Source organism: Kitasatospora sp. NPDC001119 (assembly GCF_053598475.1).
In genome coordinates, this window is the sequence record NZ_JBSFKI010000040.1 from 1 (window position 1) to 92,063 (window position 92,063).

Below are 92,063 nucleotides of genomic sequence, written 5' to 3' on the forward strand. Positions count from 1 at the left end.
TCCGGATCCGTCACCGCCATCACCGTGTAGAACTCGGACACCCCCGCGTTGGTGATCCAGCGCTTCACACCGTTCAGCACCCAGAAGTCCCCGTCCCGCACCGCCCGGGTCTTCATCCCCGCCGCGTCCGAACCCGCCTCCGGCTCCGACAGGCAGTACGAGAACATCCCCTCGCCCCGCGCCAGCGCCCCCAGGTACCTCGCCTTCAACTCCTCCGAACCCGACAGCTGCACCGGCAGCGACCCCAGCTTGTTCACCGCCGGGATCAACGAGGACGACGCGCACACCCGCGCCACCTCCTCGATCACGATCACCGTCGCCAGCGCGTCCGCCCCCGCACCGCCGTACTCCTCCGGCACGTGCACCGCGTGCAGGTCGTTCCCCCGCAACGCGTCCAACGCCTCCTGCGGGAACCGCCCCTGCTCGTCCACCTCCGCCGCGAACGGAGCGATCTTCGCCTCGGCCAGCGAACGCACCGCCTCACGGAGCATCCCGTGCTCCTCGGAGATCCGGAAGAGATCGAAGTCAGCCGCCCCTGCGCTGCCCGCCATGATGCCTGCCTCGTCGTTCAGTGACCGATGCCCGGGCGAGGCCCGATCGAGGTCCGATCGACGCCCGGTGCGAGTCGAATCCGCGGTTAACTACCGTTCAGTAGAGATCCTAGGGCGCCGACCTGCGGCTGCCTAGCGTCCAGCGGCCGCCCGGTCGTTCATGTCCGCGCCCCGGGGGCGACCGGCGGGACGGCCCCTCCGGCGTGCAGGTGATCCCGGGGCGCCCCCGGCGGGCGGATAGCATCAGGGCATCCGTACTGGTCGCGTCCGCATCCAAGGAGAACCCGTGACCCTCCGCATCTCCGTGATCGGCACCGGCTACCTCGGCGCCACGCACGCCGCCGCGATGGCCGAGTTCGGCTTCGAGGTGCTGGGCCTGGACATCGACCCGGACAAGATCGCCATGCTGACCGCAGGGCGGGTCCCGATGTACGAGCCCGGGCTGTCCGAACTGCTGCTCAAGCACGTGGCAGGGCACGAGGGTTCGACCGGACGGCTGCGCTTCACCACCTCCGCCCGGGAGGCCGCCGAGTTCGGCGACGTGCACTTCATCTGCGTCAACACCCCGCAGCGCAAGGGCGAGTTCGCCGCCGACATGTCGTACGTCGACACCGCGCTGGACGAGCTCGCGCCGCACCTGACCCGCCCCGCCCTGGTGGTCGGCAAGTCGACCGTCCCGGTCGGCTCGGCGGCCCGGCTGGCCGAACGGCTGGCCGCGCTGGCGCCGGTCGGCGAGGGCGCCGAACTCGCCTGGAACCCGGAGTTCCTGCGCGAGGGCTTCGCCGTGCGGGACACCCTGCGGCCGGACCGGATCGTGGTCGGCGCCCACAGCGAGCGGGCCGAGCGGCTGCTGCGCGAGGTGTACGCGGAGCCGATCGCGGCCGGGGTGCCGTTCATGGTCACCGACTACGCGACCGCCGAACTGGTCAAGGCGGCCGCCAACTCCTTCCTGGCCACCAAGATCTCCTTCATCAACGCGATGGCCGAGGTCTGCGAGGCGGCCGGCGCGGACGTCACCCAGCTCAGCAAGGCGCTCGCCTACGACGAGCGGATCGGCGGCAAGTTCCTCAACTCCGGCCTCGGCTTCGGCGGCGGCTGCCTGCCCAAGGACATCCGCGCGTTCATGGCCCGGGCCGGCGAGCTCGGCGCCGACCAGGCGCTGACCTTCCTGCGCGAGGTCGACTCGATCAACATGCGGCGCCGCTCCCGGATGGTCGAGCTGGCCCGCGAGCAGTGCGGCGGCGGCTTCCTGGGCCGCCGGGTCGCCGTCCTCGGCGCCGCCTTCAAGCCCAACTCGGACGACATCCGGGACTCCCCCGCCCTCAACGTGGCCGCCCAGATCCAGCTCCAGGGCGCCCAGGTCACCGTCTACGACCCCAAGGCCGTGGACAACGCCCGCAAGATGTTCCCCTCCCTCGCCTACGCCCACTCCGCCCTGGAGGCAGCCGAGGGCGCCCACGTCGTCCTCCACCTCACCGAGTGGTCCGAGTTCCGCGAGCTGGACCCGGCCGTCCTCGGCGCCGTGGTCGCCGAGCGCCGCCTCCTCGACGGCCGCAACGTCCTGGACGCCGAGGCCTGGCGCGCCGCCGGCTGGACCTACCGCGCCCTGGGCCGCCCGAGCTGACCGGGCAGGAATCCCGCACCGCCGCCCGGCGTTCCCACCGGCATGACGAGCTACGGCGACGACGCGGCGGTCCGCGAGATCCTCACCCGCACCGGTGACACCTGGGCGGTGGTGGGCCTGTCCACCAACACCGCCCGGGCCGCGTACGGGGTGGCCCGGGTTCTCCAGGAGTACGGCAAGCGGATCGTGCCCGTGCACCCGAAGGCCGAGACGGTCCTCGGCGAGCGGGGCTACGCCTCGCTCGCCGAGATCCCGTTCCCAGTCGACGTGGTGGACGTGTTCGTGAACAGCGCGCTGGCCGGGGAGGTGGCCGACCAGGCGGTCGCCGCCGGGGCGAAGGCGGTCTGGTTCCAGCTGGGCGTGGTGGACGAGGCCGCCTACGGGCGGACCCGGGAGGCCGGGCTGGCCATGGTGATGGACAGGTGCCCGGCCATCGAGATCCCGCGCCTCGGTTAGGGCCTGTCCGTCTAGGCCGAGGGGCCGTCCAGCTGCGCGATGGTGGCGATGGACGGGCGGCGGCCCGCCCGCAGCCCGGCGGCCGCCGACTCGGCGTCGCGCAGGACGCGGACGGCGTTGTGCCAGGTGAGCTTGGCCAGGTCGGCCTCCGACCAGTGGCGGCCGAGGAGTTCGGCGACCAGGTTGGGGTAGCCGGCCACCGAGTCCAGGCCGTCCGGCAGGAAGGCGGTGCCGTCGAAGTCGCCGCCGATGCCGATGTGGTCGATGCCGGCCACCTCGCGCATGTGGTCGAGGTGGTCGGCGACGGTGGCCGGGGTGGCGATCGGGCGCGGGTTGGCGGCCTCGAAGGCGCGCTGGCGCTCCATGGCCGGCGGGGTGGTGTCCAGCGGGTGGAAGCCGTGGGCGCGCATGTTCCCGTCCGCGGCGACGGTCCACTCGATGGCGGCGGGCAGGATGAACTTCGGCACGAAGGTCGCCATCGCCACGCCGCCGTTGGCGGGCAGCTGTGCGAGCACGTCGTCCGGGATGTTGCGCGGGTGGTCGCAGACCGCGCGCGAGGAGGAGTGGGAGAACACCACCGGCGCCTCGCTCACCCGCAGGGCGTCGCGCATGGTGTCGGCGGAGACGTGCGAGAGGTCGACCAGCATGCCGAGCCGGTTCATCTCCCGGACGACCTCCTCGCCGAACCGGGTCAGCCCGCCGGCCGCCGGCTTGTCGGTCGCGGAGTCCGCCCACGGCACGTTGTCGTTGTGGGTGAGCGTCAGGTACCGGACGCCCAGCTCGTACAGGGCGCGCAGGGTGGCCAGCGAGCAGTCGATGGAGTGGCCGCCCTCGGCGCCCATCAGGGAGGCGATCCGGCCCTCGGCGCGGGCGGCCTCCATGTCGGCGGCGGTACGGGCCAGGCGCAGCCGGTCCGGGTAGCGCTCCACCAGGGCGTGGACGAAGTCGATCTGCTCCAGGGTGGCGCTCACGGCGTGGTCGCCGGCCAGCGAGGAGGGGACGTAGACGGACCAGAACTGGGCGCCGACGCCGCCCTCCGCGAGGCGGGCGAGGTCGGTGTGCAGCCGGTCGCTCTGGTCGGCGGCGAGGTCGAGCGCGCCGAGGTCGTACCCGGCCTGCTCGCGCATCGCCCAGGGGAGGTCGTTGTGGCCGTCCACCACGGGGGCGGTGCGCAGCAGGGCGCGGGCGCGGTCCAGCGGGGTGGGGGAGTCCAGGTCAGCGGTCATGCGTGCTGTTCTACCCCACGCCCGCGGGTGGCCGAACTACTTGCCGAAGCCGAAGGACGCGGAACCGGCCACCTTGGCGCGCAGCTTCCGGCCCTTCTCGGTGGCCTGGTTGTTCAGCTCGGCCTGGAAGTCGGTCATCTTCTCGGTGAGCTCGGGGTCGAAGGCGGCGAGCATCCGCACCGCGAGCAGGCCGGCGTTGCGCGCGCCGGCCACCGAGACGGTCGCCACCGGCACGCCGGCCGGCATCTGGACGATCGACAGCAGGCTGTCCATGCCGTCCAGGTACCGCAGCGGCACCGGCACGCCGATGACGGGCAGCGGGGTGACCGAGGCGAGCATGCCCGGCAGGTGGGCCGCGCCGCCGGCGCCCGCGATGATCGCCTTCAGGCCGCGCCCGTGGGCCTGCTCGCCGTACGCGACCATCTCGCGGGGCATCCGGTGGGCGGAGACGACGTCCACCTCGTACGGGACCTCGAACTCGTCCAGGGCCTGGGCGGCGGCCTCCATGACCGGCCAGTCGGAGTCCGAGCCCATCACGATGCCGATGAGGGGGTTGGTCATTCGGTGATCGTTCCTCGCAGGTAGGCGGCCGCGTGGCGGGCGCGCTCGCGGACGTCTTCGAGGTCGTCCCCGAAGACGTTGACGTGGCCGACCTTGCGGCCGGGCTTCACGTCCTTCCCGTACATGTGGATCCGCAGCCCGGGGTCGCGGGCCATGCAGTGCAGGAAGGGGTGGTACATGTCCGGGTAGTCGCCGCCGAGGACGTTGACCATGACGGTCCACCTGGCGCGCGGGCGGGGGTCGCCCAGCGGGAGGTCGAGGACGGCCCGCAGGTGGTTCTCGAACTGCGAGGTGACGGCGCCGTCCTGGGTCCAGTGCCCGGAGTTGTGCGGGCGCATGGCCAGCTCGTTGACGAGGATGCGGCCGTCGCGGGTCTGGAACAGCTCGACGGCGAGGTGGCCGACGATGCCGAGGTCCCCGGCGATCCGCAGGGCGAGCTGCTGGGCCTCGTCGGACAGGGCCGGGTCGAGGTCCGGCGCGGGGGCGGTGACCTCGGCGCAGACGCCGTTCTCCTGGACGCTCTCCACCACCGGGTAGGCGACGGCCTGGCCGCTGGGCGAGCGGACGACGTTGGCGGCCAGCTCGCGGACGAAGTCGACCTTCTCCTCGGCCAGCACCGCGACGCCGGCCAGGAACGGGGCGTGCGCCTGCTCCTCGTCGTCGACGACCCAGACGCCCTTGCCGTCGTAGCCGCCGCGGACGGTCTTCAGGACGACCGGGTAGCCGGTGCCCTCGTTCGCGAAGGCGGTCACGTCGGCCGGGTCGGCGACGAGCCGGTGCCGGGGGCAGGGCACGTCGATGGAGTCCAGCTTGGCCCGCATCACGCCCTTGTCCTGGGCGTTGACCAGCGCCTCCGGGCCGGGGCGGACGGCGATGCCGTCGGCCTCCAGGGCCCGCAGGTGCTCGGTGGGGACGTGTTCGTGGTCGAAGGTGATCACGTCGCAGCCGGCGGCGAAGGCGCGCAGGGTGTCGAGGTCGCGGTAGTCACCGAGGACGACGTCGGAGACCACCTGTGCGGCGGAGTCCTGGGGCGTGTCGGCGAGGAGTTTGAACCTGACCCCGAGCGGGATGCCCGCCTGGTGTGCCATGCGGGCCAGCTGCCCGCCACCGATCATGCCCACCACTGGAAAATTCACATTGCCCGGGGAAGTCACGCGGCCCAGGATATCCGGGCCGGTCGGGGGCGGTGGAGCCGCAGGTGGGGCCGCTGGAGCGGACGCGCGTAGATGTCAACCTGGCGCCCTGGGGGCTGAGCCGTTCGATGGAAGCGGGTAGCCTGGACGGCTAGGTCCTGGTCTGCGCGGTCCGATCATGTGCGTGCACGCAGGGCTCAAGGGGCGGCCGCGCGACCGCGACCGGCCCTTTCGACCAGCAGGCACATGGAGGCACTCCGGTATGGCGACGAACGCGGCTTCGGAACCCTCACTCGCGCAGAAGCTGCGTGGGCTCAAGGGCGAAGTGGTGAAGTTCGGCATCGTCGGCCTGAGCGGCGTGGTGGTCAACTTCGCCGTGTTCTGGGTCTGCCTCAACGGCATGGGCCTGGCCTCGGTGCGGTCGAACATCGTCGCGACGGTGATCGCGATCGCGACCAACTACCTGGGCTACCGCTACTGGCTCTACCGGGACCGCGACGCCGCCTCCCGCAAGCGGGAGATCACGCTCTTCCTGGTCTACAGCGGCATCGGCATGCTGATCGAGACCGGCGTCCTCGGCTTCTCGGTGTACGTGCTCGACCTGCGCTCGCACTACGAGCAGATCGGCGCCAAGGTGATCGGCCTCGCCGTGGCCACCGTGTTCCGCTTCGTCTCGTACCGCACCTGGGTGTTCAAGGCCGTGCCGGAGACCGTCGAGCTGCCCGCCCAGCAGTCGGTGGGCGCCGCCGCCGGCCAGGAGCTGGCCGCGCAGGCCGAGCTGATGCTGGCCACCGAGCGGATCCGGCTCGCCAAGGCCGAGTAGGCCCCGCGGTCCTCGCACCACCCTCGTACCCCGCGCAGCCCCGGCTCGCCGAACCCGGCCGCCGGGGCTCGCCGCATCCCCGGCCGTATACCCCTGCCGCATCCCCCGCCGGATCCTGCCGTGTCCCGGCCGGCCCCAGGCCCTCAGTCCTGGTGGCTGCGTCCGAGGAAGAGCGCGAACACCGCCGGCTTCAGCGAGAGCAGTTCGAGCCGCCCGCCGTCCGCCTCCGCGAGGTCGCGGGCGACGGCCAGCCCGATGCCGGTGGAGTTGCGCCCGCTGACCGCGCGCTCGAACACCCGGTTGCCGAGGTCCGGCGGCACGCCGGCGCCCTGGTCCTGGACCTCGACGACCACCGAGGTGCCGGAGGGCCGGATCCGCAGGGTGATCGTCCCGGCGCCGTGCATCAGCGAGTTCTCGATCAGGGTGGCCAGCACCTGGGCGACCGTCCCCGGGGTGCCGACCGCGGTGACCCCGTGCAGCCCCTCCAGGGAGAGCACCCGGCCCTGCTCCCGCAGCGTCGGGCCCCACTCCTCCACCTGCTGCTTGATCACCTCGTCCAGGTCGAAGGCGACGGCGGTGGGGCTGCGCGGGTCGCGCTGGGTGGTGAGCAGCCGCTGGACCACGTCGGTGAGCCGCTCGACCTGCTGGAGGGCGATGGTCGCCTCCTCCTTGACCGTCTCCGGCTCCTCGGCGAGGGCGGTGATCTCCTCCAGCCGCATGGAGAGCGCGGTGAGCGGGGTGCGCAGCTGGTGCGAGGCGTCGGCGGCGAGCCGGCGCTCGGCGGTGAGCATCCGGGCGATCCGCTCGGCGCTGGTGTCCAGCACCTCGGCGACCCGGTCGAGCTCGGGCACCCCGTAGCGGCGGTCGCGCGGGCGCGGGTCGCCGGAGCCGAGCCGCTCGGCGGTCTCGGCGAGGTCGGTGAGCGGCCGGGCGAGCCGCTTGGCCTGCCAGACGGCGAGCGCCACCGCGGCCTGGACGGCCAGCAGGGCGACCACGCCGAGCAGCAGCAGGTTGTTGGCGATCTCGTGGTCGACGTCCTCGCGGGACTGCTCGACGGTGACGGTCTCGCCGCTGTTGCCCCGCTCGACGGCCTTCAGCAGGTGGTTCCCGGCCGGGCGCTCGCCGGCGGAGACCACCGGCTGGCCGGGCACCTGCACCTCGACGTAGCTGCCCTCGGTGACCTGGCTCTCGAAGGCCCGCCCGGTGACCGGCTCGCCCGCGGCGAGCCGACTCTCGACCAGGGCGAGCACCCGGACGGCGGCGGCGTCCACCCGGTCCTGGGCCGAGTTGACGATGGTCCGCTTCTCGACCAGGGCGAGCGGCACGCAGAACACCACGACGACCACCAGGACGACGCCCAGCAGCGAGTTGATCATCCTGCGCTTCACGCTGCCGCTCCCCGGGGTGTTCCGCCGCCGCGGGCCGAGGGCCCGGTCTCCGTCAGGGTCAATTCTTCTCGAACCGGAACCCCACGCCGCGCACGGTGGCGATGTAGCGCGGGTTGGCCGCGTCGTCGCCGAGCTTCTTGCGGAGCCAGGAGATGTGCATGTCCAGGGTCTTGGTGGAGGTCCACCACGTGGTGTCCCAGACCTGCCGCATGATCTCCTCGCGGGTGACCACCCGGCCGGCGTCCCGGACCAGGACGCGCAGCAGCTCGAACTCCTTGGCGGAGAGGGTGAGCTCCTCGTCGCCGAGCCAGGCGCGGTGGGACTCGATGTCGATCTTCACCCCGTGCGCGCCGGTGGTGAGCTGGTCGACGTTGCCGCGCCGGAGCAGGGCCCGGACGCGGGCGAGCAGTTCGGCCAGGCGGAAGGGCTTGGTGACGTAGTCGTCGGCACCGGCGTCCAGGCCGACCACGGTGTCCACCTCGTCCGCGCGGGCGGTGAGCACCAGGACGGGGCAGCTCTTGCCGTCGGCACGCAGGCGGCGGCAGACCTCCAGGCCGTCCATCTCGGGCAGGCCGAGGTCCAGGACGACGAGGTCGACCTCCTCGGTGAGGCCGGCGGCGAGTGCGGTCGGACCGTCCTCGCGGACGAGCACCTCATAGCCCTCGCGTCGCAGGGCCCGGGCGAGCGGTTCGGAGATCGCCGGATCGTCCTCGGCGAGCAGCACACAGGTCATGTGGTGATGGTAGTCCGCCGGGGTATCCCCGTACGCCCTGTGAGGTAGTTCACAGAGCGTGATCGTTATACAAGGCCGCAATCGGGCTCAACAGGGCGCAACAGACCGGCCCTTCGGTGAAGAATCGCCTGTTGGATCTTGAAACCGAAGGGAGACACGCCCGTCTACCATCGATAGATCGGGCAGATTTGTCGCCAACTTTGCCATTCACATACCTGATTCAAGACTTTTGTCATCTGATAGAGCCAAATGTCGCCACGTAGAGTGGTTTGGTCCACGTCCGCCGCCCACCCCCCTACGCGGACGCTGTCAGGCAAGGAACCACTACTCATGGCGTCTAAGACCCTGGACACCGACGCGACGTCGGCATCTCCCAGCGGCAAGACCTTCCTCGGGCATCCCCGAGGTCTCGCCACGCTGTTCATGACCGAGATGTGGGAGCGCTTCTCCTACTACGGCATGCGCGCCCTGCTCATCTACTACCTGGTCTCCGGTGGCGCCGACGCCGCCGTCGGCAGCCAGGGCGGCGGCCTCGCCATGAAGGCGACGACGGCGACGGCGATCTACTCCGTCTACGTCTCGATGGTCTACCTCATGGCCTACCCGGGCGGCTGGTTCGGCGACCGGGTCTGGGGCGCCCGCAAGACCGTCGCCATCGCCGGGTTCGTGATCATGTCCGGCCACATCGCGCTGGCCGTCCCGGGCCAGGCGGCGTTCTTCCTCGGCCTGCTCCTGGTCGCGCTCGGTTCCGGGCTGCTGAAGGCCAACATCTCCACGATGGTCGGCCAGCTCTACAACGGCCCCGAGGACCCGCGCCGCGACGGTGGGTTCACCGTCTTCTACATGAGCATCAACCTCGGTGCCTTCGTCGCCCCGTTCGTCATCGGGACGATCGGCAAGGAGTACAACTGGCACCTGGGCTTCGGTCTGGCCGCGATCGGCATGGCCCTCGGCCTGACCCAGTTCCTGCTCGGCAGCCGCCACCTGAACCCGGTGAGCAGCGAGGTCCCCAACCCGCTGCTGCCCGAGGAGCGCAAGCGCCTGCTGAAGAAGGCCGGCCTGACGGTGCTCGGCGTCGCCGCCTTCTACGGCGTCGTGGCCGGCCTGGGCGTCTACACGCTGAACTGGGCCCTCGTCCCGCTGACCATCGCCGGTCTGCTGATCCCGATCACCGTGCTGACCCGGATCAAGCGCGACAAGGACCTGACCGCCGACGAACAGTCCAAGATGTCCGCGTACATCTGGTTCTTCGCCGCGGCCGCGATCTTCTGGATGATCTACGACCAGGGCGGGTCGACGCTCTCCCTGTTCGCGGACAAGAAGACCGCGGACTCCCTGTTCGGCCTCGGCTTCTCGGCCACCTGGTACCAGTCGCTGAACCCGCTGTTCGTGATGGCGTTCGCGCCGGTCTTCGCCTGGCTGTGGCTCTGGCTGTCCCGCCGGGACAAGGAGCCGAACACCATCGTGAAGTTCTCGATCGGCCTGCTCCTGGTCGGTGTCTCGTTCTTCGTCTTCATCATCCCGATGACCATGGCGGACAACGGCACCCTGGTCTCCCCGCTCTGGCTCGTCTCGATCTACCTGATCCAGACCATCGGTGAGCTCTGCCTCTCCCCGGTCGGCCTCTCGGTCACCACCAAGATGGCGCCGCGCAAGTACGCCTCCCAGATGATGGGCGTCTGGTTCCTCGCCGTCACCGCCGGTGACTGCACCACCAGCCTGCTCTCGCTGGCCGGCGTCAGCCTCAACGGCACCGGGATCATCGCGATGCAGGCGTCGCTCGCGGCCCTCGCCGGGTTCGCCATCTTCACCTACCGCAAGAAGGTCCAGGCCCTCATGGGCGACGTGCACTGACGCCCGTCCCCGCCCGCTCCGGGGCCGCCGTGGATTCCAGGATCCGCGGCGGCCCCGAGTGCTTTTCCCGCTCGACAGGAGCCCGTCGGCCGTGCCTATGGTGCCCGGCATGACGACCCCCTCCTTACCCCGCCAGCTGGCCCGCACCCGGCGCTTCACCCTGGGCGTCCCCACCCGGCCCGAGCCCTCGGCGGACGGCGCCACCGTGCTCTTCCTGCGCGGCCGCTCCGGCACCGACCCGCTCGCCTGCCTCTGGGCCCTGGACACCGCCACCGGCCAGGAACGGCTGCTCGCCGACCCGGCCGTGCTGGGCGCCGACGAGGGCATCGCCGCGTACAGCACCGACGCCGCCGGCACGCTCGCCGCCTTCGCCCTGGACGGCGCCCTGTGGCTGGCCGACACCGCCGCTGGCACCGTCCGCGCCGTCCCCGTCCCCGGCCCGCCGCAGGACCCCAGGCTCGACCCGACCGGGCGCCGGATCGCCTACGTCCGCGGCGGCGCCCTGCGGGTGGTCGGCGTCGACGGCACCGACGACCGCCCGCTCGCCGAACCCGAGGCCGAGGACGTCTCCTACGGGCTCGCCGAGTACGTCGCCGCCGAGGAGATGCACCGCGACCGCGGCCACTGGTGGTCCCCCGACGGCACCGCGCTGCTGGTCGCCCGGGTCGACGACCGCCCGCTCGCCCGGCTCTTCCCGGCCGACCCCGCCGACCCGCACCGCCCGCCGCGCGCCGTCCGCTACCCGCTCGCCGGCACCGCCAACGCCGAGGTCTCGCTGCGGCTGCTCGGCCTCGACGGCAGCGACACCGAGGTCCGCTGGGACCGCACCGCCTTCGAGTACCTGACCGCCGCCGGCTGGGACGGCCACGGCCCGTACGCCGCCGTGCAGAGCCGCGACCAGCGCACCGTCCTTGTGGTGGCCGTCGAGCCGGACGGCACCACCCGGCCGCTCGCCGAGCGCCGGGACGCCCACTGGGTCGAGCTGCTGCCCGGCCTGCCCGCCCGCACCGCGGGCGGCGCCCTGGTGGACACCGCCGACCTCGGCGACACCCGGCACCTGACCGTCGACGGCGAACCGGTCACCCCGCCCGGGCTCCAGCTGCGCGCGGTGCTCGGCACGGAGGGCGAGCAGGTGCTGTTCACCGCCTCCGAGGAGCCCACCGAGACCCACCTCTGGACGTACGGACCGGACGGCGGCATCCGTCGGCTGAGCGACGGCCCCGGGCTGCACACCGGCGTGCGGCGCGGCGGCACGCTGGTGCTCACCACCCGCACCCCCGGGCACCCCGGCGGCCGCTCCACCGTCCTGCGCGAGGGCCGCCCGGCGCTCCCGCTCACCTCGTACGCCGAGCCGCCCGTCGTCACTGCCGCGCCCGAGCTGCTCAGGCTCGGCCCACACGCCCTGCGCGCCACGCTCTTCCTCCCCGCCGGCCACCGCCCCGGGGACGGCCCGCTGCCCGTCCTGCTCGACCCGTACGCCGGGCCCGCGATGCAGAAGGCCACCACCGGCGGCTTCTGGTGGGACCAGGTCTCGCAGTGGTTCGCCGACCAGGGCTTCGCGGTGCTCGTGGTGGACGGCCGGGGCACCCCCGGCCGCGGGCCCCGGTGGGAGAAGGCCGTGTACGGCGACAAGGCGACGCTCCCGCTGGCGGACCAGGTCGAGGGCCTGCGGGCGGCCGCCCGGCTGCGGCCCGGGCTGCTCGACCTCGACCGGGTCGGCATCCGCGGCTGGTCCTACGGCGGCTACCTCGCCGCCCTCGCCGTATTGAGGCGCCCGGACGTCTTCCACGCCGCCTCCGCCGGGGCCGCCCCCACCGACTGGCGGTTCTACGACACCCACTGGCAGGAGCGCTTCCTCGGCCACCCCGACGAGCACCCCGAGCACTACGACAGCGGCTCGCTGATCGCCGAGGCGCCGAAGCTGAGCCGCCCGCTGCTGCTGATCCAGGGCCTCGCCGACGACAACGTCTACCCGGCCCACACCCTGCGGCTCTCCGCCGCCCTCCTCGCCGCCGGCCGCCCGCACGAGGTCCTCCCCCTACGCGCCACCGGCCACCGGCCCACCGACGAGGCGGTGGTGGAAAACCTGCTGCACCACGAACTGCACTTCCTGTGCCGCTCGTTGGGAATGAAGTGATCAGCACCGCGCCACCGAACGCCTGCCCAGCGAACGGGCCGGTGCCTATGATCAGGGAGGCATGTGATGCCGTCGAGCGTGCCCGGCTTCGCTGAGCTGCTTGAGCAGTGCCAGCGGTCCGCCGTCCATCTGGAGCTGCGGGACTCGTACGCCCCGACGGATCGGTTCGAGGCCTGGCAGCGCGGTGAGCGGATCAACTGGGAGGACCAGGCGTCCTGGTGGCATCCCTATGACCAGTTGATCACGGACGCCGTGGCGCGGGGCGTGGTCATTCGCCGAGCCCGGGTGGTCTCCGAGCCCGTGTCCGAGTACATCCGGTGGGAGCACTACGTCACCCACGCCAACGTCACGGCCGGCGAGCAGGTCCGCTGGCTGCCACGGCGGCAGGCCACGAGCATCCCCCTGCCCGGGAACGACTTCTGGCTGTTCGACGGTGCGCTGCTTCGAGTGCACCACTTCTCCGGGGACGGCGCCGTGGTCGAGGACGAGATCACGACAGAGCCGGACGCCGTGACGCTGTGCACCACCGCGTTCGAAGCAGTCTGGGAGCGAGCGCTCCCGCACCATCTGTACGAGATCTGACGAAGACCGGCTCCATGCCCGCGAGGCCCTCGCCCTGGGTGGGCGAGGGCCTTCGCGTGTTTCAGTACTGCTCGTCGCGCGCCTCGGGGCGGGGCATCCTGAGGGTCGCGAGGACGCCGAGGGCGAGGAGGCCTGCGCCGACGAAGAACCTCACGGCTGCCCTCCCTCGTCGTCATCGTCCAGTTCGCGGAGCAGGCGGAGGAGGTTGAGCAGAGTGCTCACCGGAGCGTTCCCGAAGTCGATCAGGATGCGCCCGTCGATGGTGGTCTCGCCCGGCGAGGCGGACCCCCAGAGGAGCCCGTGCGGCAGGCCGCGCCTGTGCAACTCGCCCAGAAGGGCCATGAGGTGGGGTTTGGTGTAGTCACGCATCCGGGGGTCCTCCGGCAGGACGGGGTAGCCGGTCACGCGCGGCAGTCCAGCTCGTACCAGATGGATTTGCCGCGCTTCTGCGGGTCGACGCCCCAGCGGTGGGTGAGGCCCTCCACGAGTTGGAGGCCCCGGCCGGACTCGGCGGAGTCGGCGGGGGTTCGCCGCCGGGGGAGGGCGTCGCTCTCGTCGGAGACGGTGACCCGGAGGGTGCGGCCGAGGACGGAGAACCAGACGACGGGCGCGGGGGTGTCGCCGTGCCGCCAGGCGTTGACGACGAGCTCCATCAGGGCGAGTTCGGCGTTGAAGATGCTGTCGGCGTCCCAGCCGCCGCTACGGGTCATCGCGTCCCGCAGGGCTTGGCGGGAGAGGGTGAGCGAGGGGGTGTTACGGGTGCACACGGGAACCTCCGTGAGGCTGTGGCGTGGGGAGGGGGATGACGGTCGTCACCGTGAGCCAGGCCGGGGCGGCGGTTGCTCTTCGGTGCGCAGGCAGCAGGCGCCTACTGCCCTGGATACAGCCATTGCTGACGATCCGTCGGATCGAGCTGGAACGACGGTAGCGCATTCGCTCTTTAATTAAAGCCAAACAGACGGAGGTTCCTCCGCACGAGGGAACGAGCCCGGATGGCTCCTCCGACGGCCGACGCGGCACACTGGCCTCTGCACCGGCAGAGAGGACGCCATGGCACTTCGGATCCCCACCCTTCGTCAGCGACGGCTCGGTGCCGAACTGCGGAGAATGAGAGAGCAGGCCGGCTTCGGCGGCAGCTACCTCGCCAGGCTTCTCGGGGTGACTCCCGCCCTGGTGAGTCAGATGGAGATCGGAAAGTCGGCCGTCAGCGTGGCTCGCCTGCACGAGATCGCGGAAGCCTGCATGTGCGCCAATGCCCCTCTGGTCGAAGCGCTCGCTGACATGGCCAGGGAACGAGACTCGGCCTGGTGGGATGAGTATCGAACGGTACTCGCAGCCGCCCCGATCGATGTCGCGGAGATCGAAGGGCGCGCGAAGAGACTCACGAGCTTCACCATCGGCATCATCCCGGGACTGCTACAGACGAACTCGTATGCGACTGCGGTGTTCGCGACAGGGTTCACCTCTCTCCCCGATCGAGAGGTTGATCGCAGAGTGAAGTTTCGGCTGCGGAGGCAGCAGATCATCCGGTCCGGCGAAACGCCGTACACGGCACTCGTTCACGAAGCAGCATTGCGCATCCAGTACGGCGGGCCGGCAGTACTCAAGGAACAGCTCAATTCCCTCGTCCGGAACGCCGAACTTCCGAACGTCTCACTGCGAGTCGTGCCCTTTGCGACAGCCAACTTCCCTGGCCCCAGCGAGAACCTGCTCTACGCGGAGGGGCCGGTGCCAGAGCTGGACACAGTACAGGCCGACTCGTCTCACGGCTCCCACATCTTCGACTCACCCGCCCAGCTGGCGGGCTACCGCGCCATCTTGGAGCGCATCAAGGCCGTCGCGCTCCCGGACAACGAGTCTCGGGATCACATTCGCTCGATCATGAAGGAAATGAACGACAGGCATGAATAGCACCGACTGGCAGAAGTCCAGCTTCAGCGAGGCCAACAACAACTGCGTTGAGGTGCGGGCTGCTGACGGGGTGGTCGAACTCCGTGAGTCCGACGAGGGCGATGTCATTGTCCGCACCACCCACCCCAAGTTCGCCAACTTCCTCCAGGGCGCCAAGGCCGGCGAGTTCGACCACCTCACCACCAACCCCTGAAGGGAACGCACATCGCCCCCGCCGAGCCGCTGCTCGACGGGGGCGACATGAACCCGGCGTACAGGCCGACTCTGACGATGCCCCGGGGTGGCGCTCTCAGGCCCCTTGAAGACGGCCACGGGCCGCTTCGATCTCGTTTCGGGCCGCAGTACCGAACACCGCTTGGTCCCGCAGAGCGGCGAACACGCGGACGAAGTACGAGATGTTCTCGGGCCTGGACGTCTGGAATGCCCCCGACCAGAACTCCTGCTTGAGCAAGCTCTCGTCGAACAGGTAGAAGCCCTCGCCAGGGTAGAGCGACCGTGGCCGACCTTGCGGGATGATCCCGATGGACACGTACGGGAGCCTGGACACTTCCAGGAGGTGGTCAAGTTGCCCGTTCATCACCTCAGCACCACCCGTATTGTTGGTTAGCGCTGAGGCTTCCAGGAGGAACGAGAACATCGGTGCCCCGGTGCCGAGGAACCGCTTCCGGACCATGCGGTTCTGTGCCGCTTCCTCCACGTCATCCAACGGCAGGCCGTGCAGCTTGGCATGGATGGTGAACTGCGCCTTGGCGTAATCGACCGTCTGTAGGAAACCGGGGACGAACAGCGACTCGTACACCCGGAGCAGCTTGGTCTTCGCGTACAAGTCCATGGCTTTGAACTGGAGACGCTTCATCCCCGGTCGGTGCCACCGCTTGTAGTCGGTCCACATCTGCTCGATCTCACGACTCATCGCGATGAGTTCGGGAGTCTGCCCCTCGACGGCACAGGCCGTTGCCCACCTTCGGATGTCTTCCTCGGCCGGGATCTGCGTCCCGTGCTCGATCTTCGACACCTTGGTCTTGTGCCAACCGCAGCGCTGCGCGAGTTCGACACCCGAAAGGTAGGCATCCTGACGGAGTTCCTTGAGCTGCGTCCCGAATGCGCGCCTTGCGGACTCGGATGGTTTCTGGCCGGACATGTCGCTACGGCTTGTACTCGCCATTGGGGACGCCGAGCGACCATGCCTGCTCGAACGCCTCGTTGCAGAACCGGACCACGTCCGGATCGGTTGAGAGCTGGATGTCGGCCTGTTGATTGTCTCCCCCGATGAGGTTGAAGACCACCAGGTCATCCCGGATCAGGCAGTCGTTCCCCGGCAAGGGCAGCGCCGACACGAGACGGCGGGTTAGCCACCGAAGACGCTCCGTGGGGTCGGCCGGCTCGACCGCCATCCGCTGGTAGCCCGAGAGGGGTTCGGAGACGACCCGCACACGCCGGTAAGGAAAGCCGGCGGCGGCCTTCCCGGTCAGGAACGCCCGATGTCCGCGCATCGTCTCCTCGGCCGTCCCGCGGTCGCCTGGGCGCCACGCCTCGGACAACGGGCGGTCCACCTCATAGGAGTCCCGCAGCTCAAACTTCCGCACCTCTTGGACGGGCTCGCCGAACAGCGGCTCAATTCGGCGTGCCGCCGAGATCAATTCCATAACGCTCCCTGACGTGCTTCCGCACGAACACATCCATGGTCCGCCCGGACATCTCCCCGAACGTCTCGTCGTCGGCAAGTGCGACGAGCTGATCCCGAACCTCCGGCCCGCACTCTTTGAGCTGCACGATCCATGGGTCACGGTCGGTCTCATAGAACGTCTCGCACTCGACGCCGCCCTGAGAGGTGGGGTCCGCGCAGAAGAACGTAGCGGTCAAGTCGTCGCCGTCGCTGCTGTGTTGCCGCATGTTGCTCCCCCATGATCCGGCCGCATGTCACCTCCGGCCTTCGCCCTACGGCCATCCCAGGGTCAAGCGTTCGACAGCACCGAAGCTCACTCAGGCGACTTCCAGCAACTATGAGCAACTTCGTTGAGTGCCGCTGGCCGAGGTTCGTACGGTCTACCTCACGCCCCCACGCATCAGTGAAGGCTGTGATCGCCGCTGTGGAGCAGCTCAGGGCCCAGCATGCCGAGCGCATGCGCCACCGACACCATCACTGAGCCGGCCGCAGCCGGTTCATGAGCAGAGCGGAGGCACCACACTTGAACACCATCGACCTTCTCAGGTCGCCGAACACCGTGCTGGCCAACGCCGTTGACGATGCCCTGGACATGCTCCGTCCCCGCCTCCTGGAGGCCGGGACGGAGCGGATCGAGTTCACCGTGGGGACGCAGCTCAACGGGCGTCCGCACATCGGCACGCACCTGGTGCAGAGCCTGTCGTTCCTGGTCGCCGAGCGGGCCCGCGATGAGTTCGGGGTCGATACGGCCGTGGACTTCGTGGCGCTGGACAACGCCCCGGCGGAGACGATCACCGACGGCGGCCGGATGTACCAGCTCACCTACCACCACCAGCTCGGTGATCACGGCATCCGCGCCCTGGTCGCCGAGTACTACGCCCCTCTTCTGGACGCGATGACCAGCCGCACGGGCGTGGAGTACCGGGTCAGCAGCTACACCGAGCAGCAGGCGAGCCCGGAGTTCCGGGCCGAGTTCCTGCGGACGCTGGAGTTCCTGGATCAGATCCGGTTCTGGCTGGCTCCGACCAGCGGTACGGCACACATCCGGCTGCCGTGTCCGGTGTGCGGGTGGGCCCAGAAGTACGCCGACCACACACGGCTGCTGGAGTTGGACGACTCGGGGGCACTGTTCGAAGCGATGTGCCACGAGCACGACCGCTACGAGGTGGACGTCACGCCGCTCGGCGGCGGGTACCTGGACCTCTCCACCCTGTACCGCAACGTGGTCAAGGAACGGTCCTACCGCCCCGGCGACGGCACGTTGCACGTGATGGTGAAGGGCGGCGACTGGGCGTTCGGCTGCCAACTGGTGGACGGCGCCCACGTCGCGATCGGGGCGCCGGCCGCTCCGGTGCCGCTACGTGTCTTCATCCCCCAGATCCTCGGCAGCGACGGCGGGAAGCTCTCCAAGAGCCTCCTTCGCGCGGCTGCCGAAGCCGGAGACGCGACGGGAGGCAGCACCGCGGAATGGCTGCTCGACCCGGGCGCCTGGCCCGGCACGCAAGCGGACTACGTCGAAGCGCTCACGGGTGCCGGTGAGCTGATGCTCAGCAGCCCGAGGCACTTCTTCCGGTCCTACACCACGACCGCATTGGAAGCCCTGATGACCACCCGCCAGCCTGCCAGGAACCAATCCCAGGCGCATGGCCGTCCCCGCAACATCCAGATCTACAAGCAGTACTTCGACCTGATCGCCGACGGCTCCAAGACCGTCGAAGTCCGGGTCGCCTACGCCTCGATGAAGCGAATCAGGGTCGGGGACCTGCTCAACTTCACCTGTCGCGGTGAGGAGTGCCTGACCAAGGTGAAGCGCATCGGCACGTACAGGACCTTCAAGGAGATGTTCGGCACCGAGGACGTGAAGGCGGTCAACCCGCACGCGACCGAGGCCGAGCAGTTGCGGGCGATCCACGCGATCTTCCCGCCGGAGAAGGAAGCCCTCGGCGTGATCACGTTCGAGATCGAGCGAGTGAACCCCGGTGAGTAGGCGAAGGCGGGTCCTGGTGGTCTGCAAGGGAAACCACTGCCGTTCCCCGATCGCCGCCCTGATCATCGCGGAGCGGTCCGGGGGCGCGCTGGACGTGCGCTCGGCGGGCACCCGCAACTGGCACGTGGCCAAGCCCGCGCACCCGCTGATGATCGAGGCCGCCGCCGCCTTCGGCTACGACCTCACCGGGCACCGGGGCGCCGTGCTGGACACGGAGCTACTTGACTGGGCTGACGCCCTGGTCGCGGTGGACGACGAAACCGCTCTCGCGGTCGAAGCGCTCGCCGGTCCGCACCGGCCCGTTCGCATCCTCGGCTCGGGCATCACCGACCCGTGGGGCGGCGGTCCCGAGGACTTCGCCGCTGCCGTCCTGGAGATCCAGGAAGCCACGGCCATGTTCTACGCGGCCTAACCGCCATCCCGAGCAGCCCGGGCTGCCCGTCGCTTCCCCCGTGGCGCTAACGGTCAGTTCGAGCAGATGAGAGAACCGCCCCGGCCGAGAAGGCCGGGGCGGTTTGCTTTGTTCGAGCGACGTGATGCGTGACGGCTGGCCGAGGTGCGGCGATCGCGTGGCGATCTGGCTCCGCCGAACGGCATCACCGCAGGTCATAGCCCCAGCTCTTCCGGGTCTATTGCCACCCGTACTCTTCCACATAGTCCATGAAGGGCACCGACGCGGCCACAGCGATCCGCCGCCATTCCCGGTACTTCTCGACGTCGTCCTCGACAAGCACGCGGTTGATCTGCGTTCCGTCGAGCTCGTAGTTCATCAGGACCACGGTCGAATCGTCGAATGCCCAGAAGTCCTGAGCCGGAAGGCCCGGGTTCGGCCTGTCGGTCAGGTCGAGAATGTAGATGTCCTCACCGGCCCTGGCATGCGGCGTGTAGTACATGAACTCGTACCGCAGGTAGTCGCTCAGCGGCCGGGTGACGATGTGTACGCGCTGAACCGTACGACCGGCCGCGGTATGGGCCCTGAGCTTGTCAGTCCAGCCGGACGTGTAGGTACCGGGGTCGATCCGGTACCCGTTCAGGAACTCCTCGATCTCTTCGGCCTCCCCCGCGACCTTGTAAGCGGGCAGAGTCTCAAGCCGGAACGCCGACCGCGAGAAACCATGCAGAAGCCTCTGCCAGTCCTCACCATCCAAGAACACGAATGGCCTCCTTCACGACATGCTCGGGCAGCTCCGCGTACTGGTTCCCCTGGAAGACGAGGGTGCCCCGGTCGGTGAGGTAGACGTTCGGGCAGTCTCCCTCCTTGCAGTCTCTGACGCCGACACCCGTGAGCCGCTGGTGAGCCATGCCAACCCCCTTCAGCTCGGCCCGGATTGGACCGCCTGGGCGAGACGCTATGGACTGGCCGCGTGTCCTGTCCACACGGTTCGGGCAGTATTCCCGTCCTGGACTAATGATCACGGCCTGCCCGGAAGCGCTGCCGTGTCCCGGCCGAGGAACCCGCGCACCCTGGCGACCGCAGACGGACAGCGCGTCGCCCCGTCGAGCAGCTGCTCGACGGGGCGACGCGAATCCACCGTTCAGACCTCGCGGACGCCCGCGCGCCAGACCGCCGCCGTCAGGGGGACACCCGGGCGGTAGGCCAGGTGGACGTGCGAGGGGGCGTCCAGCAGGAGCAGGTCCGCGCGGGCGCCGGGGGCGATCACCCCCACGTCGCTGCGCCGCAGGGCGCGGGCGCCGCCCGCGGTGGCCGCCCAGACCGCCTCGTCCGGGGTCATGCCCATCTCGCGCACCGCCACGGCAATACAGAACGCCATCGAACTGGTGAAGCTGGAGCCCGGGTTGCAGTCGGTGGACAGCGCCACCACCGCGCCCGCATCCAACAACCTGCGCCCGCTCGGGTACTCGGCCCGCGTCGAGAACTCCGCCCCCGGCAGCAGCGTCGCGACCGTCGCCGAGCCGGCCAGCGCCGCCACGTCCTCGTCCGTCAGGTGGGTGCAGTGGTCCGCCGAGGCGGCCCCCAGTTCCACCGCCAGCTGCACGCCCGGCCCGTACGTGAGCTGGTTGGCGTGCACCCGCGGCGTGAGGCCCTTCTCGATCCCCGCCGTCAGGACGGCCCGCGCCTGCTCCCCGTCGAAGGCGCCCTTCTCGCAGAACACGTCCACCCAACGGGCGTGCGGGGCACAGGCGTCCAGCATCTCGCCGGTCACCAGCTCCACGTACCCGGCCGGGTCCTCGGCGTACTCAGGCGCCACCACGTGCGCGCCCAGGTACGTCGTCTCCGGGGTGTACCCGGCGGCGATCCGCAGCGCCCGGGCCTCGTCCTCGACCGTCAGCCCGTAGCCGGACTTGCACTCGATGGTGGTGGTGCCCTGCCGCACCGCCTCCCGGACGAACCGGGCCAGGTTGGCCTCCAGTTCGGCATCCGAAGCGGCCCGCGTGGCCGCCACCGTGGTCCGGATGCCGCCCGCCGAGTACGCCTGCCCGGACATCCGGGCGTTGAACTCGGCCGTACGGTCCCCCGCGAACACCAGGTGGGCGTGCGAGTCGACGAAGCCGGGCAGCAGCGCCCGGCCCCCGGCGTCGAAGCGCTCGTCCGCCGCCGGGGCCTGCGCGGCCGGGCCGACCCAGGCGACGGTGCCGCCGTCGACCACCACGGCCGCGTCGGTGAGCAGGCCGAGCGGCCCGGCGCCCTGCCCGGGGTCGTTGGTGACCAGGCTGCCGATGCCCGTGATCAGGGTGGTCGTGGTGCTCAAGACAACGCCTTCCGAAGGGGGTTGAACGGGGGTCAGTAGTCCAGCGCGCCGATCGCGGAGCGCAGCGCACCCGGCACGTCGGCCACCAGCAGGTGCACGCCGTCCCGGACGACGTGCCGGCCGCCGACCACCAGGTGCCGCACGTCCGCCGCCGAGGCCGCGAAGACGGCGATCTCGGCGCCCAGCCGGGGCGGCGGGCCCGCCGTACGGACGGTGTCCAGCGCGATCACCGTGAAGTCGGCGAGCGCCCCGGCCTCGATCCGTCCGGCCTCCGGCCAGCCGAGCGAGGCGTGCCCGTCCTCGGTGCCGACCCGCAGCAGCGCGTTCGCCGTCCAGTGGCCGCGCGTCCGCGTCCGCAGCCGCTCGTCCAGCTCCAGCGCGCGAGCCTCCTCGAACGGGTCGATCACCGCGTGGCTGTCGCTGCCCAGGGTGATCGGGGAGCCCGCCGAGGCGAGCCGGCGGGCCGGGCCGATGCCGTCCGCGAGGTCCCGCTCGGTGGTGGGGCACATGCAGACCGTGGTGGAGGAGTCGGTGAGGAGCCTGACGTCCTCGTCGGTCAGGTGGGTGGCGTGCACGGCCGAGGTGCGCGGGCCGAGCACGCCGTGGTCGGCGAGCAGCCGGGTCGGGGTGACGCCGTGCGCGGCCAGGCAGGCGTCGTTCTCGGCGGTCTGCTCGGACAGGTGGACGTGCAGCGGCGCCCCGCGCAGCGCCGACCAGTGCGCGACGGTGTCCAGTTGCTCGGCCGGGACGGCCCGCACCGAGTGGACGGCGGCGCCGATCCGGGCGTGCTCGCGCGGCTTGAGCGCGTCCGCCCGGGCGGCCCAGGCCTCGGCGTCGCCGTCGCTGAACCGCAGCTGCGGGTGGGTCGGCTCGGCGCCGAAACCGGAGGACAGGTAGCAGGTGTCCAGCAGGGTGATCCGGATGCCGGCCCGGGCGGCGGCCTCGATCAGCGCCTCGCCCATCGCGTTCGGGTCGGTGTACCGGGCGCCGCCGGGCGCGTGGTGCAGGTAGTGGAACTCGCCAACCGCCGTGACACCGGCCAGCGCCATCTCGGCGTAGACGGCGGTGGCGAGCGCCAGGTAGCGGTCCGGGTCCAGCGCGCCGGCGAACCGGTACATGGTGTCGCGCCAGGTCCAGAAGGTGCCGGAGCCGACCTGGACGTGCCCGCGCAGCGCCCGGTGGAAGGCGTGCGAGTGGGCGTTCGCCTGGCCGGGCAGCAGCAGCCCGTCGAGCCGGACGGCGCCGGGCGGGCAGGGGCCGCTGTCCGGGACGACGGCGGCGATCGTCCCGCCGGGGCCGGTGGTGATCAGCACGTCCCGCTCGACCACCGGCCCGTTGTCGTGCGGCAGCCAGGCGTACTGGGCCCAGTACGCCACGGGGCTCGACGGGGTCACTGACACGCCAGGTCCTCCAGTACGTCGGCGAGGGCGGCGACCCCGGCCAGGCAGTCGGCCTGCTCGGCGTGCTCGGCCGGGGAGTGGGAGACGCCGGTGGGGTTGCGCACGAACAGCATGGCGGTCGGGATCGCCGAAGCCAGGATGCCGGCGTCGTGTCCCGCGCCGGTGGGCAGCACCGGGGCGTCCAGCAGCTTGGCCAGCCGGTCGCGCAGCGGCCCGTCGAAGTCCACCACCGGGGTGTAGGACTCGCGGGTCAGCTCGACCCGGACGCCGTCGCGCTCGCCGCGCTCGGCGGCGGCCCGCTCGATCGCCTCGACCAGCTCGGTGAGGGTGCGCTCGTCGGCCGCCCGGGAGTCCAGCCAGCCGCGCACCAGCGAGGCGATCGCGTTGGTGCCGTTGGGCTCGACCGCGACCTTGCCGAAGGTGGCCCGCGCGCCCGCCTGCTTCGCCTTCTTGCGGGCCGCCAGCACGGTGTTGGCGTAGGTCAGCATCGGGTCGCGGCGGTCCTCGATCCGGGTGGTGCCGGCGTGGTTGGCCTCGCCGTGGAAGTCGAACCGCCAGCGGCCGTGCGGCCAGATCGCCCCGGCCACACCGACCGGCTGCCCCTCGGCGAGGCAGCGGCCCTGCTCGACGTGCAGCTCGACGAAGGCGCCGATCCGGGCCAGCCGGTCCTCGTCCGCGCCGATCGCGGTGGGGTCGTAGCCGGCCTTCTCCATCGCGTCGGGCAGCCGGACGCCGTCGGCGTCGCGCAGCCCGTACGCCTGCTCCGGGGAGAGCACCCCGGCGGTCAGCCGGGAGCCGATGCAGGCCACGCCGAACCGGGCGCCCTCCTCGTCGCCGAAGTTGACGATCGCCAGGGGCCTGGTGAACTCCGCGCCGCGGGAGCGCAGTTCGTCCAGTGCGGCGAAGGAGGAGACCACGCCGAGCGGGCCGTCGAAGGCGCCGCCGTCCGGGACGGAGTCCAGGTGCGAGCCGGTGACGACCGCGCCGCCGGCGGTCGGATCGCCCAGCCAGGCCCACTGGTTGCCGTTGCGGTCCAGCTCGTACGCCAGGCCGCGGCTGCGGGCCTGCTGCTCGAACCAGGCGCGGCACTCGGCGTCGGCGGAGTTCCAGGCGAAGCGGCGGTAGCCGCCGGAGGCGGCGGAGCGGCCCACGGGGAGCAGCTCCGCCCACATCTCTTCGAACGACGGAACCGTCACAGCTCGCCCATCGGGACGCGGACACCGCGCTCGGCGGCGACCTCGGTGGCCCGGTCGTACCCGGCGTCCACGTGCCGGATGACGCCCATGCCCGGGTCGTTGGTGAGCACCCGGCGGATCTTCTCCCCGGCCAGCGCGGTGCCGTCGGCGACGGTGACCTGGCCGGCGTGGATCGAGCGGCCGATGCCGACGCCGCCGCCGTGGTGGATGGAGACCCAGGAGGCGCCCGAGGCGACGTTGACCATGGCGTTGAGCAGCGGCCAGTCGGCGATCGCGTCGGAGCCGTCCAGCATCGCCTCGGTCTCCCGGTACGGGGAGGCCACCGAGCCGCAGTCCAGGTGGTCGCGGCCGATCACGATCGGGGCGGACAGCTCACCGGAGGCGACCATGTCGTTGAAGCGCTCGCCGGCCTTGTCGCGCTCGCCGTAGCCGAGCCAGCAGATGCGCGCCGGCAGGCCCTGGAAGTGCACCTTCTCCTGGGCCAGCTTGATCCAGCGGGCCAGCGACTCGTTCTCCGGGAAGAGGTCGAGGACGGCCTTGTCGGTCTTGTGGATGTCCTGCGGGTCCCCGGACAGCGCCGCCCAGCGGAACGGGCCCTTGCCCTCGCAGAACAGCGGGCGGATGTACGCCGGGACGAAGCCGGGGAAGGCGAACGCGCGGTCGTACCCGGCCAGTTGGGCCTCGCCGCGGATCGAGTTGCCGTAGTCGAAGACCTCGGCGCCGCGGTCCAGGAAGCCGACCATCGCCTCGACGTGCGCGGCCATCGACTCGCGGGCGCGCTGGGTGAACTCGGCGGGCTTGGCGGCGGCGTAGTCCGCCATGTCCTCGAAGGCGACGCCGACCGGCAGGTAGGCCAGCGGGTCGTGGGCGCTGGTCTGGTCGGTGACGATGTCGATCGGCGCGTCCATCGCGAGTAGCTGCGGGACCAGCTCGGCGGCGTTGCCCAGCACGCCGATGGAGAGCGGCTGCTTCTTGTCGCGGGCGGCGGTGGCCAGCTCCAGCGCGTGGGAGAGGTCCTTGGCCTCGACGTCCAGGTAGCGGTGCTCGATCCGGCGGGCGATCCGGGACGGGTCGCAGTCGATACAGATCGCCACGCCGCCGTTCATGGTGACGGCCAGCGGCTGGGCGCCGCCCATCCCGCCTAGGCCGGCGGTGAGGGTGATGGTGCCCTCCAGCGAGCCGTTGTAGCGCTTGCCGGCGACGGCCGCGAAGGTCTCGTAGGTGCCCTGGAGGATGCCCTGGGTGCCGATGTAGATCCACGAGCCGGCGGTCATCTGCCCGTACATGGTGAGCCCGAGGCTCTCCAGCCGGCGGAACTCCTCCCAGTTGGCCCAGTCGCCGACCAGGTTGGAGTTGGCGATCAGCACCCGCGGCGCCCACTCGTGGGTCTGCATCACGCCGACCGGCCGCCCGGACTGGACCAGCATGGTCTCGTCCTGCTTCAGCCCCTCCAGCGTCCGCACCATGGCGTCGAAGGACCGCCAGTCCCGCGCCGCCTTGCCCGTCCCGCCGTACACCACCAGCTTCGACGGGTGCTCGGCCACCTCCGGGTCGAGGTTGTTCATCAGCATCCGCAGGGCGGCCTCCTGCTGCCACCCCTGCGCCGTCAGCCCCGTCCCCCGCGCCGCGCGCACCTCTCGCGGCCCGCTCGCCTGCTGCTGCACCATAGTCACGGCCTCCCTGCGGATGGATTCATTCAAGCTATGTTCGATTGAATATAACTAAACAGTCGGCTTTCGACCAGACCCCGAAGGCATCCGATCAGCCCCGGCACCGGCCCACTTGGCGCGCTAGCCTGAACCCGGCGGACACCAGCCACTCGGCCCAGCACCAGAGAGCGGAGGACACGATGACGGCCATCACCGTGCGGCCCGGCAGACTCCGGGATGCGGCGGAGGAGATCGAGGAGAGCACGGGACTTCGCGTCCAGATCATCGGAGGAACCCTGGTGATGTCCCCGACGCCTCGCGGCAAGCACGCGGGAACCGTGCAGGTTCTACGGGACCAGCTCATCCCCAAGCTGCCCAAGGACCTGCGCGTCTACGAGAACTCGTCGATCTGCATGCCGGACAACGAGGACGACTACGCCACTCCCGACCTGGTCGTTTTCCCGAAGGACTGGGGCGACGACGACGAATGGCTGGCGGACCCGGGTGACGTCGCCTTCGCCCTGGAGGTGATCTCCACCTCCGAGCGGATCAGCGGCATCGCCGCCAAGACCGAGTGGTACGCCATCGCGGGTGTGGCCGTCCTGGTCGCCGCCGACCCTCGCGACGGCACCTGGACGCTCTACACGCATCCACGCGACGGCGAGTACCAGGGCGTGCTTCACGGCAAGTACGGCGAGCCCATTCCACTCACCGACCCGTTGCCCGCAGAACTGCAGACCGACGAGCTTCCGATCTACACCCCTCGTCGCTGACCTCTTCAGGCCGCCGCGCCGCCGTCCCAGTCGATGCCGATCTCGGCGAGCCAGCGGCGGTCGTCGGCGTCGGGGGTGGGCGGGGAGGGCGGGCGGGGGATGTTCTGGACGGGGCCGAGGCCGTACTTCTCGGCGGCCGCGGCGGCGCGGGCGTCGGGTTCGATGACGCCGACGTGGACGGCGGACTCGTCGCCCGGGTCGAGGACGGTCAGTTCGGGTTCGGGCAGGCGCCGCAGGGTGACGCGGCGTCCGCAGGTGGGGCAGGACCATTCGTCGGCACCCGAGGAGAGGCGGGCGACGAACTTCATCTCGTGGATCACGCGCATGGGCGGCACCCCCTGCAGGGGGGATGCCCGGGTTCGTGGCGGCTACTCCCCCGCCGCCGCCGCGGGCCGCGGTTATTCCAGGAAGAGTCCGCGCGCCGCCGCCGACTGCTCGATCGCCTCCAACCGGGCCTCCGCGCCCGGGAGTTCGTCGCACATGGACTGCAGCAGCACCCGGCCGAGCATCATCGGCGCGCACGCGGTGTCGAAGACCAGCCCGGTGCCGACGGCGGCCGGCAGCATCAGGTCGGACAGCTTGGCGACCGGCGCGAAGGCGCTGTCGGCGACGGTCAGCACCGTCAGCCCGCACTCGCGGGCCACCGTCAGCGCGTCCATCAGCTCCCGCGGGTAGCGCGGCAGGGCGAAGCAGAGCAGCGCGCTGGCACCGGCCGCCCGGGCCTGCTCCAGCCGGTCGGCGAGCATGCTGCCGCCCTCGTCCAGCAGCCGGATGTCCGGGTGCACCTTGGACGCGAAGTAGGCGAAGCCGCGCGCCTGCGCCGAGGCGGCCCGCAGGCCGAGCACCGGCAGCGGGCGGGAGGCGGCGAGCAGCCGGGCGGCCCGGATGATCGGCTCCGGGTCGGCGAGGAGTTCGGCGAGGTGGCGCAGGTGGGCGATCTCGGCGAGGACGGCCTGCTGGTGCTCGTTGCGCACCGCGTCGTCCGGGGTCTCCGGCGCGGCCGGTTCGCCGCCGCCGAGTTCGCGCAGCTGTTTGCGCAGCGCCGGGTAGCCGTCGTAGCCGAGCGCGACCGCGAAGCGGGTGACGGACGGCTGGCTGACGCCCGCGAGTTCGGCGACCTCCACGCTGGACAGGAACGGCGCCTCGGTGGCGTGCCGCACCAGCGAGTGGGCGATCCGGCGCTGGGTCGGCGTCAGCCGGTGCCCCTCGAAGAGCTGGAGCAGCCGGGCGGAGGGGCCGACGCTGCCGGCCTCGTCGGTGGCGGTCATCAGCGGTACCTCCGGGTGCGTGCGGTTCGGACGACGACTGTGCAGGAGCGGGCGGCGCCTGGCAAAGACGTCTCGTACGGCGGGACGTCCGGTGGGACGCCCCGCGGGTCGGACGGCCCGGCGGTGGTCCGGGCCGGGTGGGCCGGGGTCGGACAGACCCGGGCCGGGGTCGGACAAACCCGGGCCGGGATCGGACAGACCCGGGCCGGGGCGGGGCAACCCTGATTTCTCCCTGAGCCCGCCCGGATTCCTCCCGCGAACGGATGGACCGGACGCCCCCGCGGCCCCACTCTGGTCCTATGGACACTCGTCAGGACGAACTGCGGCGCGACCTCGACGCCACCCTCCAGGCCCGCAAGGAGCTCGGCAAGGAGTACGAGGACGAACTCGTCGACTCCTTCATGAGGCGGCTCGACGCCCGTCTGGACGCCCGGGTCGAGCGCTCGGTGGCCAAGCGGCTGGACGACGAGCCGCGCTCCGAGCACCGGGGCCACCCCCGCCGTTCGGGCTTCGGCAAGCGCTCCAACACCGGGCTCGCGGTGACCTCGCTGGTCATCGGCGTCCCGCTGACGGCGATCGCGGGCAGTCCGGAGAGCGGCGGCTTCGCCGGCCTGGTGGTCTGCTGGGCGGGCATCGTCGGGGTCAACCTGGCCGCCGCCCTGGGCGAGCTGCGCAACCGCGGGGGCCGCGGGGAGCGCTCGCCGCGGAGCGACGACTGGGACTGAGTCCCCGTCACCCCGCGGCGGCGCCATCGGCCCGGTCGAGTGGGCGTCAGGCCAGCGGGCCGGTGACCCGCTCGACCGCGCGCACCAGCTCGCCGGAGGCGACCAGTTCGGCGGCGGCCTCCAGGTCCGGCGAGAGGAAGCGGTCGCGGCCGGCGCCGCCGACCCCCGCCTCGCGGGCGGCGGCCAGCGCGGCCGCGGTGGCCGGGGCGAGCCCGCCGGCCCCGTCGGCCTGCCGGCGGATCTCCAGCGCGCGGGCGGAGGCGGTCAGTTCGACGGCCAGGATGCGGCCGAGGTTGGCCACCGCCTGGCGCAGCTTGCGCGCGGCCGACCAGCCCATCGACACGTGGTCCTCCTGCATCGCGGAGGACGGGATCGAGTCGACCGAGGCCGGGACGGCGAGCCGCTTGTTCTCGCTGACCAGCGCCGCCTGGGTGTACTGGGCGATCATCAGGCCGGAGTCCACGCCCGGGTCGTCGGCCAGGAAGGCCGGCAGGCCGTGCGAGCGGGCCTTGTCGAGCAGCCGGTCGGTGCGGCGCTCGGAGATCGAGCCGAGGTCGGCGGCGGCGATGGCGAGGAAGTCCAGCACGTACGCGACCGGGGCGCCGTGGAAGTTGCCGTTGGACTCCACCCGGCCGTCCGGCAGCACCACCGGGTTGTCGACCGAGGCGGCCAGCTCGCGCGCGGCGACCAGCTGGGCGTGCGCCAGGGTGTCCCGGCCGGCGCCGGCCACCTGCGGGGCGCAGCGGATCGAGTAGGCGTCCTGGACCCGCGGGGCGTCGTCCTGGTGGTGGCCGGTGAGGCCGGAGTCCTTGAGGACGGCGAGCATGTTGGCGGCGCTCAGCGCCTGGCCCGGGTGCGGGCGGATCGGGGCGTGCAGCTCGGGGGCGAGCACCTTGTCGGTGCCGAGCAGCGCCTCCAGGCTCATCGCGGCGGTGATGTCGGCGGTGGTGAACAGCCGCTGGAGGTCGGCGATGGCCATCACCAGCATGCCGAGCATGCCGTCGGTGCCGTTGATGAGGGCGAGGCCCTCCTTCTCCAGCAGCTCGACGGGCTCGATGCCGGCGGCGGCGAGCAGCTCGGCGGCGGGCTTCTCCACGCCGTCCGGGCCGGTGGCGGTGCCCTCGCCCATCAGGACCAGCGCGCAGTGCGAGAGCGGCGCGAGGTCGCCGGAGCAGCCGAGCGAGCCGAACTCCCGCACCACCGGGGTGATGCCCGCGTTGAGCAGGGCGGCCATGGTCTGCGCGACCAGCGGCCGGACGCCGGTACGGCCGGAGGCCAGCGTCTTCATCCGCAGGAACACCAGCGCGCGGACCACCTCGCGCTCGACCGCCGGCCCCATGCCGGCGGCGTGCGAGCGCACCAGCGACCGCTGCAGCTGGGCGCGCAGCTCGGGGCTGATGTGGCGCACGGCGAGCGCGCCGAAGCCGGTCGACACGCCGTAGACGGGGCGCGGCTCGGCCGCGAGGGCGTCGATCCGCGCACGGGCGGCCGCCATCTCGGCCAGCGCGTCGGGACCGATCTCGACCCGGGCGTTCCCCCGGGCGACGGCCAGGACGTCCTCGGCACCGACGTCGGCCTTGCCGACCAGGACCAGCGGAGCGTCGGGGGCCACAGCACTGTGCATATCCATATACACCATCTCATCAGGTGAATGAAGATATGACAACAGGTGCTCGCCATCCGGATTCTCCGCCCTCCGGATCGGCGCCGCACACCGCGGCCCCCTATCGCCCCCCGCATCACGGCACGGGCGGCGTCACGACACGCGCAGCTCGGCCTCGATCAGGTCCGCGGCCCGGGTGGTGCCGCCCTCGGCCCGGCCGGCGGCGGACAGCTCGGCCAGCCGCTGGGCCACCGCCGGGTCGCCGGTCAGCTCCAGCAGGGCGGCGCGCAGCGCCTCCGCGGTGGCCTGCTCGGTGTCCAGCCGGCGGGCGACGCCGAGGCCGACCAGGGCGTCCGCGTTGGCGAACTGGTCGGCGGCCTGCGGCACCGCGATCATCGGCACGGCGTGGAACAGCCCCTCGCTGGAGCCGCCCATGCCCGCGTGGGTGACGAAGGCGTCCGCCTGGGAGAGCACCGACAGCTGGGGCACCCACCGGTGCACCCCGACGGTGTCCGGCACCTCGCCGAGCTCGGCCAGGTCGGTGTGCTTGCCGACCTGGAGCACGGTGTGCCAGCCCGGCAGGTCGCCGAAGGCCTCCACGCAGGCCCGGTAGAAGGCGGGCTGGTGGGTGAAGGCCGAGCCGAGCGAGACCAGCAGCACCTTCTCGGCGCCGGCCGGCCGCTGCCACTCGCCCTGGTGGGCGCGGTCACCGAAACAGGGCCCGACGAAGCTGATCCGCTGCTCGTCGACCCGGTCGACGTTGGGCTGGAGGGCGCGCGGGACGAGCGCGACGCACCGCTCGGGGCGGTTCTTGAAGCCCTCCACGTCGCGCTGCACCGCGCCCGCCTCGACCAGCCAGTCGGCGTACCGGCGGTAGTGCTCGGGGCCGCCCGGGCCGTTGCGCATCGGCTCGAACATCGCCGCGAGGTCCTCCTCGAAGCCCTCCCAGCCGACGAAGGCGGGCGACAGCTGCACCACCGGCACGCCCAGCCGCTCGCCGAGCGCCCGCCCGGCGAAGCCGCCGATGTCGTAGAGCACCACGTCGGGGCGGTCGTCCTCGAAGGCCTCCAGCAGGACGGGCCACATCGCCAGCGTGTCGTCCAGGAACACCTCCTGGATCGCCACCAGGTCCGACGGCCAGCCGGCCGGGTCGTCGGTGAGCGGCAGCTTGGTCGGGTACGGGACGAAGCTCGCGCCGGTGGACTCGACGACCTCCCGGAAGGAGGGGTCGTTGACGTAGCTGACCCGGTGGCCCCGGGAGACCAGCTCGGTGATCACCGCGAGACTGGGATTGACATGCCCATGAGCGGGAATGGAGACCATCAGGATGTGTGCAGGGGGGCGGTTCACGGGCACCTCCGGGGAACGGGGGATGAGACGAGACGATCCGTCTCGCGATGGCATGGGAAGACAATACGTCTCGTCTCGTTGTTTCGCATAGAATTTTTTCCATGGCCTCCAGAACAGCTCCCGACCCCGCCAGACGCAGCGAGCGCGCGCACGCCGCCGTCCTCGCCGCCACCACCGAACTCGTCGCCGAGATCGGCTACGGCAGGCTGACCATCGAGGCGATCGCCGCCCGGGCCGGCGTCGGCAAGCAGACCATCTACCGGTGGTGGCCCTCCAAGGGCGCCGTGGTCTTCGACGCCTTCCTCGCCGCCGGCGAGCACGAGGGCGGCATCGCGCTCCCCGACACCGGCGACCTCGCCGCCGACCTCCGCGCCGTCCTGCGCCCCACCAGCGACGAACTGGCCGACCCGGACACCGACCGCACCTACCGGGCGATCATGGCGGAGATCCTCAACGACCCGGCACTGCAGGCCGAGCACCGCACCCGCCTGCTGGACCCCCTGCTGGCCGTCACCCGCGACCGCCTCCGCAGCGCCCGCGAGGCCGGCCAGATCGCCCCCGACACCGACCTCGACCTGGCCGTCGAAATCGTCTACGGCCCGCTCTACTACCGCTGGCAGTACCGGCTCGGCCCGCTCACCCACGAGCACGCCGACCGCCTGGTCGACGCCGCCCTGCGGGCCCTCAACCCGCCGTCCGCCGGCGGCGGTTCCGGCGCCTGAACCAGCGGACGGCCACCACCGCGGCCGGTCCCTCAGACCACCGGCGGCGAGGCCGGCCCCGCCAGGGCGACCGAGACCAGGGCGCGCATGGCGGAGGCGGCCTGCCCCAGCGGCAGCGTCGCGTCGTCGGCGAAGAGCTCCACCAGCCAGCCGCCGGCCGGGTTCTGGCCGCCCGCGGCGACCATGCCCCGGTAGCCGGAGACGACGAGCATGGCCTCCTCCGCCGGGTCGTTGCCGGCCGCGCCCGCCCGCAGCGCGAAGGAGCCGCCGCGGACGGCGCGGCGGGTCATCGGGTAGTGCCGGAGGTCGAAGACCGCGTCGGGGGCCTCGATCTGGGCCCGCTGGGTCTCCGCGCGGACGCTGCTGGGGCCGCTGGTCATCCGGTAGACGGCGTGCTGGGCGGTGCGCATGAGGTGGGAGCCGGGCGGGACGTACGAGACCCACCAGCCGACGGCGTCCAGCAGCCGGGCGGAGGCCTCGGCGACGACGACCAGCTTGCCGAGGGTGTCCGCGGGGTGGACGGCCCGGGCCGTGGCGGCCTGGTCGAGGGAGGCGAGCACGGCGGTGAGCAGCTGCCCCGGGTCGGCGCTGTGGGCGGCGCCGCGGAACCGCCGCCGGTCGCCCGCCCCGGCCCGGCCGTTCGGCCCGCGCCGCCCGTCCGCCCGGTGGTGCGGGTCGGCGGCGTCGGCGAGCAGCACGGTGGGGTCGGGCGAGAAGCCGGGGCCGTGGCTGCGCCCGGCGACGACGGGGTGGGCGGCCCGGGCGGCCTTGGCCCGGTACTGGGCGGCGTCGGCGAGCCGGAACAGCCGGTCGGGGGTGGTGACGGGCCCGATCGAGTCCCCGGTGGAGGCGACCCCGCAGGCCACGCCCTCGCCCTCGGAGAGCGCGAGCGCCCGGGCGCACAGCTCCTCGGCGACGGAGACCACCTCGTCGGCCTTCTGCCCCTCCACGAGCAGGCAGAACTCGTCGCCGCCGAGCCGGGCGGCGAGGCTGCCGGGGAGCTTGGCGGCGGCCAGCGAGAGCTGGTGGGCGAACCGCTCCAGCAGCCGGTCGCCCATCTCGTGGCCGAGCTGGTCGTTGACCCGCTTCAGCCCGTTGACGTCGCAGACCACCAGGGAGACCACGGTGTTGTCCCGGTTGTGCGCCTCCAGCGCGCTCTCCAGCCGGGCGTCGACGGCGCGCCGGTTGGCCAGGCCCGTGAGCGGGTCGGAGAAGGCGAGCCTGCGCAGGTCGGCGAGGCGCTCGGTCTGCGCCAGCCCGGCGGAGACCTGGGCGGCGAGCAGGGTCGCGTAGTCGGCGTCGGCCTCGGTGAACTCGGGCATCCCGGCCGACCGGGCGAGGTACAGCTCGCCCCAGGCCTGGCCGTGCAGCACGACCGGCGCGACCACGCAGCAGGCCCGCCCGCGCCGGCGCAGCGCCGCGGCGCGCTCCTGGCAGTACGCGCCGGCCGTCGGGTGGGCGTGCCCGGCGTGCTGCACGCTGTTCTCGGCGCTCTGCAGCCAGGCGCGCGGCAGCCGCCCGGTGGTCCAGCGCTCCTCCAGGTACGTGACGATCTCGGGGAAGTCGGCGACCGGGTACGACTCGTCCTCGGGCAGCTCCTCCTCGCCCGGGGCGAGGTCGCCGTGGTTGACCAGCACCCGCAGCCGGCCGGACTCGCGGTCCCAGACCGAGACGGCGGCCATGGTGGCGCCGAGCGCCTCGGTGGCCCGGGCGGCGGCGGCCCGGACGGCCTCCAGCGGGGTGAGCGCGGCGGCCATGTCCTGGGCCAGCTCGACCACGGACTGCAGTCTCAGGTCGGGCAGCGGGTCGGAGTGCCGCGAGCCGCCGCAGTCGCAGTCGCGGTCCGTCATGATCGCCTCACTGCTCACCGGCTCGCCTCGCTCCCTGTGCTCGGTCCTGCCGGACCCCCGTCGGCCGGCCGCACCCGACCGGCCGCTTGCACCAAGACTAGGGCGGTTTCGTTCGCTTATGCCCCGTTTGCCCGGGCGGACCCGCGGCAGAACGTACGGGTTTCAACCGTTCAGCACCCGCAACCGCCCGTCCGCCGTGGGGAAGCGTGCCCACGAACGCCGTCACCGCATGCGTCTGCCCGCGGACGGCCGAAGCGCGCGTCCCCGTACGTCCACCGGATGCGTCTTCCCCGCGCGGGCCCGCCGTACGCGCGCCACCCGCGTACGGCCACCACCGCGTACGGCCGCCACCCGCGTACGGCCACCGCCGCGTACAGCCCTGCGCGCGGGCGCTACTCGGCCTTCAGCCGCCGGGTGAGCAGCCACGGCTCGACCAGGCCGAGCCCCCGCACCGGCCGCCGCCACATCGGCTGCAGGTGGAACCGCGCCCCGGCGTCCGGTCCCGGGATCGGCAGCCCGGAGGCGGGCATCCCGGCCGCGGCCGACAGCGCCTCGGCCAGGCCGGGCCCCTCCGCGTCGGCCGGGGCGACGCTGCCGTTCTGCTCCAGCGCGGCGGCGAACTCGCCGTCGATCAGCACCGCGTCCTTGGGCGCGATCGAGGTGAGCCGGCTCGCCAGGTTGACGGTGGTGCCGAAGACGTCGCCCATCCGCGAGGTGACCGTGCCGAAGGCCATGCCGACCCGCAGCGGCGGGATGGTGTCGTCCCCGGCCAGCGCCTCGATCAGGCTCAGCGCGATCTCGGCGGCGGTCGCCGGGTCCTCGGAGACGTAGAGGATCTCGTCGCCGAGCGTCTTGATCACCCGGCCGCCCTGGCCGGCGATCAGGTCCGAGCAGGTGTTCTCGAAGGTCTCGACCAGCTCGCCGAGCTCCTCCTCCTCCAGCCGCCGGGACAGCCGGGTGAAGCCGACCAGGTCGGCGAAGCCGACGGCGAGCCGCCCGCTGGTGATCTCGTGGTCCTCGGCGGCCTGCACCACCCGGCCGGTGACGGCCGCCAGCTGGCGCCGCCAGACGTACACCAGGAACTGCTCCAGCTCCGGCAGCAGCAGCTCGACCAGCGGGTACGCGACGTCGGCGCGGGTCAGCCCGGGCTCGACGGCCTGGGTGAGGTTCTCCAGGAAGGTGTCCATCTGCCAGCCGGCCAGCCGGGCCGTGGTCTGGCCGGTGGAGCGGGCCACCTGGATCGCCATCGACTCGCTGAGCAGCCCGGACTCGACCAGGCCGGCCAGCCGCCGCAGCGCGATCACGTCGCCGTCGGTGAGCGCCCGGGACTGCCCGATGTCCGGGAAGCCCATGGCGCGCCAGAAGCGGGTGGCCAGCTCCATCGGGACGTCGGCGGCGCGCGCGGCCTGGTACGGGGTGTAGCGGCGCGGCGCGTCCAGGATCAGGCGCTCCAGTTCGAGCGCGACCGTGGGGTCGTTGCTGCCCGCCGTCGCGCCGCTGCTGCCGTCCTCTGCCACCGGTCCGTCCCCGTGCGATCGCCGCACTCGCCTCGTGTCCTACCTGTCCGGGCGCGCACTCCGCCACCCGGGCGGGCAGTGGCGCGCCTCACACCGCTGCCAGGTGGAATGTTCGCACGGAATCGTCGGATCCGGGGCATCAGCCCGGGTCAAGGAGAGGTGAAGAGTGCCGTTCAGCGGGGCTCGGGGCGTACGTGGACGACGTCGCCCGCGCCGACCGCCCGGCGTACGCCGTCGGGTGTGCGGACCACCAGCCGCCCGTCGCCGTCCACCGCGACGGCCTCGCCGACCAGCTCGCGGTCGCCCGGCAGGTGCACCTTCACCTGGCGGCCGAGCGTGGTGCAGCGGTCCACGTAGGCGCGCAGCAGGTCGCTGGCGTGCGGGTCGCCCGCGGCGGCCGTCCACTCCCGGTACAGCTCGGCGAGTTCGCGCAGCAGGGCGCGCAGCAGGGTGCCCCGGTCGGTGGTCGTGGCGCCCGCCAGCGCGAGCGAGGCGGCGGTGGGGACGGGCAGCTCCTCCGCGCGCAGCGAGACGTTGAGGCCCATGCCGACCACCACCGCGCCGCCGGCCAGCTCGGTGAGGACGCCGCCGAGCTTGCGCTCCGCGCCGTCGATCTCCGTCTGGAGGTCGTTGGGCCACTTCAGCCCGACCTCGACCCCGGCGACCCGGCCCAGCGTGCTGGCCGCGGCCACCCCGACCAGGATCGGCAGCCAGCCGTACCGCTCGACCGGCACCTCCTCGGGGCGCAGCAGCAGGGACAGGAACAGCCCGGAGCGGGGCGGGGCGGTCCACCGCCGGTCCAGCCGGCCGCGGGCGGCGCTCTGCGCCTCGGCCACCAGCACCGCGCCCTGCCCGGCGCCCGCCGCGGCCCGGGCGGCGAGGTCGCTGTTGGTGGAGCCGGTCTCGGCGACGACGTCCAGGGAGGTCCACAGGCCGCCCGGGACGAGCAGGTCGCGGCGCAGCGCCTCCTCGTCCAGCGGCGGACGGTCCAGGTCGGTCCAGGGCGACGGTCCGGCGTGGCCGAAGCCGCGCAGTCCGCTGCGGCGGGGGGTCTCGGGTGCGGTCATGGGAAAACCCTAGAGCGGGTCCGGGACGTAGGCCGCCCCATCGTCCCGCAGAACACCCGTCAACAGAACTGTGTCGATGGTCATGACGCCGGGACGTGCCGGACAGCCCTCCGCGCTGGCTACGCTACCCAGCGGTAGTTCGTAGCGCCGCCCTGCCCTCATGCGCGGGCCCACCACCCGGCCCCGCGCGCACTCGAACAGGTCGCGGCCATGGATCAGGGAGAGCCACCGGATGACCGAGGCGCCGTACGACCCCCACACCACCGCCGGCAAGCTCGCCGACCTGCGGCGCAGGCTGGACGAGGCGGTGCACTCCGGCTCGTCCAAGGCCGTGGAGAAGCAGCACGCCAAGGGCAAGCTGACCGCCCGTGAACGGGTCGTGGAACTGCTGGACGAGGACTCCTTCGTGGAGTTCGACGAGTTCGCCCGGCACCGCTCGACCAACTTCGGCCAGGAGAGGAACCGGCCGTACGGCGACGGCGTGGTGACCGGCTACGGCACCGTGGACGGCCGCCAGGTCGCCGTGTTCGCCCAGGACTTCACCGTCTTCGGCGGCTCGCTCGGCGAGGTCTTCGGCGAGAAGATCGTCAAGGTGATGGACTTCGCGCTGAAGACCGGCTGCCCGGTCATCGGCATCAACGACTCCGGCGGCGCCCGGATCCAGGAGGGCGTGGTCTCGCTCGGCCTGTACGGCGAGATCTTCCGCCGCAACGTGCACGCCTCCGGCGTCATCCCGCAGATCTCGCTGATCATGGGCCCCTGCGCGGGCGGCGCGGTGTACTCCCCCGCGATCACCGACTTCGTGGTGATGGCCGACCGGACCTCGCACATGTTCATCACCGGCCCCGACGTGATCAAGACCGTCACCGGCGAGGACGTCGCGATGGAGGAGCTGGGCGGCGCGCGCACCCACAACACCAAGTCGGGCAACGCCCACTACCTGGCCGCGGACGAGAAGGAGGCGATCGAGTACGTCAAGAGCCTGCTCTCGTACCTGCCCTCCAACAACCTGAGCGACCCGCCGTCCTACCCCGAGCAGGCCGATCTCACCGTCACAGCGCAGGACCTCGAACTCGACACCATCGTGCCGGACTCGGCGAACCAGCCGTACGACATGCGCAAGGTGATCGAGCACATCGTCGACGACGGCGAGTTCCTGGAGACCCAGCCGCTGTTCGCGGGCAACATCATCACCGGCTTCGGCCGGGTCGAGGGCCAGTCCGTCGGCATCGTCGGCAGCCAGCCGATGGACCTGGCCGGCTGCCTGGACATCAACGCCAGCGAGAAGGCCGCCCGCTTCATCCGCACCTGCGACTCCTTCAACGTCCCGGTGCTGACCTTCGTGGACGTGCCCGGCTTCCTGCCCGGCACCGAGCAGGAGTGGGACGGCATCATCCGGCGCGGCGCCAAGCTGATCTACGCCTACGCCGAGGCCACCGTCCCGCTGATCACCGTGATCACCCGCAAGGCCTTCGGCGGCGCCTACGACGTCATGGGCTCCAAGCACCTGGGCGCCGACCTCAACCTGGCCTGGCCGACCGCGCAGATCGCCGTGATGGGCGCGCAGGGCGCGGTCAACATCCTGCACCGCCGGGAGATCGCCGAGGCCGAGGCGGCCGGCACCGCCGAGGAGAAGCGGGCCGAGCTGATCGCCTCGTACGAGGAAACCCTGCTGAACCCCTACCTGGCCGCCGAACGCGGCTACGTGGACGCGGTGATCGCGCCGAGCGAGACCCGCCGGCACATCGTCCGCGGCCTGCGGGCGCTGCGCGGCAAGCGCGAGGTGCTGCCGCCGAAGAAGCACGGCAACATCCCCCTGTAGGCCCCGTCCCTGTCGGGAGAGAACCAGCCATGTCGATCCACGTGCTGCACGGGCAGCCGACCCCCGAGGAGCTGGCCACCGTCCTGGCGGTGGTCCAGGCCCGGGCCGCCGCCGCACAGGCCGCCGCCGAGGCGGCCCGCAGGGCCGGCGCCGGCCCGGACTCCCCCTGGGGCGACCGCGCCCGCCGGCTCCGTCTCGCCGCCCGTCCGGGCCCGAACGCCTGGCGGACCTCGGGCTGGGCGCACTGAACTCCGCGGCGTGGAGGGGGAGGACGGCCCCGCCGCCCTCCCCCTCCGTGCCGTACCGGGCGCCCGGCGCCCGCTTTGCCCGAAACCTGAGTACGGATACTCAGGCGCCCGCACCCCCGCGCGGCGCACTCTGGACGGGTGCTCTGGTCAGACCCCCGTGACGAGCCCTCGCCCGAGGCCCGTCGGATGCAGGAGCGGATGCAGCGGGCCGGCAAGGTGCTCGCCGCCCTCGTGCTGGTCGGCGCCGTGCTGATCATGATCTCCCGCTCCTTCACCTGAGCCGTTCACCCGAACGGCGGACACCGGCACCCCCTACGCTGGTGGACATGACCGACCAGCGCCCCCTCGTCCTCGCCTCCGCCTCCCCCGCCCGCCTCGGGCTGCTGCGCCAGGCGGGCCTCGACCCGCGCGTGGTGGTCAGCGGCGTCGACGAGGACGCGATCACCGCCGCCACCCCCGCCGAGCTCGCCCTCGTCCTGGCCGAGGCCAAGGCGAAGGCCGTCGCCGCCGAACTCGCCGACGGCGAGCTGGTGATCGGCTGCGACTCCGTCCTGGAACTGGACGGCCGGGCCCTCGGCAAGCCCGCGGACGCCACCGAGGCGCTGGCCCGCTGGCAGTCGATGCGCGGGCGTTCCGGCGTGCTGCGCACCGGCCACTGCGTGATCGACACCGCGACCGGCCGGCAGTCCTCGGCCACCGCCTCCACCACCGTCCGCTTCGGCACCCCGGACGACGCCGAGATCGCCGCGTACGTGGCCTCCGGCGAACCGCTGTACGTGGCCGGGGCGTTCACCCTGGACGGCCGCTCCGCGCCCTTCATCGACGGCATCGACGGCGACCCGGGCAACGTCATCGGCCTCTCCCTGCCGCTGCTGCGCCGGCTGCTCGCCGACCTCGACGTGCGCATCACGGATCTGTGGGCGAACTGACCTGCCGGAGCCCGCGGTCGTGGCCCTAAGCTGACCGCGGTCTCGAACGGGGGGAGGGGACGCGGCAGATGACCGACAGCGTGCTCAACGTGGTGCTCGGCCTGGTGGCCAGCGCGATCAGCGCCGGCCTCGGCTGGCTCGCCCAGGCGCTGCGGCGGCGCCGCAGGGTCGAACGGGTGCGGGCGTTCTTCGGGCTGCCGGGCGGCAGCGAGTGCCTGATCGTGGTGCCGCGCAGCATCGGGACGGGCTCGCACGCCCACACCGTGACCCGGCGCGACGCGTACGCGCTGATGTGGCTGGCCGGGCTGGTCGAGGAGTGCGGGGCGCGGCCCGAGCTGGTGGCCCACGACGCCGCGCACCGCGGCCTGGGCGCCAAGACCGAGCTGTGCCTGGGCGGTCCGGTCAGCAACGAGCGGATGGCCGCCCACCTGGCCTGGGGCCTGCCGGGCGTGCTGATCACCTCGGGGCCGGGCCCGGGCAGCAACGTCCTCGTGGTGGGCGAGCGGGACTTCACCGCCGGCCCGGACGAGACGCACGTCCTGCTCGCCCGGATCGCCACCCCGGACGGCGGCCGCCCGGTGTTCCTGGTCTCCGGCCAGACCGGCACCGCCAACCAGGCCGGGGTGCGCTACCTGGTCGCCCACCACCGCGAACTCGCCCGGAGGCACGGGCAGGACGGCACCTTCGCGCTCGTCCTGCGGGTCGTCAACCCGGAGGCGTACGGGCCGGACATGGTCGAGGTGGCGGCCGATGTGACGGCCGAGGCGCTGCGGCGGCCCGCCGCCCGCTCCGGCGCCGCTTGAGCGGCCCGCGCGAGACTGTGGCCCATGCCACCCTCCCGCCGCGCCGCGGGCCGGTCACCCGCTGTGGCCCCCGCCGATCCGGGCGGACCGGCGCCGACCTGCGGCGTCGTCCACGGGGCCGCCCGCGGGCCCGGAAAACCCATCACCGAGCGTGTGGGATAGTTCACAACCCGGGGCTACTCGCCGGTACTGCCCAGGAATCCATAAACTCAACGAGGTTCAAGAAGGGAGCCACAGTGCGCAAGGTGCTCATCGCCAACCGCGGGGAAATCGCTGTCCGCGTCGCCCGTGCCTGCTCGGACGCCGGTATCGCCAGCGTCGCCGTCTACGCCGAGCCGGACCGGGATGCGCTGCACGTCCGCGCGGCCGACGAGGCTTACGCGCTGGGCGGTGACACCCCCGCTACCAGCTACCTGGACATCGCCAAGGTCCTCAAGGCGGCCGCCGACTCCGGTGCGGACGCCATCCACCCCGGCTACGGGTTCCTGTCGGAGAACGCCGACTTCGCCCAGGCCGTCCTCGACGCGGGTCTGATCTGGATCGGCCCGCCGCCGCAGGCCATCCGCGACCTCGGCGACAAGGTGACCGCCCGGCACGTCGCCCAGCGGGCCGGTGCCCCGCTGGTGGCCGGCACGCCGGACCCGGTCTCGGGCGCCGACGAGGTCGTCGTCTTCGCCCGGGAGCACGGCCTGCCGGTCGCCATCAAGGCGGCCTTCGGCGGCGGCGGACGCGGCCTCAAGGTCGCCCGCACGCTGGAGGAGATCCCCGAGCTGTACGAGTCCGCGGTGCGCGAGGCCGTCGCCGCCTTCGGCCGCGGCGAGTGCTTCGTCGAGCGCTACCTGGACAACCCGCGGCACGTGGAGACCCAGTGCCTGGCCGACAAGCACGGCAACGTGGTGGTCGTCTCCACCCGTGACTGCTCGCTCCAGCGCCGCCACCAGAAGCTGGTCGAGGAGGCGCCCGCGCCGTTCCTGACCGCCGAGCAGAACGCCGAGCTGTACCGGGCGTCCAAGGCCATCCTGAAGGAGGCCGGCTACGAGGGCGCCGGGACCTGCGAGTTCCTGGTCGCGCTGGACGGCACGATCTCCTTCCTGGAGGTCAACACCCGTCTCCAGGTGGAGCACCCGGTCACCGAGGAGGTCACCGGCCTCGACCTGGTCCGCGAGATGTTCCGGATCGCCGACGGCGAGGAGCTCGGCTACGGCGACCCCGAGGTCCGCGGCCACTCCTTCGAGTTCCGCATCAACGGCGAGGACCCGGGCCGGAACTTCCTGCCCGCGCCCGGCACCGTGACGCTGTTCGCCCCGCCGTCCGGCCCGGGCGTGCGCCTGGACTCGGGCGTGGAGACCGGCTCGGTCATCGGCCCGGCCTGGGACTCGCTGCTGGCCAAGCTGGTCGTCAGCGGCCGCGACCGCAAGCAGGCCCTGGAGCGGGCCCGCCGCGCGCTGGCCGAGTTCAAGGTGGAGGGCATGGCCACCGCCATCCCGTTCCACCGGGCGGTCGTCACCGACCCGGCGTTCGCGCCCGAGGTGCACGGCGGCGACGGGCCGTTCACGGTCTTCACCCGGTGGATCGAGACCGAGTTCGACAACACCATCCCGCCGTTCGCCGGCGCGGCCGGTGACGGCGAGGAGGCCGAGACCCGGGAGACCGTGGTGGTCGAGGTCGGCGGCAAGCGGATCGAGGTCTCGCTGCCGTCCTCGCTGGGCGTCACGGCGGCCCCGGCGGCCGGTGCGGCGGGCTCCGCCAAGGCCAAGCGCCGGGTGGGCGCCAAGAAGGCCGGCTCGGCCGTCAGCGGCGACACCCTGGCCTCGCCGATGCAGGGCACCATCGTCAAGGTCGCCGTGGAGGAGGGCCAGGTCGTCGCCGAGGGCGAGCTGATCGTGGTCCTGGAGGCGATGAAGATGGAGCAGCCGCTGAACGCCCACAAGGCGGGCACCGTCACCGGCCTCAAGGCCGAGGTCGGCGCGAGCGTCAGCAGCGGCGCCGCGCTCTGCGAGATCAAGGACTGACACCGTCCCTGACCCCGGACCGGTCCGTACGCCCCTCGGGGGTGTGCGGACCGGTCCCGTTTCCGCGGACCGTGCGGGCTCAGCGCCCGCGCGGCAGGCCCAGTTCGGCCAGCCTGGCCGGCATGCCGCCCGGGGCGACGGGCCCGCCGTGCGCCCCGGGGCGGCGCTGGCCGGGCAGCGGGGCGCCGCCGGGGGGCGGGCCGCCGCGGCGGGCCATCGGGCCGGGCTGGGGCTGGTGCATCGGGCCGCTGCCGGTGCCGTGCACCGGGGCGTCACCGCCCGGGCCGGCGCCCAGCGGGGCCAGGTCGACCTGCACCCCGCAGTCGGCGAGCGCGTCCAGCTCGCGGACGGTGCTGTCGTCCGCGGTGGCCTGCTCGTCGGTGACCAGGCGGGTGATGGTCTCGGTGGCGACGGTCTGGAACATGCCGGCCGCGCCGAGCTTGGTGTGGTCGGCGAGGACGATCACCTCGGCGGCCGCCAGCACCATGGCCCGGTCCACGCTCGCGGACAGCATGTTCGCCGTCGACAGCCCGCGCTCGGCCGTCAGACCGCTGCCGGAGATGAAGGCCTTGTTGACCCTCAACCCCTGCAGGGACTGCTCCGCGCCGCTGCCCACCAGCGCGTAGTTGGAGCCGCGCAGGGTGCCGCCGGTCATCACCACCTCGACCCGGTTGGCGTGCGCCAGGGCCTGGGCGACCAGCAGCGAGTTGGTGACCACCGTCAGCCCGGGCACCCGGGCCAGCCGGCGGGCCAGCTCCTGGGTGGTGGTGCCGGCGCCGACCACCACCGCGTCCCCCTCCTCCACCAGGCCGGCGGCGAAGTCCGCGATGGCGCTCTTCTCCGCCGCGGACAGGTGGGTCTTCTGCGGGTATCCGGGTTCGCGGCTGAAGCCGCCGGGGAGCACCGCGCCGCCGTGCCGGCGGTCGAGGAGCCCTTCTGCCTCCAGCGCCCGCACGTCACGGCGCACGGTCACTTCGGAGGTCTGGACGACGCGGGCCAACTCCCGGAGCGAGACGGCTCCGTTGGCGCGCACCATTTCGAGGATCAACTGGCGACGTTCTGCTGCAAACACAGAACCGACGGTAACCTGCGTGACCGTCTGCTTTCAGGCGTTTGCAGCTAGTAGCGGGAATTGCTCACGCACGAGCGGCGCGTGACCGTAGAATACGCGCCGTCAATGGCCCGGAACTGCGCCCGCCGTCCGGGTGACGGCCATGCCCGCGCGAAGGGCGGTCGCCGATCGGCAACCGCCCTCAACTGTGCGCCGGACGCTCAGGATTCGCCGTCGACCCGCTTGCGGATGTGCAGCTGCCGGGCGGCCTCGGCGGTCGAGCCGGAGACGGACGGGTAGACGGTGAAGGCGCTGGCCACCTGTTCGACCGTCAGATTGGCGTCCACCGCGAGCGAGATCGGGTGGATCAGCTCGCTGGCCCGCGGGGCGACGACCACGCCGCCGACCACGATGCCGGTGCCCGGGCGGCAGAACAGCTTCACGAAGCCGTCCCGGATGCCCTGCATCTTCGCCCGCGGGTTGCCGCGCAGCGGGAGCTTGACCACGACGGCGTCCATCTTGCCGCACTCCACGTCGGCCGCCGTGTAGCCGACGGTGGCGATCTCCGGGTCGGTGAAGACGTTGGAGGCCACGGTCTTGAGGTTCAGCGGCTGCACCGCGTCGCCGAGCGCGTGGTACATCGCGATCCGGCCCTGCATGGCCGCCACCGAGGCGAGCATGAAGACGCCGGTGCAGTCGCCCGCCGCGTACACGCCGGGGGCGGTGGTGCGGGAGACCCGGTCGACCTGGATCTGGCCCCAGTCGTTGAGCTTGACCCCGGCCTCCTCCAGGCCCATCTCGGAGGTGTTGGGGACGGAGCCGACCGCCATCAGGCAGTGGGTGCCCTCGATCACCTTGCCGTCGGCCAGCATGACCTCGACCCGGTCGCCGATCCGCTTGACGCTCTCGGCGCGCGAGCGGCCCATGACGTTCATGCCGCGGCGGCGGAAGACGTCCTCCAGCACCTCGGCGGCGTCCGGGTCCTCGCCCGGCAGCACCCGGTCGCGGCTGGACACCAGGGTCACCTTGGAGCCGAGCGCCTGGTACGCGCCGGCGAACTCGGCGCCGGTCACACCGGAGCCGACCACGATCAGCTCGCGGGGCAGCTCCTCCAGGTCGTACACCTGGGTCCAGGTGAGGATCCGCTCGCCGTCCGGCTGGGCGTCCGGCAGCTCGCGCGGGTGGGCGCCGGTGGCGATCAGCACCGCGTCGGCGTGCAGCGACTGCACGGTGCCGTCGGGCGCGTCCACCAGCACCTCGCGGGAGCCGTCCACGGCCTGCCCGCCGGTGCCGAGCCGGCCGCGGCCGCGCAGCACGGTGACGCCGGCCCGGGTGACGGACTGGGTGATGTCGTGGGACTGCGCGATCGCCAGGCGCTTCACACGGCGGTTGACCTTGCCCAGGTCCACGCCGATCACCCGGGCCGCCTGCTCGACGGGCGGGGTGTCGTCCGCGACCAGGATGCCCAGCTCCTCGTACGAGCTGTCGAAGGTGGTCATCACCTCCGCGGTCGCGATCAGGGTCTTCGACGGAACGCAGTCCGTGAGCACCGCCGATCCGCCCAGACCGTCGGTGTCGACGACGGTCACCTCCGCGCCGAGCTGTGCGGCGACCAGGGCCGCCTCGTAGCCGCCGGGTCCGCCACCGATGATCACGATCCGAGTCACGTTCCCCATTGTCCCGCACGCCCGCGGCGCCGCCACGCCGGGGTCGGGGCTCCCGTACGTTCGTCCAGTCGCCCCGGCCCGCCCGCCGCCCGGGCTACCCTGGCCCCCATGCCCCTTTACGCCGCGTATGCCACCAACCTCGATGCCCGGCAGATGACCCGCCGAGCCCCGCACTCCCCGCTGCGCGGCACGGGGTGGCTAGCCGGATGGCGGCTCACCTTCGGTGGCGAGCAGCTGGGTTGGGAGGGCTCGCTGGCCACCGTGGTCGAGGACGAGAAGGACCAGGTCTTCGTCTCGCTGTACGACGTCGCGCCGATGGACGAGGAGGGCCTGGACCGCTGGGAGGGCGTCCAGCTCGGCATCTACCGCAAGATCAAGCTGCGCGCGCAGACCCTGGACGGGGACATCCCGGTCTGGACGTACGTGCTCAACGACTACGAGGGCGGCCTGCCCGCGGCCCGCTACCTCGGCCTGGTCGCCGACGCCGCGGAGAGCGCCGGCGCACCGCACGACTACGTGATGGACCTGCGCCGCCGCCCCTGCTGATCCGCGTCCCAGCCGCGCACGGTCGCCGCGAGCACCCGCGCCACCGCCGCGCGCCGGGCCGGGTCGGCGCGCACCCCGTACGCCAGTTCGACGTGCAGCCACGGCACCCCGAGCCCGGCCGCGAACAGGCCGGCCACGTTGGTGGCGCCGGCCAGCCGCGCACCCGGCTCCCGCCAGGCCCGGCGGACCACGAGGCCGGCCCCGCCGAGCCCCGCGGCGGTCAGCTCGGCGGCCGGGCCCGGCCGCCCGGCGCCGCTGGAGACCACCGCGTCCCGCCCGGGCAGACTGGCCGCGCCGAAGCCGTGCAGCTGGATGCCGGGCAGGCCGCGCAGGGTGAGCGCCTCGACCACGGCGGCGAAGACGGTGTCGCTGCGGTGCGCGACGTCCGAGGAGCCGTCCGCCCCGGCCCGGCGGTGCGCCCCGGCGAGCACCAGCACGCCGCCCGGCACGGCCCGGAACAGCTCCACCCCGAGCGCCTCGGTGCGGACGTCCGAGGCCGGGTGGGGCACCTGTACGGACCAGGCGGGGCGGGCCGAGCGGTCCAGGTAGACCCGGCCCCAGCCGCGGCCGTCCCCGGCGGCGGTCTCGGCGATCTCGGTGACCGGGCGGCCGGTCATGGCCTCGGTGAACCCGGTGATCCGGTACCCGGCCCGGGCCAGCGCCCGTTCGGCGTCCCCGGTCCGGCCGTCCAGCGCGCCGAGCACGCCGTCGGCCACCGCCCGGCGCTGGGCCGCGCCCGGCACGGTGTACCGGCCGCTCGGGAAGAAGTCCGCGGTGAACGCGTCCACCCGGGCCGCCAGGTCCACCGGCGCGGGCCCGGGCGGCGCCGCGGGCGGCGGGTACCGACTGTCCGTGTTCCCCATGGCGGTCGACCCCGTCCTGGCGCCCCGCCGGAGCCGCGGACCGGACCGGCGACGAAGGATCGGCCCCCTCGGCCCCTCGGGCCCCGACCGTCACCGTAACGCCGCCGGCCCCGGACCGGCCCGCCGGGAAACGGGCCACGACGGCACGCGCACGAAGCGACCGCCCGGAGGGAAAGGCCCGGCGCGGCACCCGGGTTGTGTGCGATCCGACGGCCCGCTCACCCGAAAAGCGTCACCGAGCTGTGTTTTCGGGTCAACCGGGTAACGATCCGGCATGCCGCGGCTGAATTTCTACGCGCGTAGCCGAAACCCGTCTATCCTCTGACCCGTGAACGCTTCTCCTCAGTCGGTCGTCTCCGCCGACCCCTACGCCGCCGCCCAGGCCGCCGCCGAGCGCCTGCGCGAGCTGACCGGTGCCGAGCGGCACGACGTCGCCCTGGTGATGGGCTCCGGCTGGGTGCCGGCCGCCGACGCCCTGGGCGAGACCGTGGCCGAGTTCCCGGTCACCGAGCTCCCGGGCTTCCCCGCCCCCGCCGTCGCCGGCCACGCCGGCACGATCCGTTCGGTGAAGATCGGCGACAAGCGCGCCCTGATCTTCCTCGGCCGCAACCACTACTACGAGGGCCACGGCGTGGCCACCGTCGTCCACGGCGTGCGCACCGCCGCCGCGGCCGGCTGCGGCATCATCGTGCTGACCAACGGCTGTGGCGGCCTGCGCCAGGGCTGGACCCCGGGTCAGCCGGTCCTGATCAGCGACCACATCAACCTGACGGCGGACTCCCCGATCGTCGGCGCGAACTTCGTCGACCTCACCGACCTGTACTCCAAGCGCCTGCGCGAGCTCTGCCGCGAGATCGACCCGTCCCTGGACGAGGCCGTCTACGTCCAGTTCCGCGGCCCGCACTACGAGACCCCGGCCGAGGTCAACATGGCCCGGGTCATCGGCGGCGAGCTGGTCGGCATGTCCACCACCCTGGAGGCCATCGCCGCCCGCGAGGCCGGCAGCGAGGTGCTCGGCATCTCCCTGGTCACCAACCTGGCCGCCGGCATGACCGGCGAGCCGCTCAACCACGCCGAGGTGCTGGAGGCCGGCAAGGCCTCCGCCGAGCGCATGGGCGAGCTGCTGGCGAAGGTCCTTGAGCGGATCTGACGCCCGGCGGGCGCAGAATCATGACTGACGGGGCCCACGGGCGGCGTGATCCGCTGATCACGCCCTCCCGTGGGCCCCGTCCGCATGCGCGACCCCCTTCCTTGCGGAACCCTCCGGTCCCAGCGGAACCCTCCCGACCCACAGCGGAACCTCCGGCCGACACACCGACGCACGTCCCCATGGAGCTGGCATGACGCAGGCACCCACCACCGACCTCCTCGCCCGGGCCCGGACCTGGCTGGCCGAGGACCCCGACCCGCAGACCCGCGAGGAGCTCGCCGCCCTGCTGGCCCGGGCCGAGGCCCCGGAGGTCGAGACCGACGGCAAGCTCGCCTGGGCGGAGCTCGCCGAGCGCTTCTCCGACCGGCTCCAGTTCGGCACCGCCGGCCTGCGCGGCGAACTCGGTGCCGGTCCGATGCGGATGAACCGCGCCGTGGTGATCCGGGCCGCCGCCGGCCTGGTCGCGTACGTCAAGCAGCAGGGCCTGGGCGACCTGGTCGTCATCGGCTACGACGCCCGCCACAAGTCGTACGACTTCGCCCGCGACACCGCGGCCGTGGTGGTCGGCGCCGGCCTGCGCGCCGCGCTGCTGCCGCGCCCGCTGCCGACCCCGGTGCTCGCCTTCGCCGTCCGCCACCTGGGCGCGGCCGCCGGCGTCACCGTCACCGCCAGCCACAACCCGCCGCAGGACAACGGCTACAAGGTCTACCTGGGCGACGGCTCGCAGATCGTCCCGCCGGCCGACGCCGGGATCGCCGCCAGGATCGACGCGATCGGCTCGCTGGACGACGTCCCGCGCGCCGCGTCGGGCTGGGAGGTGCTCGGTGAGGAGGTCGTCGAGGCCTACCTGGACCGGGCCGTCTCCATCGTCGACGAGCACGGCCCGCGCGACCTGGAGGTGGTCTACACCCCGATGCACGGCGTCGGCCGCGACACCCTGGTCGCCGCGTTCCGCCGGGCCGGCTTCCCCGCGCCCACCGTGGTCGCCGAGCAGGCCGAGCCCGACCCGGACTTCCCGACCGTGGCCTTCCCCAACCCGGAGGAGCCGGGGGCGATGGACCTCGCCTTCCGCACCGCCGCCACCGTCGGCCCGGACATCGTGATCGCCAACGACCCGGACGCCGACCGCTGCGCGGTGGCCGTCCCCGTCAACGGCAACGCGGCCGGCGCCGGCAACGGCACCTCCGGCTGGCGGATGCTGCGCGGCGACGAGGTCGGCGCGCTGCTCGGCTCGGCCCTGGTCGCGAAGAAGGCCGAGGGCACCTTCGCCACCACCATCGTCTCCGCCACCCTGCTCGGCCGGATCGCCGAGGCCGCGGGCCTGGGCTACGCCGAGACGCTGACCGGCTTCAAGTGGATCTCCCGCGCCCAGGGCCTGCGCTACGGCTACGAGGAGGCGCTCGGCTACTGCGTCGACCCGCAGGGCGTCCGGGACAAGGACGGCATCACCGCCGCCCTGCTGGTCGCCGAGCTGGCCGCCACCCTCAAGAAGTCCGGCCGCACCCTGTCCGACCTGCTGGACGACCTGGCGCTGGAGCACGGCCTGCACGCCACCGACCAGCTCTCCGTCCGGGTCCAGGACCTCTCGCTGATCGCCGACGCCATGCGCCGCCTGCGCGAGCAGCCGCCGACCGTGCTGGCCGGCCTCCGGGTGACCCGCGCCGACGACCTGTCGGCCGGCTCCGCCGAGCTGCCGCCCACCGACGGCCTGCGCTACTACCTGGCCGGCGAGGGCGTCCGCTCCGCCCGCATCGTGGTCCGTCCCTCCGGCACCGAGCCCAAGCTCAAGTGCTACCTGGAGGTCGTCCTCCCGGTCGCCTCGGCCGCCGACCTGGCCCCGGTCCGCGAGCGCGCCGCCGCCCTGCTCGCCACCGTCAAGCGGGACCTCGCCGACGCGGCGGGCATCACCGCCTGATCCCCGCGCGCACGTGGAGGGGCCCGCCGGTCGTGACCGGCGGGCCCCTCCATCGCGTTTGCGCGGTGTCAGACCGCGATGACGGTGATCAGCGCGACCAGGCCGAGCAGGGTGGGGGCGATGACCCACCAGCACCAGCGGACCTCGACCGGGCCCGCGGCAGCGGGGCGGGCGGCGTTGCGCTCGGCCAGCTCCTGGAGGACGGCGGTGACCTGGTCGGACCAGGCGCGGGTGGGGTCGGGCGAGCCCTGGACGACCGGGTTGGTCCGCTTGGCCATCCCCAGCCCCAGGCCGGTCCGGGAGGCGTGCTCGGCGGCGCTGGGGTTCTGCGCCCGGGTGGCCCGCTTGCGCTGCCGCAGCGACACCGGCACCGCCCAGACCTGGAACTTCTTCCCGCCCGCGAGCAGCTCGACCGAGTACCCCGCGCGCAGCGCGTCCACCGAGGCCCACGGCGCGACGACGGTCCGCCACGGGTTGCGCACCACCAGCCGGTCGCGGCCGGCCGTCACGGCCGGGCGCAGCGTGTACGCGATCACCGGGAAGGCGAACACCGGCACCGCGGCGAGCGAGACGTACGGCGTCTTGCCCGTCCCGCTCACCACCGCGTCGCCGATCAGCCAGGCGGCGACCACCAGCAGCAGCACTCCGGAGATCACACCGGGGACAGAGCGGTACACGCGGTCCGCGTACTCGGGCTCCCCGTCGGGGGCGGCGGGGCCCTGGCCGGGCTTGCCGTCGGAATCGGTCATGTCGACGATTCTGCCCCATGCCCCTCACCCTGAGGTCTCGGTCCGGCCACGAATGGCAGGTGCCCTGGCGGCCCACTACGCGCGTAGATATGCTGCTCTGGTGACTATGTCCACTGTTGCAGCCAATGCCCTCGGCGTTGCGGGCAGCGGCCTTCAGGACGTTGCTGCGTCCGAGGCCTCGCTCCGCCGGTTCCTGCACGGCCTGCCCGGCGTCGACCAGGTCGGCCTGGAGGCGCGTGCCGCCGCTCTCGGTACCCGCTCGATCAAGACCACGGCGAAGGCGTACGCCATCGACCTGGCGATCTCGATGATCGACCTGACCACGCTGGAGGGCGCGGACACGGTCGGCAAGGTGCGCGCACTGTGCGCCAAGGGCAGGACCCCCGACCCGACCGACCCGACCACCCCCCGCGTCGCCGCCATCTGCGTCTACCCGGACATGGTCGCCACCGCGAAGGCCGCCCTGGAGGGCACCGACATCCAGGTCGCCTCCGTGGCCACCGCCTTCCCGGCCGGCCGCGCCGCCCTCCCGGTCAAGCTCGCCGACACCGCCGACGCGGTGGCCGCGGGTGCCGACGAGATCGACATGGTGATCGACCGCGGTGCCTTCCTCTCCGGCCGCTACCTCGACGTCTTCAACGAGATCGTGGCCGTCAAGGAGGCGTGCAAGCGCCCCGACGGCAGCTCCGCCCACCTCAAGGTGATCTTCGAGACCGGCGAGCTCCAGACCTACGACAACGTCCGCCGGGTCTCCTGGCTGGCGATGCTGGCCGGTGCCGACTTCATCAAGACCTCCACCGGGAAGGTCGCCGTCAACGCGACCCCGCCGGTCACCCTGCTGATGCTGGAGGCGGTCCGCGACTTCCGCGCGGCCACCGGCGTCCAGGTCGGCGTCAAGCCCGCCGGCGGCATCCGCACCACCAAGGACGCCATGAAGTACCTGGTGATGGTCAACGAGACCCTCGGCGACGACTGGCTGACCCAGCACTGGTTCCGCTTCGGCGCCTCCAGCCTGCTCAACGACCTGCTGATGCAGCGCCAGAAGCTGGCCACCGGCCGCTACTCCGGCCCCGACTACGTGACGGTGGACTGATCACCATGGCCAAGAAGAAGAACACCGAGGAGCCCGTGGCCAAGCCCGCCGGCGGCCTCTTCGCCTACGCCCCGGCCCCCGAGTCGCCGGCCGCCGCGGGCGACATCGCCACCTCCTACGGCCACTTCATCGGCGGCGAGTTCGTCGACTCCTCCGGCAACGAGGCCCTGAAGACGGTCAACCCGGCCACCGAGCAGGTGCTCGCCGAGTTCGCCCAGGGCACCGAGGAGGACGTGGACCGCGCGGTCGCCGCCGCCCGCAAGGCCTTCGCCGACTGGTCGGCGCTGCCCGGCAGCGAGCGCGCCAAGTACCTGTTCCGGATCGCCCGGATCATCCAGGAGCGCAGCCGCGAGCTGGCCGTGCTGGAGTCGATCGACAACGGCAAGCCGATCCGCGAGACCCGCGACGTCGACCTGCCGCTGGTCGCCGCCCACTTCTTCTACTACGCGGGCTGGGCCGACAAGCTGGACTACGCCGGCTTCGGTCCCAACCCGAAGCCGCTGGGCGTGGCCGGCCAGGTCATCCCGTGGAACTTCCCGCTGCTGATGCTGGCGTGGAAGATCGCGCCCGCGCTGGCGACCGGCAACACGGTCGTGCTGAAGCCGGCCGAGACCACCCCGCTGACCGCGCTGCGCTTCGCCGAGATCTGCCGCCAGGCCGGTCTGCCGAAGGGCGTCGTCAACATCGTCACCGGCGACGGCCGCACCGGCGCCGCGCTGACCTCCCACCCGGACGTCAACAAGGTCGCGTTCACCGGCTCCACCCCGGTCGGCCGCGCCATCGCCAAGCAGCTGGCCGGCACCCGCAAGAAGCTCTCGCTGGAGCTGGGCGGCAAGGCCGCGAACATCGTCTTCGACGACGCGCCGATCGACCAGGCCGTCGAGGGCATCGTCAACGGCATCTTCTTCAACCAGGGCCACGTCTGCTGCGCCGGTTCGCGCCTGCTGGTCCAGGAGTCCGTCCAGGACGAGCTGCTGGACGCCCTGAAGCGCCGGATGGGCACCCTGCGGGTCGGCGACCCGCTGGACAAGAACACCGACATCGGCGCCATCAACTCCGCCGCGCAGCTGGCCCGGATCACCGCGCTGACCGACGCCGGCGAGGCCGAGGGCGCCGAGCGCTGGTCGCCGGAGTGCGAACTCCCGGGCACCGGCTTCTGGTTCAAGCCGACCCTGTTCACCGGCGTCAGCCAGGCCCACCGGATCGCCCAGGAGGAGATCTTCGGCCCGGTCCTGTCGGTGCTGACCTTCCGCACCCCCGCCGAGGCGGTCGAGAAGGCCAACAACACCCCGTACGGCCTCTCCGCCGGCATCTGGACGGAGAAGGGCTCGCGCATCCTCTGGATGGCGGACCGCCTCAGGGCCGGCGTGGTCTGGGCCAACACCTTCAACAAGTTCGACCCGACCTCGCCGTTCGGCGGCTACAAGGAGTCGGGCTACGGCCGCGAGGGTGGCCGCCACGGTCTGGAGCCCTACCTGAATGTCGAGGCCCTCGATGTCTGATGTCGCAACGCGTCTTGACGTCTTCAAGACCTACAAGCTGTACGTCGGCGGGAAGTTCCCGCGCTCCGAGAGCGGGCGGGTGTACGAGGTGACCGACTCAAAGGGCGAGTGGCTCGCCAACGTCCCGCTGGGCACCCGCAAGGACACCCGTGACGCCGTCCTGGCCGCCCGCAAGGCGGTCAAGGGCTGGGCCGGCACCACCGCGTACAACCGCGGCCAGGTGCTGTACCGGGTGGCCGAGATGCTCCAGGGCCGGCGCGAGCAGTTCGCCGCCGAGGTGGCCGTCTCCGAGGGCATCGGCCCGAAGAAGGCCGCCGCGCTGGTGGACGCCGCGATCGACCGCTGGGTCTGGTACGCGGGCTGGACCGACAAGGTCGCCCAGATCGCGGGCGGCGCCAACCCGGTCGCCGGTCCGTACTTCAACCTCTCGTCCCCGGAGCCGACCGGTGTGGTCGGGGTCGTCGCCCCGCAGGCCGGGTACGGGCACTCGCTGCTCGGCCTGGTCTCGGTGATCGCCCCGGCGATCGCCACCGGGAACACGGTCGTGGTCGCGGCCGCCGCGGACGCCCCGCTGCCCGCGCTGTCGCTGGGCGAGGTGCTGGCCACCTCGGACGTCCCGGGCGGCGTGGTCAACATCGTCTCGGGCCGGACCGCGGACATCGCCCCCACCCTGGCCTCGCACCAGGACGTCAACGCGCTGGACCTCACCGGGGCCATCGCCGCCGACGGTCCCGGCGCGGCGTACGCGCTGGAGGCGGCCGCCGCGGATACCCTGAAGAGGGTGGTCCGTCCGGCGCTGGACCCGTTCGCCCAGGACTGGACCAATGCGCCGGGTACAAAGCGGCTACTCTCGTTCCTGGAGACGAAGACGGTCTGGCACCCGAAGGGGATCTGACCTCCGGCACTCCGGGTAACAACTCCACAGACTGGCCGTCCCCAGTGCCCTCACCCCCCAGGGCCCGGACGGTCACAGGACGGACCCGCGCCTCTCCCCCCCTGGCGCGGGTCCGTCGGCGTTCCCGGGGTGCTCCCGCCGTCGGCCCGTCGACTTTCGTCACCCGCGCCGCCGACTTTCGACGCTCCCGCCCGCCCCACCGGCCCGGCCAGAATCACCGGTGACGGAGACGGCCGGGGGAACGACCGGGGGGACGCATGGGCGAGTTCATCGGCGAGCTGACGGCACTGTTCGCGGACGGCTTCTACCGCACGTGGCACGTGGCCCGCACCAGGCGGCGGCTGGCCGCGGGCCGCCCGGTCAGGGTGCCCTGCTCGGCCCGGTCCGAGCGGCAGCCCGACTACGTCAACGGCAGCCTGCGCATCAGGCCGGGCGCCGACATCGTGGCCCTGGTCACCCGCGACACCGGCCGGCGGGAACTGCCCGCCGGCGGGACCTTCCACGAGCCCGAGCCCGACACCTGGCACAGCCCGGACTGGGCCGCCACCGCCTACCTGCCGCCCGGCGCCGACGAACCGGTCTACCTCCAGGTGGACAGCCGCTACCTGCCGATGGTCCACGTCGCCCTCGCCGACCCGGCGTCACAGTCGAAGCCAGGGGCGCGGTAGAAGGTCCGCCCCGGCCGGTTTCGGCAACCGGCCGGGATGCGTCAGACTGGTGTCCCGTGAGTGACTCCCCCATGAACCCCGCACCGACCGGGCATGCCCGGGTGATCCTGCTCTCCGGGCCCTCCGGGTCGGGGAAGTCCTCGCTCGCCGAGCGCAGCGGCCTGCCGGTGCTCCAGCTCGACGACTTCTACAAGGACGGGGACGACCCGACCCTGCCGCGGCTGCCGGACGGCGCCGTCGACTGGGACTCCCCGCTGGCCTGGCACCGCGACCAGGCCGTCGCCGCGATCCGCGCCCTGCACGAGCACGGCCGCACCGACGTCCCGGTGTACTCGATCCCGGACAACGGCCGGATCGGCACCCGCGGCCTGGAGCTGGACGGGGCGGACGCGTTCATCGCGGAGGGCATCTTCGCCGCCGAGATCACCGCCGAGTGCGCCGACCAGGGCCTGCTCGGCGACGCCCTGTGCCTGCGCAACGGCGCGCTCACCACGGCCTGGCGCCGGCTGCGCCGGGACGTCCGGGAGGGCCGCAAGTCGCTGCCGGTGCTGCTGCGCCGGGGCCTGCGGCTGATGCGGGCCGAGCGGTCCATCGTCGGACGGCAGGTCGCGCTCGGCTCGTACGCGTGCGCCGGGCCGGAGGCCGAGCGGCGGATCCGCGCCGCGACCCGGGCCGGCGAGCTCTCCGCCGCCTGAACCCCGTACGGCCGAGCCCGGTACGGCCGAACCCCCAGGGCATGACGAAGGGCCCGGTGCGTCTCCCCCGCACCGGGCCCTTCGCCTTCCCCGAACGGTCTTCGGCTCCCCCACGGGCGTGCTCCCCCGAGCCGCTGCCCCCGGACCGTGACCGTCCGCTTCCCGTCCCCCGACGGGAGTCCTCGTTACGCGACCAGCTCGCCGAACGCCCGGACGGTGTCGCCGGACTTGTTCAGGTGCTCGTCCTCGCGCAGCCGGCGCAAGGCGCGCCAGATGCTGCTCTTGACCGTGCCGACGCTGATCCCCAGCACGCCGGCGATCTCCGGGTCGGTCTTGCCCTCGTAGTACCGCAGCACCAGCATGGTGCGCTGGTTCTCCGGCAGCTTCGCCAGCGCCTGCCAGAGCACGGTGCGCAGCTCGGTGCCGCCCATCGCGTCGGTGTCGCCGGCCGTCTCCGGCAGCTCCTCGGTCGGGTACTCGTTGACCTTGCGGCGCCGCCAGGCGGAGATGTGCAGGTTGGTCATGGTGCGGCGGAGGTAGCCCCCGACCGCGGCCTTGTCGGTGATCCGGCCCCAGGCCCGGTAGGTGCTGAAGAGCGCGCTCTGCAGCAGGTCCTCGGCCTCGTAGCGGTCACCGGTCAGGTGGTAGGCCGTGGCGTACAGGGAGGCGCGGCGCTCGCGCACGTACGCGGTGAACTCCGTGATGTGGTCCTCCGCGACGGCCGGGTGCTCCCCCTGCGCGCCTCCCTGCCCGGCCTCGGTGGTGCGGGCCGCCGCGGGGTTCAGCCGCAGCAGCGTCGCACCGGCGGCCTCGCGACCGGTCGGCTCCCCCGAACCGACCGTCCGCAGACCGTTCCCCCCGGTCCCCCGGTTCCCCCCCGGGGCGTCCTTGCCCTCGACGCGGACGGGGAGGATCCCCCGCAGCGTGAGGGTGGTGGCGGAGTCGGCCGAACTCCCCAGACGGCCGATCCCGTACAGCTCCCCCGTCCTGCCGCCGCCGCTCACCCGACGGGCGACAGGGTTTCCACCGGTGCTGTGCGCGCACCCCCGCACGGTCACGGCACCGGAGTTCTCGTCGGTCCTGACCTCGTACCGGGTCCGGTGGGACGTGGCTGACGAACGCGCGGTGCGGACAGCCGGGTTGGTCCGGGTCTGAAGCGTGGCGTTCATCGTGCGCCCCCTGGGTCGGTACGAGCGGTTCCGGTAGCCGCCCTTCAGCCGGCCTTGCGGCCCGCTGTCCTGCGGCGACATGGAAAATCCTGCCCGCCGGTTGTGATGGCGCTGTCCGCCGACTGTCACAGGGGTGTCACAGGAGCCGTCCGAAAGTCCCGGACCGCCCCCCTGTGAACCTGACGCCGGTGGCACGCGTTCCGGTTCCAGAAGGGACGGTGGGTGGTCCGGGGGGTGATTCGGCGCTGCCGGTGGGCCAAAATGGGGCCGTGCCTTTCCTCCTTCTGATCGAGGACGACGACGCCATCCGGACCGGCCTCGAACTCGCCCTCACCCGCCAGGGCCACCGCGTGGCCACCGCTGCCTCCGGTGAGGACGGTCTGCGTCTCTTCAAGGAGCAGCGGCCCGACCTGATCGTGCTCGACGTGATGCTGCCCGGCATCGACGGCTTCGAGGTGTGCCGCCGGATCCGCCGCACCGACCAGCTGCCGATCATCCTGCTGACCGCCCGCTCGGACGACATCGACGTGGTGGTGGGCCTGGAGTCCGGCGCGGACGACTACGTCGTGAAACCGGTGCAGCCGCGGGTGCTGGACGCCCGGATCCGGGCGGTGCTGCGGCGCGGCGAGCGGGAGAGCTCGGACTCCTCGGCCTACGGCACCGTGGTGATCGACCGCGCGGCGATGACCGTCACCAAGGACGGACTCGACCTCCAGCTCACCCCGACCGAGCTGCGGCTGCTGCTGGAGCTCAGCCGCCGCCCCGGCCAGGCGCTCTCCCGCCAGCAGCTGCTGCGGCTGGTCTGGGAGCACGACTACCTCGGCGACTCCCGCCTGGTGGACGCGTGCGTGCAGCGGCTGCGGGCCAAGGTCGAGGACGTGCCGTCCGCGCCGACGCTGATCCGCACCGTCCGCGGGGTGGGCTACCGGCTGGACCCGCCGGCCTGACCCCGCGACCCGGCCGCCGGCCCCTCCCCCGACCTCTGAACTCCCGTACCACGACAGGCTCTTGTGACTGACCATCAGACGACTGCCCGGCGGTTCTCGACGGGCCGGTGGCGTCGGCTGCGCTCCCTGCGGGTGCGGCTGATCGCGGTGTTCGCGGCCGTCGCGCTGCTCGCCGCCGTCTCGGCCTCCGGCATCGCGTACTGGCTGAACCGCGACGCGGTGCTCAAGCGCGCCCAGAACACCGTGCTGAACGACTTCCGGGTCTCGCTCACCCGCAACGTCTCCGACCTGCCGCTGAACGCGACCTGCCAGGAGCTGGCCTCGCTGGCGTCCACCGTGGCCAGCTCCGGCCTGACGTACGACGTGGTGGTGGTCGACGCGGCGCACCCGGAGTGCCCGGCCTCCTCCGACCCCGCGCACTTCACGCTGGCCGACGTGCCGACCGCGCTGCAGTCCACCGTCGCCAAGCCGCGCGAGATCACCGAGAACAACCCGTACCCGTACCACCTGTACTGGCAGCGGCAGAACCTGGAGGGCCGGCCGTTCGTGATCGGCGGCACCAAGGTGGTGCCGAACGGCCCGACGGCGTACATGTTCAAGTCGCTGGAGAACGAGCGGGCCGACCTCAACACCCTGGGCTGGTCGCTGGCGATCGCCACGCTGTTCGCGCTGATCGGCTCGGCACTGCTCGCCCAGGCCGCCTCGGCCACCGTGCTGCGGCCGGTCAAGCGGCTCGGCGACGCCGCCCGGCGGCTCGGCGAGGGGCACCTGGACACCCGGCTGGAGGTCGACGGCTCGGACGAGCTCGCCGACCTGGCGAGGACCTTCAACCGGACGGCGGAGCAGCTGCACGAGCAGGTCGAGGAGCTGAGCGCGCGCGAGGCGCAGAGCCGGCGGTTCGTCGCCGACATGTCGCACGAGCTGCGCACCCCGCTGACCGCGATGACCGCCGTGACGGACATCCTGGAGGACGAGGCCGAGTCGCTGGACCCGATGATCGAGCCGGCCGTCCGGCTCGTGGTCAGCGAGACCCGGCGGCTGTCCGACCTGGTGGAGAACCTGATGGAGGTGACCCGCTTCGACGCCGGTACCGCCAGGCTGGTCGCCGACGAGGTGGACATCGCCGACCTGATCATGTCCTGCATCGACGGGCGGGCCTGGTACGACGCGGTCGAACTGGACGCCCCGCGCGGCATCCTGGCCGTGGTCGACCCGCGCCGGCTCGACGTGGTCTTCGCCAACCTGATCGGCAACGCGCTGAAGCACGGCGGCTCGCCGGTGCGGGTCAAGGTCCGGCAGGACGGGGAGTCGGTCGTGGTCGAGGTCTCCGACAGCGGCCCGGGCATCCCGGAGGACGTGCTGCCGCACGTCTTCGACCGCTTCTACAAGGCGGACCGGGGGCGGGCCCGCTCGGAGGGCAGCGGCCTCGGCCTGTCGATCGCGATGGCCAACGCGCAGATACACGGGGGAACGATCACGGCGGCGAACGGGGAGGTCGGCGCGGTGTTCACCCTGACGCTGCCGCTGGCCCCGCCGCCTCCGCCGTCCGCGGGCGAGGCCGAGGGCGGCCCCGCCGGCGACGCCGCCGAGGACAAGGACGCCACGTGACCAGCCCCACCGACACCGTTGTCCCCCGCACCGTCCTGCGCCGCGGCGCCGGCGTGCTGCTGCTGGTCGCGCTGGCCTCCGGCTGCGGCATCCGGCCGACCGCCGTGCCGGTCGACGCCGGCGCGCCCGCCAGCCGGACGGCCTGCCCGACCTCCCCGCACATACCGGCGGCCCTGGCCACCCCGCCGGGCCCGGCCCCGACCGTGTCCCCGACCCGCGGCACCAAGGCGGGCGTGAGCCCGAGCCCGTCGCCCACCCCGGTGGCGCCGGGCAGCCCGCCGCCGGACAACGTGTTCAGCGCGGTGCCGACGGCCTCGCCCTGCCGGTAGCCCGCCCTGGGGGTGGGCCGCCCTGCAAGTGGCCCGCCCGGCGAGCGGGCCGCCCTGCGGGCAGGCCGCCGGCAAGGGGCGGGAGGGGGGCGGGAAGGGGGTTCGGGGGCGCGTTTGGGAATGTTCACGCCGGGTGTGGAACCGACGTGACGTCGGCCCACGTCCTTCCCCCCGTGCAGCGAGATGGCACCAGGACACGCGACGAGCGTTCCGGCGCGGGGACCGAGAGCAACCCGGCGGCGGCCGTCCACCGTCCCCTCCGGTTGGCCGGACTGGCGGGCCTCACCGGCCACCTGGCACTGGTGCTCTGGCTGGTGCTGAGACCGCTGCCGGTGGCCTGGGTGTACGACGCCAACCTGACGCCGTTCGCCTCGCTCCGCTCCTCCAGCGGCTGGCAGGTGGTCGGCGAACTCCTGCTGCTGGCCCCGCTCGGGGTCCTGCTGCCGCTGGCCGGCGGCCGGCTCCGGGCCCCCTGGCTGCCGTCCTTCCTGCGCACCACCGGCGCCTCCGCGCTGCTGGCGACCGCGCTGGAGTTCCTCTCCTCCTGGGCACCCGGGCACGTCCTCAACGTGGACCACATCCTGCTCGCCGTGGTCGGCGTGGCCGTCGTCCACCTCGCGCTCGTCCCGGGCCTGCGGCACCTGCTGCGGGACCGGCGGCCGCGGGTGCCCCGGATGACGGTGCTCTCGGTGCCGCCGGCCGTCGCCTCGGTCGCCGCCGCCACCTCGGCCGCGGCCGCCACCTCGGTCGCCGCCGTCACGCCCGCCGCCCGGCGGCGCGCCTACGCGGAGCCGACGCCCCCGGCCGGCTGATCCGGCCGCGGGTCCCGGACCACCCGGCCGCCGACCTCGACCAGCCCACCCGGGCGCGGCCCGGCCAGCAGCCGCGAGCCCCGGCCCTGGGTGATGGTCAGCGCCCGGCCGAGGTGCGCGGCCAGCAGCAGGGCGGCCGCACCGGTCGCCTCGTCCTCGTCGATCCCGTCGCCCCGCCCGGGGAAGGCCCGGGCCCGGACGGTGCCGGCCGCCTCGTCCTGCCAGGCCCAGGCGTAGACCCACTCCCCCGGCGGCGGCACCTCCAGCGCCTCCACCTCGGCCGCCGAACCGTACGGCCGCAGCGTGCGCCCCGGGGCCCACTCGGGCCGGGCCTCGATCCGGATCAGCCCGCCCTCGCGCCGCACGGCCACCTCGCCGGCGGCCGTGACCAACCGGTCCACCCCGAGCAGCCAGGCGGCGCCCACGCACGGGTGGCCGGCGAACGGCAGGCGCACCGACGGGGTGTAGATGTCGATCTCCCCGCGCTCCGGGTCGTCGACGAACACCGTCTCGCTGAAGCCCAGTTCGCGCGCGACCCGCTGCCGGTCCGCGCGACCCGGCACGGCGGCGCCGTCGCGCACCACCCCGAGCGCGTTCCCGTGGCTCCCGTCGGGCCCGCAAAAGACCCGCAGCACCTCAAACCCCGTCATTTCCCCACCTCGTCTACTCCCGCTCCGGACCGGCGCAATGACACCGTGACACAAAGGCGGCGACGGATGTCGGCCGCCTCCAGTACTGTGCGCTGTCGTCCCCGAACGGTTCCCGCCGTTTTTCTCCTTCCCCTCCCAGGAAAGCCCCCGTGAACAATCTCGACTTCAGCGCCGAACCGCTCTTCTCCTGGTACGTCGTACTGCTGGCCCTCAGCGGCGCCATCATGGTGGCCCTCGGGGTCGCGGCCGGCGGACTGAAGGTCGGCCTGCGCATCCTCAACCTCGTCCTCGGCCTCGCGTTCCTGGGGTACGCCTACTACCTGGCGTTCGTCTTCGAGGGCGGCACGTACACCATCTTCTTCAAGGCGTTCATCCTGCCGGTCGGCATGATCGTCGCCTCGGTGAAGGCGCTGGTGGAGCGCAGCAACGCCAAGAAGCAGCCCGCGCAGGCGGCCGCCCCGTTCGACCCGAACGCGCCGTTCAACCCGAACGCCGCCCAGCAGGCGCCGTTCAACCCCAACGCGCCGTTCAACCCCAACGCCCCGCAGGCGCCGCAGCCGCCGTTCAACCCCAACGCCCCGCAGGCCCCGTACGCCGCGCAGCCGGGCGCGCCCGTCCCGCCGCCGGCCGGTGCCCCCGTGCCGCCCGCCCCGGCGCCGGGCGCCTCGCCGTACCAGCCGGGTGTCCCGCCGCAGCCGGTGGCGGACAACCCGTACGCGCAGCCGCAGCCGCCGCAGCACCCGGCCGGCTGATCGCGCCGAGCCGAGCCGTACCGCCGTACGAACGCCGGAAGGCCCGCCCGTCACCCGCTGCGAAGCGGCGACGGGCGGGCCTTCCGGCGTGTCCGGCTCAGTCCCCGGTGCCGCCCCGCACGCGGTTGCGGCGCCACGCCACCACCAGGGTGCCGAGGCCGAGGGCGATCGCGGTCGCCCCGGTGATCGCCATCGGCTCCGTGGCCCTGCCGCCGCCGGTGGAGGCCAGCCCGCCGTCCCCGGCCGGGGCGGCGGCGGTGACCACCGGCGAGCCGGCCCCCGCCGGGCTCGGCGACGTGCCGGTGGCCCGCACGACCGGGAGGACCGGGGCGGCGGCCCGCTCCGGCACGTCCGGGTCCGGGGCGGAGTCCACGAAGGTCGGAGCGGGTGCGGCGGTGGCGCCCGTCGCGGCCACGGTGATGAAGTCGGCCGCCGGACCGGCCGCCTCGGCCGCGCTCTCGCCCCGCTCCGGCAGGGTGCGCGACACGGCCGTCAGGGACTCGAACAGGATCGGCGCGTCCTTGGTGAAGGCCAGCCGGAGGTCGACGGTGCGGCTCTCGCCCTTCGCCAGCGTGATGACGTCGGCGTCCCCGTCCCCGGTCCGCAGCGCGAAGTCGAGCCGGTTCGGGTGCCCCGGGCCGCGGCCCGGGGTGGCGCCCCGCCACTGCCCGTCGGCGCCACGGAACTCCAACTCGACCGTATCCGAAGGAAGTTCGGCCGCCCCCTGGAACACGACCGCGGGCACGACCCGCAGCTCCCGGCCGCTCCGGTTGGTGAGGACCAGTGTGAACGGCCTCGCCTCGCCGCCCACCGTGAACACGACGGGCACGCCGTGGAGCCCGACCTCCGCGGTGGCCGCCGGGGCGGGCGGCGCCGTGGCCGGTGCGGTCGCCGGCGCGGTGGTCGGCGCCCCCGCCGGAACGATGACCAGCTCCGGGCGGCCGCTGCTCGCGTCGGTGGCGCGCTGCTCCGGCGGCAGGGCCGGGTCCGAGACCACGGAGTCGAAGCCCGGTGCCACCCGGCCGGCCGGGGCGTCGGCGGTGACGGTGAGCCGCAGCCGGTAGACGGCCTCGGCGCCGGCCGGCAGCGACAGCACGGCGGGCTGGTCGAGCGCCCAGACGGCGCCCGTGCCCGCGGGGTTCGCCCTGGCGTCCTGCCACCGGGTGCCGCCGGGCGCCCGGTACTCCAGCCGGAAGTGGCCCTGCCCCGCGCCGGCGCCGGCGTCCGCGACGACGAAGGCCGAGGACGGCACGTCCAGCCGGTGGTCGGCGGTGTTCCGGAGCGTCGCGGTGAACTCCACCGGCGCGCCCCCCGCCGTGACGGTGCCGGGAAGGCCGCCGAAGGCGATCGTGACCGGCGAGGGTCGGGTCCGGGCGCCCGGGGACAGCGCGACGGCCTCCGGCGCGGCGAAGACGGCCGCGACCCCGACGGCGGCCAGGCCGGAGGCCAGGGTGACGGCGGTGGTCGCGGTCAGGAATCTGCGCTGCCGAATGTGCAATCCAACCTCACGGGAGAATGCGGGAGAGAACCCATCAGGACGTGAAATCGCTTGCACGGGAGATCGTTTCGCAACAGTGTCGGGCTTTCGTCCGCCCCCCGGCCGACCGCGATCGGCAGCATCCTACCGAGCCCCGTCCGGCGGTCCGGACCGAGGACCGCGCCCGGTTCCCCGGGACCACCCCGAGGGAACCCCGACATCCGGCTACGACTCCCCGGTGACCCTTCGGGGCCGGGAATCACCTGCCGGGCTGAGGCCCGGGGGCCGACGGCGGCGGAGGATGGAACCAGCCCGCCGGACCTGCCGGACCGGGCCGCCACCACAGGGAGAGAATCATGAGTGCGCGCCTCGCCCGTCCTCGCCGCAACCGCGTCCTCGCCGGTGTCTGCGCCGGGATCGCCGAACGCTTCGGCCTGACCCCGTGGACCGTCCGCGTGATCTTCCTGCTCTCCTGCCTGCTGCCCGGCCCCCAGTTCCTGCTCTACCTGGCCCTCTGGGTGCTGCTCCCCCAGGAGCCGTAAGCCCGGCGGCCCGGGGACCCGCCCTCGACCAAGCGGCCCGGGGGCGACCGGGCCTCACCGCACGGCGACGGGCCGCCCGCCCCGGGGTCTCCGGGGTGGGCGGCCCGTCGCCGTGCCGTGGGCCGTGGCTCAGCCGGTCAGGCCGGGGATGGCCGGGAGGGTGCTGGTCAGCCCGCCGATCGGGGTCTTGTCCAGACCGGGGATGGTCGGGAGCGCGGCGCGCTGCTGGGCGGCGCGCTGCTCGGTGACGCCGGCCAGCGGGGTGTCCCCGGCGGGGACGGCCTTGCCGACGCTCGGGGCGAGGGTGCCCAGCGTCTCGGTCACCTTGCCGGCGGCGGGCAGCTTGGCGGCGGTGTCGGTGACCGCACCGGTCACCGCCGGGTTCGTCAACGCGCCGGTGGGCAGCCCGAGGCCGCCGGCCGCCTGGCCGTCGGCCGCGGAGGCGGCACCGGCGCCGACCGCCACGATGGCGATGCCGAGCGCCGCGGTACCGGCGGCCTTGAGAGCCTGCTTCATGGTTGGTCCCCTTTGGGTCCTCGTCGGTCGCCGACTTCGCGCACGGGACCGGCGGACGGGCGACCGCCGCCGCGACGTTTCGGCATGACTGGCACACCGTAGTGAGCAGGTCACGCGGGAGCCAAAGGGCGTTCACTCACCCGAGTGAGTAGTCGGATGAACACCAACCCCCTTGCAGGAGCCTGGAGTTCATCCGACCGGCGCGCGCCGGGGCGCCGCGCCCCGGAGGCTCAGTTGCCGCCGGTGCCCGCGCTGAACAGCCACTCCGCCTTCAGCTCGGCGTAGCCCGGCTTGATCACGTCGCTGATCATCGCCAGCCGCTCGTCGAAGGGCAGGAACGCGGACTTCATCGCGTTCACCGTGAACCACTCCAGGTCGCCCAGGGTGTAGCCGAAGGCGTCCACCACGTGGCCGAACTCCCGGCTCATGCTGGTGCCGCTCATCAGCCGGTTGTCGGTGTTCACGGTGACCCGGAACTTCAGCCGGCTGAGCAGCCCGATCGGGTGCTCGGCGTACGAGGCGGCGGCGCCGGTCTGGATGTTGGAGGTCGGGCACATCTCCAGCGGGATGCGCTTGTCGCGCACGTACGCGGCCAGCCGGCCGAGCTCGACCGTGCCGTCCTCGCCCACCGTGATGTCGTCGACGATCCGCACGCCGTGGCCGAGCCGGTCGGCGCCGCAGCACTGCAGGGCCTCCCAGATCGACGGCAGGCCGAAGGCCTCGCCCGCGTGGATGGTGAAGTGGTTGTTCTCGCCCTTGAGGTAGTCGAAGGCGGCCTGGTGGCGGGTGGGCGGGTAGCCGGCCTCGGCACCGGCGATGTCGAAGCCGACGACGCCCGAGTCCCGGTGGCGGTTGGCCAGTTCGGCGATCTCCTGCGAGCGGGCGGCGTGCCGCATCGCGGTGATCAGGGTGCCGACGCGGATCCGGTGGCCGGCCGCGCGGGCGTTGGCCTCGCCGAGGCGGAAGCCCTCCTGGACGGCCTCGACGACCTCGTCCAGGCTCAGTCCGGCCTCCAGGTGCTGCTCGGGGGCGTAGCGGACCTCGGCGTACACGACGCCGTCGGCGGCCAGGTCCTCGGCGCAGTCCGCGGCGACCTTGATCAGCGCCTCACGGGTCTGCATCACGGCGCAGGTGTGCGCGAAGGTCTCCAGGTAGCGGACCAGCGAGCCGGAGTCGGCGGCCTCGCGGAACCACTCGCCGAGCTCCTTGGGGTCGGTGGTGGGCAGGCCCTGGTAGCCGCAGGCGGCGGCCAGCTCGACCACGGTCTCCGGGCGCAGCCCGCCGTCCAGGTGGTCGTGCAGGAGGACCTTCGGCGCGCGGCGGATCTGGTCGGGAGTGGGGATGCGCGGGCCGGTGCCCGCGGTGGTGACGGGGATCTGCTGTTCCATTGCGGAAATATAGCCCCTACGCGCGTAGACCGACCACCGCGAACACCGCCGGATGGTCCAAACTCCACCCGGAATTCCACCGACCGGTCCATACGATCCACCAAAGCGTCAACCCGCCGCCGCGACGGGCCCGGTCGCGCCGCACGACGGCGTCGGTCGCGCCGCACGACGGCGTTCTCAGTCGTGCTGCAGCAGCCGCCCGCGCCGGGACAGCACGAAGTCCCGGAACGCCCGCGCCGGCGGGGCCAACGGCCGCCCCGCCGCCCAGGCCAACCCGATCGCCCGCCGGGTCCGCGGCGCCGTCACCTCCAGCTCCACCACCCCCGGCCGCGGCACCAGGGCCGGCGGCAGCAGCGCCACCCCCAGCCCGGCCGCCACCAGCCCGCGCAGCGTCTCCGCCTCCTCCCCCTCGAACGCCAGCCGGGGGACGAACCCGGCCTCCGCGCAGAAGCCGTCCGTGATCGCGCGCAGCCCGTACCCCTGCTCCAGCCCGACGAACGGCTCCTCGGCCACCTCCGCCAGCCGGATCCGCCGCCGCCCGGCCAGCCGGTGGTCCGCCGGGACGACCAGGTGCAGCCGCTGCTCGTCCAGCGGCCGGGCGGCGAACGCCGGGTCCTCCGGCAGCGGCGCGACCAGGCAGAGGTCCAACTCCCCGGCCCGCAGCCGCTCCAGCATCGCCGCGCCGTAGTCCTGCACCAGCTGGAACCGCACCCGCGGGTGCTCCGTGCGGAAGCCGCGCAGCAGCGCCGGCACCGCGTCCGGGCCCATCGTGTGCAGGAAGCCGAAGGCCACCAGGCCCACCGCCGGGTCCGCCTCCGCCCGGGCCGCCTCCGCACCCCGCTCCAGCTCGGCCAGCGCCCGCTCCACCGAGGCCAGCAGCAGCCGGCCCGCCCTGGTCAGCCGGACCGTACGGCCCTGGCGGGCCAGCAGGTCCACCCCCAGCTCCTCCTCCAGCCCGGCCACCGCGCGCGACAGCGTCGGCTGCGGCACCCCGAGCAGCGCGGCCGCCTGGGTCACGTGCTCCAGCCGGGCCACCGCCGCGAACCGGGCCAGCCGGGGCGCCAGCAGCACGGCCGGCTCCTCCGGCCCCAACTCGGCCACCCGGTACCGCTGTTCCCCGCCGTCCACCGATTCCGGACCGGACATCCCCGCACCACCTCGACTCATACGCCAGTGCATCGATCATCCACACTTCATGCATTGGACGCATCAACGCCGACAGGCCTACGGTCGACGACATGCAGCCCGCCGATACCGGGGCATCCGTGACCACCCCGGATGCCCCCGCCACCGCCACCCTCACCGCCGACGACCGCCACCGCCCCGGCCAGCGCGCCTTCCGCCGCGCCAACCTCGCCCTGTTCGCCGCCGGGGTCGCGACCTTCGTCCTGCTCTACTCCACCCAGGGCCTGCTGCCGATCCTCTCGGCCGACCTCGACCTCACCCCCGGCCAGGCCAGCTGGACGGCCTCCGCCGCCACCCTCGGCCTCGCCCTCGGGCTGCTCCCGGCCAGCGCGCTCTCCGACCGGTACGGCCGCACCGCGGTGATGACGGCCTCCACCCTCGCCGCCTCCGCGTTCGCCCTCGCCCTGCCCTTCGCGCCGGACCTCACCACCCTCGTCGTCCTGCGGGTCCTCCAGGGCGCCGTCCTCGCCGGGCTCCCCGCCACCGCCATGGCCTACCTCGCCGAGGAGGTCCACCCCAGCGCCCTGCCCTCCGCGATGGGCCTGTACGTGGCCGGCAACAGCATCGGCGGCATGGGCGGCCGACTGCTCTCCGGCTGGACCGCCGCCGGACTCGGCTGGCGCTGGGGCCTCGCCGCCTCCGCCGTCCTCGCCCTGCTCGCCACCCTCGCCTTCCGGCTGCTGATCCCCGCCGCCCGGCACTTCACCCCGGCCCCGGTGGACGCCCGCGCGCTCACCCGCACCGTCGGACGGCACCTGCGCAACCCGCTGCTGCTACGGCTGTACCTGCTCGGCATGCTGTTCATGGCGGTGTTCGGCGCGGTCTACAACACCGTCGGCTACCGGCTGATCGCCGCGCCCTTCCACCTGCCGGAGTCGATCGCCGCCTCGATCTTCGTGGTCTACCTGGTCGGCACCGGCACCTCCGCCGCGGCCGGCCGGCTCGCCGGCCGCCTCGGCCGGCGCGGCGCCCTCTACGTCTCCATCGGCGTGACCGCGGCCGGCCTGCTGCTCTCCCTCGCCGAATCCCTCACCTGCGCCCTGCTCGGCCTGGTCCTGATCACCGCCGGCTTCTTCGCCGGCCACGCCACCGCCTCCTCCTCCGTCGGCCGCACCGCCACCGAGGGCCGCGCCCAGGCCTCCGCCCTCTACCTGATCGCCTACTACCTCGGCAACAGCCTCGGCGGCACCCTCGGCGCCGACGCCTACCACGCCACCGGCTGGCCCGGCGCCGCCACCGTCGGCCTCACCGCCATGACCCTCGCCGCCGCCGTCACCCTCTACGCCACCCGCCAGGCCCACACCACCGCCCGGCGAACGGTCGCGGACGCTTGACGGCGGCCGCCGATACACTCCGGAATATGAGCATCGATCCTGCTGTGTACGCCCGGTTGCTCGAGATCGCGGATCAGCTGCCGAAGGTGCCGGGGATAGGGAAGATCGAGATCGCCGACGGCCAGATCGTCATGATGATGTCGCCCGTGAAGCGCCACGAGCTCGCCGTGCTGCGCCTCTCCCGGCAGCTCAACGCCCAGTTGCCGACGACCCACCCGGGTCACATCGCCTACCACGGCGCGGACCTCCAGGACGCGGGGCTCGGCCGACTGCGCAACCCGGACCTGATGGTGTTCCCCGAGGCGACCCTGGAGGGCGAGCAGCGGGCGGTCCTCCCGCACGAGGTTCTGCTCGTCGTGGAGATCGTCTCCAAGTCCAACCCGGAGAACGACTACCACGACAAGGTGCGCGACTACTCGGCCATGGGGATCCCGTTCTACCTGCTCGTCGATCCCCGCACGGGCACGGGCGTCGTGCACTCGGAACCCGGCTACGAGTCCCGGGAGAAGTTCGCCTTCGGCGACACGATCGCCGTCGGCCCCTGGACGCTCGACACCGGCAGTCTGCTCACGTACGCCTGACGCACAGGAGCCCGCACCCGGGTGGCGGGTGCGGGCTCCTCGTCACCCGGCTCGCAGACCTTCCGGGCCCACAGCGCCCGGGTGACCTCGGCAGTCCCCCGCATACGCCTCTTGAAGCGGTCGACTCCCGTGTGCGGCAGCGTAGAGCACGCTGCCGCACACGCGGTGGCCGTATGACTACGCGATGCGGTCGAGGACGATCGGGTTCGGGGTGAAGGCGGTGCCCGCCGGGGCGACCTCGATGCCGCCGGCCAGGGCCTCGACGGCGTAGTCGAAGCGCTCGGGGGTGTCGGTGTGCAGGGTCAGCAGGGGCTGGCCGGCCACCACGGTGTCGCCGGGCTTGGCGTGCATCTCGATGCCGGCGCCGGCCTGCACCGGGTCCTCCTTGCGGGCGCGGCCGGCGCCCAGGCGCCAGGCGCTGACGCCGATCGCGTAGGCGTCCAGCGTGGTGAGCACGCCGGAGGCGGGCGCCGGGATGACGTGCTGCTCGCGGGCGACCGGGAGCGGGGCGTCGACGTCGCCGCCCTGGGCGGCGATCATGCGGCGCCAGTGGTCCATCGCGGTGCCGTCGCGCAGCGCGTCCGCCGGGTCCTTGCCGTGGACGCCGGCCGCGGCGAGCATCTCGCGGGCGAGCGCGAGGGTGAGCTCGACGACGTCGGCCGGGCCGCCGCCCGCGAGCACCTCGACGGACTCGCGGACCTCCAGCGCGTTGCCCGCGGTGAGGCCGAGCGGGGTGGACATGTCGGTGAGCAGGGCGACGGTGTTGACCCCGGCGGTGGTGCCCAGGCCGACCATGGTGCGGGCGAGTTCGCGGGCGTCGTCCAGGTTCTTCATGAACGCCCCGGAGCCGACCTTGACATCCAGGACGAGCGCGCCGGTGCCCTCGGCGATCTTCTTCGACATGATCGAGGAGGCGATCAGCGGGATGGCCTCGACGGTGCCGGTGACGTCGCGCAGCGCGTACAGCTTCTTGTCGGCGGGCGCGAGGCCGTCGCCGGCCGCGCAGATCACCGCGCCGACGGAGCCCAGCACGTCCATCATCTCCTCGTTGGAGAGCAGGGCGCGCCAGCCGGGGATGGACTCCAGCTTGTCCAGGGTGCCGCCGGTGTGGCCGAGGCCGCGGCCGGAGAGCTGCGGGACGGCGGCGCCGCAGGCGGCGACCAGCGGGGCGAGCGGCAGGGTGATCTTGTCGCCGACGCCGCCGGTGGAGTGCTTGTCGCTGGTGGGCAGCGGCAGCGAGGAGAAGTCCATCCGGACGCCGGAGCGGATCATGGCGTCGGTCCAGCGGCTGATCTCGTGCGGCTTCATGCCGTTCAGCAGGATCGCCATCGCCAGTGCGGACATCTGCTCGTCGGCGACCTCGCCGCGGGTGTAGGCGTCGATGACCCAGTCGATCTGAGCGTCGCTCAGTTCTCCGCGATCGCGCTTGGTCCTGATGACGGAGATGGCGTCCATGCGTGCTCCAAGAGGGGTTTCAAAAGCGAAGAGTGTCGCGAGATGACCGGGTTCCGGCCCACTCGCGACACTCTACGCGCGTAACAGAAAGGGAGGCTAGAGCCGTTCCGGCCCGAACGCGTCGGGCAGGACCTCGCTCATCGGCTTGATGCCCGAGGCCAGTTCGATCAGCAGCCCCGGCCCGCCGTGCTCGTACAGCAGCTGGCGGCAGCGCCCGCACGGCATCAGCAGTTCGCCGGCGCCGTCCACGCAGGTGAAGGCGACCAGCCGGCCGCCGCCGGAGGAGTGCAGCGCGGACACCAGCCCGCACTCGGCGCACAGCCCCAGCCCGTACGAGGCGTTCTCGACGTTGCAGCCCGTGACCACCCGGCCGTCGTCCACCAGCGCGGCCGCGCCGACCGGGAACCTGCTGTACGGCGCGTACGCGCGGCCCATGGCCTCGCGCGCCGCCGAACGCAGCAGCTCCCAGTCGATAGCGGGCGGCGCCGCGGGCCCGTCGGCGGTCACTTGCCCTGGCCCTTGCGGTAGATCTGGCCGTCCGCCTTCGGCATCCGCAGCCGTTGCGCGGCCAGCGAGAGCACCACCAGGGTGATCAGGTACGGCGTGGCGACGATCAGCGGGCGCTGCACCTCGTCGGTGAACGAGTACCAGGCGATCAGGCCGGCCGCCACCACGAAGGAGGCCACCGTCGCGGTGTACTTGCGGCGGTACAGGTGCCAGAGCGCGAGCAGCACCATCGCGATGCCCACGATCAGGATCATCACGTGCACCGACTCCGGGTCGCGCAGCTGGAGGCTGTCGGTGAAGCCGAACAGGCCCGCGCCCATGGCGAGGCCGCCCGGCATCCAGTTGCCGAAGATCATCGCGGCGAGGCCGATGAAGCCGCGGCCGAGGGTCTGGCCGTCCTTGTAGAAGTGCGCCGCGACCAGCGAGAGGTACGCCCCGCCGAGGCCCGCGAAGGCACCGGAGGCGATGACCGCGAGGTACTTGTACTTGTAGACGTTGACGCCCAGCGACTCGGCGGCGGTCGGGTTCTCGCCGCAGGAGCGCAGCCGCAGGCCGAACACCGTGCGCCAGAGCGCGAAGTAGCTGACCACGATCAGCGCGCCGGCCACCAGCACGACCACCGAGATGTTGGTGACCAGGCCGCCGAGCACGCCCGCGACGTCCGAGACCAGGAACCAGTGGTGGTTCTCGATGCTCTTCAGCCCGGAGGACAGGCCCGGGACGGTGATGTACGGCAGCGGGTCCGCCGGCGGGGACTGGTTCTGGCCGGCACCGGCCGAGACGTAGTCCTTGTAGTAGATCCGGTTGACGTACGCGCAGATGCCGGGGATCAGCAGGTTGATGCCGACGCCGGAGACGATGTGGTCGACGCCGAAGGTGACGGTGACGACCGCGTGCAGCAGGCCGCCGAGCGCCCCGCCCAGCATGCCGGCCAGCAGGCCGACCCACGGGTTGACCAGGTAGCCCGCCCAGGCACCGCAGAAGGTGCCGGCGACCATCATGCCTTCGAGACCGATGTTGACCACGCCGGCCCGCTCGGACCAGAGACCGCCCAGACCGGCCATGCCGATCGGCACGGCCGCGCCGAGCGCGGCGGTGATCTGCCCGGAGGAGGTCAGCGAGTGGTTGCCGGTGGCCATGCCCACGGCGGAGAACAGCACCAGGGCGCCCGCGATCAGCAGCAGGACGACCGGCCAGGACAGCTTGCGCTTCTTCGCGGGTCCGCCCGACGGCTCTCCGAGCGGAAAAACGATCCGCTTCCAGTAATCGACCGTGAAGTTCTGGCTCATGCCGCAACCTCCTTGTTGCTGGTCGCGGCGGCCTGGGCGGCGAGCTGGGCGCCGACCTTCTGCTGCTGGCGCTTCAGGCCGTAGCGGCGCACCAGCTCGTACGCGACGACGACGCAGATGACGATGGTGCCCTTCATGACGTCGACGATCTCGAAGGGGAAGCCGCCCTGGAGCGGCAGCACCGAGCCGGTGACGTCCAGGAAGGCGAACAGCAGCGCCGCGAAGGCGATGCCGATCGGGCTGTTCCGGCCGAGCAGGGCGATCGAGATGCCCAGGAAGCCCAGGCCGGGCTGGAAGCTCTGGCCGAAGTAGTGCGAGTTCTGCAGGAGCTCCGGCAGGCCGATCAGACCGGCGATGGCGCCGGAGACGACCATCGAGATGACCACCATGCGCTTGACGTTCACGCCGGAGGCGGTCGCGGCGGACTCCGAGCGGCCGGTGGCGCGCAGGTCGAAGCCGAAGCGGGTGCGGGTCAGCACGAACTGGAAGACCACGCCGACCAGGGCGGCGACGAAGATGAAGCCCCAGAGCGTCCCGCCGGCCGTCTCCATCGCGAAGAAGTGGCTGGACTGCGAGATCGGCTCGGTCTGGATCGAGTTGGTGGTGCCGCTGGTCTTCGGCGCGAAGATGCCGGGGACGAGCAGCAGACCGATGATCGCGGTCGCGATCGAGTTCAGCATGATGGTCGAGATGACCTCGCTGACACCGCGGTAGACCTTCAGCAGACCGGCGACGCTCGCGTACAGGCCGCCGACCAGCATGGCGGTGACCAGCAGCAGCGGGATCTGGATGAAGGCCGGCAGGTCCACCTTGGCGCCGACGAAGGCCGCGAACAGCGCCGCGACCTTGTACTGGCCCTCGACGCCGATGTTGAACAGGTTCATCCGGAACCCGAACGCGGCGGCCGCGGCGGCCAGGTAGTAGGTGGTGGACCGGTTGAGGATGCCCACCTGGCCGTCCGACTTGCTGGCGTACGTGAGCATCACGTTCCAGGCGTCGAACGGGTTCTTGCCCGAGGTCGCCAGCAGGACGGAACAGATCGCCACGGAGAGCAGGACCGCGAGCACCGGCGCCGCCAGCGCGAGCACGATCCGCTCACCGCTGAACCGCTGGGCCAGGCCGGGCTTCGCGGCTGCGGGATTGGGACTGGTCATGGGTTACTCCCCCGCCTGCGGGTCGTCGGCGGTGTCGGTGGGCTGGTGCCCGGCCTCGGTGCCCTCGGCCGCGACGGCCTGCGCCTCGGCGACGGCCTCCGGCTCGGACTCCAGGTGGCCGCTGGCGGCACCGGTCATCGCGGTACCGAGGTCCTCGGCGGTGACGGTGGCCGGGTCGGCGTCGGCGACCAGGCGGCCGCGGTAGATGACCCGGATGGTGTCGGACAGGCCGATCAGCTCGTCCAGGTCCGCGGAGATCAGCAGGACGGCCAGGCCGGCCCGCTGGGCGACCCGGATGTGCTCCCAGATCTGCGCCTGCGCGCCGACGTCCACGCCACGGGTGGGGTGGGCGGCGATCAGGAGCTTGGGCTGGTGGCTCATCTCGCGGCCGATGATCAGCTTCTGCTGGTTGCCGCCGGAGAGCGAGGCCGCGGTGACCTCGATGCCGGGGGTGCGGACGTCGTACTCCTCGACGATCCGCCAGGTGTCCGTCCGGGCGGCGGCCGGGTCCAGCAGCAGGCCCTTGGAGTTGGGCGCCTCGGTGACGTGGCCGAGGATGCGGTTCTCCCAGAGCGGGGCCTCCAGCAGCAGGCCGTGCTTGTGGCGGTCCTCGGGGATGTAGCCGATGCCGGCCTCGCGGCGGGCCCGGGTCAGGGTGCCGGAGAGGTCCTTGCCGTCCAGGGTGACGGTGCCGGCGTTCAGCGTCAGCATGCCCATGACGGCCTCGACCAGCTCGGCCTGGCCGTTGCCCTCGACACCGGCGATGCCGAGGATCTCGCCCTTGCGGATGCGCAGCGAGATGTCGTCCAGGACGACGCGCTCGATGCCCTCGGCGTCGGTCTTGGCGATCCGCAGGCCCTCGACGTCGAGCATCACGGTGTCGGTGACGGTCGACTCGCGGCTCTCCGGGGAGGGCAGCTCGGCGCCGACCATCAGCTCGGCGAGCTGGCGGGCGGTGACGGCCTTCGGGTCGGCGTCGCCGACCGTGGTGCCGCGCCGGATGACGCTGATCGCGTCGGCCACCGCGAGCACCTCGTGCAGCTTGTGCGAGATGAAGATGACGGTGACGCCCTCGGACTTGAGGTCCCGCAGGTTGTCGAACAGCGCGTCGACCTCCTGCGGGACGAGCACGGCCGTGGGCTCGTCCAGGATCAGGATCTTGGCGCCGCGGTACAGCACCTTGAGGATCTCGACGCGCTGGCGGTCGGCGACGCCGAGGTCCTCGACCAGGGCGTCCGGGCGCACGCCCAGGCCGTACTGGTCGGAGATCTCCTTGATCTTCGCCTTCGCCTTGGCGCCGATGCCGTGGAGCTTCTCGCCGCCGAGGACGACGTTCTCCCACACCGTGAGGTTGTCGGCGAGCATGAAGTGCTGGTGCACCATGCCGATGCCGCGGGAGATGGCGTCGCCGGGGGTGTGGAACTCGCACAGCTCGCCGTTGATCGCGATGGTGCCCTCGTCCGGCTTCTGCATGCCGTAGAGGATCTTCATCAGCGTCGACTTGCCGGCGCCGTTCTCACCCATCAGGGCGTGCACGGTGCCGGTGCGGACGGTCAGGTTGATGTCGTGGTTGGCCACGACACCCGGGAAGCGCTTGGTGATGCCGCGCAGCTCGACGGCCGGTGTCGCCGTCCCCGCGCTGGGGGTGCCGTCCTCGCGCGGGGGGACGGGGTCGGATGCGGTGATGGCGATCTCCTGGTGGTCTGGAGGCGCGTCGTTGCGCTGGGAGGGCCAAGGGGGAACATGGGGAGACGGAACAGGGCCCGGGGGTACGCGTTGAGCGCACCCTGCCGGGCCCCTCCCGTGAACTGTGTCGTGTTGCGTCGCGCTGCCGGGCAGGCGGCAGGCGCTGCGGCGTCCGGGACGCCCGGGCCTTACTGGCCGGCCGGCGCGGTCGGGATCGTGGTGGCGCCGGACTTGATCGCGTCCTCGGCGGCCTTCAGCTTGTCCTGGATGTCGTCGATCTTGTTGCCGGTCTTGGCGAGCGAGACGCCGTCGGCCTTCAGGTCGAACAGCTTGATGCCGGTCGGGGTCTGACCCTGCTTGACCGACTGGACGTACGAGAACACCGCGGTGTCGACGTTCTTGACCATCGAGGTCAGGATGCTGTTCTTGTACTTCGCCAGGGCCGGCTGGCTGGCCTGGTCGGAGTCGACACCGATGGCCCAGGCGCCCTGCTTGTTGGCGACGGCCTCGATGGCGCCGTTGCCGGAGGAGCCGGCGGCGGTGTAGATGACGTCCGCGCCCTTGTCGAGCTGGCCCTGGGCGGACTCCTTGCCCTTGTCGGGCGAGGCGAAGCCGGTGAAGTCCGGCGGGGTGCTCAGGTAGGTGGTCTCGACCGTGATGTTCGGGTCGACGGACTTCACACCCGCCTTGTAACCGGCCTCGAACTTCTTGATCAGCTCGGACTGCACACCGCCGATGAAGCCGACGTGCTTGGCCTTCGACTTGTTCGCGGCGGCGACACCGGCCAGGTACGAACCCTCCTGCTCGGCGAAGAGCAGCGAGGTGACGTTGGCCGGCTGGTCCTTGTCGTTCGAGTCGATGATCGCGAACTTCACGTTCGGGTTGTCCTTGGCGACCTTGTTGACGGCCGGCTGGTAGACGAAGCCGACCGCGACGATCGTCTTGTAGCCCGCGTCGATCAGGTTCTTGAGACGGGTCTCCTTGTCGGCCTCGGCCTCGCCCTGCTTGGCCTCGGCCTCGGTCACGGAGACGCCCAGCTCGGACTTGGCCTTGTCGAGGCCACGGGCGGCGGAGTCGTTGAACGACTGGTCGCCGCGGCCGCCGATGTCGTAGGCCATGCCGACCTTGAGCGAACCGTCGCCCGAGCCGGCGGAGGAGGAGTTGTCGGTGCTCTTTGCGCCGCAAGCGGCGAGCGAGGCCATGCCCAGGGAACCCGAGAGCACAACCGCGGCGAGCTTCATTGAACGGCGCAAGGGGATATCTCCTTCTACACGCAACCGTTTGGCGTGGTCGGTCGCCACCGTAACGCGCGTAGAACACGGTTGTGTTACGGGGTGCCAGAGCGTTCGGGTTGTTATCAAACCGTGGTCTGATGTTCTTCCTGAGGCTCTATCCCATGCGCGGACGGTGATCCGAGGTCGGTGCGGCCCAGTTTACGGAACCGTTCCGGACCCCCCGGATCCGACCGTTCCGCTTCACCCGCGCCGCCCCCGGAGCCGTCACCCCGCTCCGCCGCGCCCGGCCCGCCGTCAGCTGCCGTCCGCCTCCAGGGCCAGCGCCGAGAACAGCTCCACCCCGATGCCGATCGCCCGCTCGTCCACGTCGAACCGGCCCTGGTGGAGGTCCCGGACGGTGGCGTCGCCGGGCGCCCGGACACCGAGCCGGGCCAGCGCGCCCGGGGCGTGCTCCAGGTACCAGGAGAAGTCCTCGCCGCCCAGGCTCTGCTCGGTTCCCTCGACCACCTGGGCCCCGTCCGCGCCGAAGCGGGCGTTCATCGCCTCGTCCAACCGCGCGACCGAGACCGCCTCGTTGACCACCGGCGGCACCCCGCGGTGGTAGTCCAGCGTCCACTTGGCCCGGTAGGTCTCGGACACCTTGGCGATCAGCTCGTGCAGCAGGTCCGGCGCCTCGCGCCAGCCGTCCAGCTCCAGGCAGCGGACGGTGCCCTCCAGTTCGGCGTGCTGCGGGATGACGTTGGGCGCGGAGCCGGAGGCGATCCGCCCCCAGACCAGGCTGACGCCCCAGCGCGGGTCCATCCGGCGGGCCAGCGCGCCCGGGAGGTCGGCGGCCATCCTGGCGACCGCGGTGACCAGATCGGTGGTCAGGTGCGGACGGGCGGTGTGCCCGCCGGGGCCGTCCAGGTGGAGCACCAGGCGGTCGCAGGCCGAGGTGATCGCCCCGACCCGCAGGGCGATCCGGCCGACCTCCACCTTGGGGTCGCAGTGCACCGCGAAGATCCGCCCGACGCCCGCCATCCCGCCGGCCTTGATCACGTCCAGCGCGCCGCCCGGCATGACCTCCTCGGCGGGCTGGAACACCAGCCGGACGGGCCGGCGCAGCTCGCCGGTGCGGACGGCCTCCGCCAGCACCAGGCCGGTGCCGAGCACCACCGAGGTGTGCACGTCGTGGCCGCAGGCGTGGGCCCGGCCGGGGACGGTGGAGCGGTACGGCACATCGGTCTTGGCGTCGTCGATCGGCAGCGCGTCGATGTCGGCGCGGAAGGCCAGGAACTCCGTCCCCGGCGTGGTGCCGGGCGGGACGATGTCGACGAGCATGCCGGTGCCGCCGGGCAGCACCCGGGGTTCGAGGCCGGCGGCCACCAGACGGTCGCGCAGCAGCCCGGTGGTTCGGAACTCCTGGCGGCCCAGCTCCGGGTGCCGGTGCAGATCACGACGGAAGGCGATCAGCTCGGGCTCCAGCGCCCGGACCCGGTCGCGCAGATCGGCGGCGGGGCGTACGGCGGCCAGAGTGGCGCCCGACTGAGCGGGCTCAGGACGGTTCATCTCGCCAATCGTAGGCCTGTTGGGGGGATTTGGCCCGACTTCCGGAAAACTAGTCCCCGGATGGGCGCATACCGGCCGGACACGTGGGTATGACATCTTGTTTCAGCCGCCTTCCCCGGGTTGCGTGCCCTGTGCAACGATCCCCCGGGCCGGCGGTCACGGCCGCCAACCCCCCTGACGGCACCGGCGGGTTGACGGCCGTTCAGCTGGTGGTCAGAAGCGCTCCACCGGGGCGTACGTCCCCCACACCCCGCGCAGCGCGTCGCACACCTCGCCGACGGTGGCCCGGGCGGCCAGCGCCTCCTTCATCGGGTACAGCACGTTCCCCGTCCCCTCGGCGGTGCGGCGCAGCCCGTCCAGCGCCCGGGTGACGGCGCCGGCCGAGCGCTCGGCCCGCAGCCGGGCCAGCCGCCGCGCCTGCCGCTCCTCGATCGCCGGGTCCACCCGCAGCGGCTGGTACGGCTCCTCCGTGTCCGACCGGAAGCGGTTGACCCCGACCACGGTCCGCTCCCCGGAGTCGGTCTCCTGCTGGAGCCGGTAGGCAGTGCGCTCGATCTCGCCCTTCTGGTAGCCGCGTTCGATCGCGGCCACCGCGCCGCCCTGCTCCTCGATCCGGTCCATCAGCGCCCGCGCGGCGGCCTCCACCCCGTCGGTGAGCGACTCGACGGCGTAGGAGCCGGCGAACGGGTCGACGGTGGCCGTCACGTCGGTCTCGTACGCGAGCACCTGCTGGGTGCGCAGGGCGAGCCGGGCGGCCTTCTCGGTGGGCAGCGCGATCGCCTCGTCGAAGCCGTTGGTGTGCAGCGACTGGGTGCCGCCGAGCACCGCGGCGAGCGCCTGGACGGTGACCCTGGCCAGGTTGACCTCGGGCTGCTGGGCGGTGAGCTGCACCCCCGCGGTCTGGGTGTGGAAGCGCAGCATCTGCGAGCGCGGGTCCCGGGCGCCGAATCCGTCCCGCATGATTCTGGCCCAAATCCTGCGTGCGGCGCGGAACTTGGCCACTTCCTCCAACAGGGTCGTGCGGGCCACGAAGAAGAACGAGAGCCGGGGGGCGAAGTCGTCCACGGCCATCCCGGCGGCGAGCGCGGTACGGACGTAGGCGATGCCGTTGGCCAGGGTGAAGGCGACCTCCTGCGCGGGATCGGCCCCGGCCTCGGCCATGTGGTAGCCGGAGATCGAGATGGTGTTCCAGCGCGGGACCTCGGCCCGGCAGTAGCGGAACACGTCGGCGGCCAGCCGCAGCGAGGGCTCCGGCGGGAAGATGTAGGTGCCGCGGGCGATGTACTCCTTCAGCACGTCGTTCTGGACCGTCCCGGTGAGCGCCGACGGCGCCACCCCCTGGGCCTCGCCGACCAGTTGGTAGAGGAGCAGGAGCAGCGCGGCGGGCGCGTTGACGGTCATCGAGGTGGACACCCCGCCGAGCGGGATGCCGTCGAACAGCACCGCCATGTCCTCGACGCTGTCCACGGCGACGCCCACCCGGCCGACCTCCCCGGCGGCGAGCGGCGCGTCCGAGTCGTAGCCCATCTGGGTGGGCAGGTCGAAGGCGACCGAGAGGCCGGTGCCGCCGCCCGCGATCAGCTGCCGGTAGCGGGCGTTGGACTCGGCGGCGGTGCCGAAGCCCGCGTACTGGCGCATCGTCCACGGGCGGCCGGTGTACATCGTCGGGTAGACGCCCCGGGTGTAGGGGTACTCCCCCGGCCGGCCCAGCCGGGCGGCGGCGTCCCAGCCGGCCGGCGACCCGGGGCCGTACACCGGCTCGATCTCGAAGCCGGACTCGGCGCGGCGCGGCTCGGCTGCCATGGGGGCCCTCCGGGGCTGGGGGAACGGGGTCCTCGCACTATCGGGCTCCCCGCCGTGTGGGAGGCGACCGGCCCGCCGGAGCGCCGGCGCGGTTGAGATGATCGGGTGAACGACCGACGAGCCCCAGGGAGTGGCAATGACCGAGCAGAAGGTGGCCGTGGTCACCGGTGCCAGCAGCGGAATCGGCGCGGCGACCGCCCGCCGGCTGGCCGCCGAGGGCTTCGACGTGGTGCTGACCGCCCGCCGCACCGAGCGCGTCGAGGCGCTGGCCAAGGAGATCGCCGACCGGGGCGGCTCCGCCCGGGCCGTCACCCTGGACGTCACCGACCGGGCCGCGGTGGACGCCTTCGCGGCCGCCGTCGGCCGGGTGGACGTCCTGGTGAACAACGCCGGCGGCGCGATCGGCGCCGAGACCGTCGAGCACGGCGACCCGGCCGACTGGCGGGCCATGTACGAGGTGAACGTGCTCGGCGTGCTGCAGGTGACCCAGGCCCTGCTGCCGGCCCTGCGGGCGACCGGCGACGGCACGGTCCTGGTGCTCTCCTCGACCGCCGCGCTGGCCGCGTACGAGGGCGGCGGCGGGTACGTCGCCGCCAAGCACGCCGCGCACACCATCGCCGCCACGCTACGGCTGGAGCTGTGCGGGGAGCCGATCCGGGTGATCGAGATCGCCCCCGGCATGGTGAAGTCCGAGGGCTTCGCGGTCACCCGCTTCCGCGGCGACGAGGAGAAGGCCGCCGCGGTGTACGCGGGCGTGGCCGAACCGCTCACCTCGGAGGACATCGCGGACACCGTGGCGTGGGCGGTCACCCGGCCCTCGCACGTGAACATCGACCTGCTGGTGGTCCGCCCGAGGGCGCAGGCCGCCAACCACAAGGTCCACCGCGACTGAGCCCGGGAACCGGCGGGGAGGGCGCTGACGTGCAGGTGTCAACGTCACAACTTGATAGCTCGTCCGGATGAATTCGGCGCGCGCCCTCCCCAACTGATGACCGCTCAACTACCTTTGAGGCGCTGAACGACCGGCGCTCGCGCGCCCCTCGGCAGCCCCCATCCCACCTGCGCACCACCCCGTTCCACCGGCACCTTCCCGCCCTCACGAGGAGGACCCGCTGGCCAGCGACATCCCGTCACAGCGGCTCGACGTCAGAACAGAGCCGACCCTCCTCGGGCTGCACCGCTTCAACGAAGCCGACGCCGGCGCCGCCGAGGAGGCCCTCCTGGCCTGCTGCGGCAGCCACCGCTGGGCCCTGCGCCTGACCGCGCACCGGCCCTACCCCGACATCGAGTCCCTGCTGGCCGCCGCCAGCGAGGCCTCCTACGACCTCCGACCGGCCGACCTCACCGAGGCCCTGGCGGACGAGAGCTGGATGCCGCAGCCGCTGCTCGGCATGCGGGCTCCCGGCAGCCAGGCCGCCCACACCGCGCTGCGGGCGGCGCACGCCGCGTACGAGGCCCGGTTCGGCCACGTCTTCGTGGTCTGCCTGGAAGGGGTCGCCCCGGAGGAGATGCTCGACACCGTGCTCTCCTCGATCCGCACCCGCCTCGCCAACGACCCGGACGAGGAGCGGCTGATCGCGTCCGACGAACTCCGCCGGATCGCCCTCACCCGACTGGAGCACCTGGTCGCCACCCACCCGGAGACCGCGGCGCGCTGAGCCCGCATCACGCCCCCTCTTCACCCTGCCGGGTGACAACGATCACGAAACCGCCCGGACGAGTGAACCGACCCCGCCACCGGATCCGACCGCCGCGCCCCGCGCCCACCGACGCGGGGCGCGAGCATGCCGTCACCCATCGTGATGACTCCGGGTTTGGTTCCCGCCCCACTAGGCCAGAAGTGCCTGATTGATCACACCTGGGGCCCCCGGAGGCGGTTCACGACAAGGCGTCGATAGGATGCTGGCGGCCGGTGGACCGTACCCGGCCGGGCTGACCGACACCGAAGCCGGCCGAGCCCCCAATCGCTTCCGGAGGGTTTTTCCGTGCCGGCTGGAACGCTGTACCGCGGCCGGGAAGGCATGTGGAGCTGGGTGGCTCATCGAGTCACCGGCGTCCTCATCTTCTTCTTCCTGTTCGCCCACGTCCTCGACACCGCCCTCGTGCGAGTGTCGCCGGAGTCCTACGACACCGTCATCCAGACGTACAAGACTCCGCTCGTGAACCTGATGGAGTACGGCCTGGTGGCCGCCATCCTGTTCCACGCCCTGAACGGCCTGCGCGTCGTCGCAGTGGACTTCTGGTCGAAGGGCCCGAAGTACCAGAAGCAGATGCTCTGGAGCGTCGTCGGCGTCTGGGTCGTCCTGATGGCCGGTTCCTTCTACGGGATCCTCCAGCACACGCTGATCTCCTGGTTCGGGAAGTGAGCCGAGACATGTCCACGGAATACTCCGACGCCATCGTCGTCCCCTCGAAGCAGGCGCACACCGGCAAGGGACTGGGCACCGGCAACCCGGCCGACGCGTTCGTCATCGAGCCTCCGCGCAAGCGGACCACGAAGACCCCGCGTCGCACCCGCACCAACTTCGAGATGCTGGCCTGGCTCTTCATGCGCCTGTCCGGTGTCGTTCTGGTCGTGCTGATCCTCGGCCACCTGCTGATCATGCTGGTGCTCGACGGCGGCGTCTCCAAGATCGGCTTCGCCTTCGTGGCCGGCCGCTGGGCCTCGCCGTTCTGGCAGGGCTGGGACCTCCTGATGCTCTGGCTCGCCATGCTGCACGGCGCCAACGGCATGCGTCAGGTCATCAACGACTATGCCGAGAAGGACTCGACCCGGCTCTGGCTCAAGGGGCTCATGGGTACCGCCACGGTCTTCACCGTGCTGCTCGGCACCCTGGTGATCTTCACCTTCGACCCCAACATCTGAGCCGCGAGCACCATCGACCATCGGCAGAGGCCAGAGGCGAGTTAACCCCCCATGCAGATTCACCAGTACGACACCGTCATCGTCGGCGCCGGCGGCGCCGGCATGCGCGCGGCCATCGAGTCGACGCAGCGCAGCCGCACCGCCGTCCTGACCAAGCTCTACCCGACCCGGTCCCACACCGGCGCGGCCCAGGGCGGCATGTGCGCCGCCCTGGCCAACGTCGAGGAGGACAACTGGGAGTGGCACACCTTCGACACGGTCAAGGGTGGTGACTACCTGGTCGACCAGGACGCCGCCGAGATCATGTGCAAGGAGGCCATCGACGCCGTCCTCGACCTGGAGAAGATGGGTCTTCCCTTCTCCCGCACCGAGCAGGGCCGGATCGACCAGCGCCGCTTCGGCGGCCACTCCCGCAACCACGGCGAGGCCCCGGTCCGCCGCTCGTGCTACGCGGCCGACCGCACCGGCCACATGATCCTCCAGACGCTGTTCCAGAACTGCGTCAAGCACGGCGTCGAGTTCTTCAACGAGTACTACGTCCTCGACCTGCTGATCAACGAGGGCAAGACGGCCGGCGTCGTCGCGTACGAGCTGGCCACCGGCGAGATCCACGTCTTCCAGGCCAAGTCGGTCGTGTTCGCCTCCGGCGGCACCGGCAAGTTCTTCAAGGTCTCCTCCAACGCCCACACCCTCACCGGTGACGGCCAGGCCCTGGTCTACCGCCGCGGCCTGCCGCTGGAGGACATGGAGTTCTTCCAGTTCCACCCGACGGGCATCTGGCGCATGGGCATCCTGCTCACCGAGGGCGCCCGCGGCGAGGGCGGCATCCTGCGCAACAAGGACGGCGAGCGCTTCATGGAGCGCTACGCCCCCGTCATGAAGGACCTCGCGTCCCGTGACGTCTGCTCCCGCGCGATCTACACCGAGATCCGCGAAGGCCGCGGCTGCGGTCCGGACGGCGACCACGTCTACCTGGACCTGACCCACCTGCCGCCGGAGCAGCTGGACGCCAAGCTGCCGGACATCACCGAGTTCGCGCGCACCTACCTCGGCATCGAGCCCTACACGGACCCGATCCCGATCCAGCCCACCGCGCACTACGCCATGGGCGGCATCCCGACCAACGTCGAGGGTGAGGTCCTGCGCAACAACACCGACATCGTCCCGGGCCTGTACGCGGCCGGCGAGGTCGCCTGCGTGTCCGTGCACGGCGCCAACCGCCTGGGCACCAACTCGCTGCTGGACATCAACGTGTTCGGCCGTCGCGCGGGCATCGCCGCCGCCGACTACGCCAACGCGAACGGCTTCGTCGAGCTGCCCGAGAACCCGGCCGAGAAGGTCCAGGCCCTGGTCGACGGCCTGCGCGAGGGCACCGGCACCGAGTCCGTGGGGCAGATCCGCAAGGAGCTGCAGGAGACCATGGACACCAACGCCATGGTGTACCGCACCGGCGCCACCCTGAAGCAGGCGGTCGAGGACATCGCCGCGCTGAAGGAGCGCTACAAGAACGTCTCCATCCAGGACAAGGGCTTCCGCTACAACACGGACCTCCTGGAGGCCGTCGAGCTGGGCAACCTGCTCGACCTGGCCGAGGTGCTGGCCGTCTCCGCGCTGGCCCGCGAGGAGTCCCGCGGCGGCCACTACCGCGAGGACTTCCCGACCCGTGACGACGTGAAGTTCATGCAGCACACCATGGCGTACCAGGAGGTCGCCGCCGACGGCAGCACCTCCATCCGCCTCGACTACAAGCCGGTAGTCACGACCCGCTACCAGCCGATGGAGCGTAAGTACTGATGAGCACTCCGACCGTGGAGAAGCACTCGGCCGCTCTGGACGCGGTCGAAGCCGGTGCCGTCCAGCCGATCACCGTCACCGTCCGGATCCGCCGGTTCAACCCGGAGGAGCACCCGGACCCGGTGTGGGTCGACTACCAGCTGACGATGGACCCGAAGGAGCGCATCCTCGACGCGCTCAACAAGATCAAGTGGGAGCAGGACGGCACCCTCACCTACCGCCGTTCCTGCGCCCACGGCATCTGCGGCTCCGACGCCATGCGGATCAACGGCCGCAACCGGCTGGCGTGCAAGACCCTGATCAAGGACGTCAACCCGGAGAAGCCGATCACGATCGAGGCCATCAAGGGCCTCACGGTCCTCAAGGACCTGGTCGTGGACATGGACCCGTTCTTCCAGGCGTACAAGGACGTCATGCCGTTCCTCATCACCAAGGGGAACGAGCCGACCCGCGAGCGCCTGCAGTCCGCCGAGGACCGCGAGCGCTTCGACGACACCACCAAGTGCATCCTGTGCGCCGCGTGCACGTCGTCCTGCCCGGTGTTCTGGAACGACGGCCAGTACTTCGGCCCGGCCGCCATCGTCAACGCGCACCGCTTCATCTTCGACTCGCGCGACGAGGGTGCCGAGCAGCGCCTGGAGATCCTCAACGACCGTGAGGGCGTGTGGCGCTGCCGCACCACCTTCAACTGCTCGGAGGCCTGCCCGCGCGGCATCGAGGTCACCAAGGCGATCCAGGAAGTGAAGCGGGCCCTGGTGACCCGCCGCTTCTGATCCCACCCGCCACACCGGAGGCCCCCGCCCGATCCTCGGATCGGGCGGGGGCCTTCGCGTTGCCGTCCTCCGGGTCAGTCGGTGACCGGGGTGCGGCGGGTGGCGCGCAGGCCGCGCAGGCCGATGGCGCCGACCGCGATGCCGAGGGCGAAGGAGGTGACGGCGAGGAGGAGGTGGACCCAGAAGAAGGCGGTGGGCTGGGAGTGGTCGCCGTTGGTGAAGGCCTGGCCGCCGGAGTCCTTCCAGAGGTTCTTCACGAAGGTCGTCCAGATGATGATCGACCAGACCCCGAAGGCGGTCAGGAACCAGGAGGTGCGACGGCTGAGCTTCATGGGGGTCCTCGGCTTGTGAAGGCGGTGTGCGTCCCCAGTATGCGCGGGCCGCCGATCGGCGTACGGCGGGCCCCTCCTGCGGAGGACGGGCTCCGGGGGGAGGGCAGCGGGAGCCCCGAGTGGGTACGGTCAGCTGGTGCCCACACCCCGACTCACGTTCGCGCGCCTGTGCGCCGCGGTCACCGCGGCCCTCCCGGTCCTGCTCGCCGCCCCGGCGGGCGCGACCCCGCAGCAGCCGCCCCCGTCGGCCGCGGTCGGCGGCGAGCGGCTCGGGCTCCCCGGGGTCCAGGTCGCCCCGATGGCGGGTGCCCCGCCGCTGCCCTCCGACCTCACCGGCCAGTCCTGGATAGTCTCCGACGCGGCGTCGGGCGACGTGCTGGCGGCCAGCAACCCGCACCTGCGGCTGCCCCCGGCGAGCACCCTGAAGATCCTCTTCGCGGACACCGTGCTGCCCAAGTTCGACCGCAACGCGGTGCACCGGGTGGCCGACGAGGAGATCCAGGGGATCGGCCCCGGCAGCAGCCTGGTCGGCATCAAGGAGAACCTGGACTACCGGGTCGAGGACCTGTGGCGCGGGGTGTTCCTGAGCTCCGGCAACGACGCGGTGCACGTCCTGTCGCACATGAACGGCGGCGTCCAGCAGACCGTCACCGAGATGCAGGCGCGCGCCGACGCGCTCCAGGCCCGGGACACCAGGGTGATCTCCCCGGACGGCTACGACATGGACGGCCAGGTCTCCTCGGCCTACGACCTGTCGCTGTTCGCCCGGGCCGGCCTGCGCAACGCGGACTTCCGGACGTACTGCGCCACCCGGGACGCGATGTTCCCGGGCGCCGTCGACCGGAACACCGGCCAGCGCGGCAGTTTCGGGATCGCCAACACCGACCGGCTGCTGGGCAAGTACCCCGGCCTGATCGGGGTGAAGAACGGCACCACCACCAACGCCGGCTCGACCTTCGTCGGCGCCGCCGAGCGCGACGGCCGCACCCTGCTGGTGACGGTGATGCACCCGGCCGGCTACCAGCGGGTGTACGACGAGACGGCCGCCCTGCTGGACTGGGGCTTCGCCGCGGCCGGCAAGGTCCAGCCGGTCGGCAGGCTGGTCGACGAGCTCCCGCCCGCCGGCGCCGAGCCGACCGGCCAGGCCGGCGGCGCCGAGGGCACGCCCGCACCGCCGCCGCACCCCGCGGCCACCACCGCCCCGACGGCGGCGATGGGCACGCGCGGCGGGCTCGGCCTCGGCGGCTGGTCGGCCGTGGTGCTGGCCGGGGCCGCGGCCGGGTACGGCTCGCTGGTGCTGCTGCGGCGCCGCTCCGCCGGCTGACCCGCCGACGGGTGGGAGGGCTCGGCCTCAGTCCCGGGGCCGGGCCCTCCCCCCGCCCTCGTCCTCGCCCTCCCCGTTCTCCTGCTCCTGCTCCTTCTTCCGCTGCTCGGCCCGGGCGGCCCGCTCCGCCGCGTCCGCCTCCGCCGCCGCCTCCGCCTCGTCGGCCGCCTCCAGCAGCGCCCGCCCGTGCGCCCTGGTCCGGTCCCGGGCGGCCACCGGGTCCGCCGTCGCCGTCCAGGCCACGCAGTACATCAGCAGCCGGGAGACGAAGTTGATCCACAGCAGCAGCGCCACCGGCGTGGCGAACGCCCCGTACAGGCTCCGTCCGGCGACCGAGCCCAGGTAGGAGGCGAGCAGCAGCTTCAGCAGCTCGAAGCCGACCGAGCCGATCAGCGCGGCCTGCACCAGGTCCCGCCGGCGCTGGTCGGTGATCCCGGGGAAGGGCGCCAGCAGGTAGGCGAAGAGCAGCATGTCGCACGCTATGGCGATCAGCACGCCGACCGCGGTCAGCAGGTACCCGCTGTTGAGGCCGATCGCGTCGGCGATCCGGCCGGCGAGCGTGGTGCCGGCGGCGGAGGTGGCCAGCGAGAACAGCGACACCAGGCCGAGGCCGGCCAGCACCGCCACGTCCCACCCCTTGCGCAGGACCGGGTTGCCCTCCTCCTGGGGCAGCTGCCACAGGTCGCGGATCGAGGTGCGCATGGTGTCCACCCAGCCGAGGCCGGAGACCAGCAGCAGCGCCCCGCCGACCAGCCCGACGGTGCCCGCGTTGGCCACCAGGGCGGGCAGGTTGAGCGCGTCCGAGAGCCCCGGCAGCTGGTCGGAGATGTGCTCCTGCAGCTCGTGGACCCGGCTGTCGCTCAGCGTCGCGGCGGCGACCGCCAGGCCCACCGTGAGCAGCGGGAAGAGCGCGAGGAAGCCGAAGAAGGTGACGGCGCCGGCCAGCCGGTTGCCCCGGGCGGCGGAGAAGTACTCGTACACCCGGTACGGGCGGCTGCGCAGCACCCGGGCCACGAGCGGGCCGACGACCGGCAGGCGGGTCAGGAAGTCCACCTACCGGTTATAGCCGGTCCGTCCCCCGAACGGGCGTCAGTTCGCGCTCAGCGCTTGACGAGTCGCCGGGCCTTGGCGAGGGCCCGGACGGCCTGGTAGGCGCCGTAGCGGCCGTGGCTGAGCAGCTCGGTGCGCACGCCGTCCACGCCGGCCGGCGGCCGGTAGCCGGCCGGGCGCAGCCGGGCGCAGTGCTCGGCGGCCCGGCGGAAGTACTCGCGGCGGTCGCCGGGCGGGACCCGGCCGGGCTTGGAGACCACGGTGTTGAGGTGGTGCAGCATCCGCCCGTAGACGACCGGGCGCCAGCGGTCCAGGTCGGGGCGGCCGTCGAGGAAGGCGAAGACCAGGTCGTACTGGGCGAACACGTCGAAGTGCTTGCGGCTGGCGGTGGCCAGGATGTTGCCGCCCTCCTGGCGCTGGCGGTAGTGCACGCCGACCTGGTCGAGCAGGGTGATCCGGGCGGCGGCGAGCAGCGCCGGGTACGTCCAGGGGGTGTCCTCGTAGTAGCCGGCCGGGAAGACCAGCCGCTGCTCGGTGACGAAGTCGCGGCGGTAGGCCTTGTTCCAGACGACCTGGAGCAGGTCGAGCAGGTCGGGGCGGGCGTCGAGGTCGAAGACGTCCGGGGAGGCGGCGCCGAAGACGTGCGCGGAGGCGGCCCGGGTGATCCGGCCGTCGGCGTAGGTGCGGGCGTAGTCGTAAACCAGGATGTCCGGGTCACCCGTGGCGGTGAGCCGCTCGTCGATGCTCTTCAGCAATCCGGGGGTCAGCGTGTCGTCGCTGTCGAGGAAGACCACGTAGTCCCCGGTGGCGACCTCCAGGCCGGCGTTGCGGGCCCGGCCGAGGCCGACGTTCTCCGGCAGGTGCAGCACCCGGACCCGGGCGTCGGCGGCGGCGGCCCCGTCCAGGATCGCGCCGCAGCCGTCCGGGGAGCGGTCGTCCACCGCGATCAGTTCGACGTCCGGGCCGTCCTGGCCGAGCACCGAATCGAGGCACTCGGCGAGGTAGTCCTGGACCTGGTACACGGGGACGATCACGCTGAAACGGGACACGGACCCAGCGTAGTGGTCCCCGGGTGGGCGAGGTCCCCGGAGGTAGGATCGGGGGCGCACGTACGCACCGATCCAAGTGCGGTCAGACCCCGTACGGGCTGCCACGCTCCTCCAGAGAAAGGCCTGCGTAGCCGATGGCTCCCCGCCTCTCCATCGTCGTCCCGATCTACAACGTCGAGCGCTACCTCGTCGAATGCCTCGACTCGATCGCCGCCCAGACCTTCACGGACTTCGAGTGCGTCATGGTCGACGACGGTTCGAAGGACGGCAGCGCGGCGCTCGCCGAGGCGTACGCGGCCCAGGACTCCCGGTTCCGGCTGGTCCGGCAGGTGAACAAGGGCCTCGGCGCGGCCCGCAACACCGGCATCCGGCACATCGACCCGGACTCCGAGTTCCTCTGCTTCGTGGACAGCGACGACTCGATGCCGCCGAGCGCGTACGAGCTGATGATCAACACGCTGGACGAGACCGGCTCGGACTTCTGCACCGGCAACGTGCTGCGCTTCCGCGCCGTGGGCTACTACCAGTCCGGCGGCCACCTGAAGCCGTTCAAGGAGACCAGGCTCAAGACCCACATCACCGAGATCCCGGCGCTGGTCACCGACCGCACCGCGTGGAACAAGGTGTACCGCCGCTCGTTCTTCGACGCGGCCGGCCTGCTCTACCCCGAGGGCATCCTCTACGAGGACGCGCCGGTCAGCGTGCCGCACCACTACCTGGCCAAGAGCGTGGACGTGCTCTCCGAGCCGATCTACCACTGGCGCGAGCGCGAGGTCGGCGAGATGTCGATCACGCAGATGCGCACCAACCCCAGGGGCCTGATCGACCGGGTCGCCTCGGTCGAGCTGGTCCGCGCCTGGCTGACGAAGCAGACCGAGCCGCGCTTCGCCGAGTACCTGCGCTCCTACGACGAGAACACCCTCGTCGAGGAGATCCCGATGTTCTTCTCGTCCCTCGTCGAAGGGGACAAGGAGTACCGGGACGCCTACCTCCAGCACGTCGGCCGGCTGCTCCGGTCGATCGGCGCCGAGCACGTCGCCCGGCTGCGCGCACCGCTGCGGCTGAAGTACCACCTGACCCTGTCCGGCCGGATGGACGAGCTGGTCGAGCAGATCACGTACGAGCGCGAGAGCGGCGGCGGTGTCCAGGCCCGCGGCCTGCTGCGCCCGTACGCCGACTACCCGTTCCTGCGCGGCGGGCGCAAGAGCGTGCCGGCCGGGGTGCTCAAGCTGGACAACTCGCTGGTGATCCGCAGCCGGCTGTACCGCAGCACCTGGGAGGACGGGAAGCTCCGGCTGACCGGGCACGCGTACCCGGAGCAGCTGGGCGCCGCCGGCAAGCACGACATGGTCCGCACCCTGGTGCTGCGCGAGGCCAAGGGCCGCCGGGTCATCGCGGTGCCGATGCGGACGACGTACAGCCCCGAGGCCACCGCGAGCTGCCACCACGACCTGTACAGCTGCGACTGGTCCGGCTTCACCGTGGCCATAGACCCGAAGAAGCTGAGGCACCGCGGCCAGTGGAAGGACGGCAACTGGCGCCTCCTGGTGGCCGGCGCGGGCAAGGGCGGGGTCTACAAGGGCCGGATCTCGGCCGGGTGGAGCGACAGCGCGCTGTACCTCCCGTCGCACTGGGTCGAGCCGGACGTGCGGATCGTGCCGTGGATCCGGGACAACTTCGTCTACCTCCGGGTGGAGACGGTCAAGGCCCGGGTGACCGGCCTGGCCGCCCACGGCGACCGGCTGGAGGTCTCGGGCGCGGCCCGCTCCGGCCCGAGCTTCGCCGGGGCGCGGCTGCGGCTCACCCACACCGAGTCGGACCGCCACCTGACCTTCCCGCTGGAGCTGGGCGCTCCGGTCGGCTCGCTCCAGCCGTTCACCGTGGCCTTCCCGGTCGCCGAGCTGACCGCCGTCCGCGAGGCCTGGGCCGAGCTGGACCCGGTGGCCGCCGAGCGCAGCCGCGACCACTGGGACGGCGCGCTGCTGCTGGCCGACGGCAGCACCGTCCAGCTGGCCTGGGACGACCGCAACGCGCCCGAGCGGCTGCACCTGGCGCTGAACCCGCAGGCCCCGGTCGCCGAGCGCCGGGCGCTCTACTCCAAGCCCTCCCCCCACGGGCACCTCCAGTTCACCGACCAGGTGCTCCAGCCGCTGGTGGACGAGGTGTCCTCGCGCGGCGCCGACGGCTTCCTGCTGAGCGGCTCGTTCCCGCTGCCCGGCGCGCACCGCTGGGAGCTGGTGGTCCGTCACGAGTGGCGCGAGGAGGAGCACGCCTACCCGGTGGAGATCTCCGACGGCCGCTTCCGCACCGCGCTGCCCGCCGTGCCGACGGCCTCCTTCGCCGGCCGGGTGCCGCTCTCCCGGGGCACCTGGAACGTCGTCTTCCGCCCGGTCGGCGTGCCGGTGCCCGAACTGCCGGACGCCGCCGCGCTGGTGACCCCGGACTGCTTCGACGTCCTGCCGGTCGAGGTGGAGTCCCGCGGCAAGCGGATAGTGCTGGAGCGCCGCGACCACGACGCCCTGTCGTTGGAGTCGCACTCGGTGCTGCTGCCCGAGGAGCGGGCCGGCTACCGGCAGCGCCAGCTGCAGAGCGTGGACTACCCGGCCGCCCGCCGGCTGCCGGTGCGCGACACGGTGCTGTACCACACGGGCAAGTACGGCACGTACTCCGGCTCGCCCCGGGCGGTGCACGAGGAGCTGGTCCGCCGCGGCCTGTCGCTGGAGCACCTGTGGGGCAACGACGACATGCAGGCCGAGCTGCCGCAGAGCGCGACCGCGCTCCGGTACCGCAGCCCGGAGTGGTACGAGGCGCTGGCCACCGCCAAGTACGTCGTGGCCAGCACCCACCTGCCCGACTTCTTCGTCCGCCGCCCCGACCAGGTGGTCGTCCAGACCTGGCACGGCACCCCGCTGAAGCAGATCGGCTTCGACTTCGAGAAGGTCTGGTTCACCGACTCCAAGTACCTCAAGAGCCTGGCCCGGGAAGTCCCGAACTGGAGCCTGCTGGTGGCCGGCAACCGCTGGTCGGCCCCGGTGCTGCGGCGCGCCTTCGACTTCAAGGGCGAGATCCTGGAGAGCGGTTCGCCCCGCAACGACCTGCTGTTCGCGACCGACCGGGAGAAGACCGCCGAGCAGGTCCGGGAGCGGCTCGGCCTGCCCGAGGGCAAGAAGGTCGTGCTGTACGCGCCGACCTGGCGCGAGGACCGGCGCCGGCCGCAGGGCGGCTACCAGATCGACCTGCGGATCGACCTGGCGGCGGCCAGGGCCGCGCTCGGCGACGACCAGGTGCTGCTGGTGCGCCGGCACCACCTGATGTGCGGCCAGATCCCGGGCGCCGGCAACGGCTACATCTGGGACGTCGGCACCTACCCCGACATGGCGGAGCTGCTGCTGATCGCCGACGTCCTGGTGACCGACTACTCGGCGAGCGCGTTCGACTTCGCGTCGACCGGCAAGCCGATCGTGTTCTTCACCCACGACCTGGAGCACTACCGGGACAACCTGCGCGGCTTCAGCCTGAACTTCGAGGCCGAGGCGCCCGGCCCGATGCCGGCCACCTCCGAGGAGCTCCTCTCGGTGCTCGGCCGGGTGGACGAGGTCGCAGCGAAGTACGCGGACCGGGCCGCCGCGTTCCGCGAGGCCTACTGCGACCTGGACGACGGCAAGGCCTCCGCCCGGGTGGTCGACGCGATGCTCCGCAAGGAGTAGCCACCGCGCACGATCCGGCGGGCGCCCGGCACCGATCCACCGCGACGTCAAGCCCGAGAACGTGCTGATCACCGAGGGCGGCCTGGTCAAGGTCGCCGACTTCGGCCTGGTCCGGGTGCTCGGCAGCGCC

Annotated in this window: 87 protein-coding genes and 2 pseudogenes; 44 read left to right on the plus strand and 45 right to left on the minus strand. The window is 72.5% G+C overall.

Annotation, left to right across the window (positions count from 1 at the left end; genetic code table 11):
* On the minus strand, positions 1–551 hold a 551-nt coding region (locus tag ACWDD9_RS35120; protein ID WP_449813887.1), incomplete at its 3' end, for an acyl-CoA dehydrogenase family protein.
* A 286-nt stretch (positions 552–837) separates the two neighbouring features.
* Between ACWDD9_RS35120 and ACWDD9_RS35125 the strand changes: the two genes are divergently transcribed.
* The gene (locus ACWDD9_RS35125; RefSeq protein ID WP_049650016.1) at positions 838–2,175 is read left to right on the plus strand and encodes a UDP-glucose dehydrogenase family protein; all 1,338 of its coding nucleotides are present in this window, start codon (positions 838–840) and stop codon (positions 2,173–2,175) included.
* Between the two features lie 42 nt (positions 2,176–2,217).
* Complete coding sequence (locus tag ACWDD9_RS35130; RefSeq protein ID WP_049650017.1) at positions 2,218–2,631, plus strand: CoA-binding protein; 414 nt, start codon at positions 2,218–2,220, stop codon at positions 2,629–2,631.
* Positions 2,632–2,642: 11 nt separating this feature from the next.
* On the opposite strand, the gene ACWDD9_RS35135 is transcribed toward ACWDD9_RS35130, so the two are convergent.
* The 3 genes from ACWDD9_RS35135 to ACWDD9_RS35145 are packed head-to-tail and all read right to left on the minus strand — an operon-like array spanning position 2,643 to position 5,554.
* The gene (locus tag ACWDD9_RS35135; protein ID WP_375876630.1) at positions 2,643–3,857 is read right to left on the minus strand and encodes a dipeptidase; all 1,215 of its coding nucleotides are present in this window, start codon (positions 3,855–3,857) and stop codon (positions 2,643–2,645) included.
* 36 nt (positions 3,858–3,893) lie between these two features.
* Complete coding sequence (gene purE, locus ACWDD9_RS35140; protein WP_049650019.1) at positions 3,894–4,418, minus strand: 5-(carboxyamino)imidazole ribonucleotide mutase; 525 nt, start codon at positions 4,416–4,418, stop codon at positions 3,894–3,896.
* Positions 4,415–5,554, minus strand: coding sequence for a 5-(carboxyamino)imidazole ribonucleotide synthase (locus tag ACWDD9_RS35145; protein ID WP_049650020.1), 1,140 nt, complete (start codon positions 5,552–5,554; stop codon positions 4,415–4,417). Before ACWDD9_RS35145 ends, purE begins: the two co-directional genes overlap by 4 nt.
* 259 nt (positions 5,555–5,813) lie before the next feature.
* Between ACWDD9_RS35145 and ACWDD9_RS35150 the strand changes: the two genes are divergently transcribed.
* Positions 5,814–6,374 carry a GtrA family protein gene (locus ACWDD9_RS35150; RefSeq protein WP_049650021.1) on the plus strand — a complete coding sequence of 187 codons (561 nt, stop codon included), beginning with the start codon at positions 5,814–5,816 and terminating at the stop codon, positions 6,372–6,374.
* Between the two features lie 143 nt (positions 6,375–6,517).
* On the opposite strand, the gene ACWDD9_RS35155 is transcribed toward ACWDD9_RS35150, so the two are convergent.
* On the minus strand, positions 6,518–7,762 hold the full coding sequence (locus ACWDD9_RS35155; RefSeq protein WP_049650022.1) for an ATP-binding protein: 1,245 nt from the start codon (positions 7,760–7,762) through the stop codon (positions 6,518–6,520).
* Between the two features lie 58 nt (positions 7,763–7,820).
* Positions 7,821–8,495 carry a response regulator transcription factor gene (locus tag ACWDD9_RS35160; protein WP_030058577.1) on the minus strand — a complete coding sequence of 225 codons (675 nt, stop codon included), beginning with the start codon at positions 8,493–8,495 and terminating at the stop codon, positions 7,821–7,823.
* A 330-nt stretch (positions 8,496–8,825) separates the two neighbouring features.
* Between ACWDD9_RS35160 and ACWDD9_RS35165 the strand changes: the two genes are divergently transcribed.
* From ACWDD9_RS35165 to ACWDD9_RS35175, 3 genes are all read left to right on the plus strand, one after another.
* Positions 8,826–10,349: a peptide MFS transporter gene (locus tag ACWDD9_RS35165; protein WP_117488113.1), complete on the plus strand. Its 1,524-nt coding sequence runs from the start codon at positions 8,826–8,828 to the stop codon at positions 10,347–10,349.
* 109 nt (positions 10,350–10,458) lie between these two features.
* Positions 10,459–12,486, plus strand: coding sequence for a prolyl oligopeptidase family serine peptidase (locus ACWDD9_RS35170; RefSeq protein WP_449813888.1), 2,028 nt, complete (start codon positions 10,459–10,461; stop codon positions 12,484–12,486).
* Positions 12,487–12,552: 66 nt separating this feature from the next.
* The gene (locus tag ACWDD9_RS35175) at positions 12,553–13,068 is read left to right on the plus strand and encodes a DUF6879 family protein (RefSeq protein ID WP_049650025.1); all 516 of its coding nucleotides are present in this window, start codon (positions 12,553–12,555) and stop codon (positions 13,066–13,068) included.
* Positions 13,069–13,218: 150 nt separating this feature from the next.
* Here ACWDD9_RS35175 and ACWDD9_RS35180 read toward each other — a convergent pair whose 3' ends face one another.
* On the minus strand, positions 13,219–13,473 hold the full coding sequence (locus ACWDD9_RS35180; protein WP_380777870.1) for a hypothetical protein: 255 nt from the start codon (positions 13,471–13,473) through the stop codon (positions 13,219–13,221).
* Positions 13,470–13,835: an ATP-binding protein gene (locus ACWDD9_RS35185; RefSeq protein ID WP_074003885.1), complete on the minus strand. Its 366-nt coding sequence runs from the start codon at positions 13,833–13,835 to the stop codon at positions 13,470–13,472. Before ACWDD9_RS35185 ends, ACWDD9_RS35180 begins: the two co-directional genes overlap by 4 nt.
* A 283-nt stretch (positions 13,836–14,118) precedes the next feature.
* Here ACWDD9_RS35185 and ACWDD9_RS35190 point away from each other — a divergent pair, with 283 nt between their 5' ends.
* Both ACWDD9_RS35190 and ACWDD9_RS35195 read left to right on the plus strand, forming a co-directional pair.
* Positions 14,119–14,979, plus strand: a complete 861-nt coding sequence (locus tag ACWDD9_RS35190) for a helix-turn-helix domain-containing protein (protein ID WP_449813889.1) — start codon at positions 14,119–14,121, stop codon at positions 14,977–14,979.
* Positions 14,972–15,172, plus strand: coding sequence for a DUF397 domain-containing protein (locus ACWDD9_RS35195; RefSeq protein WP_449813890.1), 201 nt, complete (start codon positions 14,972–14,974; stop codon positions 15,170–15,172). Before ACWDD9_RS35190 ends, ACWDD9_RS35195 begins: the two co-directional genes overlap by 8 nt.
* A gap of 96 nt (positions 15,173–15,268) precedes the next feature.
* Here ACWDD9_RS35195 and ACWDD9_RS35200 read toward each other — a convergent pair whose 3' ends face one another.
* The 3 genes from ACWDD9_RS35200 to ACWDD9_RS35210 are packed head-to-tail and all read right to left on the minus strand — an operon-like array spanning position 15,269 to position 16,872.
* Complete coding sequence (locus tag ACWDD9_RS35200) at positions 15,269–16,120, minus strand: helix-turn-helix domain-containing protein (protein ID WP_449813891.1); 852 nt, start codon at positions 16,118–16,120, stop codon at positions 15,269–15,271.
* 4 nt (positions 16,121–16,124) lie between these two features.
* Positions 16,125–16,625, minus strand: a complete 501-nt coding sequence (locus ACWDD9_RS35205) for a DUF6879 family protein (protein WP_449813892.1) — start codon at positions 16,623–16,625, stop codon at positions 16,125–16,127.
* Positions 16,594–16,872: a hypothetical protein gene (locus ACWDD9_RS35210; RefSeq protein WP_449813893.1), complete on the minus strand. Its 279-nt coding sequence runs from the start codon at positions 16,870–16,872 to the stop codon at positions 16,594–16,596. The genes ACWDD9_RS35205 and ACWDD9_RS35210 overlap by 32 nt, the downstream gene beginning before the upstream one ends.
* Positions 16,873–17,168: 296 nt before the next feature.
* On the opposite strand from ACWDD9_RS35210, the gene ACWDD9_RS35215 reads away from it, so the two are divergent.
* Both ACWDD9_RS35215 and ACWDD9_RS35220 read left to right on the plus strand, forming a co-directional pair.
* On the plus strand, positions 17,169–18,632 hold the full coding sequence (locus ACWDD9_RS35215; RefSeq protein ID WP_449813894.1) for an ASCH domain-containing protein: 1,464 nt from the start codon (positions 17,169–17,171) through the stop codon (positions 18,630–18,632).
* A 16-nt stretch (positions 18,633–18,648) separates the two neighbouring features.
* Positions 18,649–19,044, plus strand: coding sequence for an arsenate-mycothiol transferase ArsC (locus ACWDD9_RS35220; protein WP_449813895.1), 396 nt, complete (start codon positions 18,649–18,651; stop codon positions 19,042–19,044).
* A 217-nt stretch (positions 19,045–19,261) separates the two neighbouring features.
* On the opposite strand, the gene ACWDD9_RS35225 is transcribed toward ACWDD9_RS35220, so the two are convergent.
* The 6 genes from ACWDD9_RS35225 to hutU form a co-directional block, all read right to left on the minus strand.
* Positions 19,262–19,786, minus strand: a complete 525-nt coding sequence (locus ACWDD9_RS35225; RefSeq protein ID WP_449813896.1) for a DUF6879 family protein — start codon at positions 19,784–19,786, stop codon at positions 19,262–19,264.
* Positions 19,770–19,934 carry a hypothetical protein gene (locus ACWDD9_RS35230; protein ID WP_449813897.1) on the minus strand — a complete coding sequence of 55 codons (165 nt, stop codon included), beginning with the start codon at positions 19,932–19,934 and terminating at the stop codon, positions 19,770–19,772. The genes ACWDD9_RS35225 and ACWDD9_RS35230 overlap by 17 nt, the downstream gene beginning before the upstream one ends.
* A gap of 233 nt (positions 19,935–20,167) precedes the next feature.
* Positions 20,168–21,343 (minus strand): imidazolonepropionase, encoded by a 1,176-nt coding sequence (hutI, locus tag ACWDD9_RS35235; RefSeq protein WP_449813898.1) that lies wholly within the window; start codon positions 21,341–21,343, stop codon positions 20,168–20,170.
* Between the two features lie 32 nt (positions 21,344–21,375).
* Positions 21,376–22,743 carry a formimidoylglutamate deiminase gene (locus tag ACWDD9_RS35240; RefSeq protein WP_449813899.1) on the minus strand — a complete coding sequence of 456 codons (1,368 nt, stop codon included), beginning with the start codon at positions 22,741–22,743 and terminating at the stop codon, positions 21,376–21,378.
* Entirely contained in the window at positions 22,734–23,915 is a 1,182-nt protein-coding gene (locus ACWDD9_RS35245; RefSeq protein WP_416873749.1) for an allantoate amidohydrolase, read from the minus strand. The genes ACWDD9_RS35240 and ACWDD9_RS35245 overlap by 10 nt, the downstream gene beginning before the upstream one ends.
* Positions 23,916–23,935: 20 nt before the next feature.
* Entirely contained in the window at positions 23,936–25,606 is a 1,671-nt protein-coding gene (gene hutU / locus ACWDD9_RS35250) for a urocanate hydratase (RefSeq protein ID WP_049650036.1), read from the minus strand.
* A 182-nt stretch (positions 25,607–25,788) separates the two neighbouring features.
* Between hutU and ACWDD9_RS35255 the strand changes: the two genes are divergently transcribed.
* Positions 25,789–26,361 (plus strand): Uma2 family endonuclease, encoded by a 573-nt coding sequence (locus ACWDD9_RS35255; protein WP_049650037.1) that lies wholly within the window; start codon positions 25,789–25,791, stop codon positions 26,359–26,361.
* Positions 26,362–26,366: 5 nt separating this feature from the next.
* Here ACWDD9_RS35255 and ACWDD9_RS35260 read toward each other — a convergent pair whose 3' ends face one another.
* Both ACWDD9_RS35260 and ACWDD9_RS35265 read right to left on the minus strand, forming a co-directional pair.
* A complete protein-coding gene (locus ACWDD9_RS35260) occupies positions 26,367–26,687 on the minus strand; it encodes a hypothetical protein (protein ID WP_375876644.1) in 321 nt (106 codons plus the stop codon).
* A 72-nt stretch (positions 26,688–26,759) separates the two neighbouring features.
* Positions 26,760–27,629 carry a MurR/RpiR family transcriptional regulator gene (locus ACWDD9_RS35265; protein ID WP_074003893.1) on the minus strand — a complete coding sequence of 290 codons (870 nt, stop codon included), beginning with the start codon at positions 27,627–27,629 and terminating at the stop codon, positions 26,760–26,762.
* 299 nt (positions 27,630–27,928) lie between these two features.
* Between ACWDD9_RS35265 and ACWDD9_RS35270 the strand changes: the two genes are divergently transcribed.
* Positions 27,929–28,354, plus strand: coding sequence for a nucleoside phosphorylase-I family protein (locus tag ACWDD9_RS35270; RefSeq protein ID WP_049650040.1), 426 nt, complete (start codon positions 27,929–27,931; stop codon positions 28,352–28,354).
* A gap of 46 nt (positions 28,355–28,400) precedes the next feature.
* Here the strand turns inward: ACWDD9_RS35270 and hutH are convergent, their stop codons facing one another.
* A complete protein-coding gene (gene hutH, locus ACWDD9_RS35275) occupies positions 28,401–29,978 on the minus strand; it encodes a histidine ammonia-lyase (RefSeq protein ID WP_107418822.1) in 1,578 nt (525 codons plus the stop codon).
* Positions 29,979–30,110: 132 nt separating this feature from the next.
* Positions 30,111–31,280: a macrolide family glycosyltransferase gene (locus ACWDD9_RS35280; protein WP_449813910.1), complete on the minus strand. Its 1,170-nt coding sequence runs from the start codon at positions 31,278–31,280 to the stop codon at positions 30,111–30,113.
* 128 nt (positions 31,281–31,408) lie between these two features.
* Here ACWDD9_RS35280 and ACWDD9_RS35285 point away from each other — a divergent pair, with 128 nt between their 5' ends.
* Positions 31,409–32,029 (plus strand): TetR/AcrR family transcriptional regulator, encoded by a 621-nt coding sequence (locus ACWDD9_RS35285; RefSeq protein WP_049659404.1) that lies wholly within the window; start codon positions 31,409–31,411, stop codon positions 32,027–32,029.
* A 623-nt stretch (positions 32,030–32,652) separates the two neighbouring features.
* On the opposite strand, the pseudogene ACWDD9_RS35290 reads toward ACWDD9_RS35285, so the two are convergent.
* From ACWDD9_RS35290 to ACWDD9_RS35300, 3 genes and pseudogenes are all read right to left on the minus strand, one after another.
* Positions 32,653–33,786, minus strand: a pseudogene (locus ACWDD9_RS35290) (diguanylate cyclase domain-containing protein); the annotation flags it as partial.
* 485 nt (positions 33,787–34,271) lie between these two features.
* Positions 34,272–35,396, minus strand: a complete 1,125-nt coding sequence (locus tag ACWDD9_RS35295) for an adenylate/guanylate cyclase domain-containing protein (RefSeq protein WP_049655773.1) — start codon at positions 35,394–35,396, stop codon at positions 34,272–34,274.
* 173 nt (positions 35,397–35,569) lie between these two features.
* Positions 35,570–36,463, minus strand: a complete 894-nt coding sequence (locus ACWDD9_RS35300) for a biotin--[acetyl-CoA-carboxylase] ligase (protein WP_074003897.1) — start codon at positions 36,461–36,463, stop codon at positions 35,570–35,572.
* Positions 36,464–36,695: 232 nt separating this feature from the next.
* Between ACWDD9_RS35300 and ACWDD9_RS35305 the strand changes: the two genes are divergently transcribed.
* The 6 genes from ACWDD9_RS35305 to ACWDD9_RS35330 all read left to right on the plus strand — a co-directional run bounded on the left by ACWDD9_RS35305 (position 36,696) and on the right by ACWDD9_RS35330 (position 42,277).
* Positions 36,696–38,285, plus strand: a complete 1,590-nt coding sequence (locus tag ACWDD9_RS35305) for an acyl-CoA carboxylase subunit beta (RefSeq protein ID WP_049655771.1) — start codon at positions 36,696–36,698, stop codon at positions 38,283–38,285.
* A 29-nt stretch (positions 38,286–38,314) separates the two neighbouring features.
* On the plus strand, positions 38,315–38,533 hold the full coding sequence (locus tag ACWDD9_RS35310; RefSeq protein ID WP_049655770.1) for an acyl-CoA carboxylase epsilon subunit: 219 nt from the start codon (positions 38,315–38,317) through the stop codon (positions 38,531–38,533).
* A 138-nt stretch (positions 38,534–38,671) separates the two neighbouring features.
* Positions 38,672–38,812 (plus strand): morphogenic membrane protein MmpB, encoded by a 141-nt coding sequence (gene mmpB / locus ACWDD9_RS35315; protein WP_181970605.1) that lies wholly within the window; start codon positions 38,672–38,674, stop codon positions 38,810–38,812.
* 47 nt (positions 38,813–38,859) lie between these two features.
* Entirely contained in the window at positions 38,860–39,462 is a 603-nt protein-coding gene (locus ACWDD9_RS35320; RefSeq protein WP_074003898.1) for a nucleoside triphosphate pyrophosphatase, read from the plus strand.
* Between the two features lie 68 nt (positions 39,463–39,530).
* Complete coding sequence (locus ACWDD9_RS35325; protein WP_049655766.1) at positions 39,531–40,265, plus strand: hypothetical protein; 735 nt, start codon at positions 39,531–39,533, stop codon at positions 40,263–40,265.
* A gap of 236 nt (positions 40,266–40,501) precedes the next feature.
* Positions 40,502–42,277, plus strand: a complete 1,776-nt coding sequence (locus ACWDD9_RS35330) for an acetyl/propionyl/methylcrotonyl-CoA carboxylase subunit alpha (RefSeq protein WP_449813900.1) — start codon at positions 40,502–40,504, stop codon at positions 42,275–42,277.
* Positions 42,278–42,356: 79 nt separating this feature from the next.
* Here ACWDD9_RS35330 and ACWDD9_RS35335 read toward each other — a convergent pair whose 3' ends face one another.
* Together ACWDD9_RS35335 and ACWDD9_RS35340 are read right to left on the minus strand one after the other, a co-directional pair.
* Positions 42,357–43,349: a DeoR/GlpR family DNA-binding transcription regulator gene (locus ACWDD9_RS35335; RefSeq protein WP_074003900.1), complete on the minus strand. Its 993-nt coding sequence runs from the start codon at positions 43,347–43,349 to the stop codon at positions 42,357–42,359.
* Positions 43,350–43,549: 200 nt separating this feature from the next.
* Positions 43,550–45,004, minus strand: coding sequence for an NAD(P)H-quinone dehydrogenase (locus ACWDD9_RS35340; protein ID WP_049660024.1), 1,455 nt, complete (start codon positions 45,002–45,004; stop codon positions 43,550–43,552).
* Between the two features lie 99 nt (positions 45,005–45,103).
* Between ACWDD9_RS35340 and ACWDD9_RS35345 the strand changes: the two genes are divergently transcribed.
* Positions 45,104–45,541 (plus strand): gamma-glutamylcyclotransferase, encoded by a 438-nt coding sequence (locus ACWDD9_RS35345; RefSeq protein WP_049660023.1) that lies wholly within the window; start codon positions 45,104–45,106, stop codon positions 45,539–45,541.
* Here ACWDD9_RS35345 and ACWDD9_RS35350 read toward each other — a convergent pair.
* Entirely contained in the window at positions 45,508–46,404 is an 897-nt protein-coding gene (locus ACWDD9_RS35350) for a hypothetical protein (protein WP_449813901.1), read from the minus strand. The genes ACWDD9_RS35345 and ACWDD9_RS35350 overlap by 34 nt on opposite strands.
* Positions 46,405–46,732: 328 nt before the next feature.
* On the opposite strand from ACWDD9_RS35350, the gene ACWDD9_RS35355 reads away from it, so the two are divergent.
* Positions 46,733–47,554 carry a purine-nucleoside phosphorylase gene (locus ACWDD9_RS35355; protein ID WP_049654087.1) on the plus strand — a complete coding sequence of 274 codons (822 nt, stop codon included), beginning with the start codon at positions 46,733–46,735 and terminating at the stop codon, positions 47,552–47,554.
* A gap of 190 nt (positions 47,555–47,744) precedes the next feature.
* The gene (locus ACWDD9_RS35360) at positions 47,745–49,469 is read left to right on the plus strand and encodes a phospho-sugar mutase (protein WP_049654088.1); all 1,725 of its coding nucleotides are present in this window, start codon (positions 47,745–47,747) and stop codon (positions 49,467–49,469) included.
* A gap of 68 nt (positions 49,470–49,537) precedes the next feature.
* Here ACWDD9_RS35360 and ACWDD9_RS35365 read toward each other — a convergent pair whose 3' ends face one another.
* Positions 49,538–50,218, minus strand: coding sequence for a PH domain-containing protein (locus tag ACWDD9_RS35365; RefSeq protein WP_049654090.1), 681 nt, complete (start codon positions 50,216–50,218; stop codon positions 49,538–49,540).
* 106 nt (positions 50,219–50,324) lie between these two features.
* Here ACWDD9_RS35365 and deoC point away from each other — a divergent pair, with 106 nt between their 5' ends.
* From deoC to ACWDD9_RS35390, 5 genes are all read left to right on the plus strand, one after another.
* Entirely contained in the window at positions 50,325–51,311 is a 987-nt protein-coding gene (gene deoC / locus ACWDD9_RS35370; RefSeq protein WP_079272367.1) for a deoxyribose-phosphate aldolase, read from the plus strand.
* Positions 51,312–51,316: 5 nt separating this feature from the next.
* The gene (locus ACWDD9_RS35375; RefSeq protein ID WP_074003903.1) at positions 51,317–52,813 is read left to right on the plus strand and encodes an aldehyde dehydrogenase family protein; all 1,497 of its coding nucleotides are present in this window, start codon (positions 51,317–51,319) and stop codon (positions 52,811–52,813) included.
* Complete coding sequence (locus ACWDD9_RS35380) at positions 52,806–53,708, plus strand: aldehyde dehydrogenase family protein (RefSeq protein WP_049654094.1); 903 nt, start codon at positions 52,806–52,808, stop codon at positions 53,706–53,708. The genes ACWDD9_RS35375 and ACWDD9_RS35380 overlap by 8 nt, the downstream gene beginning before the upstream one ends.
* Positions 53,709–53,965: 257 nt before the next feature.
* Positions 53,966–54,376, plus strand: coding sequence for a hypothetical protein (locus ACWDD9_RS35385; protein ID WP_449813902.1), 411 nt, complete (start codon positions 53,966–53,968; stop codon positions 54,374–54,376).
* A gap of 56 nt (positions 54,377–54,432) precedes the next feature.
* Positions 54,433–55,071, plus strand: a complete 639-nt coding sequence (locus ACWDD9_RS35390) for an ATP-binding protein (protein ID WP_375876652.1) — start codon at positions 54,433–54,435, stop codon at positions 55,069–55,071.
* A 185-nt stretch (positions 55,072–55,256) separates the two neighbouring features.
* On the opposite strand, the gene ACWDD9_RS35395 is transcribed toward ACWDD9_RS35390, so the two are convergent.
* Positions 55,257–56,129, minus strand: a complete 873-nt coding sequence (locus ACWDD9_RS35395) for a SigE family RNA polymerase sigma factor (protein WP_416873751.1) — start codon at positions 56,127–56,129, stop codon at positions 55,257–55,259.
* A 380-nt stretch (positions 56,130–56,509) separates the two neighbouring features.
* Here ACWDD9_RS35395 and ACWDD9_RS35400 point away from each other — a divergent pair, with 380 nt between their 5' ends.
* The 4 genes from ACWDD9_RS35400 (at position 56,510) to ACWDD9_RS35415 (ending at position 59,936) form a co-directional block, all read left to right on the plus strand.
* Positions 56,510–57,187, plus strand: a complete 678-nt coding sequence (locus tag ACWDD9_RS35400; RefSeq protein ID WP_049654100.1) for a response regulator transcription factor — start codon at positions 56,510–56,512, stop codon at positions 57,185–57,187.
* A gap of 63 nt (positions 57,188–57,250) precedes the next feature.
* A complete protein-coding gene (locus ACWDD9_RS35405) occupies positions 57,251–58,795 on the plus strand; it encodes a sensor histidine kinase (RefSeq protein ID WP_049654103.1) in 1,545 nt (514 codons plus the stop codon).
* Complete coding sequence (locus ACWDD9_RS35410; protein WP_074003907.1) at positions 58,792–59,124, plus strand: hypothetical protein; 333 nt, start codon at positions 58,792–58,794, stop codon at positions 59,122–59,124. The genes ACWDD9_RS35405 and ACWDD9_RS35410 overlap by 4 nt, the downstream gene beginning before the upstream one ends.
* Positions 59,125–59,297: 173 nt before the next feature.
* Positions 59,298–59,936: a VanZ family protein gene (locus ACWDD9_RS35415; RefSeq protein WP_158077740.1), complete on the plus strand. Its 639-nt coding sequence runs from the start codon at positions 59,298–59,300 to the stop codon at positions 59,934–59,936.
* Here the strand turns inward: ACWDD9_RS35415 and ACWDD9_RS35420 are convergent.
* Positions 59,906–60,586 (minus strand): PhzF family phenazine biosynthesis protein, encoded by a 681-nt coding sequence (locus ACWDD9_RS35420; protein WP_380779931.1) that lies wholly within the window; start codon positions 60,584–60,586, stop codon positions 59,906–59,908. The genes ACWDD9_RS35415 and ACWDD9_RS35420 overlap by 31 nt on opposite strands.
* A gap of 149 nt (positions 60,587–60,735) precedes the next feature.
* Here ACWDD9_RS35420 and ACWDD9_RS35425 point away from each other — a divergent pair, with 149 nt between their 5' ends.
* Positions 60,736–61,338 carry a hypothetical protein gene (locus ACWDD9_RS35425; RefSeq protein WP_449813903.1) on the plus strand — a complete coding sequence of 201 codons (603 nt, stop codon included), beginning with the start codon at positions 60,736–60,738 and terminating at the stop codon, positions 61,336–61,338.
* 97 nt (positions 61,339–61,435) lie between these two features.
* Here the strand turns inward: ACWDD9_RS35425 and ACWDD9_RS35430 are convergent, their stop codons facing one another.
* A complete protein-coding gene (locus ACWDD9_RS35430) occupies positions 61,436–62,836 on the minus strand; it encodes a hypothetical protein (RefSeq protein WP_449813904.1) in 1,401 nt (466 codons plus the stop codon).
* Between the two features lie 335 nt (positions 62,837–63,171).
* On the opposite strand from ACWDD9_RS35430, the gene ACWDD9_RS35435 reads away from it, so the two are divergent.
* The gene (locus tag ACWDD9_RS35435) at positions 63,172–63,357 is read left to right on the plus strand and encodes a PspC domain-containing protein (RefSeq protein WP_049649198.1); all 186 of its coding nucleotides are present in this window, start codon (positions 63,172–63,174) and stop codon (positions 63,355–63,357) included.
* A 129-nt stretch (positions 63,358–63,486) separates the two neighbouring features.
* Here the strand turns inward: ACWDD9_RS35435 and ACWDD9_RS35440 are convergent, their stop codons facing one another.
* From ACWDD9_RS35440 to ACWDD9_RS35450, 3 genes are all read right to left on the minus strand, one after another.
* Positions 63,487–63,873 (minus strand): hypothetical protein, encoded by a 387-nt coding sequence (locus ACWDD9_RS35440; protein ID WP_049649197.1) that lies wholly within the window; start codon positions 63,871–63,873, stop codon positions 63,487–63,489.
* Between the two features lie 230 nt (positions 63,874–64,103).
* The gene (locus ACWDD9_RS35445; RefSeq protein WP_049649196.1) at positions 64,104–65,261 is read right to left on the minus strand and encodes an adenosine deaminase; all 1,158 of its coding nucleotides are present in this window, start codon (positions 65,259–65,261) and stop codon (positions 64,104–64,106) included.
* 177 nt (positions 65,262–65,438) lie between these two features.
* Positions 65,439–66,407: a LysR family transcriptional regulator gene (locus tag ACWDD9_RS35450; protein WP_449813905.1), complete on the minus strand. Its 969-nt coding sequence runs from the start codon at positions 66,405–66,407 to the stop codon at positions 65,439–65,441.
* A 92-nt stretch (positions 66,408–66,499) separates the two neighbouring features.
* Here ACWDD9_RS35450 and ACWDD9_RS35455 point away from each other — a divergent pair, with 92 nt between their 5' ends.
* On the plus strand, positions 66,500–67,780 hold the full coding sequence (locus ACWDD9_RS35455; protein ID WP_416873579.1) for an MFS transporter: 1,281 nt from the start codon (positions 66,500–66,502) through the stop codon (positions 67,778–67,780).
* 26 nt (positions 67,781–67,806) lie between these two features.
* Positions 67,807–68,361, plus strand: a complete 555-nt coding sequence (locus ACWDD9_RS35460; protein ID WP_063780018.1) for a Uma2 family endonuclease — start codon at positions 67,807–67,809, stop codon at positions 68,359–68,361.
* A 177-nt stretch (positions 68,362–68,538) separates the two neighbouring features.
* On the opposite strand, the gene ACWDD9_RS35465 is transcribed toward ACWDD9_RS35460, so the two are convergent.
* The 8 genes from ACWDD9_RS35465 to ACWDD9_RS35500 all read right to left on the minus strand — a co-directional run bounded on the left by ACWDD9_RS35465 (position 68,539) and on the right by ACWDD9_RS35500 (position 79,038).
* Positions 68,539–69,816 carry a thymidine phosphorylase gene (locus ACWDD9_RS35465; RefSeq protein WP_049649193.1) on the minus strand — a complete coding sequence of 426 codons (1,278 nt, stop codon included), beginning with the start codon at positions 69,814–69,816 and terminating at the stop codon, positions 68,539–68,541.
* 96 nt (positions 69,817–69,912) lie between these two features.
* The gene (locus tag ACWDD9_RS35470; RefSeq protein WP_049649192.1) at positions 69,913–70,323 is read right to left on the minus strand and encodes a cytidine deaminase; all 411 of its coding nucleotides are present in this window, start codon (positions 70,321–70,323) and stop codon (positions 69,913–69,915) included.
* A complete protein-coding gene (locus ACWDD9_RS35475; RefSeq protein WP_049649191.1) occupies positions 70,320–71,612 on the minus strand; it encodes an ABC transporter permease in 1,293 nt (430 codons plus the stop codon). The genes ACWDD9_RS35470 and ACWDD9_RS35475 overlap by 4 nt, the downstream gene beginning before the upstream one ends.
* Entirely contained in the window at positions 71,609–72,766 is a 1,158-nt protein-coding gene (locus ACWDD9_RS35480; protein WP_375877438.1) for an ABC transporter permease, read from the minus strand. Before ACWDD9_RS35480 ends, ACWDD9_RS35475 begins: the two co-directional genes overlap by 4 nt.
* 3 nt (positions 72,767–72,769) lie before the next feature.
* Positions 72,770–74,290: an ABC transporter ATP-binding protein gene (locus ACWDD9_RS35485; RefSeq protein WP_387974267.1), complete on the minus strand. Its 1,521-nt coding sequence runs from the start codon at positions 74,288–74,290 to the stop codon at positions 72,770–72,772.
* A gap of 350 nt (positions 74,291–74,640) precedes the next feature.
* Positions 74,641–75,705, minus strand: a complete 1,065-nt coding sequence (locus ACWDD9_RS35490) for a BMP family lipoprotein (protein WP_049649188.1) — start codon at positions 75,703–75,705, stop codon at positions 74,641–74,643.
* Positions 75,706–75,981: 276 nt separating this feature from the next.
* Positions 75,982–77,235 carry an amidohydrolase gene (locus tag ACWDD9_RS35495; protein WP_079272373.1) on the minus strand — a complete coding sequence of 418 codons (1,254 nt, stop codon included), beginning with the start codon at positions 77,233–77,235 and terminating at the stop codon, positions 75,982–75,984.
* A gap of 213 nt (positions 77,236–77,448) precedes the next feature.
* Entirely contained in the window at positions 77,449–79,038 is a 1,590-nt protein-coding gene (locus ACWDD9_RS35500; RefSeq protein ID WP_449813906.1) for an acyl-CoA mutase large subunit family protein, read from the minus strand.
* 136 nt (positions 79,039–79,174) lie between these two features.
* On the opposite strand from ACWDD9_RS35500, the gene ACWDD9_RS35505 reads away from it, so the two are divergent.
* The 6 genes from ACWDD9_RS35505 to ACWDD9_RS35530 all read left to right on the plus strand — a co-directional run bounded on the left by ACWDD9_RS35505 (position 79,175) and on the right by ACWDD9_RS35530 (position 84,471).
* Positions 79,175–79,930, plus strand: a complete 756-nt coding sequence (locus tag ACWDD9_RS35505; protein ID WP_387830571.1) for an SDR family oxidoreductase — start codon at positions 79,175–79,177, stop codon at positions 79,928–79,930.
* A gap of 280 nt (positions 79,931–80,210) precedes the next feature.
* Positions 80,211–80,696: a 2-oxo-4-hydroxy-4-carboxy-5-ureidoimidazoline decarboxylase gene (locus ACWDD9_RS35510; RefSeq protein WP_049649185.1), complete on the plus strand. Its 486-nt coding sequence runs from the start codon at positions 80,211–80,213 to the stop codon at positions 80,694–80,696.
* Between the two features lie 327 nt (positions 80,697–81,023).
* The gene (sdhC, locus tag ACWDD9_RS35515) at positions 81,024–81,404 is read left to right on the plus strand and encodes a succinate dehydrogenase, cytochrome b556 subunit (protein ID WP_074003919.1); all 381 of its coding nucleotides are present in this window, start codon (positions 81,024–81,026) and stop codon (positions 81,402–81,404) included.
* Between the two features lie 8 nt (positions 81,405–81,412).
* Entirely contained in the window at positions 81,413–81,904 is a 492-nt protein-coding gene (gene sdhD, locus ACWDD9_RS35520) for a succinate dehydrogenase, hydrophobic membrane anchor protein (protein WP_049649183.1), read from the plus strand.
* Between the two features lie 51 nt (positions 81,905–81,955).
* Positions 81,956–83,698, plus strand: coding sequence for a succinate dehydrogenase flavoprotein subunit (gene sdhA / locus ACWDD9_RS35525; RefSeq protein WP_049649182.1), 1,743 nt, complete (start codon positions 81,956–81,958; stop codon positions 83,696–83,698).
* Positions 83,698–84,471, plus strand: a complete 774-nt coding sequence (locus tag ACWDD9_RS35530; protein WP_049649181.1) for a succinate dehydrogenase iron-sulfur subunit — start codon at positions 83,698–83,700, stop codon at positions 84,469–84,471. The genes sdhA and ACWDD9_RS35530 overlap by 1 nt, the downstream gene beginning before the upstream one ends.
* A 74-nt stretch (positions 84,472–84,545) precedes the next feature.
* Here the strand turns inward: ACWDD9_RS35530 and ACWDD9_RS35535 are convergent, their stop codons facing one another.
* The gene (locus ACWDD9_RS35535; protein ID WP_449813907.1) at positions 84,546–84,803 is read right to left on the minus strand and encodes an SCO4848 family membrane protein; all 258 of its coding nucleotides are present in this window, start codon (positions 84,801–84,803) and stop codon (positions 84,546–84,548) included.
* Between the two features lie 136 nt (positions 84,804–84,939).
* Between ACWDD9_RS35535 and ACWDD9_RS35540 the strand changes: the two genes are divergently transcribed.
* Positions 84,940–86,127: a D-alanyl-D-alanine carboxypeptidase family protein gene (locus tag ACWDD9_RS35540; RefSeq protein WP_241853002.1), complete on the plus strand. Its 1,188-nt coding sequence runs from the start codon at positions 84,940–84,942 to the stop codon at positions 86,125–86,127.
* Between the two features lie 27 nt (positions 86,128–86,154).
* On the opposite strand, the gene ACWDD9_RS35545 is transcribed toward ACWDD9_RS35540, so the two are convergent.
* The gene (locus ACWDD9_RS35545; RefSeq protein WP_449813908.1) at positions 86,155–87,180 is read right to left on the minus strand and encodes a YihY/virulence factor BrkB family protein; all 1,026 of its coding nucleotides are present in this window, start codon (positions 87,178–87,180) and stop codon (positions 86,155–86,157) included.
* 47 nt (positions 87,181–87,227) lie between these two features.
* A complete protein-coding gene (locus ACWDD9_RS35550) occupies positions 87,228–88,226 on the minus strand; it encodes a glycosyltransferase family 2 protein (RefSeq protein ID WP_380781450.1) in 999 nt (332 codons plus the stop codon).
* A 134-nt stretch (positions 88,227–88,360) separates the two neighbouring features.
* Between ACWDD9_RS35550 and ACWDD9_RS35555 the strand changes: the two genes are divergently transcribed.
* The gene (locus ACWDD9_RS35555; protein WP_449813909.1) at positions 88,361–91,933 is read left to right on the plus strand and encodes a bifunctional glycosyltransferase/CDP-glycerol:glycerophosphate glycerophosphotransferase; all 3,573 of its coding nucleotides are present in this window, start codon (positions 88,361–88,363) and stop codon (positions 91,931–91,933) included.
* A 34-nt stretch (positions 91,934–91,967) separates the two neighbouring features.
* Positions 91,968–92,063 (plus strand): annotated as a pseudogene (locus tag ACWDD9_RS35560) (protein kinase domain-containing protein); the annotation flags it as partial.

Bases quoted from the DNA above. Each gene is read 5' to 3' on its own strand.
- ACWDD9_RS35200 (WP_449813891.1), bottom strand. From the start codon at position 16,120: ATGTCCGGCCAGAAACCATCCGAGTCCGCAAGGCGCGCATTCGGGACG.
- ACWDD9_RS35450 (WP_449813905.1), bottom strand. From the start codon at position 66,407: ATGTCCGGTCCGGAATCGGTGGACGGCGGGGAACAGCGGTACCGGGTG.
- sdhD (WP_049649183.1), top strand. From the start codon at position 81,413: ATGTCCACGGAATACTCCGACGCCATCGTCGTCCCCTCGAAGCAGGCG.
- ACWDD9_RS35190 (WP_449813889.1), top strand. From the start codon at position 14,119: ATGGCACTTCGGATCCCCACCCTTCGTCAGCGACGGCTCGGTGCCGAA.
- ACWDD9_RS35500 (WP_449813906.1), bottom strand. From the start codon at position 79,038: ATGGCAGCCGAGCCGCGCCGCGCCGAGTCCGGCTTCGAGATCGAGCCG.
- ACWDD9_RS35300 (WP_074003897.1), bottom strand. From the start codon at position 36,463: ATGACCGCACCCGAGACCCCCCGCCGCAGCGGACTGCGCGGCTTCGGC.
- ACWDD9_RS35365 (WP_049654090.1), bottom strand. From the start codon at position 50,218: ATGACCGATTCCGACGGCAAGCCCGGCCAGGGCCCCGCCGCCCCCGAC.
- ACWDD9_RS35325 (WP_049655766.1), top strand. From the start codon at position 39,531: ATGACCGACAGCGTGCTCAACGTGGTGCTCGGCCTGGTGGCCAGCGCG.
- ACWDD9_RS35380 (WP_049654094.1), top strand. From the start codon at position 52,806: ATGTCTGATGTCGCAACGCGTCTTGACGTCTTCAAGACCTACAAGCTG.
- ACWDD9_RS35150 (WP_049650021.1), top strand. From the start codon at position 5,814: ATGGCGACGAACGCGGCTTCGGAACCCTCACTCGCGCAGAAGCTGCGT.
- ACWDD9_RS35445 (WP_049649196.1), bottom strand. From the start codon at position 65,261: ATGGAACAGCAGATCCCCGTCACCACCGCGGGCACCGGCCCGCGCATC.
- ACWDD9_RS35195 (WP_449813890.1), top strand. From the start codon at position 14,972: ATGAATAGCACCGACTGGCAGAAGTCCAGCTTCAGCGAGGCCAACAAC.
- ACWDD9_RS35255 (WP_049650037.1), top strand. From the start codon at position 25,789: ATGACGGCCATCACCGTGCGGCCCGGCAGACTCCGGGATGCGGCGGAG.
- ACWDD9_RS35420 (WP_380779931.1), bottom strand. From the start codon at position 60,586: ATGACGGGGTTTGAGGTGCTGCGGGTCTTTTGCGGGCCCGACGGGAGC.
- ACWDD9_RS35260 (WP_375876644.1), bottom strand. From the start codon at position 26,687: ATGCGCGTGATCCACGAGATGAAGTTCGTCGCCCGCCTCTCCTCGGGT.
- ACWDD9_RS35310 (WP_049655770.1), top strand. From the start codon at position 38,315: ATGTCGATCCACGTGCTGCACGGGCAGCCGACCCCCGAGGAGCTGGCC.
- ACWDD9_RS35345 (WP_049660023.1), top strand. From the start codon at position 45,104: ATGCCCCTTTACGCCGCGTATGCCACCAACCTCGATGCCCGGCAGATG.
- ACWDD9_RS35135 (WP_375876630.1), bottom strand. From the start codon at position 3,857: ATGACCGCTGACCTGGACTCCCCCACCCCGCTGGACCGCGCCCGCGCC.
- ACWDD9_RS35455 (WP_416873579.1), top strand. From the start codon at position 66,500: ATGCAGCCCGCCGATACCGGGGCATCCGTGACCACCCCGGATGCCCCC.
- ACWDD9_RS35210 (WP_449813893.1), bottom strand. From the start codon at position 16,872: ATGCGGCAACACAGCAGCGACGGCGACGACTTGACCGCTACGTTCTTC.
- ACWDD9_RS35130 (WP_049650017.1), top strand. From the start codon at position 2,218: ATGACGAGCTACGGCGACGACGCGGCGGTCCGCGAGATCCTCACCCGC.
- ACWDD9_RS35530 (WP_049649181.1), top strand. From the start codon at position 83,698: ATGAGCACTCCGACCGTGGAGAAGCACTCGGCCGCTCTGGACGCGGTC.
- ACWDD9_RS35170 (WP_449813888.1), top strand. From the start codon at position 10,459: ATGACGACCCCCTCCTTACCCCGCCAGCTGGCCCGCACCCGGCGCTTC.
- ACWDD9_RS35280 (WP_449813910.1), bottom strand. From the start codon at position 31,280: ATGGTCTCCATTCCCGCTCATGGGCATGTCAATCCCAGTCTCGCGGTG.
- ACWDD9_RS35245 (WP_416873749.1), bottom strand. From the start codon at position 23,915: ATGTGGGCGGAGCTGCTCCCCGTGGGCCGCTCCGCCGCCTCCGGCGGC.
- ACWDD9_RS35375 (WP_074003903.1), top strand. From the start codon at position 51,317: ATGGCCAAGAAGAAGAACACCGAGGAGCCCGTGGCCAAGCCCGCCGGC.
- purE (WP_049650019.1), bottom strand. From the start codon at position 4,418: ATGACCAACCCCCTCATCGGCATCGTGATGGGCTCGGACTCCGACTGG.
- ACWDD9_RS35535 (WP_449813907.1), bottom strand. From the start codon at position 84,803: ATGAAGCTCAGCCGTCGCACCTCCTGGTTCCTGACCGCCTTCGGGGTC.
- ACWDD9_RS35160 (WP_030058577.1), bottom strand. From the start codon at position 8,495: ATGACCTGTGTGCTGCTCGCCGAGGACGATCCGGCGATCTCCGAACCG.
- ACWDD9_RS35460 (WP_063780018.1), top strand. From the start codon at position 67,807: ATGAGCATCGATCCTGCTGTGTACGCCCGGTTGCTCGAGATCGCGGAT.
- hutU (WP_049650036.1), bottom strand. From the start codon at position 25,606: ATGGTGCAGCAGCAGGCGAGCGGGCCGCGAGAGGTGCGCGCGGCGCGG.
- ACWDD9_RS35175 (WP_049650025.1), top strand. From the start codon at position 12,553: ATGCCGTCGAGCGTGCCCGGCTTCGCTGAGCTGCTTGAGCAGTGCCAG.
- ACWDD9_RS35385 (WP_449813902.1), top strand. From the start codon at position 53,966: ATGGGCGAGTTCATCGGCGAGCTGACGGCACTGTTCGCGGACGGCTTC.
- ACWDD9_RS35320 (WP_074003898.1), top strand. From the start codon at position 38,860: ATGACCGACCAGCGCCCCCTCGTCCTCGCCTCCGCCTCCCCCGCCCGC.
- ACWDD9_RS35360 (WP_049654088.1), top strand. From the start codon at position 47,745: ATGACGCAGGCACCCACCACCGACCTCCTCGCCCGGGCCCGGACCTGG.
- ACWDD9_RS35270 (WP_049650040.1), top strand. From the start codon at position 27,929: ATGGACACTCGTCAGGACGAACTGCGGCGCGACCTCGACGCCACCCTC.
- ACWDD9_RS35230 (WP_449813897.1), bottom strand. From the start codon at position 19,934: ATGGCTCACCAGCGGCTCACGGGTGTCGGCGTCAGAGACTGCAAGGAG.
- sdhA (WP_049649182.1), top strand. From the start codon at position 81,956: ATGCAGATTCACCAGTACGACACCGTCATCGTCGGCGCCGGCGGCGCC.
- ACWDD9_RS35205 (WP_449813892.1), bottom strand. From the start codon at position 16,625: ATGGAATTGATCTCGGCGGCACGCCGAATTGAGCCGCTGTTCGGCGAG.
- ACWDD9_RS35435 (WP_049649198.1), top strand. From the start codon at position 63,172: ATGAGTGCGCGCCTCGCCCGTCCTCGCCGCAACCGCGTCCTCGCCGGT.
- ACWDD9_RS35480 (WP_375877438.1), bottom strand. From the start codon at position 72,766: ATGACCAGTCCCAATCCCGCAGCCGCGAAGCCCGGCCTGGCCCAGCGG.
- ACWDD9_RS35265 (WP_074003893.1), bottom strand. From the start codon at position 27,629: ATGACCGCCACCGACGAGGCCGGCAGCGTCGGCCCCTCCGCCCGGCTG.
- ACWDD9_RS35285 (WP_049659404.1), top strand. From the start codon at position 31,409: ATGGCCTCCAGAACAGCTCCCGACCCCGCCAGACGCAGCGAGCGCGCG.
- ACWDD9_RS35475 (WP_049649191.1), bottom strand. From the start codon at position 71,612: ATGAGCCAGAACTTCACGGTCGATTACTGGAAGCGGATCGTTTTTCCG.
- ACWDD9_RS35485 (WP_387974267.1), bottom strand. From the start codon at position 74,290: ATGGGTGAGAACGGCGCCGGCAAGTCGACGCTGATGAAGATCCTCTAC.
- ACWDD9_RS35465 (WP_049649193.1), bottom strand. From the start codon at position 69,816: ATGGACGCCATCTCCGTCATCAGGACCAAGCGCGATCGCGGAGAACTG.
- ACWDD9_RS35165 (WP_117488113.1), top strand. From the start codon at position 8,826: ATGGCGTCTAAGACCCTGGACACCGACGCGACGTCGGCATCTCCCAGC.
- ACWDD9_RS35340 (WP_049660024.1), bottom strand. From the start codon at position 45,004: ATGGGGAACGTGACTCGGATCGTGATCATCGGTGGCGGACCCGGCGGC.
- ACWDD9_RS35305 (WP_049655771.1), top strand. From the start codon at position 36,696: ATGACCGAGGCGCCGTACGACCCCCACACCACCGCCGGCAAGCTCGCC.
- ACWDD9_RS35350 (WP_449813901.1), bottom strand. From the start codon at position 46,404: ATGGGGAACACGGACAGTCGGTACCCGCCGCCCGCGGCGCCGCCCGGG.
- ACWDD9_RS35555 (WP_449813909.1), top strand. From the start codon at position 88,361: ATGGCTCCCCGCCTCTCCATCGTCGTCCCGATCTACAACGTCGAGCGC.
- ACWDD9_RS35440 (WP_049649197.1), bottom strand. From the start codon at position 63,873: ATGAAGCAGGCTCTCAAGGCCGCCGGTACCGCGGCGCTCGGCATCGCC.
- ACWDD9_RS35495 (WP_079272373.1), bottom strand. From the start codon at position 77,235: ATGAACCGTCCTGAGCCCGCTCAGTCGGGCGCCACTCTGGCCGCCGTA.
- hutH (WP_107418822.1), bottom strand. From the start codon at position 29,978: ATGCACAGTGCTGTGGCCCCCGACGCTCCGCTGGTCCTGGTCGGCAAG.
- ACWDD9_RS35505 (WP_387830571.1), top strand. From the start codon at position 79,175: ATGACCGAGCAGAAGGTGGCCGTGGTCACCGGTGCCAGCAGCGGAATC.
- deoC (WP_079272367.1), top strand. From the start codon at position 50,325: ATGTCCACTGTTGCAGCCAATGCCCTCGGCGTTGCGGGCAGCGGCCTT.